This is a genomic window from Streptomyces gilvus (assembly GCF_022513565.1).
In the GTDB taxonomy this organism is placed as follows: domain Bacteria; phylum Actinomycetota; class Actinomycetes; order Streptomycetales; family Streptomycetaceae; genus Streptomyces; species Streptomyces gilvus.
Genome location: NZ_JAKWBE010000012.1, coordinates 170,041 through 252,519, shown reverse-complemented (window position 1 = coordinate 252,519; position 82,479 = coordinate 170,041). Strand labels below are relative to the sequence as shown.

Sequence of the window (82,479 nt, the reverse complement as noted above, 5' to 3'; positions counted from 1 at the left end):
ACCGGAGGCGTCCTTCCAGTTGAGGAGCTGGTTGGCCATCATCATGATCCGCGTGTTGAGGATGCCCGACCAGGAGTCGCGGTTCTTGCGGTCGATGTCAATTCCGTCACCTGCCACGATCATCAGCAGCTTCTCAGTGACGGCGTGAATGTCGGTGGACTTCGAGTTGCGAGCGTCACCGACGACGGCGAGCGGCTTCCCGATGAGCGGCGCCAAGCCGAACTGTGTGGTGAACGAGTTGAGCGTCGGGCCGGCCACGTTCTGACGGCCCAGCAGGCTGGACAGGACCGTCGCGATGGTGCCCTTGCCACTGCGGCGAGGGCCGATGATGAACATCATCTTCTCGTGCCGGCCGTCGCCGTTGAGCACGCAGCCGAACCACTCCTGGAGCAGGTCCTTCGAACCCTGGTCGCCCGGCCAGAGGGACTCCAGGAACGAGTCCCAGCGCGGGCAAGTGGCGGTCGGGTCGTACTCGAACGGCAGTGAGTAGGTCACGAGGTAACGCGAGTCGTGCTCGTGCCGCTGACCGCTGGCCAGGTTGAGCATGGTGTTGCGGAGGGACGTCAACTTCTCCTGAACGGGCGCCTCCGGGTCGGCGTAGGCGGGCAGCCAGGACTGCGCGGGAAACACCAGCCGTGACCCGGGATCCACCGACTCATCCACGGCGCTGATCGACTCCAGGGCTCGCACGACGTCCTGCACCCTGGTGCGCGTGGGGTTCCACGGCTTGGCGACCTGCTCCTCGTCCTCCACCTGGTTGCCCTGGGCGTCTCGACGACGGCGGGTGACGGTAGCCATGTACTGGGCGTCACCCAGCACTCGCCAGAGGGAGTCCTCCACGCTCTTCCGGCTGACGGCCTGGTAATGAGTACCGACGTGGTCCCACCACTCGCCTCGCCAGAAGATGGAATGAGACACGCTCTGACTACCGTGGTAGTGAACCAGGTCCCAGCGAAGCTTCAGTTCCCTGGCCACCTGCATCGGCAGCGTCGGGGCCGAGAAGAACCCGACCGCGTTCCGGGCCATCGCCTCATGAGCGGCAACCGGCAGCTGCTCCATGAGGATCCGAGCGGCCTCACTGACCTCCTCGCTGATGAGCGGGTCATCGGTCTCAGCCGCTTCATCCAGCAGCTCCGCGGCGATCGCTGTCTGCGCCTCCGTGGAGAGCTCCGCCTGTACCGAGTTGCCTCGGTCGTCGAACGGAAGCTCTGCGGGCTCAGGCTGACGCTGAATGACGGTCCAACTCATCGCGATGCGCGTCATCTCGGCACGCTCCTGGTCGGTCAGCTCCAAGTCGTCGTGCACCGCGTGGAAGTCCTCCGGCTCCCCGCCGGTGGCATCCATCGCCTCAACGGAAATCGTCATCGGGTCACCTCTCGGGTCTCAGTTCCCGAGGAGATGCGATACGTGTTAGAATGACTACTGAGAGTCACGGTAGGTTCCTTTCGACTGAGTTCCGGTTTCCGCTCGCTGGGTGTGGTGATCGGCTACATGAGCGCCTCCCTTCGGGGGGTCGGTCGTCCTCTCGCTGCGAGCGATGACGGCTGTGAGCGCGACTGCCATACGGGTTGGTGAGGCCCGAGGCGGCGGTGAATGCGTGGAGATGAGAGCCGGGCGGAGTGATGACCGCCCAAAAAGAACGAGCCAGGAGCAGCCGGTTGGTAGCCGGTCGCATTCCTGGCTCGCGTCGTTCCTGGGGTACTACTGTCGCGCCGTGGTGAGGGGCGCGGGGTCTGCGGATGGATCAGGCGGCGGTCGCGGTCGTCAACTGCTTGACCGCGTCCTCGATCACCTGGCGCATGAAGGCAGCGCGGGTGAGGCGCCGTTCGGCGGCGAGACGACGAATCGTCAGGTCCATGTTGGGGGTCATCGGCACGCCCGCGATGACGGTCTTTCGATCTTCTGCAGCGATAGTGGGCATTTCCTACCTCCTGAGATCATTTTACTAACTTGTCATGACCTCGTACACTTCAAGTGGTGATCACTGCTTATCAACGTCGGTACGGGTTCACGCGGATCATCACCGCCCGTGGTGCCACGCGGTGGTACTCCAGTTCCGCCACGAGAGCCGTGCTTGGCCGGCCATCCCAGGACAGGTCGGCGTCCATCTCGATCAGCACCCGCTGCTTGCACGACCCCTCGCAGGCCAGGCAGTCACCACGACGCAGCTTTTTCGTCGTCGGCGAGAACTTGGGAGGCCGCCGCACCTCCGCGAGCCGCTTGAGGGCCGCCTTCTCGTCCCGCGTCAGGCCGAAGACGACCGCGACGCGGTTCGTGCGGCACCACCAGGTCCCGTTCAGCGCCTTGTAGCCCGCGAGGGAACGGCCATTGACCATGACGCGCCCCTTCGCCTTGAACTCGGTCGAGAGCCAGTCCCGACAGCTTGAGAGGGACCCGAGGCCAGCCTTTGAGCAGTACCGGGCGACGGCGTCCAGGCTGACGTGCGCTCCGGGGGTCACTGGCCGGCCTCCACGAGCCCGAGAACCTCGCCCAACTGATCCAGCAGCGCTCGGAGGGCACCGACGGACAGCTCGGCGTCATCAAGGTCGCGCAACGCGGTCACCTCGTCGTCAAAATGGGTAAAATCAGACATGATTGACGTCATCTCCCTGTCGATCAGCTGAGGACGGTGATTGCAGCACCGTCCGAAACGGCGGAAGCCGCCCCGTTGGGGGCGGCTTCCGTTGTCTCTTCCTGAACCTCGTGGGGCGCGATGGGCGATGGCGGCGGCCCGCCGTGGAGCATCGCTCGCTCTCTCAGCCACGCGACCGGCACCCGGAGCTGCTGGCCGACGCGCACGGCGGGGATCTCGCCCAGGTCGATCGCGCGATAGACCGTTCGCCGGTCGACGTGGAGGATCTCGGCGGCCTCGGTGACCGTGGCGAACCAGCGGCCGTGAAGGCGCTCGGCGGCGTTCACTCGTCGGCTTCCTTCTCAGCACCCTCATTGTCGAGGGGGACGATCTCCACCGCGCCGTGGTCAATCGTGAAGCCGTCACCGCAGGGGCACGGCACGAAGGTCACACGGACCTCTCGCACCTTGTGTCGGTTGACGTGAGCCCGTCCGTCACGGTGCGACGACTCCTTGACCAGGGATGCATGGAGCTGCGCCAGGTTTCCACTGACGTTCAGCGCAAAGTGAGGCCGGGGCCGATCACGTCCGCCCGCGGAGTACTCGACGATCGAGACCTTGCCTGTCTCGCTGTCCCCACTGGGAATCTCAGTCATGTCCGCTCCCTCTCGATCACGCGGAGGGAAGCCACTGGAACCACGGAAGCCACCACGGCATGGAGCGGTCCAGAAGCTTCCTGTTCCGCTCCTCGGCCGGGTGGCCTCGGTTCGTCCGTGACTGTAGTGACGAAAAGGCCGTCGGCGCAAATCAGTTGATACGGTCATATCGCCGACCCTCGCCCGGCGCCCTCCTGCTCGTCTCGGAGCTGCGCCAACGCCTCGTAGTACCTGACCGCCGCGTCACGGTCGCGAGGCAGGTGACGCTCCTTCTCGCATCGATAGAGCGTCACCCGCGAGATGCCGCCGACTCGCTCAGCGAGCTTTGCCGGACTGAGGCCGGCCTTCTCGCGGATCTCCCTCGCGGTGCCGTTTTCCAACCACGTCAGCAGTCGCCCGCGCCGCGTGTTCGTTGTCGTGTCCATGATCCTATTGTAACTATGAGTGAGCAACTCGTCCAGCCTCTGACCAGGGAATTGTGACTCTCCGTGTTCACTTACTGCGCATGTTGAGGTAAAATTAGGGCCAGGGCGCTACGCAGCGTAGCTGGCCCTAGTTGGGAAGACCCGGGAAACGAGAGTTCCCGTAAACAACGGAACGGAGAGTGTCATGAGCACACCAAGGAAGCCGCGCCGCAGCCCAGGAGAGGGCGGCGTGTACGAGTACCGCCTCCGCAACGGTGAGAAGCGGTACTACTGGAAGGCGACGATCCAGGTCGGGAACGAGCGCAAGCCCGTCGTCCGGCGGGGCTTCAAGACCCGTACCGAGGCCGCGAAGGACATGCGCGAGGCCCTCAAGAAGAGCGACGACGGCATGTACGCCGACCCCGGCAGGGTCACCGTCGGCGAGTGGCTGGACACGTGGCTGGCCGGCCTCCGCACCTCCCCCGGCACGCGTCAGTCGTACGGCCAGATGATCCGCGTCACGCTCAAGCCGCGAATCGGTGACGTGAAGCTGGCCAAGCTCTCGTCCACGCGCATCAACGCCCTCTACCGCGAACTGGAGGAGAGCGGGAGCACCCGAGGGACCCCGCTCGCGCCGCGCTCGGTGCGCCTGGCCGCCGCGGTGCTGAGCATGTCGCTCAGGGCCGCCGTGGAGGCCGAGCCGCCGCTTCTCAGCAAGAACCCCGCCGCCAGGGCCACGCCGCCGCGCCTCGACGACCAGGAGGCCTCCACACCCCAGGCGTGGTCATCGCAGCAGCTCGACGCCTTCCTTACCTGGGCGGCGGAGCACGACCCGGAGCACGTGGCCTTCTGGTACGTCGCCGCCACGACCGGCATGCGGCGTGGGGAGCTCCTCGCGCTCGACTGGCGGGACGTCAAGGGGGACGTGATCAGCGTCTACCGCAACGCTCGCCCGGGTCCAGGGGGCAAGCCGGTGCTCGGGCCGACGAAGACCCGCAAGTCCCGCACCGTCGACCTGGACGACGAGACCGTGGCCGTTCTCAAGGCGTGGCGGGCCAGGCGCGGCGGGCTGCACCTCAGGCTCGCCCAGGACGGCTCGCCCGTCTTCGGGAACGAGAACGGGCACCGGCTCACCCCCAAGACCGTCAGCGCCGCGTTCGACCGCGCCGTGGCCCGGTGCCGCAAGGCCCTCGGGGAGGACGCGCTCCCGCGCCTCACGCTTCACGGTCTCCGGCACACGATGGTCACCATCTGGCTGACGGCGGGCGTGCCGGTCAAGGTCGTCGCGGAGCGCGCGGGCCGCACCGTGGCGATGATGCTCACCACGTACGCGCACGTCATCCCGGGCTCCCAGGCAGCCGCCGCGAAGCAGGTTGCGGCCCTTCGCCGGCCGGCCGCACCGACGGGCGACGATGCCGCTGCCGACAGGCCCAATCTCAGGGTCCTCAAGGGTAAAAACCCTGGTCAGAGTGCATGATCAGTATCACTGAGGTATCACGGGCCTGGAAAACGCCAGGTCGCAGCCCTAGGACCAGGGTCGACGGCATAAGACCAGCTTATGCCCTGATGGCGTGGTGGGCCGCGCTGGTCGTGTACGACTGGCTCGCGCTCGGGTCGTACGCCGGGCTCGTGGTCGCCTGGGCGACGGCCGCCGTGCCCACCGCGCGCGGTCTGGTCAGCGGCGGGCTGCTCGCAGCGCCTCGCCCAGCGCCTGCGGGGCCTCGGCCAACGACGGCCCGTACCACGTCAGATGCCGTCCGCTGACCAGGGCGCAGGGCACCCCGGGGAAGGCCTCGGGCCCGTCGTCGGCGGTGAAGCGGTAGGGCTCGTCGGGGAGGACGACGAGGTCGGGGGCGGCGGCCCGCAGCTCGTCGAGCGGGACGCGCGGGTAGCGGTCCGGGTGGTCCGTGTAGAGATGGTCGACGCCGAGGCGGGCGAGGACGTCACCGGCGAAGGTGTCCCGGCCCAGCACCATCCAGGGACGGCGCCAGATCGGTACGACGGCCGTCGTACGGGCGTCCGGGACCGGCAGGGAGGACCACGCCTCCTCCGCCTCCTCCAGCCATCGCGGCCGGGATCCGGCGCCGCACGCCTCGAGCACCCTCGCCAGTTCCCGGAAGGCCTGCGGTACGTCCCGCACCTCGGTGACCAGGACCTCGACGCCCGCCTCGCGCAGGGCGGTCAGGTCGGGCCCGCGGTTCTCCTCCTCGTTGGCGATCACCAGGTCGGGCGCGAGCGCGAGGACGGTGTCCAGCTTGGGGTTCTTGGTGCCGCCGATACGGGGGACGTCGAGGTGCGCGGGGTGGCTGCACCAGTCCGTGACGCCGACCAGGGCGCCGGGGACGGACACCGCCACCGCCTCGGTCAGCGAGGGCACGAGCGAGACGACACGGGGTGTCACCGGCGCGACCGGTCCCGGACCGCCTCGATGTGCTCGGCCACCGCGACGACGATCACGCGCGTGTCCGACACGGTCGCCCGCCAGCGGTGCCGCACACCGCCCGTCAGGTACAGGGTGTCGCCGCGGCCGAGCCGGTAGGCCCGGCCCTCCGCCTCGATCTCCACGGCGCCGTCGGCGACATACATCAACTGGTCGTTGCGGTACTGGAATTCACGGCCGGCGTCGTGGTCGCCGACGAACTCCGAGGCGTGCATCTGATGGTGACCGCGCACCAGCGAGCGCACCGCGGGTTCGAGCAGCGGCTCGACGGCCTCTGCACGGACGACGTCGACGCTGCACGCCGGGTCGGCCGCGGCGAGGAGCTCCACGGCCGTCGTGCGCAGGGCGTCGGCGACCTTCTCCAGGGACGCCCGGCTGGGCCGCGCCCTGTCGTTCTCCACCTGGCTCAGGAAGGGCACGGACAGGCCGCTGCGCTCGGCCACGACGGCGAGGGTGAGCTCGAGCGTGCGACGGCGGCGCCGCACGGCCGCGCCCACGCGCAGGGGCTGCTCTTTGTGGTCGCCCATCGCTCCGGCTCCCTCCTTCGCTCGTCGCCCGGTGTGCCGTACTCCTGATGAGTTCTCTGCACCTTACGCAGGTTCGGCAAACCGTTTCATGCGCCCGTCACACACTGGTAAACAACGCATGCGGTCAATCCGCCAACTCTCGCCAGTAGACCAGTTCCCCGCCTTCACCGGGCGGGGATTCCTTCTTCGGGACGAAGACGCTGGCCGGCGGGGGCGCAGGCCGTCCGGGCCGGGCGCCGGAGCGAGACGGGCTCCGGCAGCTCGCGGGGAGCGCGCGCCGCGCACGGCGGGCGCTCCCGGCGGCGAGGGCGCGGGCGCATGACCGCCGCCACCGGCCCTCGCCCGGCACGGAAGTCGCTTCTCTCCTTCCAATGCGCGGTGAGCCCCGGGTGTTCCCGTTCGCGGCCTGGTTTTCACACCGCGATCAGGGCTGTGATCAGGCCTTGCGGGTGGTGGCCCGAAGTCCCTTGACAGCACGCGGAGTTGGCGGTTCAGCAGGCCATAGGGTCGTTGTGACAGCGCCGTCGCGCGCCGTGACGAGGTCAGCGGGGTACGGCGGCGGGGCCGGGGACGCCGGCGTTTCCGGCCGACGCGGCGTCCGGGCTTGGGCGAGGGCGTAGCGCTATGTGGTTGGCCGGATCCTTTCCGTACCCGGAGGCGAACCGGTTCGCGGGCGATGCGTAGGATCACCGCCGCGTACTTCACACGGATCACGGGGGACCTGTGGAACGACCGGACGACACCATCCCGTCAGCGCTGCGCTTCGCGGCCGAGCTGGTGGCCTGGGTGGCGACGCCCTGGGCGCTGTGGCCGTACTCCTGGGCGCTGTCGGTGCTCTCGCTGGTGGTGCTGATCGGTCTGCCGGCCGTCTTCTCCACCCCGGGTGACAAGCAGAAGGTGATCGTCGCGGTGCCGGGGTGGGTCACGATCCTGTTCGTGCTGCTGGAGCTGGGTGCCGCGGTGGCGTCGGCGTGGTGGGTCTGGCCGGTGTGGGCGGCCGTCCCCGTGACACTCCTCGCCACGGTCGCACTCGTCACCGAGCGGCCCCGCTGGCGATGGCTGCTCGTCGGCGGGTGACTGTCGGTCCCGTGCGGCATGATGCGAGCGTGACCGGACGACTGATGCTTCTCGACACCGCCTCGCTCTACTTCCGCGCCTACTTCGGCGTCCCGGAGTCCGTGAAGGCTCCGGACGGCACGCCGGTGAACGCCGTGCGCGGCCTGCTGGAGTTCATCGACCGCCTGGTCAAGGACCACCGTCCCGACCATCTGGTGGCCTGCATGGACGCCGACTGGCGCCCGCAGTGGCGGGTCGACCTGATCCCCTCCTACAAGGCGCACCGCGTGGCCGAGGAGCACGAGGCGGGCCCGGACGAGGAGGAGGTACCGGACACGCTGTCGCCGCAGGTGCCGGTCATCGAGGCGGTCCTGGACGCGCTCGGCATCGCGCGCGTGGGAGTGGAGCCGTACGAGGCGGACGACGTGATCGGCACGTTCACGGCGCGGGCGAAGGGCCCGGTCGACATCGTCACCGGCGACCGCGACCTGTACCAGCTCGTGTCCGACGCGCGCGGAGTGCGGGTGCTGTACCCGCTCAAGGGCGTGGGCACGCTGCAGCTGACGGACGAGGCGTGGCTGCGCGAGAAGTACGGGGTGGACGGGCCGGGGTACGCGGATCTGGCGCTGCTGCGCGGCGACCCGAGCGACGGCCTGCCGGGCGTGCCCGGGATCGGTGAGAAGACGGCCGCGAAGCTGCTCGCCGAGTTCGGGGACCTGGCCGGGATCATGGCCGCGGTCGACGATCCGAGGGCGAAGCTCACGCCGTCGCAGCGCAAGCGGCTCGACGAGGCACGGCCCTACGTCGCCGTCGCGCCGAAGGTGGTCAAGGTCGCCGACGACGTTCCGCTGCCGGACGTCGACACGGCCCTGCCGCACGCTCCGCGCGACGCGGCGGCTCTGCGGGAGCTGGCGGCCCGCTGGGGGCTGGGCGGCTCGTTGCAGCGGCTGCTGACGACCCTGGGCTCGTGAGCGACCTTCTGGTTTTGGTAATGCTCGCCCACTTCGCGGTGTTGCCCAGGGGAGAGGTGCTAACTTAGGTAAGCCTAAGCAGGAAGCATGGGAGGCCGTCATGGCAGAACGTCCGGCCCGCAGGCCGCGCAAGCCGCACTCCGCGCAGGTCGTCCGTACTGAACGGCTGACCCCGCACATGCAGCGCGTGGTCCTCGGCGGCGAGTCTCTCGCCGGTTTCGCGGCGGACACCTGCACCGACCACTATGTGAAGCTGCTGTTCCCGCCGGCCGAGGGCATCACTTATCCCGAGCCCTTCGACATGGAGCGCATCCGCGAGGAACTGCCGCGCGAGCAGTGGCCGGTGACCCGGACGTACACCGTGCGCGCCTTCGACCCCGAGTCCCTCGAGCTGACCCTGGACTTCGTCATCCACGGCGACGAGGGCCTGGCCGGCCCCTGGGCGATGCGGGTCCAGCCGGGTGAGACCGTGCGCTTCATGGGTCCGGGGGGCGCCTACGCTCCCGATGTGAACGCCGACTGGCATCTGCTGGTGGGGGACGAGAGCGCCCTGCCGGCGATCGCCCGCGCCCTGGAGTCGCTGCCGGGCGGTGTCACCGCCCACGCCTTCGTCGAGGTCTCCGGTCCCGAGGAGGAGCAGAAAATCGACTCCGACGTGGACGTCGTCTGGCTGCACCGCGGTGACCGGCCGGTCGGCGGGCTGCTGTGCGAGACCGTACGGGGGCTGGAGTTCCCCGAGGGCCGGCCGCACGCGTTCGTGCACGGCGAGGCGCACTTCGTGAAGGAGTTGCGCCAACTGCTGCGCGTCGAGCTGCAGATCCCGCGCGAGGACCTGTCGATCTCCGGTTACTGGCGCCTCGGCCACAACGAGGACGGCTGGCAGGCATCCAAGCGGGAGTGGAACGCGCGCATCGAGGCGGAGCAGGAGGGCGCGGAGCCGGCGGCGTGAGACGTCCGAAGGGGGCGGCGCCCGTGCCGGGTGCCGCCCCCTTCGTCGTGCTCACACCTTGGCCGTGCTCACACCTTGGCCCTGCTAACACTTTCGCCGTGCTCACACCGATCGCTGGTAGGACCGGAACGTCCGGATCGACAGCCACACGGTCACCACGGCGAGCGCCAGCAGTCCCCCGCCGCGACTGAGCACGTCACCCCGGTCGGGGTGCTCCGACAGGGCGGAACGGCCCGCGACCATGGCGCAGTTGAGCGGGTTGAAGTCGGCGATGTGCCGCATCCAGGCGGGCATCTGCGAGGGCGCCATGAAGGCGCTCGACAGGAACGTCAGCGGCAGCAGCAGGAAGGTGTTGATGCCGATGATCGACTCCCGCTCCCGCACCAGCATGCCGAGCGCGTTGGACAGCGCCCCGAAGATCGTGCCGAGCAGCACGGAGGCGAGGACCAGGACCGCCACACCGCCCACGCCGCCGGGGTAGTCGGCCCCGCCGGCCAGGGCGAGCAGCACGATGACGACCGACTGGAACGCGGTGACCAGGCCGTTGTTGACGACGACGACCTTCTTGAAGAGGCTGCCGAACAGGAACAGCCAGATCACCGGCTGGATCAGCGTGATGATCGCGTGGGCGGGCTGCCAGCTGAGCACCATGAGCTGCCCGAACACATCGCGACCGTCGACGGCCGTCAATACACACGATGTATCGCGTTCGGTAGTGCATAGCAAGAGCGTGAGGAGTTGGGCCCGGCCCGGACACGGCGGCGTGACGCGGGCGAAACAGGCCGTCCCTAATTTCTGTCGCCTGACAGGAATCAGCTCGCAGGAACCGCGCCGAAGGCAGGTGCCGCCGTGCCGTCAACCGACCATTCCCTCGCCGAGTTCGGCTATCGCCAGGAACTGCACCGCAGCCTGGGCCGGTACGCCTCCTTCGCGGCCGGGTTCTCCTTCATCTCCGTCCTGACGACGGTCTTCCAGTTCTTCGCCTTCGGGTACGCCTTCGGCGGCCCGGTCTTCTTCTGGGCCTGGCCGGCGGTACTGGTCGGCCAGCTCCTGGTGGCCGCGTGCTTCGCCGAACTCGCGGCCCGCTACCCCATCTCGGGCGCTGTCTACCAGTGGTCCTCGCGCCTGTCGAACGTCACCTTCGGCTGGTTCGCCGGCTGGATCATGGTGATCGGGCAGATCGTGGTGGTCGCGGCGGCGGCCCTGGCCCTGCAGATGGTGCTCCCGGCGATCTGGTCCGGCTTCCAACTCGTCGGCAGCGACCCGGCGGTGACCTCGACGGACGGCGCGGCGAACGCGGCGGTGCTGGGCGTGCTCCTGCTCGCGCTGACCACGGTGGTGAACATCGTGGACAACCGCGTGATGTCCATGATCAACCGCGTCGGCGTGACCGCCGAGATCATCGGCGCGGTCCTGATCGTCGTCCTGCTGCTCACCCACTCCAAGCGCTCCCCCGGCATCACCTTCCACACCGAGGGCGCGGCGAGCTCCGGACTGCTGGGCGCGCTGCTGGTCGGCTCGTTCACGGCGGCGTACGTGATGATCGGCTTCGACAGCGCGGGCGAGATGAGCGAGGAGACGCACAACCCCCGCCGTACCGCTCCCCGTACGATCCTCACCGCGCTCGGCGCCGCCGGCCTGCTGGGCGGTCTGGTCATCCTCGGCGGACTGCTCGCCGCGCCCAGCCTGACCGACGGGCACCTGGGCGTCGACGGACTCAGCTACGTCCTGACCAGCCGCCTCGGCGACGGTGTCGGCAAGGTGCTGCTCGCCGACGTGGTCGTGGCCATCGCGGTGGCGACCCTGGCGATCCAGACGGCGGCCTGCCGCATGCTCTTCTCCATGGCCCGCGACGGACAGCTCCCCTTCTCCCGCCGCCTGGCGCACGTCAACCCGCGCACCGGGATGCCCAGCGCCCCCGCGGTGGTCGTCGGCGTCCTCGCGGCGGCCCTGCTGCTGCTCAACTTCGCCTCCCCGGACGCCTTCCTGGCCATCGGCACGACCTGCATCGTGATGCTGTACCTGGCGTACGCGATGGTCACCGGCCCGCTCCTGGTCCGCCGTCTGCGCGGCGAGTTCAGCTCGCGCGGCACCGACGAGACGGGCGGAAGGCTCTTCTCACTCGGCCGCTGGGGCATCCCGGTCAACGCCCTCGCCCTGCTCTACGGCCTCGCCATGACCGTCAACCTGGCCTGGCCCCGGGCGGCGGTGTACGACCCGGCGGGCGGCCACTGGTACTTCCAGTGGTTCACGGTCCTGTTCCTCGCCGCCACGCTGCTGGCGGGCGCCGGGTACCGGGCGTACCGCAGGACGTCGGAGGCGGGAAGTCCCGTACCGGAGCCGGCGGTTCAGGAAGCGGCGGTCTAACGGGCCACCCAGGCCTATCGGACCACCGAGGCGGTGCCACCCACCGGGATCCGCCGGTCGATCAGTCGCTGTTCTCGCGCAGGCGGGCGTGCAGGTGCATGTCGTGCCAGCCGTCCTGGTGGTAGGCGGCACGGCGCCTGGTGCCCTCCAGGGTGAAGCCGGTCTTGGCGGCGACGCGGCAGGAGGCCCGGTTGGCGGTGGCGTGCAGGAGTTCGAGGCGGTGGAAGCCGATCTCGTCGAAGGCCCAGCGGGTCAGGGTGTTGGTCGCGCGGCCGGCGACGCCCTGACCGCGGGCCGCCGCGGTGGTCCAATACGCGACCTTGGCCAGTGCCTCGACCAGCCGGATCTCCCGCAGCGCGACCCGCCCCCTCAGCCGGTCGGTCTCCGCGTCGACCACGGCCCACTGGGCGTTGCGCTCACCCTCCCATTCCTTCTGCCACTCCCGGATCCACCCGGCGGCCTCCTCCTCGGAGTCACTGCGCCGGATGTGCCACTGATGCATGAGCGGATCCTGGAACGCCTCGTGCACGGCCCCCGCGTCCTCCCCCCGCCAGGGCCGCAGCACCAGCCCGTAACCGGTGGACAGCACAGGCTGCGGCCCCCGAGCGAGGGCCCCCTCGGGCAACACGACATCGGCGGTGAACGGCATGTACGGCATCCTGCCAAGCGGGGGGTGCGGGGGCCCAGCGGTTTTTCTACGGAGACACCGGTGTGAGGTTCGCGGGATGGAGCTGGCCGGTCACACCCGAGCCCAGGGCGCTGGCCGTGTACGCGGTATAGCGGCCGTTTATTCGGCTCCAGTCATAACTGCCGCGTATCCATGTGATCATGGCGTTCGTATAGCGCCGGACATTGTCGGTCTCATCGCTCGTGAGCCCGAGACGGGAGCAGAACAGGGGAATCCGTTTCGCTTGCGCGAAAAGTCTGGCGACCGCCGACTGGACGAGGGCGACGGCCAATTCGATGGCTTCCGGCCGGGAGCAGTCGCGTTCCCGTACAAGGCAGTGCACCAGATTCGGATCGCCCCGCGCGTCGTCGTTCTCCAGGGACATCACTTCGTTGATGAGTTTGACCGCGTCGACGGCCGCTTGTCGCATGGATTCCAGATGGCTGCCGTGCCAGACGAGCAGTGGGATCTCGAAGTGCCCCACCCTCTCGGCCAGATCCAGCGACGGCACCAGGCCGAGCGTGCGGTGGCCGATCCTCATCCGGGTGGCGTAGTCCTGCGGGACCCAGGTACGTCGGTCGATCTCCTCGGTGAGGTTTCCCGTGAGGTAGTCCACCCAGTTGTGAGCGGCCCGCTGCCGCCATTCCTCGGACATGCCGATCCCGGCCCGGGACCAGATGTCCGCGAAAGCCCTCACGAGGGGTGCGTCGTGCCTGCCCGCCTGCGGCACGGGGTCGCGGAGGAGGGCGATGAGCCGGCGGCACACGTCGACGGCTTCCTCGGCCCTGTGCCCCGCGGGGACGTCGAAGAGGTCGTCGAACAGGAAGAACCAGCCCATGGTGTCGAAGGCCAGATCGAGGTCGTCACCCTCGACGTCCGGATAGCTGTAGGCGGCCAGGTCCGCCACCGCGGAGAACACATAGCGCTGGGCGGCCTTTTCTCCCAGCACCAGTTCCTGGCGGCGCATCCAGTGCAGATTACGTTCCCTTGCGGCCGTCAGACCGGAGTTCAACCGAAAAGATATGGGCAACTCGATGGTGACGTTCTGGGGCATGAATCTCTCCCAGTTCTGCTCAAGGTGCTTTTCTCCGTGGCCAGATCACAACGCTGAATACGCGGCCGACGGGGCGCCTCGCCGTCGGGTGCGGGGACGTCGGACGTCACGTCGACGACCTCGCCAAGTGCTTGGATGGAGCAGTCTCAGCCTGCAGGCGATTTCGCGGCAGACTAACAGATGTATCTACCAAGCGGCGAGGGCGAGTTGGTCACCGTGGAGTACGGGCGCCGGTGCGCGCCCCTGCGGTCGGGCGTCGGATCAGTGGACGCGTCGGCACCAAGCCCCTCCCCCGGGCCGCCCTCGTACGCCGCTGGACCACACCGTGCCGACAGCGCCCGTCCCACAGTCCGTCTCTGGTCCACGTACATCACCCCACGCGCCCGGTCCACACAAGGAGCGGGCCGCTGCAAGTCCGCTTGCACGACGTGGACGAGCCATACAACTGTGCCAGCCCCGTGCCGACGCGGGAAGGCGCACGCGTCTACGTGCCGATGCGTACCCGACCTACGATGTGCGCCCCCGAACAACACCCCACTCACTACGTGCCATCGAGGGAAGCGCACGTCACACACCTCGCACCCCCGGTGCGCCCCACCGGCCGTACGGCGCCACCTCGTACGCTTGATCATGATGAGACGCCGTACCCCGCCCCCGCCCTCTCCCCTGCCGCAGCGCGACGGGGTGGATCCTGTGCGGGTGCGGTTGCCGGCCGAGGGCGCCTGGGCGACCGTACGGGATCATCTCGTGGCGCGACTGGCGGCCGGCGCCGGTGTGATCGACGAGATGCTGGAGGCGGGACGCATCGTCGATGCCGACGGTCGCCCGGTGTCGCGTGAGACGGCGTACCTGCCAGGCATGTACGTGTGGTTCCACCGCGAGCTGCCCGACGAGGAGCGGGTGCCGTTCGCGATCGATGTCCTCTACCGGGACGAGCATGTGGTGGTGGCCGACAAGCCGCACTTCCTGGCCACCACGCCCCGCGGCAGCCATGTCGCCGAGACGGCCCTCGCGCGGCTGCGGCGGGAGCTCGGTGTGCCGACGCTGGGCGCCGCCCACCGCCTGGACCGGCTGACGGCAGGCTTGGTGCTGTTCACCGTACGGCCCGAGGAGCGCGGCGCGTACCAGTCGCTGTTCCGCGACCGGCGGGTGGGCAAGGAGTACGAGGCGGTGGCGGCGTACGACCCCGGGCTGGACCTGCCGCGCACCGTGCGCAGCAGGATCGTCAAGGAGCGCGGGGTGCTGGCCGCTCGTGAGGTCGAGGGGGAGCCCAACGCCGTCAGCCGGATCGAGTTGCTGGAGCACCGCCGCGGACTGGCCCGGTACCGGCTGCTGCCGAGTACCGGCCAGACGCACCAACTGAGGGTCCACATGAGCGCCCTGGGGGTGCCGATCCTCGGCGATCCCCTCTATCCGGTGGTGACCGGCCCCGTGCCGGCCGGTGACTTCCGGCGCCCGCTCCAACTGCTGGCACGGGTACTGGAGTTCACCGATCCGATCACGGGCCGCGAGCACCGGTTCGTCAGCCCGCGGGTGCTGCGGGCCTGGTCGTCGTACGACGAGTGGGCGAAGTGACCTCCGCGGTCCGGTCGGTCACTCGCCGCGCCACCAGCGCAGGAAACGCTGGAACATGCCCGGCCGACGGGCCGGTTCGGGCGTGGGGACCGGCGTGGATGTGGGCGGCACGGCCGGGACGGGAGGCTCCGGGACGGTCGCCCGGGGCAGCGATGTGCCCACCTGCCAGTCGCCGGGGCGCTGTTGCGACGCCAGCGGATGTGCGGGTCGCGCCATGACGTCCTGCTGGGGCTTGGGCGCGAACTTCACCGGGAGTTCCACCAGATGCCGGTTGGAGATGGTCTCCCGCCATCGCAACTCGTCTTCCTCGCAGGCGAGTTGGACATCGGGCAGACGCGTCAGCAGCGCGTCGACGCCGACGTCGGCGATGGCGCGGCCGATGTCCTGACCCGGGCACTCGTGGGATCCGCCGCCGAAGGCGAGGTGGGAGCGGTTGCCCTGCATGTTCGCCGTGAGGTCGGGCCGGACCCGCGGGTCGACGTTGCCCGGCGCGATGCCGAGGATGAGCGCGTCACCCTTGCGGATGCGCTGCCCACCCAACTCGGTGTCCTGTTTGGCGACGTAGGGCATGACGGTGCTGAACGGCGGCTCGTCCCACAGGGACTGCTCGACCGCCTGCGGCACCGTCATCTGGCCGCCGCTGAGCCGGGCGCGGAATCCGGGGTCGGTGAGCACCACGCGCAGTACGTTGGCGAGCAGGTTGGCGGTGGCCTCGTACGACGCGACCAGGATGATGCGCAGGTGCTGGCCGACCTCGTCGTCGGTGAGTCCCGCCGGGTGGTTGATCAGATGGCTGGTGAAGTCGTCCTGGGGATCGGCCCGGCGGCGGGCGGTGAGCCGCATCAGGACGTCCATGAGGTACGCGTTGCTGGCGATCGCGGTCTCGGTGCCCTTGGGCATGTCACGCGCCGCCTGCACGATGCGGTCGTTGTACTCCTCGGGCATGCCGAGGATCTCGCACATCACCATCATCGGCAGATGCTCGGCGAACTGGCTGACCAGGTCGGCCCTGCCCGTCTCGCAGAACTCGTTGACGAGGTGCTGGGTCGCGCGGTTGATGTGGCGGCGGATACCGCGGTGGTCGATCGTCGACATGGCGCCCGTCACGGCACCCCGCAGCCGCTGGTGCTCCTCGCCCTCGGCGTGGACGCAGATGGGCTGCCAGGCGAAGTGCGGCATGAGCGGATGGTCGGGCTTGACCGTGCCGTCCTGCAGGGCGGTCCACAGCCGGGTGTCACGACAGAACTGCGACGGCGAGCGCACCATGTGCATGTTCTCGCTGTGGCCCAGGACGACCCAGATCGGAACGTCCTCGTGCAGCAGCGTGGGAGCCACCGGCCCGTGTTCGCTGCGCAGCTTCTCGTACAGGGCCCCCAGGTCCTCCGCCTCAGGCCCGTAGAGCCGCCGCAACCCACCCGGCCCGATGCCATGCGCCGGGCAGCCCGGGGGTGGGGCGGTGGTGGGGGTGTCCGTGGTGGGGGGGAAGAGGGGGTCTGGGGTCACGATGCTCGCTCCGAGAGGGAAGTGATCCGGGTACGTCCGAAGGTGAGGTGATCCGGGGTACAAGAGGGTGACGGCTCACGCCGGGGCCTTGGTCATCGCCAGGGCGTGCAGGAAGCGCAGCAGGGTCATCAGGACGTCCCGGCTGGAGGCCCGGCGGCGGGCGTCGCACTCGACGATGGGGATCTCGTCCGGCAGGTCGAGTGCCGTACGGAGTTCGTCGATGGGGTAACGGGGCGCGTCGGGGAAGGTGTTGACGGCGACCACGAAGGGCACCCCGCGTTCCTCCAGCCGCCCTATGACGTCGAAACTGACCTCCAGTCGGCGGGTGTCGACCAGCACCACCGCGCCCAGCGCGCCGTCGAACAGGCCGTTCCACAGGAACCAGAAGCGTTCCTGGCCGGGAGTGCCGAAGAGGTACAGCACCAGTTCTTCGGTGATGCTGATGCGGCCGAAGTCCATGGCGACGGTGGTGGCCGTCTTGGTCTCCGAGCCGAAGTTGTCGTCGACGCCGATGCCGGCCTGTGTCATGGTCTCTTCGGTGGTCAGCGGCCTGATCTCGCTGACGGAGCCGACCATGGTCGTCTTGCCGACGCCGAATCCGCCCACGATCACGATCTTGACCGCTGCCGCGGCCGTGTGCGGCAGCTGGTCCTCGGTGCGTGGGCCGGGGATGGTGTCAGAGCCTTTGAAGTCCATGCATCACCGCTTCGAGGAGGGAACGGTCGGCGACGGACTGGCGCACGATCGGTGCGCGCGCCGTCACCAGGCCGGCCGCCAGCATGTCGGTGAGCAGGACCGTCATCACGCTGAACGGCAGGTTGAGATACGCCGAGAGCTCGGCCACGGACAGGGGGGTGGTGCAGAGCCGGAGCAGCGCCGACTGCTCGGGCGTGGCGGACGGCGGGGGGTCGGCGCGCGCCACGATCAACGTGACGAGGTCGAGGTCCTGGTCGCGTTCGCCGTCGCCGTCCGGCCCGGCCACCACGAAGAGCCGCTCCGGTTGTCTCGGGGTGCCGGGTGGGGCCGGCGGTGGCGACGGTTGTTCCTTGAAGCGGCGCCGCCGGCGTTGCGGAGGAGTCATACGGTCTGCCCGTTGCGCCGGGGCGGACTGGTCAGATGGGCGCCGATGCGGGCGACGAGGTCGGACATCCGGTTGCTCATCAGGCCGGGTTCGGCGAACGTGTCGGAGAGCACGGCGAGGTAGGCGTTGGCGCCCGCGGCCATCAGGTAGAAGTAGCCGCCGTTGATCTCGATGAGGACCATCTTCATCTTGCCGTCGCTGTTGGGGATCTCCTGGGCGACGGCGCTCGCCAGACTCTGCAGGCCCGCGCAGGCCGCGGCGACGCGGTCGGCGGTGTCCGGGTCGCCGCCGTAGCGGGCGATGCGCAGTCCGTCGGCGGAGAGCACCACGATCATCTCGATGCCCGGTACGCCGTCGTGCAGGTCCTTGAGCAGCCAGTCGAAGTTGGCGCGCTGCTGGATCACGTGAGGTCTCCCTCGTCATCGGCCTCGGCGCGGGCCTCGGCGCGGGCCGGTCGGGTTCGCGGTTGGAGTGTGAGCGGGTCGGGCTTGTCCTTGAGGCCGTTCCAGAACGCCTCGACCCAGGCACCGGGTGCGGGCTCGTCCTCGGCCGGTTCGGGCTCGGGCTCGGGCTTCCGCGTCGACCAGACGGTCGGCCGGCCCTCCCGTTCGGCCCGTTCGATGGCCTCCTGCTCGGCGATCCGCTGGCTGAGCGGGGTCTTGACGCGGCTGCGGCGCTGCGGCAGCCCGCCCGCGGTCCACTCGGTGACCACGGGGACGTCGTCCTCCATGGAGACGCCGACCGGGTACTTGGGGTTGGTGGGGCGCCGCTTCTTGGGCGGGCGCTGGGGGCCTTCGAGCGCGTCGTCGGGCTTGGGCGCGGAGGCGGCGCCGATGCCGTGGGCGAGTCCGGGCGCGGGGTCCTCGGTCATCATGTCGCGCGGCACGATGAGGACGGCGCGGACGCCTCCGTACGCGGAGGAGCGCAGCGAGACCTGCATGTCGTACGCCGTGCACAGCCGGCCGACGACGGCGAGGCCGAGGCGCGGGGACTCGCCGAGGTCCTGCAGGTCGGTACCCTGCTTGGCGCGTTCGAGCATGCCCTCGGCCCGGGCGCGGGCCTCCTCGCTGAGGCTGACGCCGGCGTCCTCGATCTCGATCGCGACCCCGGTCTGCACCTCGCTGGCGGTGACGTGCACCTTGGTCTGCGGCGGCGAGTAGCGGGTGGCGTTGTCGAGGAGTTCGGCGGCCGCGTGGATGACGGGTTCGACGGAGACGCCGTTGATGTTGACCTTGGCGATGGAGTCCAGGCTGATCCGGCGGTACTCCAGGATGCGGGACATGGCGCCGCGCAGCACGCTGTACAGCGGGACGGGTTCGGGCCACTGGCGGCCGGGACGGCCGCCGCCGAGCACGGAGATGGAGTCGGCGAGACGGCCGATCAGCATGGTGCCGTGGTCGATGCGCAGCAGGTCGTCGAAGACCTCGGGGTTGCGGCCGTGGTCCTCCTCCATCTCGCGGAGTTCGCTGGCCTGCTGGTGCACGATGGCCTGGACGCGCCGGGCGACGCTGACGAAGGAGCGGGCCGACGAGTCGCGCAGGGCTTCCTCGTGGTCGACGATGTCGACCATCCGCTGGACCAGGGCCGCCTGCGCCGGGGTGAGGTCGCGGTACGAGGGGTCGACGTCGCCCAGGCTGCGAATCACCTCTCTGGGTGAAACGCCGATGCGCAGCTGGTGGATGGCGGCGGGAGTGATCTCCCGGCCGAGGCGCACGATCTCGTGGTCGTGTGCGGCCACGCGCTGTTCCAGGTACGCGATGTGACGGCTGCTCTCCTCGCGCAGGGCCCGCAGACGGCGGCCGCGTCGTACCGCCTCGGCCGCCGTCGCGATCACCAGGAGGGTGGCGACGGCGCCGCACCAGCCGACGGCGGCCCTGGCGGGCTCGGTCACCGCGGCGACGGCGGCGCCGGTCGCCGCGGCCATCGCTATCGCGGGGAGCAACAACACGCGCGCGTAGGGAAGTTCACGGCGCCCGGGCGGGGACTGAACACTCACCATGTAGGCCCTCTGAAACGAATCGACGGGGAGTCGCACATATGGGGAACAAGCGCACGAATACGGTTCAACTCGGTGCGCCGCGGGCGAGCTTAGTCCGACCAGATCATCGCCGTGTCATATTCAGCAAGCACCTGAAACCGGGCACGGGACCGGAGTACTCTCGGCCCATTTACACGCTGAGCCCCCGATCGCACACGGTGCGTGACGGCGTACGGGCGTACGAAGTTGACTCACCGTGACGGGTGAAGATCCCCTTCCGGGGCGGCCGTTCAGACCCCGGCGATACGCAACGCCGCGTCCGCCGTGGCCTCCGCGAACACCGACACCGGCCGCTCGGGGTCGGAGCGGTGGACCAGGATCACGCCCTCGATCAACCCGAACAACAGGTCCGTACGGAGGTCGAGCTCGCTCTTGGCGAGCATGCCGCCGGCCGGGGTGGCGGCGAGCAACTGCCGGTAGGCGTCCTTGAGTTCGGCGCGCACGGCATGGAAGCCGGCGAACCGCTCGGCCCGCACCTCGGGCAGCAGATAGAGGCCCCCGAGGTTGTGCGGGCCGCCGCACAGCAGCTCGACGTCGGTGCGGCACAGGTCCCACAGCCGCTCCTCGGCGGGCCTCGCGTCATCGGCGAGCAGCCGGCGGGCGTACGTCAGCGAGGGCGTGACCGTGGACTCCAGCAGGTCGGCGAGGAGTTCCTCCTTGCCCGAGACGTAGTGGTACATCGAGGCCTGCCGCATGCCCGCACGCTCGGCCACCGCACGGGTGGTGGTGGCCGCGTAGCCCCGGGTGGTGAACAACTCGGCGGCGGCCGCGAGCAGTTCGTCGCGCGGCGAGAGCCCACTGTCCGGCCGCTGCGCGGCCCGGGGCCTGCCGACCCGGCGCCCACCCGTCGTTCCCATGTGTTCGATCCTCGCACACCACCTGGTACGACGACCCCCGGGGCGATCTTGGTGAGGGCTCGGTAACCGACCGGCAACGCGCGGGCAATCCCGGCGACCCGGCCGCCTCCTAATTTCTGTCGAGCGACAGAAATGACCGGAACAGCACGACCCGCAAGAGACGATCCCGGAGCCGGAGGTCCCGCGATGGCGACAGCGACCACATACGGAGCCCGCGACCACGCGCGCGCCCAGGAGGGCGCCCGTGCCGAGACCATGCCCGTCGTCCCGGCCGCCGACTGGCCGAGCCCGCCCTGCGAGGCCGGCCATCTGGTGTGGGCCGAGACGGTGGCGGGCGGCAACTACACGCACCTTGTGCTGGCCCGGGGCACCGAGCTGCGCCTGACCGACCTGCGCGGCGACGCCTGCGCCCATCTGCTGCTGTACGTCGCCGACCGCCCCTGGGAGCGGCTGAACGTGGCCGACACGGTGAAGGTGCAGTGGAACGCCTACCTCGGCGAGGGCCGGCTGCTGCTGTCCGACCAGGGCCGGGTGCTCGCGTCGGTGATCGCCGACACCTCCCACCGCCACGACGCCCTGTGCGGAACCTCCACCCTCGCCCGCAACACCGGCCGCTACGGCGACGGCACCCCGCAGTCCGACTCCCCCGCCGGCCGCGAGCTGTTCAAGCTGGCGGCCGCGAAGAACGGCCTGGAACCCCGCGATCTCCCCCCGTCCCTCTCCTTCTTCCAGGGCGTCGAGATCCGCGACGACGGCGCCCTCGACTTCACCGGCTCGACCGGTCCCGGCGGAAGCGTCACCCTGCGCGCCGAGCAGGACCTCACCGTGCTGATCGCCAACGTGCCGCACCCCGCCGACCCCCGGGAGGAGTACGTCAGCACCCCGCTGGAGGTCCTGGCCTGGCGCGCGGCACCGACCGCGCCGGGCGCCCCCCTGTGGGAGGCCACTCCCGAGGGCCGTCGCGCCTTCCTGAACACCGCCGAATTCCTCGCCGCGAGGGGGCTCGCATGACCACGAGCACGCCGACACCCGTCCACACGACCGTCGTCGCGGCCCGGGCGGCCTGGTCGTCCGTGATCCGCACCGGCCAGACGCTGACCATCACCGACCTGCACGGCAACCAGGCCGTCGACTTCCTGGCGTACGACGCCCACGACACCTCGGTCCGCTACAGCGCCCCCGACACCGTCCAGTCGCAGGGCGGCATCTTCCTGACCACGGGCAGCGTGCTCATGAGCAACGAGTACACACCGCTGATGACGGTGGTCGAGGACGAGGTGGGCCGGCACGACACGGTCGGCGGCGCCTGCTCCAAGGAGTCGAACACCCTCCGCTACGGCCACCACACCTGGTCGCAGCACGCGTGCGTGGACAACTTCCTCGCCGAGGGGGCCAAGCACGGCCTCGGCAAGCGGGACCTGGTCTCCAACATCAACTGGTACATGAACGTGCCGGTCGAGAAGGACGGCACCCTCGGCATCGTCGACGGCATCTCGGCCCCGGGCCTGAAGCTGACCCTGCGCGCCGAGCGGGACGTCCTGGTCCTCGTCTCCAACTGCCCCCAGATCAACAACCCCTGCAACGGCTTCGAGCCGACGGCGGTGGAGATGACGATCGCCGGAGCCGTCCGATGACCTTCGACACGCTGCTGGTCGCCAACCGCGGCGAGATCGCGGTCCGGATCATCCGCACCGCCCGCGAACTCGGTCTGCGCACCGTCGCCGTGTACTCCGACCCGGACCGCTCGGCACCCCACGTCCGGCTCGCCGACGAGGCGGTGCGGCTCGGCCCGGCGCCCGCGAAGGAGTCCTACCTCGACGCCGACCTGGTGCTCAGGGCGGCCAAGGACACCGGCGCGGGCGCCATCCACCCCGGCTACGGCTTCCTCTCCGAGGACGCCCTGTTCGCCCGGCGGTGCGAGGAGGCCGGGATCGTCTTCGTCGGCCCGACGCCGGAGCAGCTGGAGCTGTTCGGCGCCAAGCACACCGCCCGGGCGGCCGCCGAGGCGGCGGGCGTGCCGCTGGCACCGGGGACGGGGCTGCTGGGATCGCTGGAGGAGGCGCTGAGCGAGGCGGCCGCCATCGGCTACCCGGTCATGCTCAAGGCGACCGGCGGCGGTGGCGGAATCGGTATGTCGGCATGTCGATCGGCGGGGGAACTGACCGACGCCTGGGACCGGGTGCAGCGCGTGGCCGCCGCCTCCTTCTCCTCGGCCGGCGTATTCCTGGAGCGCCTGGTGGAGCACGCCCGCCATGTCGAGGTGCAGGTCTTCGGCGACGGCGAGGGCCGGGTGGTCACCTTCGGCGACCGCGACTGCTCCCTCCAGCGCCGCAACCAGAAGGTCCTGGAGGAGGCCCCGGCCCCCGGCCTGCCCCCACACGTCCGCGCGCACCTCACCTCCTCCGCACGCGATCTGTGCGCCTCCGTCGGCTACCGCTCCGCCGGAACCGTCGAGTTCGTGTACGACGCCGCGCGCGAGGAGGCCTCCTTCCTGGAGGTCAACACCCGCCTCCAGGTGGAACATCCGGTCACCGAGGAGATCTACGGCGTCGACCTGGTCGCCTGGATGCTGCGCCTGGCCCGCGGCGAACGCGACGTCGTGCGCGAACCCGGCCCGCCGCGCGGCCACGCCGTCGAGGCCCGCCTCTACGCCGAGGACCCCTCGCGCGAACACCGGCCCAGCGCGGGCCTGCTGACCAGGGTCGAGTTCCCTTCGGGGGTTCGCGTCGACGGCTGGGTGGAGACGGGTACCGAGGTGACGACGTCGTACGACCCGATGCTCGCCAAGGTGATCGCGTACGGCCCCGATCGCGCCCACGCGCTGCGCCGGCTGCACGAGGCGCTGGCCCGCACCCGCGTCGACGGCATCGAGACCAACCTGGGACTGGTCCGCGCGGCCCTGAAGGACGAGGGGTTCAGGGCGGCCCGGCACTCCACGGCCACGCTCGCCTCGGTGAGCGACCCGACCCCGCGCATCGAGGTCGTCGCCGCCGGCACCCTCACCACCGTCCAGGACTGGCCGGGCCGCACCGGCTACTGGCAGGTCGGCGTGCCGCCGAGCGGCCCCATGGACGACCGGTCCTTCCGGCTCGGCAACCGGGCGCTGGGCAACGAGGAGGGCGCCCCCGGCCTCGAATGCACCTTGCGGGGACCGTCGTTGCGGTTCACGCACCCGACGACCGTCTGCGTGACCGGCGCCCCGGCCCCCGTCACGGTCGACGGCGCCCCGGTCGGGCAGTGGGAGCCGGTGACCGTGCCGGCGGGCGCCGTACTGGAGGTCGCCGCACCCGAACGACACGGCCTGCGGACCTACGTCCTGTTCGCCGGCGGCCTCGACGTCCCGGCCTTCCTGGGCAGCGCGAGCACCTTCACCCTCGGCCGCTTCGGCGGCCACGGCGGCAGGGCGCTCAGGACGGGCGACGTCCTGCACGGAGGGACGGTCACCGAGGCAGCCCCGGTCACCGACCGCCCGGACTTCACGGCCGACTGGCGCATCGGCGCCGTCGAAGGCCCGCACGCGGCACCGGAGTTCTTCACCGAGGATGACATCCGCGACTTCTACGCCGCCGACTGGAAGGTCCACTTCAACTCCGCCCGCACCGGCGTCCGTCTGGTCGGCCCCAAGCCCCGCTGGGCCCGAACCGACGGCGGCGAGGCGGGCCTGCACCCGTCCAACATCCACGACACCCCGTACTCGGTCGGCGCCGTCGACTACACCGGCGACATGCCGGTGCTGCTCGGCCCGGACGGCCCGTCCCTCGGCGGGTTCGTGTGCCCGGCGACGGTGCTGAGCGGCGAGCGCTGGAAGCTCGGCCAGCTGCGGCCGGGCGACACGGTGCGCTTCGCGCCGGTGACCGTGGACGGCTCGGCCCGCCCGGAGATCGTGGACGGCGGCATCCTCGCCCGCGACGGCGACGTGACGTACCGCCGCAGCGGCGACGACAACCTGCTCGTCGAGTTCGGCCCCATGCAGCTGGACCTGGCGCTGCGCATGCGGGTGCACGCCCTGATGGAGGCGGTGGCCGCCGACGGCCCCGAGGGCATCACGGACCTCACCCCCGGCATCCGCTCCCTCCAGATCCAGACCGACCCCACGCGCCTGCCCCAGCACGAACTCCTCGCCGCCGTACGGGAGATCACGGCCACCCTCCCGCCCACCGACGAACTCGTCGTCCCCTCCCGCACCGTCCACCTCCCCCTCTCCTGGGACGACCCGGCGACCCGCGAGGCGATCGCCCGTTACATGGCGGGCGTCCGCGACGACGCCCCCTGGTGCCCCTGGAACATCGAGTTCATCCGCCGCGTCAACGGCCTGGACTCGGTGCACGACGTCCACGACACGGTCTTCGCCGCCGAATACCTCGTACTCGGCCTGGGAGACGTCTACCTGGGCGCCCCCGTGGCCACCCCGCTGGACCCCCGGCACCGCCTGGTGACCACGAAGTACAACCCGGCCCGGACCTGGACCGCCGAGAACTCCGTCGGCATCGGCGGCGCCTACCTGTGCGTCTACGGCATGGAGGGGCCCGGCGGCTACCAGTTCGTGGGCCGTACGACCCAGGTGTGGTCGGGATGGCAGCAGCGCGGCGCGTTCGAGCCCGGGTCGCCCTGGCTGCTGCGCTTCTTCGACCGGATCAAGTGGTATCCGGTGGACGCGGACGAACTCCTCGACCTGCGTGCCGACATCACGTCCGGCCGTTTCGTGCCGCGCATCGAGGAGGGCACCTTCTCGCTCGCCGAGTACCAGGCCTTCCTCGCCGACAACGCCGAATCCATACGGGAGTTCAGGGACCGGCAGCAGACGGCCTTCGCGGCGGAGCGGGACGCGTGGGAGGCGGCGGGCGAGTTCGCGCGCGCCGAAGCGGCCTCCGCACCCGCGGCCGCCCCGGCCGAGGTGACGGTCCCGGCCGGAGGCCGTCTCGTGGAGGCCGAATTCGCCGCCTCCGTCTGGCAGTTGAACGTGCGGCCCGGAGACGAGGTGACGGCCGGGCAGCCGCTGCTCGCCCTGGAGGCGATGAAGATGGAGTCCAGGGTGCACGCGCCGATGGCCGGTGTGGTGGCCGAGATCCTGGCCAGGCCCGGCGACCAGGTGGAGGCGGGGACGGCACTGCTGGTCCTGGCCCCGGCGACGAACTGAACGCTCCGGCCGACGAACCGAAGGAGGCACCGACCATGTCCGCTCTCACCCGAGTCCGCGCCGCCTACGCCCGCATCGAGGCCGTGGACCGCCCCGAGATCTGGATCGACCTGCGCCCCCGGGAGGAGGTCGAGGCGGAAGCGCGGACCATCGACGCCCGCACCGCCTCCGGCGCCCGACTCCCGCTCGCCGGACGCCTGTTCGCCGTCAAGGGCAACATCGACGTGGCCGGCCTGCCCACCACCGCGGGCTGCCCGGCGTACGCGTACCACCCGGAGACCGACGCCCCGGTCGTCGCCCGGCTCCGCGCGGCCGGCGCGATCGTGCTGGGCACGACGAACCTGGACCAGTTCGCGACCGGCCTGGTCGGCACCCGCTCCCCCTACGGCGCGGTACGCAACGCCCACGACCCGTCCCGCATCAGCGGCGGCTCCAGCTCCGGCTCGGCGGTCGCGGTGGCCCTCGGCATCGTGGATCTCGCCCTCGGCACCGACACGGCGGGCTCGGGCCGGGTCCCGGCCGCCTTCAACGGCATCGTCGGCCTCAAACCGACCCGCGGCCTGGTCCCCACGGAGGGCGTGGTCCCCGCCTGCGCCTCCCTCGACTGCGTGACGGTCTTCGCCCGCACCCTCCCGGAGGCCGAACAGGCCCTGGCATTCATGACCTCCCCACCGGCCCGCGAACTCCCCGCCCTCCCCCAGCGCACCCCGGGCCCCTGGCGCATCGCGGTCCCGGCACCCGACCGACTCGGCGAACTGGACGAGGGCTGGGCGCAGGCGTACGAGGCGGTTGTGGACCGACTGTGCTCCACGGGCGCCGACGTACGCACCCTGGACCTGACGCCCTTCACCGAGGCCGCCGCGATGCTGTACGAGGGCGCCTTCGTCGCCGAGCGCTACACAGCGGTGGGGAGATTTGTCGACAAGGCGTCAGCCGACGGCATCGAGGGCCTGGACCCCACGGTCGCCGGCATCATCACCCGCGCCCGGGACATCCCCGCCCACCAGCTCTACGCCGACCTCGACCGCCTGGCCGCCCTCCGCTCCCGCGCCCTCGCCGAACTCTCCGACGCGGACGCCCTCCTCCTTCCCACGACCCCGGGCCACCCGACCCTCACCGAAGTCGCCGCCGCCCCCCTCGCCTCCAACGCCCGCCTGGGCCGCTTCACCAACTCCACGAACCTCTTCGACCTGGCCGCGGTCGCCGTCCCGGCAGGCTCGGTGAACGGCCTCCCCTTCGGCGTGATGCTGATCGGCCCGGCCTTCACGGACGAACGCCTGGCGAGGGTCGCCGCCTCACTCCAGCCGGAAACCCGGGTGGCGGTAGTCGGCGCCCACCTGACGGGCCAGCCCCTCAACCCCCAACTCCTGTCCCTGGGCGCCCGCTTGGACCGCACCACCACGACGGCCCCGGTCTACCGCCTGCACGCCCTGCCGACGGACCCACCGAAGCCGGGTCTTGTGCATGCGGGCGAGGGCGGCGCCGAGATCGAAACGGAGGTGTGGCGCCTACCGGCAGAAGGGCTGGGCCAACTGCTGACGACACTCCCCCGCCCCATGGCGCTGGGGAGCATAGAACTCTCGGACGGAACCCGGGTTCCCGGCTTCCTCTGCGAACCAGGCGCATTGGCCGACGCCGAGGACATCACGTCCTACGGAAGCTGGCGCTCCTATCTGAACAGACGGTGACGGCAACGCCCTTGGGGGCGCGGGGCTGTGTTGAATCTGCGGCCGCCGCGTGGGCGCGACCAGCCACAATGAACCCCGCACCCGCCAACGAACCGTCACCCCACCGACGAGTAGGCCACAACCCCCCGCAGCAACAGATCAACAGCCTTACGCGCATTCTTCGCGACCGTGGCCCCCTCGCCACCGGAGACAGGGGCCGCGGCCGAGATCTGCCCCAGCACGTCGATCACCTGCTTGCACCACCGCACGAAGTCGCCCGCCGGCATCTCCGCCTCCCGCAGCACCTCGTCCAGCCCCTTCCCGGAGGCCCACATGTACGCGGCCCAGGCGAAGCCGAGGTCCGGCTCGCGCTGCCCGACCCCCTCGGTCTGCGTGATCCGGAAGTCCTCCTCGAGCGCGTCCAGCCGCCCCCAGATCCGCACCATCTCGCCGAGCGCGGCCTTGGCCTTGCCCGACGGCAGCTTCGGCGCCATCGCGTCGTCCCCGACCCGCGCCTCGTACACCAGCGCCGAGACACAGGCCGCGAGCTCCTCGGGACCGAGTCCTTCCCAGACGCCCTCCCGCAGGCACTCACTGGCCAGCAGATCGAGCTCGCCGTACAGCCGTGCCAGCCGCTTGCCGTGCTCGGTGACCTCGTCGCCGCGCAGGTAGTCCAGCTCGGTCAGCAGCGCCACGATGCGGTCGAAGGTCCGCGCGATCGTGTTCGTGCGGCCTTCGATGCGCCGCTCCAGCTGCGAGGTGTCCCGCAGCAGCCGGTGGTACCGCTCGGCCCATCGCGCGTGGTCCTCGCGCTCGCTGCACCCATGGCAGGAATGCGCCCTGATGGCGGTGCGCAGGCGCGCGATCTCCCGGTCGTCGGCGGCCTGCGAGCGCTTCTTGCGCGCGCGCTCCGGCGGGATGTGCCCGGCCTTGGTGCGCAGCGCGGAGGCGAGGTCCCGACGTGACTGGGGCGAGCGCGGGTTGAAGGACTTGGGGATCCGCATCCGCTCCAGCGCCTCGACGGGCACCGGGAAGTCCATCGACGCCAGTCGCTTGACCTGCCGCTCGGCGGTCAGCACCAGCGGTCGCGGCCCGTCGTGGTGTTCGAAGCCGCGGTGCCCGTTGGACCGTCCGGCCGGCAGTCCGGGGTCCAGTACCAGGGCCAGACCGGCGTACTTGCCGGTCGGCACGTGGATGACGTCGCCCGGCTTGAGCTTCTCCAGCGCCACCGCGGCCTCCGCGCGCCGATCCGCCGCTCCCTGCCGGGCCAACTCGGTCTCGCGGTCCTTCAGTTCGCGCCGCAGGCGGGCGTACTCCTCGAAGTCGCCGAGGTGGCAGGTCATGGAGGCCTTGTAGCCATCCAGGCCCTCCTCGTTGCGCTGCACCTGACGGGAGATCCCGACGACCGACTTGTCGGCCTGGAACTGCGCGAACGACGTCTCCAGCAGCTCGCGGGAGCGGTGCCGCCCGAACTGCTCCACCAGGTTGACGGCCATGTTGTACGACGGCTTGAAGCTGGAGCGCAGCGGATAGGTGCGCGTGCCCGCGAGGCCCGCCAGGTGCTCGGGGCTCATCCCGCGCTGCCACAGCACGACGGCGTGGCCCTCGACGTCGATGCCCCGCCGGCCGGCCCGGCCCGTCAACTGGGTGTACTCGCCGGGCGTGATGTCGGCGTGCTGCTCGCCGTTCCACTTGACGAGCTTCTCCAGCACCACCGAGCGCGCGGGCATGTTGATGCCGAGCGCGAGCGTCTCCGTGGCGAACACGGCCTTCACCAGGCCGCGGACGAACAGTTCCTCGACGACCTCCTTGAACGTCGGCAGCATGCCCGCGTGATGGGCCGCTATGCCCCGCTCCAGGCCCTCCAGCCACTCGTAGTACCCGAGGACGTGCAGATCCTCGGTCGGGATGGACGCGGTGCGCTCCTCGACGAGCGCACGCACCTTCTCCCGCGCCTCGTCGTCGTTGAGCCGGAGGCCGGCGTACAGGCACTGCTGTACGGCCGCCTCGCAGGCCGCGCGGCTGAAGATGAAGGTGATGGCAGGCAGCAGGCCCTCGGCGTCGAGCCGCTCGATGACCTCGGGACGCCCCGGCGTCCACACCCGCGAGCGCTGGCGGCGCTCCCGCTCCCGGTCCGCCTCGCGCATGGCGCGGCCACGCCTGCGGTCCTGGTACGACGGCCGGCTCGCCTCCATGCGGGCCAGACGCGTGAGGTCGGGGTTGACGGCCTTCTTGCTGCCCTCGCCCTCCTCGAAGAGGTCGTACATCCGGCGGCCGGCCAGCACGTGCTGGAACAGCGGCACGGGCCGGTGCTCGGAGACGATCACCTCGGTGTCGCCGCGGACGGTGTCCAGCCAGTCGCCGAACTCCTCGGCGTTGGAGACGGTCGCGGAGAGCGAGACCAGGGTCACCGACTCGGGGAGGTGGATGATCACCTCTTCCCACACCGCTCCGCGGAAGCGGTCGGAGAGGTAGTGCACCTCGTCCATGACCACGTGGCCGAGGCCGAGGAGGGTCTGGGAGCCGGCGTACAGCATGTTCCTGAGGACCTCGGTGGTCATCACGACCACCGGCGCCTCGGAGTTGACGCTGTTGTCGCCGGTGAGCAGGCCGACCTTGTCCGCTCCGTAGCGGCGGCACAGGTCGGCGTACTTCTGGTTCGACAGCGCCTTGATGGGTGTCGTGTAGAAGCACTTCTTGCCCTGCTGGAGGGCGAGGTGGACGGCGAACTCGCCCACGATCGTCTTGCCGGAGCCGGTGGGCGCGGCGACCAGCACGCCCTTGCCCGCTTCGAGTGCCTGGCAGGCCTCGATCTGGAAGGGGTCCAGGCCGAAGTCGTACATCTCGCGGAAGGAGGCGAGCGCGGTGGCCTGCTCGGCAGCGCGCCTACGGGCAGCCGCGTACCGCTCGGCCGGTGAGAGGTCCTCTGTCATCGTGCTTTCGAGCGTACCGGGCCCCACTGACAACAGGACGATCATTATCCGGAACCTTGGCCGTCAAACACCGAGAGGTGCCCTCGTCCCGGTGGACGGTGGGCACCTCTCGGACCGCGCTCGACGAGCGGGCGCTCAGGTCACGTCGTCGTAGCCATTGACCCGGTCCGTGGTGGCCTGCTCGGGCAGTGCCCGGCTGGCCGAGACGGTCTCGACCTCGCCGATGTCCTCGGGGGTGAGGTCCAGGTCGGAGGCCTCGTCGTCGGCGGGGCCCATCTCCTCACGACGGCGCTTGCGCTTGTCGTTGAAGATCGAGAACACGACCGCGCCGAAGTACAGCACCCAGATCGGTCCGGCCAGGGCCAGCATCGACAGTGGGTCCGTGCTGGGCGTCGCGACCGCCGCGAAGACCGTGATGCCCAGGATCATCGCCCGCCACCAGCCGAGCATCCGCTGGCCGCTGAGCACCCCGGTGAGGTTGAGCATGATCAGCAGCAGGGGAAGCTCGAAGGAGAGCCCGAAGACGATCACCATGCGGGTGACGAGCTGGAGCAGGTCGTCGAGCGGGAGCAGGTTGCTCACGCCGTGCGGGGTGAAGTCGATGAGCACCTTCGCCGTGGTCGGCAGGACCTTGTACGCGAAGAAGGCGCCGCCGAAGAACAGCGGGACGCCGGTGCCGACGAACGCGTAGGCGTACTTCTTCTCGTGCCGGTGCAGTCCGGGCGCGACGAAGGCCCACAGCTGGTACAGCCAGATCGGCGAGGCGAACACCACGCCGGCCATGAGGGACACCTGCAGGGCCAGCGTGAAGGGCGCCAGCAGACCGTTGATCGTGATCTGGGCGCACGGGTGAGAGCTGGACTTGGACTTGGCCAGCTGCTCGAAGGTCTCCCCGCACCCGACCGAGTCGAGGACCGGCTTGGTGAGGAAGTTGATGATGTCGTTGTAGAAGAAGGCGGCGACGATCGTGATCACGACGATGGCCAGCATCGCCTTCGCGAGCCGGTTGCGCAGCTCACGAAGGTGGTCCGCAAGGGGCATCCGCCCCTCGGGATCCTTCTCCTGTTTGCGGGCAGACTTGGGCAACCCACGTCCTCATCTCGTGCGGCAGGCCGGAGGTGTCCGGCCCTGCATCAGGCCTTGGTGGAGTCCGTCGGCTCGGTGACCGGGCGCGAGCTGGTCACGTCGCCAGGGGCGGCCTGGATGGTGCGCTGAGCGGGGGGCTGCTCGCCGGTGTTCGGCGGGCCGGCCGGGGTGGCCGGGGTGTTGCCCTCCTCCTTCATCGCCTTCGCCTCGCTCTTGAGGATGCGGGCGGACTTGCCGAGCGAGCGCGCCATGTCGGGAAGCTTCTTCGCGCCGAACAGCAGGACGATGACGACGAGGATGAGAATGATCTCGGGGGCGCCGAGCCTTCCGAACATAAGTCTTTACCTTCTCACCGAGGCGGCTGGGGTGGGGTGCTGTCCGACCGGTCGGACACATGTCCGATCGATCGTGTTGACAGCGATCGTAACGCTCAGGGGTAAACGTGAGGCAATCCCCGTGCGTACTCCCGGTCCGCGGTCCGGGCCTCGTTCTCCGGGCCGCGACCAGCAGCGTACCCGTCACTGTGGCTCCGGTGACAGGTCGAAGTGACCCAAACCGCCTGCGGCGCAGGACTCACATGGCTCGCGCAGCGGGACTCACAGGGAGTCCACGGCCCGCGCGGTGCTCACCGCGGCCCGCTCCAGGTCCTCGGCGGCCCGGTTGATCCGCCGCGCCGAGTCGCTGACCTGCCTGCCCAGACGCTGTGCCTCCACGAAGACCCGGACGGCGAACACCCCCAGGACGGCGAGACCCAGAAAACCCATGGCTACCGCGAACATCGGCCAGAACATGACGCCGAGACTAGACCTCTCTACGGCGTGTGCAGCCGCAGGGTCCTGACCCCGCCGCCGGTGAGCAGTTCCACGATCCGCTCCCCGGCCGGCTTGCGGACCGCGGCTCCGCAGTCCGGGCAGGTGAAGGAGTAGAACGTGGAGCGGCTGCTGGCGCCGATGGCCAGTCTGAGGGCGTTGGCGGTGAGCTCGAAGCTGCCCCGGCAGTCCGGGCAGCCCGCCTTGAACACCACCGGGGCCACACTTCTCATCCCGGCGAAGGCGGCCGCCACCGACATGCCCCGCACATCCGACACCGACGACTCGCTCACAGCCCTTGCTCCCTCTTCCCTGGTCGTTCGCGTCCGGAGCGCCTCGGCCGGAGCCGAGGGGCGACCGTGCCCAGCCCCGCGGGCGCTCGCCCCCGGGCACCGGCGTCCTCCGGCTCACTCCCGACGGTCGTGAACCGAGTGCTCCTGATCCGTGCCCCGCGCCTCGACCCCGTCGTACGCCGCGAGCGCCTCACGGGCCGCCCGGCGGGCGCTGGCGGCGAGGTCGGGCGGGGAGACGATCCGGCCGTCACGGCCCAGCCGCAGCGCCAGCCGCCGCAGCGACGCGGGGTCGGGGGTGCGCAGGGTAATACGCAGCCCGCCGTCGGCAAGCTCATCGGCGCTGTCGTGCGGGTAGTACTCGGCGACCCAGCGGCCGCCCGGGCCGACCTCGACGACGACCTCCGGGTCCTCGGCGGCCGGCTGGACCAGCCCCTCGGACAGGTCCCTGAGCTCTATCTCGGGCGGCGCGGACGGCTCGTCCAGGATCTTGATCTCGGCGACCCGGTCGAGCCGGAAGGTGCGGCGCGCCTCGGAGCGCCGGCACCAGGCCTCCACATAGGTGTGCCCGACGCTGACCAGGCGGATGGGGTCGATCTCCCGCTCGGTGACCTCGTCACGGGCCGGCGAGTAGTAACGGATCCACAGCCGCCGCCGCTCGGCAATCGCCCGGTCGACGTCCGCGAAGACCCCGCCCTCCGCCTCGAAGGTCACCGAGAGGCGGGCGCTGGCGCCGGCCGCCTCACCCGCCGCGGCCTCCACCTTGGCGGTGGCCCGCAGCAGCGCCTGCCGGTCCCCCTCACGCAGACCCGGCAGCGTGGACACCGCGCGGGCGGCCACGAGCAGCGCGGTCGCCTCGTCGGCGGCCAGACGCAGCGGCTCCGCGGTCTCCTCCCCGAGGGCGGCCGGGTTGTGCCACCAGATGCGCTCGCCGTCGGTGTCGATGTCGAGGAGATCGCCGCCGCGGAAGCTGGTGCCGCACATGGGCAGCACGTCGAGGTCGGAGACCAGCTCGTCCTCGGTGATGCCGAAGGCGCGCGCCACGTCCTCGACCCTGGCCCCGGGGCGCTCCTTCAGATACGTCACCAGGGAGAGCATCCGCCGGGTCTGGTCGATGGCGTTGACGGGCCTGACCGGTTTGCCTGCCACTGTCCTGCTCCGCTCCCCCTCAGCCCTTGGCCACGGCCCGCAGCCGGTCCACGACGTCCGCCCGCAACTCGGCCGGCTCCAGGACCACCACGTCCGGACCGAACTCCACCAGCCAGGCGTCCAGCCCGTGCCCGTACGGAATCTCCAACTCGTCCCACCCGTCGCCGAGTTCCCGCACCGAGGTGGCCTTCGCCCGAAGGGGGTACCCGGCGTCCGCGCGCAGCCGGATCAGCGCGGAGCGGTCGGCGGTCTCCCCCGCCCAGCTCGCGACCGTCTCGCGGACGGTGACGACATCGGGGATCTCGGCGGTGAACCGCCCGCTGCGGCTGCGGACCTTGCCGGTGATCCGCGACAGGCGGAAGACCCGCTCGGCACCCCGGTCGCGGTCGAAACCGGCCAGATACCAGTGGCCGCGCCAGCACTCCAGCGCCCAGGGCTCCACGTGCCGGGGCTCGGGGTGGGCGGCGTTCGCCTTGCGGTAGTCGAAGACGACCGGCCGGCGGTCGCGGCAGGCCAGCATCAACGGCTCGAACGCGGCCTCGTGGACAGGGATGCGCGGCTCCAGGGCGCCGTGGGCCTCGTACGGGTCGACGTCCTCGGGCAGTCCCGCCGCGCGCAGCTTCTGCAGGGCTCCGCTGGCCGCGCCGGCGAGCCGCGCCTGCTGCCACACCTTGGCGGCGAGACCGAGGGCAGCCGCCTCCTCGGCGTCCAGCGTGATGGGCGGCAGACGGTTGCTGTCGCGGCGGGCGAGGTAGCCGGTCTCGCCGTCGAGGTTCTCCACCGTCTCGATGACCAGGCCGAGTTCACGCAGGTCGTCCTTGTCCCGCTCGAACATGCGGCTGAAGGCGTCCTCCGAATTGGCCTCCAGATAGGCCTCGATGGACTCGCGCAGCTCACGCTTGCTCAGCGGCCGCCGCGTCCCGAGCAGGCACAGCGCCAGGTTCATCAGCCGCTCGGCCTTGGCAATGGCCATCGACGCCCTTCGCCTCCCTATGGTCCTTTACGACGATGACCGTACCGCCCCGAAGTGGCGTGGCAAAAGCCGAGGGCCCATGCCCGAGCAGGCATGGGCCCCAGGTGATCGGGTCCGGTCGGATCCGACGGTCAGACGGCGACCAGGTCCACCACGAAGATCAGGGTCTCGCCCGGCTTGATCGCCGGGGTCGGGCTCTGGTTGCCGTAGGCGAGGTGCGCCGGGATGGTCAGCTGACGGCGGCCGCCGACCTTCATGCCCTGCACGCCCAGGTCCCAGCCCTTGATGACCCGGCCGCCGCCCAGCGGGAAGCGGAAGGGGGTGCCGCGGTTCCAGCTCGCGTCGAACTCCTCGCCGGTGCTGAAGGCGACGCCCACGTAGTGGACGGTGACGGTCTGGCCCGCCTGCGCCACCGCGCCGTCGCCCTCCCAGATGTCCTTGATCTCGAGGTCCGCCGGGGGCTCGCCGCCCGGGAAGTCGATCTCGGGCTTCTCGATGCTCACGTCTCTAGCTCCTGCTTGTCTGCGGAAAGGCAACACGCACAGTCTTACATCACCGGCGCATCACATCTTGGCCAGGACGTCCACCGAGAACACCAGCACCGAGTCCTTCTTCAGCCCACTGCCCGCCGGCGGGTTGTCACCGTAGCCCAGCTTCGGCGGGATGACGATCAGGACGCGGCTGCCGACCTTCTTGCCGGTCAGACCCTGCGCCCAGCCCTTGACGACCTGCTGCAGCGAGAACGACGTCAGCGCCTTGCGGCTGTACGTCGAGTCGAACTCCTTGCCGCTGTCCCACACCACGCCCTTGTACTGCACGAGCACGGTGTCCTTCGCGCCGACCACGTCTCCGTCGCCCTCGATGACGTACTTCGCCACCAGCCCCGTCGGCGCGGTCGCCTTGGGAATGTCGATCGAGGGGGCCTTGCCGTCGGTGTTGGTGCCGACCTTCGGCAGCTTGGGATCGCTCTGCGGGACGTCGGCGCCCTTGGCGGAGCTGGTCGCGTTGAACGCTCCCTGGATGTCGGCGACGAAGACCAGCGTGTCCGTCCCCTTGATGCCGGCCTGCGCGTTCCCCGTCGTGCCGTACCCCCAGGTGGGGGGCACCGAGAACAGGACGCGGCTGCCGACCTTCTTGCCGGCCAGGGCGTAGCGCCAGCCGTCGATGATGCTGCCCTGGGCGAGCTGGATCAGCAGCGGGGTCTTACGGTCGTAGGAGTTGTCGAAGACCTTCGCGGTGTCCCAGATCTGGCCGAGGTAGTGGGCCTGGATGTAGTCGTTCTCCGCGACGGTCTTGCCGCTGCCCGCGATCACCGTCTTCACGGCCAGCTGCTTCGAGGGCTCGCCGCTGCCCTTGGCGACCGTCGGCTTCGTGCCGAACGCCGTGCCCGCCGTGATGGCCGGCAGCGGCCCGTCGACGATCTTCGGCGGCGGCGCGGCGGACGTGGCCTGCGCGGAGGGCGACGCGCTGTCGCTCGCCTTGCTCGAGTCGGACTTGTTGTCGTCGCCGCATCCGGCGAGCGTGACCAGTCCTGCGGGTACGGCGATGAGTAGGGAGCGTCGGCGCACGGTGGGGGCCTCGTATCGATCGATCTTGGTTGATTGGCGTGCGCGCAACTCTACGGCGTGAGAAGGGCGCCGCACGGAAAACGTGCGGCGCCCGTGTTGCGTTCCGGTGTTCACCGGAACGGGTTGCTCACATTCCGGCGATGAGCTTCTCCACCCGGTCGTCCACCGACCGGAACGGGTCCTTGCACAACACCGTGCGGTGGGCCTGGTCGTTGAGCTTGAGATGGACCCAGTCGACGGTGAAGTCCCGGCGCTGTTCCTGAGCCCGGCGGATGAAGTCGCCGCGCAGCCGGGCCCGAGTGGTCTGCGGCGGAACGGACTTGCCCTCGAAGATCTTCAAGTCGTTGCAGATACGGGCCGCCTGGCCCTTCTTCTCGAGCAGGTAGTACAGGCCACGACGACGGTGGATGTCGTGGTAGGCGAGGTCTATCTGCGCGACCCGCGGATGGGACATGGTCATGTTGTGCTTGGCCCGGTACCGCTCGATGAGCTTGTACTTCATCACCCAGTCGATCTCGGTGCCGATCCGGTCGAGGTCCTCCGCCTCGATCGCGTCCAGCGTGCGGCCCCACAGCTCCAGGACCTGCTCGACGGTGCCGGTGCGGATGCCGCGGCGCTCGCAGAAGTCCACGGCCTTCTCGTAGTACTCCCGCTGCACCTCCAGGGCGGAGGCCTCGCGGCCGCTGGCCAGGCGCACCTTGCGCCGGCCGGTGATGTCGTGGCTGACCTCACGGATCGCCCGGATCGGGTTCTCCAGGGTCAGGTCGCGCATCACGGTGCCCGCCTCGATCATGCGCAGCACCAGGTCGGTGGCGCCGACCTTGAGCAGCATGGTCGTCTCGGACATGTTCGAGTCGCCCACGATGACGTGCAGCCGGCGGTAACGCTCGGCGTCCGCGTGCGGTTCGTCGCGGGTGTTGATGATCGGCCTCGAACGGGTCGTCGCCGAGGACACGCCCTCCCAGATGTGCTCCGCGCGCTGGCTGACGCAATAGACGGCCCCGCGCGGGGTCTGCAGCACCTTGCCCGCCCCGCACAGCAGCTGCCGCGTGACCAGGAACGGGATGAGGATGTCCGCCAGCCGGGAGAACTCCCCGTGCCGGGCGACGAGATAGTTCTCGTGGCAGCCGTAGGAGTTGCCGGCCGAGTCGGTGTTGTTCTTGAAGAGGTAGACGTCGCCCGCGATTCCTTCCTCGTGCAGGCGTCGTTCGGCGTCTACCAGGAGTCCTTCCAGAATGCGTTCGCCGGCCTTGTCGTGGGTGACCAGTTCGGTCACGTTGTCACATTCGGGTGTCGCGTATTCCGGATGTGAGCCCACGTCGAGATAGAGGCGGGCGCCGTTTCGCAGAAAGACATTGCTGCTGCGGCCCCATGACACGACACGGCGGAAGAGGTACCGCGCCACCTCGTCGGGAGACAGGCGGCGCTGTCCCCTGAACGTACATGTGACGCCGTACTCGTTCTCCAGCCCGAAAATGCGGCGGTCCATGAGTGAACATTACGCCCGATCCCCTGAACTGAAACGGGGTTCGGCCGCACGGTTTGGATCATTTTCCGATGAAGCCGCAACGACCGCCCGCCCGGCGGGAGCTGCGAGGACCCTCCCGGTGGCCAGCAGAACCAGCAACGACACACCCCCCGCGACACCGGGCACGACGAACCCCCACAGGGCCCCACCCGCCTCGACGACCGGGCCCGCGAGGCCCGTTCCGACCGAGGCGCCGACAGTGAACGTCGTCACCAGCCAGGAGAACGCCTCCGTGACCGTCCCGCTCGGCGCGTGCCGGTCGACCAGGACGAACGCGCAGGCAACGCAGGGCGCCAGGAACACCCCCGCCAGCACGGTGAGCAGCACCATGGCGACCGCACCCGGCATGAACGTCAGCGGCAGATAACACACCGCCAGAAGCGCCACCAGCACCCGCAGTCGCCGGGCCGGCTCGCCCGTCCACCGCCGCGCCCCGTACACGGTGCCGCCGATCAGCGCACCCAGCCCGAGAGCGGCCATCAGCCAGCCGTACACCGCGTCACCGCCGTGGTCGTCCGCGTACGGCACCGAGGCCACCGTGATCGAGCCCAGCGCCATGCCCACGAACAGCAGCGCGCCCAGCAGGGCCAGCAGCCCCGGAGAGCGCAGGGCGCCCAGCCAGTGCGCCTCACGCGGCGCCGAGCGCCACGCACGTGAGGGCGGCGACACGACCACGGACAGGGCGCCGAGCACACCGACGGCGTTCACGATCAGCAGCGCCGCCTCGGCCGACCACAGGGAGACACAGAGCGTCACCAACAATGGGCCCACCGTGAACATCACTTCCTGCGCCACCGCGTCCATCGCGTACGCCGTGTGCACCTGCTCCTCCCGGCCCAGCACCGAGGGCCACAGAGCCCGCAGACCGCCCTCCAGGGGCGGCGTCAGCAGCCCGGCGGCCGCCACGCACGCGTAGGCGAGCGGAAGGGGATGGGTGCCCGTGACGGCGAACCCTGCCATGGCGAGGGCCGAGGCGAGCACGGCGGGCAGCTGGACGCGCGGCTGCCCGTGCAGGTCCACGAGCCGCCCCAACACCGGCTGCCCGACCGCGTTGGCGACGCCGTACACGGCCGCCAGCCCGCCCGCGAGGCCGTACGTGCCGCCCTCCGCGCGCACGAACAGCACGATCGCGATCGCGGCCGTGGCATTGGGCAGCCGGCCCACCAGCGTGCCCACGAGAAGGCGCGCCGCGTGCCTCGCCCTGAGGATCTCCAGGTATCCCTCGGCCATGCCCGCCTCCAAGTGTTACGTATAACCCCGTCGCTCATACGTACCATGAGCGCTGTTCACCCGTCCAGACAGAAGGAGCGACCCACGGTGGCACGCAACGGCACGCGCCCCACCAGCCGTGACGTCGCACAAGCGGCCGGAGTCTCCCAGGCAGCCGTCTCACTCGTCCTCGGCGACAAATGGCGCGGACGCGTGTCCGAAGCCACCGCGGAGCGAGTACGAGAGGCCGCCCGCGAACTCGGGTACCGGCCCAACCTCGCCGCCCGCAACCTGCGCCTCGGCCGCACCCGCACCGTCCTCCTCGTCGTCCCGGCCCTCACCAACGAGTTCTTCGCCGGCGTCTACACCGGCGCCGCACGCGTAGCAGCCGACCACGGCTTCGGCGTCGTCCTCTACCCCTCCCCCCAAGGCATCGGCCCGGCCAAAGACCCCTTCGCCTCCGCCCAGGCAGCCCTCGACGGCGTCATCGCCTCCTCCATGGCCGCCGACGCCCTCAGCGCCATCCGCGGCGACCAACTCCCCCTGGTGATGCTCGACAGCGACCCCGAGGGCAGCCTGGGCGCCGCCACCGTCAACCTCGACATCACCGACGGCGTACGCCAGATCGCCGACCACCTCCTGAACCTCGGCCACCGGCACTTCCTCCACCTGGCCGCCGACGTGCCCTCCTGGACCTTCGACGTACGCGCACGTGAACTCGCCACCCGCCTCGCCGCCCTGCCCGGCACCACCCTGCGCACGGCCCGCGCACCCATCACCATCGACGACGCCCGCACCGCCGCCGAAGCAGCCCTCTCCGCCCCCGGACCCCGGCCCACCGCCCTCGTCTGCGACGACGACAAACTCGCCGCCGGCGCCTACAAAGCCGCCCGACGCCTCGGCCTGCGCGTCCCCGACGACCTCTCGGTCACCGGCCTCGACGACCTCGCCCTCGCCACCGCCCTCGACCCCGAACTCACCACCGTCCACCTGGACGCCGAACTGTTCGGCGAGCACGGCATGCGCGCCCTCCTGGCCGTCCTGGACGGCCACGAACCCGACGCGGGCGACATCCCCGTCCATCTCGTCGTACGAGGCTCCACAGCGCCCCCCAGCGGCCCCTGAACGCCCTGTGCCCCGGCCGCGTCGACGGCCGGGGCACACAAGGGGTGAGAAACGGAGCGGAACGGACTACTCCTCGTCGGAGCCCTCCGTGCTGCTCTCCGCCTCGGTGGACGCCCCGTCCACCTCCAGCAGCCGGGACAACTGACGGCCGACGATACGCTTGAACTTACGGGCCTGCGGACGCGTACGGTCCAGCACCGCCACCTCGAGACGCTCCGCCGGGATCTCCCGCTGCGTCCCGTTCGACTCACGCGACAGGGCCTTCACCGCCAGCTTCAGCCCCTCCGCGAGGGACATGCCCTCCCGATGCTCCTGGTCCAGGTAGTTGCTGATCAACTCCGCGTTGCCACCGACCGCGACCGAACCGTGCTCGTCCACGATCGAACCGTCGTGCGGCAGACGATAGATCTGATCCCCGTCCGGAGTCTCACCGACCTCCGCCACCACCAGCTCCACCTCGTACGGCTTCTCACCCGCCGAGGAGAAGATCGTGCCCAGCGTCTGGGCATAGACGTTGGCCAGACCACGAGCGGTCACATCGTCACGGTCATAGGTGTAACCACGAAGATCGGCATACCGCACACCACCGATCCGCAGATTCTCGTACTCGTTGTACTTACCGGCGGCCGCGAAACCGATCCGGTCGTAGATCTCGCTGAACTTGTGCAGCGCACGGGACGGGTTCTCGCCGACGAAGACGATGCCGTCGGCGTACTGCAGCACGACCAGGCTGCGACCACGGGCGATGCCCTTGCGGGCGTACTCCGCCCGGTCGGCCATGGCCTGCTGAGGTGAGACATAGAACGGCGTCGACACCGGTTATCCGTCCCTTTCTGTCGAAGTCAACTGGATCACCTTCACAAGAAACCGGCCGCCGCTACAGCAGCGCGGCCCGCGGGCCGTCGGGCTGCTCGAGGCGCCGCTCCAGGATCGAGCGGGCGATCTCGGACGACTCGTCCTCGGTGAGCCGACGGAAACCGTCCTCGGTGATCACGGTGACGATCGGGTAGATCCGGCGGGCGACATCGGGACCACCGGTCGCCGAGTCGTCGTCTGCCGCGTCGTACAGAGCCTGCACCACCAGGGTGGTGGCCTGCTCCTCGGTCAGGTCGTCACGGAAGAGCTTCTTCATGGCACCGCGCGCGAAGATCGAACCGGAGCCCGTCGCCGCGTAGCCGTGCTCCTCACTGCGGCCGCCCGTCACGTCGTAGGAGAAGATACGGCCCTTCTCACGGTCCACGTCGTAACCGGCGAAGAGCGGGACCACGGCCAGGCCCTGCATGGCCATGCCGAGGTTGGAACGGATCATGGTCGACAGTCGGTTCGCCTTGCCCTCCAGGGACAGCTGCGCGCCCTCGACCTTCTCGAAGTGCTCCAGCTCCAGCTGGAACAGCTTGACCATCTCGACGGCGAGACCGGCGGTGCCGGCGATGCCGACCGCCGAGTACTCGTCGGCGGGGAAAACCTTCTCGATGTCGCGCTGGGCGATCACATTGCCCATGGTGGCCCGGCGGTCACCGGCGAGCACGACCCCGCCCGGGAACGTGACGGCGACGATCGTCGTCCCGTGCGGCGCCTCGATCACACCCTGCGTCGGGGGCAGTCGCCGGTTGCCCGGCAGCATCTCCGGCTGGTGCTCGGACAGGAAGTCCATGAACGACGACGACCCAGGCGTCAGGAAGGCAGCTGGTAGACGCCCGGTGCTACGAGTGTTGGCTTCCACGCGATTCCTTCCACATAAGCAGCAGCCCGCCTTATGGCATCGGGCCGATCCTTGAACTGCCCCAGTGCGGCATTGCAGCTGAAGCACAGTACGCCTCGGACCCTACCCGTCTTGTGGCAGTGATCCACATGCTCCGGCACAGCTGCCAAACATATGCAGCAGACGCCCCCTTGAGAGGCAACCAACGCGTCACGCTCGGCTTCGGTGATGCCGTACTGCCGCTTCAGATGTCCAGCGCGAGCCTTGTTTGCCCTGCACGCCTTACAACTCGTCGAGAGACCGTCGGATGCAGTCGCATTGCGATGCCACTCGCTGTGCGGCTTGATCTCGCCACAACTGCGGCAGAACTTGTGGCCCTCGGGGGTCTCCACCCGAGGGCGGATCTTCTTCCCCTTGGCTAGCTGCCGCTCCTGGTGATACTCCGCCCAGCATTTTCGGCAGTACGCCTGCAGCCCGTCGCGAGCCGACTTGTTGCTTGCGAAGGCTGCTCGCGGCTTAGGTTCCTTGCACCGCGAGCAGCGCTTCGAGTCACCTTCGATCACCGATCCAATTCCCCCCGCAACCTTCGATTCGAAGGCTACTGGCCGCCCTTCTGAACGAAACTACGGACGAAATCCTCTGCATTCTCCTCGAGGACATCGTCGATCTCGTCCAGGACGGAGTCCACGTCGTCGCTCAGCTTCTCGTGGCGCTCCTTCAGGTCCTCGGAGCCCTGCGCCTCTGTCGCCTGCTCCTCGACCTCTTCCGTGGAGCGCGTCGCCTTCTGCTGGCCGCCGCCGGTGTCCTTGGTCGCCATAACCCTCACCCCGCTCGGTTCGACGTTCTTGATCAGACCCTACAAGCAGGGTCCGACATCGGCCCCGCATTCCCTCAACGTACGGGGACCACCTCGATGATTCCCTTGTGCCGACTTTTCCACCCTGCCGGGCGGAGACGGCCCGGGTACCCGCTCAGCCGCCCGACAGCACCCTGACCAGGTCTTCCGCCGTGCGGCAGCGGTCCAAGAGCTCCTTGACGTGATTTCGCGTTCCGCGAAGCGGTTCGAGGGTTGGGACGCGCTGGAGCGAGTCCCGCCCCGGGAGGTCGAAGATCACGGAGTCCCAGGAGGCGGCCGCGACGTCGTCCGCGTACTGCTCGAGGCAGCGTCCGCGGAAGTAGGCGCGGGTGTCCTCCGGCGGCTTCGTGCGGGCCTGCTCGACCTCGTCCTCGGTCAGCAGCCGCTTGATGCGTCCGCGGGCCGCCAGCCGGTTGTAGAGGCCCTTCTCGGCCCGTACGTCGGCGTACTGCAGGTCGAGGAGGTGGAGCTTGGCGGCGTCCCAGTCGAGGCTGTCACGGCGCCGGTAGCCCTCCATGAGTTCCCGTTTGGCGACCCAGTCCAGCTCGCCGGCCAGGCTCATCGGGTCGTTCTCCAGGCGGTTGAGGGTGTCCTCCCAGCGGGCCAGGACGTCCTTGGTCTGTTCGTCCGCGTCGGCTCCGAAGCGCTCCTCGACGTACTTGCGGGACAGCTCGTAGTACTCCATCTGGAGCTGGACCGCGGTCAGGGTGCGGCCGCTGCGGAGGGTGACCAGGCGCTGGAGCGTCGGGTCGTGGGAGACCTGGTGGAGGGTGCGGACGGGCTGGTCCACGGCCAGGTCGACGGCGATGAAGCCGTCCTCGATCATGGACAGGACGAGTGCGGTCGTGCCGAGTTTCAGGTAGGTGGAGATCTCGGAGAGGTTGGCGTCGCCGATGATCACGTGCAGGCGGCGGTACTTCTCGGCGTCGGCGTGCGGCTCGTCCCGGGTGTTGATGATGGGGCGTTTGAGAGTGGTCTCCAGGCCGACCTCGACCTCGAAGTAGTCGGCGCGCTGGCTGAGCTGGAAGCCGTGTTCGTGGCCGTCCTGGCCGATGCCGACGCGGCCGGCGCCGGTGACGACCTGGCGGGAGACGAAGAAGGGCGTGAGGTGGCGCACGATGTCCGAGAAGGGGGTCTCCCGTTTCATCAGGTAGTTCTCGTGCGTGCCGTAGGAGGCGCCCTTGTTGTCGGTGTTGTTCTTGTAGAGGTGGATCGGCTGGGCGCCGGGGAGCTGGGCCGCGCGTTCGGCGGCCTCGGCCATGATCCGTTCGCCGGCCTTGTCCCAGAGGACGGCGTCGCGGGGGTTGGTGACCTCGGGGGCGCTGTATTCGGGGTGTGCGTGGTCGACGTAGAGTCGTGCGCCGTTGGTGAGGATCACGTTGGCGAGGCCGATGTCCTCGTCGGTGAGCTGGCTGGCGTCGGCGGCTTCGCGTGCGAGGTCGAAGCCCCGTGCGTCGCGCAGCGGGTTCTCCTCCTCGAAGTCCCAGCGGGCCCGGCGGGCCCGGTGCATCGCCGCCGCGTAGGCGTTGACGATCTGGGACGAGGTGAGCATGGCATTGGCGTTGGGGTGGCCGGGGACGGAGATGCCGTACTCCGTCTCGATGCCCATTACTCGCCGTACGGTCATGCGGCCCTCCTTGCCCGGCGGCGCCCTCGGTCGGGGGCGCCGCTCAAGTACCGCTGGCGCTCCGGTGCGTGTGCGGTGCCCGTCCCCGCACTGCGCGACTCGGCGGTACCGAAGAGCCTAGAACGGCTTTGCGCTGGTGGGGAGATCATTTGCGTCATTGCCTTGCTCGCCTTTTACTCCGAGCGTTCGCCGGAAAAACAGTTGGCTGCGGGTACCCCGTTGAGGGCACCCGCAGCCGCCCTGTGTTTACAGGTACTGACCGGTGTTCGCCACCGTGTCGATGGAGCGTCCGGTGTCCGCGCCCTGCTTTCCGGTGATGAGGGTACGGATGTAGACGATCCGTTCGCCCTTCTTTCCGGAGATCCTGGCCCAGTCGTCCGGGTTGGTGGTGTTGGGCAGGTCCTCGTTCTCCTTGAACTCGTCCACGCATGCCTGGAGGAGGTGGGAGACGCGGAGGCCCTTCTGGTTGTGGTCGAGGAAGTCCTTGATCGCCATCTTTTTGGCGCGGCCGACGATGTTCTCGATCATGGCGCCGGAGTTGAAGTCCTTGAAGTAGAGGACTTCCTTGTCACCGTTGGCGTAGGTGACCTCCAGGAAGCGGTTTTCCTCGGATTCCGCGTACATGTGCTCGACGGCTGTCTGGATCATGCTTTCGACGGTGGTCGACTTGCTTCCGCCGTGTTCGCCGAGGTCGTCGGCGTGCAGGGGGAGGCGTTCGGTGAGGTACTTGCCGAAGATGTCCTTGGCGGCTTCGGCGTCCGGGCGTTCGATCTTGATCTTCACGTCGAGGCGGCCGGGGCGCAGGATGGCGGGGTCGATCATGTCCTCGCGGTTGGAGGCGCCGATGACGACCACGTTCTGCAGGCCTTCGACACCGTCGATCTCGGCGAGCAGCTGGGGGACGATGGTGTTCTCCACGTCCGAGCTGACGCCGGAGCCGCGGGTGCGGAAGAGGGATTCCATCTCGTCGAAGAAGACGATGACGGGGGTGCCCTCGCTGGCCTTTTCCCGGGCGCGCTGGAAGACGAGGCGGATCTGCCGCTCGGTCTCGCCGACGTACTTGTTCAGCAGCTCGGGGCCCTTGATGTTGAGGAAGAAGCTCTTGCCCTGGGCCTGGCCGGTGACCTCGGCGACCTTTTTGGCCAGCGAGTTGGCGACGGCCTTGGCGATGAGCGTCTTGCCGCATCCGGGCGGTCCGTACAGCAGGACGCCCTTGGGCGGCCGCAGTTCGTGCTCCTTGAACAGGTCGGGGTAGAGGTACGGCAGCTCGACCGCGTCGCGGATGGCTTCGATCTGGCCGCCGAGGCCGCCGATCTGCTCGTAGCCGATGTCGGGTACTTCTTCGAGGACGAGTTCCTCGACCTCGCTCTTCGGAACGATCTCGTAGACGTAGCCGGATCGGGGTTCGAGCAGCAGGGCGTCGCCGGGGCGGATGGTGACGTCCAGCAGCGGCTCGGCGAGCCGTACCACCCGTTCCTCGTCGGTGTGCCCGAGCACCAGGGCGCGCTCGCCGTCCTCGAGGATCTCCTTGAGGGTGACGATGTCCCCGACGCGCTCGAACTCCATGGCCTCGACCACGTTGAGCGCTTCGTTGAGCATCACTTCCTGGCCGCGCCGGAGCTCTTCGAGGTCGACGCTGGGGCTGACGTTCACCCGGAGCTTGCGGCCCCCGGTGAAGATGTCGGCCGTGCCGTCCTCGTTCGCTGCGAGGAAGACACCGAAGCCGGCCGGTGGCTGTGCGAGCCGGTCGACCTCCTCCTTGAGGGCCACGATCTGGTCGCGGGCCTCACGGAGCGTGTTGGCGAGTCGCTCGTTCTGGGCGGACACGCCGGCCAGGTTGGTCTGCAGCTCGACGATCCGCTCTTCGAGAATCCTCGTGTGTCGCGGAGAGTCGGCGAGCTTGCGTCGCAGGACGGCGATCTCCTGCTCAAGGTAGGCAATCTGCCCGGCCGGGTCGTCGGACCCGCGTCCCGGGCGGATGCCGCGGTTCATGTCGTCGTCGTGGGCTGCCACGGTCCTCACCTCCTCCAAGGGGAGCTGGACGCTTCCAGACCCTACCTGGGTGGGTGTCGATTGAAACCCCTAGATCACAAAGACGGTCGGGGTGTGTCCGATCTTCACCCTTGCGCTCTCCCTCACGCCAGGGGAATACCCACCGAACATGATTGGAAAGCTGCCGGAGGTAGGGTCACAGTGTTCAACACCCGTCAGAGCTGGCCGGATTCCCGCAGGCTCGACTTGTAAACGGCAGGAGAGATGAGCGTGCAGCAGGAGGCCGTGGCCGACGGCGAGGAACTGGAGGTCTGGATCGACCAGGACCTGTGTACGGGCGACGGCATCTGTGCGCAGTACGCGCCTGAGGTGTTCGAGCTGGACATCGATGGTCTGGCCTATGTGAAGGGCGCGGGGGACGAGTTGTTGCAGGTGCCGGGGGCCGCGACGCCGGTGCCGTTGCCGCTTCTCACGGATGTCGTGGATTCGGCGAAGGAATGTCCGGGTGAGTGCATTCATGTCCGCCGTGTTTCGGACAGGGTCGAGGTCTACGGTCCGGACGCTGAGTGATGTAACGGGTACGGGCCGTTACGACTGTCTGATTTCTCACACGTGCGCGTGGCGGCTCTCAGACGCTGTGGGTGCCGGCGGGTGTCGAGCGCACGAACGAGCCGTTCTTCCACTGCCACTTCACGTGGTCGGTGATGTCGGGGCAGCAGCGGGGCACGTCGTCGGACGAGTATCCGTAGACGGTGGCGGTGACGGCTCCGTCGCGTACGTCGAAGTCACTGACGGTGTCGCCGGTCTTGGGGGCGAGGAGGGTGGCGACGACGCGGGGCTTGCCGTCGGTCGCGCGCGTGATGACGTAGACGCCGTCGGGTGGGGTGCCCATGGGGGCGTCGCAGTGCACGACGGCGACGGTCTCGGGGTTGCCGTCGCCGTCGAGGTCTCCGCTGGCCTTCTTCCGTACGACCGCTTTGACCGGGCCGCAGGTGATCGGGAAGTCCAGTCCCGCCGTGCCGGGCGCGGTGGCCGGGTGCGCGGCCTTGGTGCGGGGGCCGGCGGGCTGGGCCGCGGTGGCCGGGTTGGGCTGCAGGAGCGAGGAGAGCGCCATCACTCCGGCGACGGCCGCGGCGGTGGCGACCCAGTGGATCGGGCGGGTCTGGGTGTGCGCGAGTTCCGGAACGGCGGATTGCTGCACTAGGAGCGTCTCCTGGGAGGGCTGTGCCGGTGGGAGTGGCCTGCATCGTGCCACACGTCACAGTGGGGTGGAACGCCGGGGTCCGGGGTGCCGAACAAGGGGCTGCCCGGATCGTACGGTTTGTGGCGGGGTGTCAAGCTAAAGGCGCTGCGGCGGAGTTCCGTACGGTTTTGGGGAACTCCGCCGCAGCGCCGGGGCGTTGACTGCGGTACGCGGTCGCGTCAGCGGCCGCCGCCTTCGGCGTTGGGTCCGGCGTAGTCCTCGCCGTAGGCGCCCTTGGCGGGGCGGCGGCGGCGCATGGGGGGCTCGACGCCGTCGGCGAGGCGGCGGGCGGTGAGCAGGAAGCCGGTGTGGCCGATCATCCGGTGGTCGGGGCGGACGGCCAGGCCCTCGATGTGCCAGTTGCGGATCATCGTCTCCCAGGCGGTCGGCTCGTTGAAGCAGCCGATCTCGCGGATGGACTCGACGGTCCGGGCGAGCTGGGTGGTGGTGGCGACGTAGCAGCACAGGATGCCGCCGGGGACCAGGGCCTTGGAGACGGCCTCCAGGCACTCCCAGGGGGCGAGCATGTCGAGGATGACGCGGTCGACGTCGGTGTCGGACAGGTTGTCCTGGAGGTCGCCGACGGTGAGCTGCCAGGCGGGGTGGGGGCCGCCGAAGTAGCGCTCGACGTTCTGCTGGGCGATCTCGGCGAAGTCCTCGCGGCGCTCGTAGCTGTGCAGCATGCCCTGGTCGCCGATGGCGCGCAGCAGGAAGCTGCTGAGCGAGCCGGAGCCGACGCCGGCCTCCACGACGCGGGCGCCGGGGAAGATGTCCGCGAAGGCGAGGATCTGCCCGGCGTCCTTGGGGTAGACGACGGCGGCCCCGCGGGGCATGGACAGGACGTAGTCGGGGAGCAGGGGGCGCAGCGCGAGGTAGGCGACGTTACCGGTGGTGCGGACAACGCTGCCCTCGGGAGCGCCGATCAGTTCGTCGTGCGGGAAGGAACCCTTGTGGGTGTGGAAGTTCTTCCCGTCCTCGAGCGTGAACGTGTAGTGGCGGCCCTTGGGGTCGGTCAGCTGTACCTGGTCCCCGACCTTGAAGGGCCCGCGCCTGCGGGCGGCACCGGTCGGTTCGGACATGTGAACAGCCTACCGGGGTTTGGGGTGGCCGCCGACCACTAGGACGGTCTGGCCATCGCCTTCACGAAGGCGCGTTCCACGTCCGCCGCGGACAGTACGCCGTAGATCTCGCCGGTCTCCTCCACGACCAGGTACTCGGTGGCGGGGGTCGCGCGCAGGGCGTCGAGCAGGTCCTCGCCGGCCAGTTCCGCCGAGACGCGCATGCCGTCGGTGAGTTCCTGGGCGAGGCCGCTGACCGCGACCCAGGGGCGGCGGTGTTCCGGTACGCCGACGATGGCGGCCTCGCGGACGAGGGAGAGGGGGGCTCCGTCGGAGTCGACGACGACCAGGGCGCGGGCGCCGGCGGCGTTGGCCCGGCGCAGGGCCTCGGAGAGGGGGGTGTCGGTCTCCACCGGGACGGCGCGCCGGGTGAGGTTGCGGGCGCGCAGCTCGGGGAGGTGTTCACGCAGGCGGGCCATGCGGAGGCTGTTGCCGGCGCCGGTCCAGATGATCGCGGCGAGGATCGCGGCGAGCAGGGCGTCGGTGACGGTGTCCATGCCGACGCTGTCCTCGGCGGTGGAGCCGAGCGCGCCGGACTGGGTGAGCAGCGGGAGGCCGATCAGTACGGAGACGGCGAGCGCGCGGCCGACCCAGGCGGCGGCGATGGTGCCGCTCATGGGCTTGCCGGTGATCTTCCACACGACCGCGCGGAGCATACGGCCGCCGTCCAGGGGGAGGCCGGGCAGGAGGTTGAAGACGGCCACGATGAGGTTGGAGATCATCAGGCCGGCCAGCAGGACGCCGGGGACGGTGCCGGGTTCCACGGGCTGCAGGGCGACGTAGAAGATCCCGGCGAGGACGAGGGAGAGCAGGGGGCCGACGAAGGCCAGTACGAACTCCCTGCCCGGGGTCTCCGCCTCCTTCTCGATCTCGGAGACTCCGCCGAAGAACTGGAGCTGGATGCGGCGGACGGGGAGCTTGAAGCGGAGCGCGGCGACCGTGTGGGCGAGCTCGTGGACGAGGACGGAGGCGTAGAAGGCGACGGCGAAGAAGAGGGAGACGAGGTAGCGGGCGGCGCCGAGTTCGGGCAGCACCCGGTCGAGCTGTCCGCCGAACACCCAGGTGATCAGCGCGGCCACGAGGAACCAGCTGGGGGCGACGTAGACGGGCACACCGAACGGACGGCCCATGAGGAGCCCGCCCCGGGGGGACTCGGGCCGCTGGGGCGGAGGGTTCTTGACACCGCCGTGGGCGACGGAGCGGTCCGGGTGGGTGTCGGGGCCGTGGTCGGGGCGCGGTCCGTGGCCGTGGCCTGTGTGGTCGGTCCGCGCGGCGGGGCGGTCCGGGTGCGCGTCGTGAGGGGTGTGGGAGGCGCGCTCGGGGCGGTCGGCGCCCTGACCGGGTGCGTGACCGTGGTCCTGGTCCTGGTCCGGGACGTTGGGCGCCTCGGGGTCGTGCTGGTCGCCGGTGCCGGGAGCTTCGGCGGCGGGCTTCTGCCCGTCAGGGGCGCTCGCGGGGTGCGGGGACGCGCCGGCGCCGTCCCCTGCCTGGGACTTCGGGCCGTCGCCGGCCTCGGGTTCGCGCTCGGAGGACTCGCTGCCCTCTCCGTCAGCAGCCGCGCGCGGGTCAACACCGCCCTCGGTGCTGTCGGCGGCCGGGCCCCCGGGGTGGGGCCCGTTCTGTTCCTCGGCCGGCGGTGTCTCCGTGCTGTTGCCCATCGGCGGGTCCCCCTCGGCCGGTTTCGTCGTCTTGGTGGACCGGGGAGGGTCCGTGGGGGGGCGGTCGGCCGGGGTGGCTGAGGGGGTGGCCGGGGCCGCAGGCCCTGCGTGGTGCTCGGCCGGCTCGTCGGTGCCGGGCCGCGGCTGCCCGCTCCCGCCGCTCTGGTCCACGATGTCCCCTCGTTAGAAGCGTCTTCCGCGCCTGCACGGCGGAAGGGTCTCGGGTCGATGGTATGCGGCCGTCGCGGCACGTTCCGCCCCGGCACCCCCGTGTTTCCCCGCCGGCCGCCGCCGTCCCGGTCGCGGCTGGGTGACTGTCAGTGGCGGGCCGTATGGTCTGGGGTCATGGAGACGAGTACGGAGGGCGCGGCGCAGGCCAGGGGCGAAGCCGCCGCACAACCGGATCCGCAGGTGGCGGCCGGGGGGACGGCATCCGCCGCGGTGCCGGAGGCCGAGGCGGAGGTGGAGACGCTGCTGGAGCCGACCGCGCCTTTGGGGGGCGACGCGGCAGCGGCAGCACCAAGCGAACCTGAAACGACGGAGATAGACGCGGACGAGGCAGCGGTGACCGGTGCCCTCTCGATCGCCGGCGCCCAGGACACAGGCGCTGACGAGGCGACCGCCACCCCACCCGTCGCCGTACCCCCCGCCGGTCTCTCCCCCTCCCGGGCCAGTGACTTCATGCAGTGTCCCCTGCTCTACCGGTTCCGGGTGATCGACCGGCTGCCCGAGAAGCCCAGTGAGGCGGCCACGCGCGGGACGCTCGTGCACGCGGTGCTGGAGCGGCTGTTCGACGCGCCCGCCGGGGAGCGGACCGCGCCGCGGGCCAGGGCGCTGATCCCCGGCCAGTGGGACCGGCTGAGGGAGAACCGGCCCGAGGTGGTGGAGCTGTTCGCGGACGATCCCGGTGGGGAGCGCCTCGCGCGCTGGCTGGGCGAGGCCGAGCAGTTGGTGGAGCGCTGGTTCACGCTGGAGGACCCGACCCGGCTGGAGCCCGCCGAGCGGGAGTTGTTCGTCGAGGCCGAGCTGGACTCGGGACTGAGGCTGCGCGGGATCATCGACCGCGTGGACGTGGCCCCCACCGGCGAGGTGCGGATCGTCGACTACAAGACGGGCAAGGCCCCCCGCCCCGAGTACGCGGAAGGCGCCCTGTTCCAGATGAAGTTCTACGCCCTGGTGGTGTGGCGCCTGAAGCGGGTGATCCCGCGTCGGCTGCAACTGGTGTATCTGGGCAGCGGCGACGTCCTGACGTACGACCCCGTCCTCGCCGACCTGGAGCGCGTCGAGCGCAAGCTGCTCGCGCTGTGGGAGGCGATCCGGCAGGCGACGGAGTCCGGTGACTGGCGGCCGCGTCCCACCAAGCTGTGCGGCTGGTGCGACCACCAGGCCCACTGCCCGGAGTTCGGCGGCACTCCCCCGCCGTATCCGCTGCCGGTGAGGGCGGTCGGGTCCGTGGACGTCGCACAGGGCAGAATGGGGCCGGACTAGCGAAGGAGAGTTACGTGGCCATCCGCGTCCTACTGGTCGACGACCAGCCGCTGCTGCGTACCGGCTTCCGGATGATCCTGGAGGCGGAGCAGGACCTCGCGGTCGTCGGCGAGGCCGGAGACGGCCTCCAGGCCCTCGACCAGGTGCGGGCACTGCAGCCCGACGTGGTCCTGATGGACATCCGGATGCCCCGGATGGACGGGGTGGAGGCGACCCGGCAGATCACCGGGCCCGGGCGGGACGGGCCGGCGAAGGTGCTGGTGCTGACCACCTTCGATCTCGACGAGTACGTGGTGGAGGCCCTGCGCGCGGGGGCCAGCGGCTTCCTGCTGAAGGACGCGCCGGCCAACGAGCTCGTCCAGGCGATCCGGGTGGTGGCCGCGGGCGAGGCCATGCTGGCGCCGAGCATCACCCGGCGGCTGCTCGACAAGTACGCGACCCACCTGCCGTCCGGTGACGAGCCCGTGCCGGACACGCTGGGCACGCTCACCGAGCGCGAGGTGGAGGTGCTGAAGCTGGTGGCGCGGGGGCTGTCGAACGCGGAGATCGCGGCGGACCTGTTCGTCAGTGAGACGACCGTGAAGACGCACGTGGGCCACGTCCTGACGAAGCTGGGGCTGCGCGACCGGGTTCAGGCCGCGGTGTACGCGTACGAGAGCGGGCTGGTGCGCCCCGGCGCGCAGTAGAGGGCGTACGCGGGTAGAAGGCGTAGGAAGAAGGTCGTACGACGAAGGGGGCCGCTCGCTGTCGCGAGGGGCCCCCTTCGTGTTGTGTCAAAAGGCCGGTGGCCGGCCCCGCCACTACGGGCAGGACCGGCCACTGGTCACGCATCCTCAGGGAGGTCAGTTGCTGGTGCCCCGGCCGAGCTCCCAGAGCTGAAGGGTGGACGAGGAGTTGAGCGCGTAGGCGGTTCCCGTCACGTCGTCGCGGGCGGCGACGTACTGCTTGCCCTGCCACAGCGGAAGGATCGGCACGTCGTCGGCGACGATGTCCTGGATCGTCGTGAGGTCACCGGAGGCGGCGATGCGGTCGGCCTCGCGGCGGGAGTCCGGGATCAGGGTGTTGATGATCCTGCTGTTCTTGTACGGCAGCTTCAGGAAGTTGTCCGTGTCGAGGAACGGCGCCAGGTAGTTGTCGGGGTCCGGGAAGTCCGGGAACCAGCCCATGCCCCAGACGTCGTACTGGCCCTTGCGCTCGGCCGGGACGAAGTCGTCCCACTTGGTGCCCTGGATGCTGACGTCGAACAGACCGCTGTCGTTGAGCTGCTTCTGCAGGATCTGGAATTCCTTGGCGGTGGCCGAGCCGTAGTGGTCGGTGGTGTAGTGCAGGGTCAGCTTGACCGGCGTGTTGATGCCGGCCTTGATCAGCAGCTGCTTCGCCTTGGGGACGCTCGGGTCGCCGTACTTGTTGAAGAACGAGTTGGAGTGACCGGTGACGCCCGCCGCGACCAGCGAGTACAGGGGGTCGGCCTGGGTGCCGTAGACCTTGGAGACGAGCTCGCCGCGGTTGATCAGCTGGGCCATCGCCTGGCGGACGGCCTTGTTCTTCACCGAGGGCGCGTCCGTGTTGAAGGCGAGGTAGCGGATCTCCAGGCCGGACATCTCGACCAGGTCCTCGCTGCTGTTGGTGCCGGACGACAGCTTCTGGATGAGGTCGGGGGACATCGTGCGGGTCATGACGTCGATGTCACCCTTGTCCAGGGCGGTGCCCATGGCCGAGGCGTCGTCGTAGGAGACCATGTCGACCTTGGAGTTGTTCACCTTGAGCGTCCCCTTGTAGTTGGGGTTCTTGGTGAACGTGGCCTTGACGATCGCGTTGTCCTTGACGTCGGCCGACAGGGTGTACGGGCCGGAGCCGTCGACGTCGAAGCCGTCGCGCAGCTTGTTCTTCTCGTAGTCGTCCGGGTTGACGATGCCGGCGACCGGCGTCGACAGCCTGTACGGGAAGGTGGCGTCGGCGGTCTTGAGGTGGAAGATGACCTCGTTGTCGCCCTGCGTCTCGACGGTTTGGATGGTGCTCAGCAGGGCGGAGACGCCGGAGTCGGCCTTGATGGCGCGGGCGCGGTCGATGGAGTACTTCACGTCGGCCGCGGTGATCTTGTCGCCGTTGGCGAACTTGAGGCCGTCGCGCAGGGTGCACGCGTAGCGCTCGTTGCCGCTGTCGGTGAAGCCGCACTTCTGGGCGGCCTCGGGCACCGGGTCACCCTCGCCCTTGGGCTGGATCATCAGGGTCTGCACGGTCTGGCGCAGGATGTTCCAGGTGCCGACGTCGTACGCGTACGCCGGATCCAGCGGCGCCGGGGCGGCCTTGGTCACGGTGAACCGGTCCGTGGTGCCGACGACGATGGCGTCACCGCCGCCACTGCCGCTGCCGGACCCTCCGCAGGCGGCGAGCACGGGCGCCAGCAGGCCGGCGACGGCAGGCAGCACCATGGTCTTGCGGTTCATGCTCGTGATTCTCCAGAGCTGTTCAGGTCCGTGTATCCGGCATGCAGGGGTGTCGCGGCGGAACACGGGGGTAGGGGCGGGGTTCTCGCGACGAGATTAGTCCGCACCTGCACGGGGACCCGCAGTCACCGGAGTTGAGGCGCCATCACGCAGTGAAACCGGGTGTGGACAGACCGAAAACCCTTCGGGGGAAGGATTAGTGCAGCCTTCCATCAATCAGGACACAAAGGCCTGCCTGATCATGGAAAACAGGGGCAACCTGCACAACCGACCGTGACTGTCGACCCCCGTGCAAGTGGGGAACCTCACATATCCAACGGGCGGTAACAGTACTGGAATTCGGTCATCCGTTGGAAAGCTAATTCCCTTTCCGTCATCAGTCGGTGATCAGACCCCGGAGAAATGCCAAGTCGACCTCTTCCAGGGAGCCCACGACGGTTCTGCGGACGGCGGGGGCGATCGGTGCCACGGAGGGCACCACCACGACATGGCAGCCCGCGGACTCGGCCGCGGCGACGCCGGTCGCGGTGTCCTCGACGACCGCGCATCTGGCCGGATCCACGCCGAGCCCGGCCGCGGCGGTCAGATACGGGTCGGGGTGCGGCTTGGTCCGGGGCACCTCGTCGCCGGCCACCGACAGCGCGAAGTGCTGCGGCCCGAGCGAGGTGAGCACCCGGTCGATGATGCGCCGGTGGGAGGCGGAGACCAGGGCGGTCGGGATCTCGTACTCGGAGAGTTCGGCGAGGAGTCTCGCGGCGCCCGGCATCAGCGGCAGGGCGCGGTCGATGCGGTCCTCGAAGCCCTGGTTGAGCAGGACCGTGAGCTCGGCGAGCTCGATGTCCGCACCGGTGGCCTCGATCAGGAACCCCGCGCTGCGGGTCATGGGACCGCCGACCACGACATGGCGCCAGGAGTCGTCGAGGGCGTGGCCGAGGCGCGCGAAGATCTCCACCTCCACGTCCCACCAGAAGCCCTCGGTGTCCACCAGGGTGCCGTCCATGTCGAGGAGCACGGCCTGCAGGGCTGAGCCTTCGGCCGTACGGGTTCCGAGCGCGGGGACCGTACTGGTCATCCGGGCGCACCTCCTTGAGGGACGATCAGGCCGGTTCCCGCGCGGGGAACCGGCCTGCAGTGGACCGACCAGTGTACGTCTCTCGCGGCGGAAGCGCCTCGTTTATCCGGCGCGCTCCGGGGCACACCGTCACTACCGCCGGGGGCCGCCTTGATGTGCGCCGATGCGCTCTCGGACGGCCCTTTTCGACGTGCCTCTCAGCGGGCGTTGAAGTACTTCGCCTCGGGGTGGTGGATCACGATGGCGTCCGTGGACTGCTCCGGGTGCAGCTGGAACTCCTCGGACAGGCGGACGCCGATGCGCTCCGGTTCGAGCAGGTCGGCGATCTTGGCGCGGTCCTCCAGGTTCGGGCACGCTCCGTAGCCGAGCGAGAACCGGGCGCCACGGTACTTCAGGGCGAACATGTCCTCGATGTCGCTCGGGTCCTCCCCGGAGAAGCCCAGCTCCGAGCGCACGCGCGCGTGCCAGTACTCGGCGAGCGCCTCGGCCAACTGCACGGACAGACCGTGCAGTTCGAGGTAGTCGCGGTAGGAGTTGGCCTCGAAGAGCTTCGCGGTCTCCTCGCCGATCCGGGAGCCGACGGTGACGACCTGCAGTCCGACGACGTCGGTCTCCCCCGCCTCCTGCGGACGGAAGAAGTCCGCGAGACAGAGGCGGCGGCCACGGCGCTGGCGCGGGAAGGTGAAGCGGGTGCGCTCGTTGCCGTGCTCGTCCAGGATGATCAGGTCGTCGTCCTTGGAGACGCAGGGGAAGTAGCCGTAGACCACGGCGGCTTCGAGGAGGTTCTCGGTCTGCAGCCGGTCCAGCAGCCCGCGCAGCCGCGGCCGGCCGTCGGTCTCGACGAGTTCCTCGTACGAGGGTCCCTCGCCGGTGCGGGCCTGCTTGAGGCCCCACTGGCCCTTGAACAGCGCGCCCTCGTCGAGCCAGCCGGCGTACTCCTTGAGCTGGATGCCCTTGACGACGCGGGTGCCGAAGAACGGCGGGGTGGGGATGGGGTTGTCGGTGGCCACGTCGGAGCGGACGTTGCCCTCCACCGGCTGCTCGTCCACCTCGGCGGACGCGGTGGCCCGCACCCGGCGCTGCTTCAGCTCGGGCAGTGCCGCGCCCGGTACGCCCCGCTTGACGCCGATCAGGGCGTCCATCAGCCGCAGCCCCTCGAAGGCGTCCCGGGCGTAACGCACCTCGCCCTGGTAGATCTCGTGCAGGTCCTGCTCGACGTAGGCGCGGGTCAGGGCGGCGCCGCCCAGGATGACGGGGTAGTCGGCGGCCAGACCGCGCTGGTTGAGCTCCTCCAGGTTCTCCTTCATGATCACCGTGGACTTCACCAGCAGCCCGGACATGCCGATCACATCCGCCTTGTGCTCCGCGGCCGCCTCCAGGATCGCCGCCACCGGCTGCTTGATGCCGAGGTTGACGACGTTGTAGCCGTTGTTGGACAGGATGATGTCGACCAGGTTCTTGCCGATGTCGTGCACGTCCCCGCGGACCGTGGCCAGCACGATCGTGCCCTTGCCGGCCTCCTCGCCCTCCACCTTCTCCATGTGGGGTTCGAGGTAGGCGACCGCGCTCTTCATCACCTCGGCCGACTGCAGCACGAACGGCAGCTGCATCTGCCCCGACCCGAACAGCTCGCCCACGACCTTCATGCCGTCCAGCAGGGTGTCGTTGACGATGTCGAGGGCCGGCCGCTCGACCAGGGCCGCATCCAGATCCTGCTCCAGGCCGTTGCGCTCGCCGTCGATGATGCGCCGCTTCAGGCGCTCCTCCAGCGGCAGCGCGGCCAGCTCCTCCGCCTTGCCCGCCTTCAGCGACTTCGCCGTGGCCCCCTCGAACAGGGCCATCAGCTTCTGCAGCGGGTCATAACCCTCCGCTCGCCGGTCGTAGATCAGATCCAGCGCCGTCTGCACTTCTTCCTCGCTGAAGCGGGCGATGGGCAGGATCTTCGAGGCGTGCACGATCGCCGAGTCCAGACCGGCCTTGACGCACTCGTCCAGGAACACGGAGTTCAGCAGGATGCGGGCGGCCGGGTTGAGGCCGAAGGAGATGTTCGACAAGCCCAGCGTGGTCTGCACCTCGGGGTGGCGGCGCTTGAGCTCACGGATCGCCTCGATCGTGGCCAGGCCGTCCTTGCGGGACTCCTCCTGCCCGGTGCAGATGGTGAAGGTCAGGGTGTCGATGAGGATGTCCGACTCCAGGATCCCCCAGTTGCCGGTCAGGTCGGCGATCAGCCGCTCGGCGATCTCGACCTTCTTCTCCGGCGTGCGGGCCTGGCCCTCCTCGTCGATGGTCAGCGCGATCAACGCCGCCCCGTGCTCCCGCGCCAGCCGGGTCACCTTCGCGAAACGCGAGTCGGGGCCGTCGCCGTCCTCGTAGTTGACCGAGTTGATCACAGCGCGGCCGCCCAGCCGCTCCAGACCCGCCTCGATGACGTCGACCTCGGTGGAGTCCAGCACGATCGGCAGGGTGGAGGCGGTCGCGAACCGGCCCGCCAGCTCCCGCATGTCCGCCACACCGTCCCGGCCGACATAGTCCACGCACAGATCCAGCAGGTGCGCGCCCTCCCGGATCTGCTCGCGGGCCATCTCCACACAGTCGTCCCAGCGGGCCGCCAGCATGGCCTCGCGGAACTTCTTCGACCCGTTGGCGTTGGTCCGCTCACCGATCGCCAGATAGGAGATGTCCTGCCGGAAGGGCACCGACTGGTACAACGACGCCGCACCCGGCTCCGGACGCGGATCACGCTCGGTGGGGGCGAGTTCGCGGACCCGTTCGACGACCTGGCGCAGGTGCTCGGGGGTGGTGCCGCAGCAGCCGCCGACCAGTGAGAGGCCGTACTCGCGGACGAAGGTCTCCTGCGCGTCGGCGAGCTCCGGCGCGGTCAGCGGGTAGTGGGCGCCGTCCTTGCCCAGGACCGGCAGACCGGCGTTGGGCATGCAGGACAGCTGGACGCGGGCGTGGCGGGCCAGATGGCGCAGGTGCTCGCTCATCTCCGCCGGACCGGTCGCGCAGTTCAGGCCGATCATGTCGATGCCCAGCGGCTCCAGCGCGGTCAGCGCGGCACCGATCTCCGAGCCCAGCAGCATCGTGCCGGTCGTCTCGACGGTCACGGAGACGATCAGCGGGACGTCGTAGCCCGCGGTCTCCATCGCCCGGCGGGCGGCGATCACCGATGCCTTGGTCTGCAGCAGGTCCTGGGTCGTCTCGACGAGCAGGGCGTCGGCCCCGCCGGCGAGGAGGCCCTCGGCGTTGTGCTGGTAGGCGTCGCGGATGGCGCCGAAGGTCGTGTGGCCGAGGGTGGGCAGCTTGGTGCCCGGGCCCATGGAGCCCAGCACCCAGCGCTGCCGGCCGTCCCGGGCGGCGAACTCGTCCGCCGTCTCGCGGGCGATCCGGGCGCCGGCCTCGGACAGCTCGGCGACGCGTTCGGCGATGTCGTACTCGCCCAGGGCGGTGAGATTGGCGCCGAAGGTGTTGGTCTCGACGCAGTCGACGCCCGCGTCGAAGTAGGCCGAATGGACCGAACGGACGATGTCGGGGCGGGTGACGTTCAGGACCTCGTTGCAGCCTTCGAGGTTCTGGAAGTCCTCGAGGGTGGGGTCCTGGGCCTGGAGCATGGTGCCCATCGCTCCGTCGGCGACCACCACACGGGTGGCGAGGGCCTCACGGAGCGCGGACGCACGGGTCCGGCTGTCGGCGGAAGGGGTCAGTGGCGACGAGGCCATGAAAGGGGCTCCCTTGAGTGCGACGGCTGTCGGCTTTGCGTGGTCCCCGGGTCTTCCCAGGGAGGGCGCACGCCGCCAGGGTAGCCGGGTCCCGTCCGGGATGGTGGGGCAGTCCACGGGACGGACCAGGATGGCGGCAGGTCACCGACGGGACACCGGTGACGCAACAGATGTCCACCGACCATTAGCGGTGGGTCGGCATCGACCGGTAGTGTTCGACATTGCCGAACAGCGGCAGCGGCGCCGTAACTCGGCTGTCGAAGGGGACGGAGGCAGGACGGCGATGGCACGGAACATCCAGTCGCTCGAACGGGCGGCCGCGATGCTGCGGCTGCTCGCGGGCGGCGAGCGACGGCTCGGCCTCTCGGACATCGCCTCGTCGCTGGGCCTCGCCAAAGGCACCGCCCACGGCATTCTGCGCACGTTGCAGGCCGAGGGTTTCGTCGAGCAGGACGACGCCTCCGGGCGCTATCAGCTGGGCGCCGAGCTGCTGCGCCTGGGCACCACCTATCTCGACGTGCACGAGCTGCGGGCGCGCGCCCTGGTGTGGACGGACGACCTGGCGCGGTCGAGCGGCGAGAGCGTCTATCTCGGCGTGCTGCACCAGCAGGGCGTGCTGATCGTGCACCACGTCTTCCGGCCCGACGACAGCCGGCAGGTGCTGGAGATCGGGGCGATGCAGCCGCTGCACTCCACGGCTCTGGGCAAGGTGCTGTCGGCGTACGACCCGGTGGCGCACAGCGAGGCCGTCGAGGCCGACCGCAAGCCGTTCACCGAGCGCACCACGTGCGACCTGGAGGACTTCGAGCACATCCTCGACATCACGCGCGCGCGTGGCTACGCGTCCGACGTCGAGGAGACCTGGGAGGGCGTGGCGTCGGTCGCGGCGCCCATCCACGACCGGCGGCGGATGCCGGTGGGCGCGGTCGGCATCACCGGGGCGGTGGAGCGGCTGCGCCGGGACGGGGAGCTGCGTCCGGAGCTGATCGCGGCGGTGCGGGACTGCGCACGCGCGGTCTCGCGGGATTTGGGCGCGGGGCGCTTCTGAGGGGTCGTACACCTGTACGAGCAGGGGTGGGTGAGGGCCGGGGCGCGGTGGTGTGCCCCGGCCCTTGTTGTTACTCGCCAGTACCCGTCTGACCTGCAAGATCGACTGCTCACAGCAATCAGTAACGATCGCGTTTTCGGCCGTTCTTTCGACAACCGAACTCTTGACGAGCGCGTAACGCCCCGGCAAGACTCCCGTCCATCGGTCGGCATTGTCGAACACCTACCGGCAATACGCGTTAGAGTGTGACAACGCCAAGGGCCGACACCGCTCTCACCCCGAGGGCAGCTCGAACCTCCGGAGGGACCCGGGGTTCGGTCCCCTGGACGAAGGACTAAGGAGTCGCGGGTGTCCAGCTCCGACATCTTCATCGGCGAGACCATCGGTACCGCCATACTCATCCTGCTCGGCGGAGGCGTCTGCGCCGCCGTGACGCTGAAGGCCTCCAAGGCCCGTAACGCCGGCTGGCTCGCCATCACCTTCGGGTGGGGTTTCGCCGTTCTGACGGCCGTCTACACCTCGGCACCGCTCTCCGGCGCGCACCTCAACCCGGCCGTGACGCTCGCCCTCGCGCTCAAGAAGAACGGCATCGAGTGGAGCCAGGTCCCGGTCTACTGGGGCGGGCAGCTGCTCGGCGCCATGATCGGTGCGGCTCTGGTCTGGATCGCCTACTACGGCCAGTTCCACGCGCACCTCACCGACCGGGAGATCGTCGGCGGTCCGGGTGCGCAGGCCACCGCCGCGAAGGCCGTCGAGGCGCAGGAGAAGGGCGCCGGCCCGGTCCTGGGCATCTTCTCCACCGGCCCCGAGGTCCGCGTAGCCTGGCAGAACGTCGCCACCGAGGTGATCGGCACCATCGTGCTCGTCCTCGCGGTGCTCACCCAGGGTCTCAACGACAGCGGCAAGGGCCTGGGCGTCCTCGGCGCCCTGATCACCTCGCTGGTCGTCGTCTCCATCGGTCTGTCCCTCGGCGGTCCGACGGGCTACGCGATCAACCCGGCCCGTGACCTGGGCCCGCGCATCGTGCACGCCCTTCTGCCCCTGCCCAACAAGGGCGGCTCCGACTGGGGCTACGCCTGGATCCCGGTGGTCGGTCCGCTCATCGGCGGCGCGATCGCCGCGGGCCTCTACAACGTCGCTTTTGCCTGAAGCAACTCGGTAGACCTTCCCCCTAACTCACGGAACCCCAGGAGCACACAGTGACCGACGCGCACACCGCCGGCCCCTTCATCGCCGCCATCGACCAGGGCACCACCTCCAGCCGCTGCATCGTCTTCGACCGGGACGGCCGTATCGTCTCCGTCGACCAGAAGGAGCACGAGCAGATCTTCCCCAAGCCGGGCTGGGTCGAGCACAACGCCAACGAGATCTGGACCAACGTCCAGGAGGTCGTCGCCGGAGCCATCCAGAAGGCCGGCATCACCCGGGACGACATCAAGGCCATCGGCATCACCAACCAGCGCGAGACCACGCTGCTGTGGGACAAGAACACCGGTGAGCCCGTCCACAACGCCATCGTCTGGCAGGACACCCGCACCGACGCCCTGTGCAAGGAGCTCGGCCGCAACGTCGGCCAGGACCGCTTCCGCCGCGAGACGGGTCTCCCCCTCGCCTCCTACTTCGCCGGCCCCAAGGCCCGCTGGCTGCTCGACAACGTCGAGGGCCTGCGCGAGCGCGCCGAGCGCGGCGACATCCTCTTCGGCACCATGGATACCTGGGTCATCTGGAACCTCACCGGTGGTGTCAACGGCGGCAAGCTCTACACCGACGTCACCAACGCCTCCCGCACCCTGCTGATGAACCTCCACACCCTGGAGTGGGACGAGAAGATCGCCGAGTCGATCGGTGTGCCGCCTGCGATGCTGCCCGAGATCCGCTCCTCCTCCGAGATCTACGGCGAGGTCACCGGCGGCAAGCTGGGCGAGCTGCTCGGCGGCATCCCGGTCGCCTCCGCGCTCGGCGACCAGCAGGCGGCCCTGTTCGGCCAGACCTGCTTCTCCGAGGGCGAGGCCAAGTCCACGTACGGCACCGGCACCTTCATGCTGATGAACACCGGTGAGAAGATCATCAACTCCTACTCGGGCCTGCTGACCACGGTCGGCTACCGCATCGGCGACGACAAGCCGGTCTACGCCCTGGAGGGCTCGATCGCCGTCACCGGTTCGCTGGTGCAGTGGATGCGCGACCAGATGGGCCTGATCTCCACCGCCGCCGAGATCGAGACGCTCGCCCTGTCCGTCGAGGACAACGGCGGCGCCTACTTCGTGCCGGCCTTCTCCGGTCTGTTCGCCCCGTACTGGCGCTCCGACGCCCGCGGTGTGATCGCCGGTCTGACCCGGTACGTCACCAAGGCGCACCTGGCCCGCGCGGTCCTGGAGGCCACCGCCTGGCAGACCCGTGAGATCACGGACGCCATGACCAAGGACTCGGGCGTGGAGCTCGCGGCCCTCAAGGTCGACGGCGGCATGACCTCCAACAACCTGCTGATGCAGACCCTCTCGGACTTCCTGGACGCGCCCGTGGTGCGCCCGATGGTCGCCGAGACCACCTGCCTCGGCGCCGCCTACGCCGCCGGTCTCGCCGTCGGCTTCTGGACCAGCACGGACGACCTCCGCGCCAACTGGCGCCGGGCCGCCGAGTGGACCCCCCGCATGGACGCGGACGCCCGCGACCGTGAGTACAAGAGCTGGCTCAAGGCCGTCGAGCGGACCATGGGCTGGCTCGAGGACGACGAGAGCTGACGAGAGTTCCTGACGGCTCTCGCACGCTCTGATGAGGAGTAAGAACCCGAAATGACCAGTCAGTCCACCCTCCAGTCCGTGCCTGCCCTGGGGACGCACCCGGCCTCCGGCTCGAACCCGAGCCGCGCCGAGACCCGGGAGCAGCTCGCCAGGGCGTCGTACGACCTTCTCGTCATCGGCGGCGGCATCCTGGGCATCTCCACCGCCTGGCACGCCGCGCAGTCCGGCCTGAGGGTGGCTCTGGTCGACGCCGGCGACTTCGCCGGCGCCACCTCCTCCGCCTCCTCCAAGCTGCTCCACGGCGGTCTGCGCTATCTGCAGACCGGCGCGGTGAAGCTGGTGGCGGAGAACCACTTCGAGCGCCGTGCGGTCTCCCGCCAGGTGGCCCCCCACCTGGCGAACCCGCTCACGTTCTACCTCCCCGTGTACAAGGGCGGGCCGCACGGCGCCGTGAAGCTCGGGGCGGGCGTCTTCGCCTACTCCGCGCTCTCCGCGTTCGGTGACGGCGTGGGCCACCTGCTCTCCCCCGCGAAGGCGGCGCAGGACGTGCCGGAGCTGCGCACCGACAACCTCAAGGCCGTCGCGGTGTACGGCGACGACCAGATGAACGACGCGCGCATGGCGCTGATGACGGTCCGCGCGGCCGTCGAGGCGGGCGCCGTCGTGCTGAACCACGCCGAGGTGACCGGCCTGAGGTTCACGGGGGGCCGGGTGACCGGCGCGGACCTCAAGGACCGCACGACCGGCGACGAGTTCGGCGTGAACGCCCGGCTGGTGCTCAACGCGACCGGGCCGTGGGTGGACCACCTGCGCCGGATGGAGGACCCGAACGCGGCCCCGTCCATCCGCCTCTCCAAGGGCGCGCACCTGGTCCTCAAGCGCACCTCGCCCTGGAAGGCGGCGCTGGCCACGCCCATCGACAAGTACCGCATCACCTTCGCCCTCCCCTGGGAGGACATGCTGCTGCTCGGCACGACCGACGAGGAGTTCGAGGGCGACCCGGCGGACGTCACGGTCACCGAGAAGGACACGGCCCAGATCCTGGACGAGGCCGCGTTCTCGGTCCGGGACCAGCAGCTGAGCCGTGACCTGATCACCTACTCCTTCGCGGGTCTGCGGGTGCTGCCGGGCGGTCCCGGCGACACGGCGAAGGCCAAGCGGGAGACGGTCGTCACCGAGGGCCGGGGCGGCATGCTGTCCGTCGCGGGCGGCAAGTGGACGACCTTCCGGCACATCGGCCGCACGGTCATGAAGAAGCTGGAGGCGCTGCCGGGCGCCCCGCTCGGTGACGACTTCGAGCCGATCGCCTCCCTGCCGAAGAAGCTGCCGCTGCCCGGTGTCGCCAACCCGCGCGCGGTCGCCCACCGTCTGCTGGTCGACAACCCGGCGCCGGGCCCGCGGATGGCCGCCGACACGGCGAAGCACCTCGCGACGCACTACGGCTCCCTGGCCTTCGACATCGCCCGCCTGGCGAACGACAACCCGGAACTGGGCGAGCGGGTCCACCCGGACGCGCCGGAGATCTGGGCGCAGGTCGTCTACGCCCGCGACCACGAGTGGGCCCAGACCCCGGACGACGTGCTGCGCCGCCGCACGACGCTGACGATCCGCGGCCTGGCCACGGACGAGGTGCGGGCCAAGGTGCAGGACCTGCTCGACAAGGAGTAGCCGGCCCGCCGGGCAGGGGGCGGCTCCCCGCCGACGGAGCCGCCCCCTGCGCATGACCAGGTTTGCCCTGGCCTGAGACTTCACCGTCCCGTTCAGTCCGGTGAACCCCCATAATGTCGTCGTAAGACATCGGATGTCTTTACGGCGCACGGGAACGACAGGGAGGCCGGACATGGCAGTCACCGACGAGGCGATCGAGAAGATCAAGGGAATGATCGTCTCCGGCGCGCTGCGCCCCGGCGACCGGCTGCCGAAAGAGAGCGAACTCGCCTCCGAGCTGGGCCTTTCCCGCAACTCCCTGCGCGAGGCGGTACGCGCCCTGTCGCTCATCCGGATCCTGGACGTGCGGCAGGGCGACGGCACGTACGTGACCAGTCTGGACCCGCAACTCCTGCTGGAGGCGCTGAGTTTCGTCGTCGACTTCCACCGGGACGACACGGTCCTGGAGTTCCTCGCGGTGCGCCGCATCCTGGAGCCGGCCGCGACCGCGATGGCGGCCTCCCGGATCAGCGAGCAGCAACTGGACGCGCTGTCGGCCCAGTTGGACAAGCTGGGCGAGGCGCCGTCGGTGGAGGAGCTGGTCGCCTGCGACCTGGACTTCCACCGGGGCATCGTGCAGAGCTCGGGAAACTCCGTGCTCTGCTCGCTGCTTGACGGTCTGTCGGGGCCCACCACCCGGGCCCGGATCTGGCGCGGCCTGACCCAGGAGGACGCCGTCAGCCGCACTCTGCACGAGCACCGCGCGATCCTCGCCGCCCTGCACGACCGGGACGCGGAGGCGGCCCGCTCCTGGGCGACGGTGCACATCGCGAGCGTGGAGCAGTGGCTGCGGTCGACGCTCTGAACGGCTCCCCGCGCCGGGGTGGCCCGGGGTGGCGATCTTGGGTGTTCGAGGGGCTCGGACGGGGCAGTGATCCGTTCACTCCCCCGTGCAAGGGGGCTGCGGGCGCCCCCGCCGGACGCCGTAAGGTTGGTGGGTCAAGCGAGGGCACGTCGGAAGGAGGCCTGGGTGATCGAGCTCGAGGGGGTTCCCGAGCTGATCGACCCGGTCATGGTGGCCGCGTTCGAGGGCTGGAACGATGCCGGCGACGCCGCCTCCACCGCGGTCGCGCATCTGGACAGGGAGTGGAAGGGCGAGGTCTTCGCGGCGCTGGACGCCGAGGACTACTACGACTTCCAGGTGAACCGCCCCACGGTGTGGATGGACGCGGGGGTGCGCAAGATCACCTGGCCGACGACGAGGCTGTCCGTCGTCCGCGTCGGCGGCGAGAAGCCGCGAGATCTCGTGCTCGTCCGCGGTATCGAACCGTCCATGCGGTGGCGCTCGTTCTGCAACGAGCTGCTCGGCTTCGCGCACGAGCTGGGCGTGGAACTGGTGGTCGTCCTGGGCGCCCTGCTCGGCGACACCCCGCACACGCGTCCGGTCCCGATCAGCGGGACCACGTCCGACCCGGACCTGGCCCAGCGGATGGACCTGGAGGAGACCAAGTACGAGGGCCCCACGGGCATCGTCGGCGTCCTCCAGGAGGCCTGCACGCACGCCGGCGTACCGGCGGTGTCGCTGTGGGCGGCCGTACCGCACTACGTGTCGCAGCCGCCGAACCCGAAGGCGACCCTGGCCCTGCTCAACCGGCTGGAGGACCTGATCGACGTGCGCATCCCGCTGGGCGAGCTGCCCGAGGACGCGCGTGCCTGGCAGGTCGGCGTGGACCAGCTGGCGGCCGAGGACAGCGAGGTCGCCGAGTACGTCCAGACGCTGGAGGAGGCCCGGGACACGGCGGAGCTGCCGGAGGCGTCGGGCGAGGCGATCGCCCGCGAGTTCGAGCGGTATCTGCGGCGCCGGGACGGCCATACCAAACCCCCGACGACACCGCCGAAACCGGGCGGCGAGGACGACGAGTCCTCCGAGGAGTGAGAAGAGGGTCACCAGGTGACCCGCCCCTCTTCCGTGCCAGGCCCGGCTACAGAGCCACGCCCAGCAGGGCGTCCACGGCGCGCGAGACGACACCGGGGGCGCCGGTGTCCGTGCCGCCCTCGGCGTCCTGGCGGGCGGCCCAGCGGTCGACCGCGGCGAGCGCGGCGGGGGCGTCCAGGTCGTTGGCAAGAGCCTCGCGGATCTCCTCGACGAGGGCCTCGGCGGGCGGGCCGTCGGGGCGGGAGACGGCGGCGCGCCACCGGCCGAGCCGGCGCACGGCGTCCTCGAGGACCAGGTCGGTCCACTCCCAGTCGGCCCGGTAGTGGTGGGCGAGCAGCGCGAGCCGTATGGCGGCCGGATCGACGCCGTCCCGGCGCAGCTGGGAAACAAAGACCAGGTTGCCCTTGGACTTGGACATCTTCTCGCCGTCCAGGGCGACCATGCCGGCGTGGACGTACGCCTTGGCCATGGGGAACTCGCCGGTGAGCACCTGGGCGTGGGACGCGCCCATCTCGTGGTGCGGGAAGGCGAGGTCGGAGCCGCCGCCCTGGACGTCGAAGCCCATGCCGAGGTGGTCGAGGGCGATGGCGACGCACTCGATGTGCCAGCCGGGGCGGCCGGGGCCGAGGGAGGCGCCGTCCCAGCTGGGCTCGCCCTCGCGGGCGGCCAGCCACAGCATCGGGTCCAGCGGGTTCTTCTTGCCCGGGCGGTCCGGGTCGCCGCCGCGCTCGGCGGACAGCAGCCGCATGGCGGCCGCGTCGAGGTTCGAGACCTTCCCGAAGTTGGGGTCGGCCCCGACGGAGAAGTAGATGTCGCCCTCGAGTTCGTAGGCGGCGCCGGCGTCACGCAGCCGCTCCACCAGCGGGACGATGCCGGGTATGGCCTCGACGGCGCCTATGTAGTGCCGCGGCGGCAGCATCCGCAGGGCGGTCATGTCCTCGCGGAAGAGCGTCGTCTCCTTCTCGGCGAGGGCGACCCAGTCGACGCTGTCCCGCTGCGCGCGCTCCAGCAGCGGGTCGTCGATGTCGGTGACGTTCTGGACGTAGTGCACCTGCCGCTTGGTGTCGAGCCACACGCGCTGCACGAGGTCGAACGCGTTGTAGGTCGCCGCGTGCCCCATGTGGGTCGCGTCGTACGGGGTGATGCCGCAGACGTAGATGCGGGCGACGGGACCGGGCTGGAGGGTGACCAGACCGCCGGTCGCGGTGTCGTGGATCCTCAGGTCGCGGCCCTGACCAGGCAGGGCGGGGACCTCGGAAGCGGGCCAGGCATGCATGTCATGAGCCTAACCGGACGGATGTTCCGCATACGAACCGGACCGGGCCGGATGGCCGGTAAGGCGCTCTTGCGTGTTACCGGACAGTCTGCTCCTAGACCGGAGGCCAGGGAATGGCCGGCCACTCGCCGGAGGGCTCCGGGTGCGTGCCGGTCTCGAGGAGTACGGCGACACGCGCGCGCGTGGCGTCGAGTTCCGCCGCGGTGATCAGGGCGGACAGCCGCCCGGCCAGCGCTCCTTCGGCGGTCAGGGCCTCCTGGAGAGCCTTGAGGGCGTCGACCGCCTCCGGGGTCAGGGGCTCGCCCGCCCAGCCCCACAGCAGCGTCCTGAGTTTGTTCTCGGTGTTGAAAGTCACTCCGTGGTCGATGCCGTAGAGACGACCGTCCTCGGTGGGCAGCAGATGACCGCCCTTGCGGTCGGCGTTGTTGATCACCGCGTCCAGCACCGCGAGCCGGCGCAGCCGCTCGTCGTCGGCGTGCACCAGAAGGGCGGTCTTGCCGTCACCGACCTCGGCGAAGCCGATGGCCTTCCAGCCCGGTTCGGGCTCCTCGGCGTCCACCAGGGCCAGCAGGTCGGCCTCGCCGGTCGCCTCGATCCACAGCTGGACCATCCCCTCGCCGTAGGGTCCCTCGCGCAGCACGGTGGGCGGGATCAGGCCCCAACCGGTCGCCTCGGAGACCTCGTAGGCGGCCACCTCGCGCTGGGCGAGGGTGCCGTCGGGGAAGTCCCACAGGGGCCGCTCGCCGGCCACCGGCTTGTAGACGCAGGTGGCCTCCCGGCCCTCCTGGGCGACGGTGCAGTACAGGGCCGCGTTGGACGCGTCGCGGATCCGGCCGCGCACCGTGAGCTCGCCGTGGGTGAGCAGGTCGGCGAGCGGTTCGTCGGTCGTCACGCTCCGCGGCGGTATCCGTTCTGGCGCGGACATACGTGTCCTTCCGGGTCCAGCGGGAGGCTGCACAGCGGGCACGGCGGCCGCCCGGCGTTGACGACGTCCAGGGCGCGCTTGGCGAAGGCTCTGGCCTGCGCGCCGGTCAGCCGGACCCGCAGCATCGGGGGCCCGTTCTCCTCGTCCTGCAGCAGGCGCTCCTCGGCCTCGGCGAGGTCCTCCTCGGAGTCCGCGTCGAGTTCGACGAGGGCCTGCGCCTCGACGATCATGCGCTGTTCCTCGCCGTCCCAGGCGAGGGCCATGGTGCCGACCCGGAACTCCTCCTCGACGGGGGTGTCCAGCGGTTCGGTGTCGGAGATCTCGGTGGGTGCGACGGCCGGGACGGCCGCGTTGCCGCCACTGCGCCGTACGACCTCGTCGAGCAGTTCGTCCATGCGCTCGGCGAGGGCGGCGACCTGGGTCTTCTCCAGGGCCACGCTGGTCACCCGGGAGCCTGCGGTGGCCTGGAGGAAGAACGTACGGCGTCCGGGCAGCCCGACCGTGCCCGCCACGAAGCGGTCCGGCGGGTCGTAGAGGAACACCTGACGGGACACGTCCTGTCTCCATGGGATCGGTGTGTACGGGGACGTCTGTGTGAGCGCGTTTGCGTGAACCGCTTCACCCTACTGCGCCCGACGATCACGGTGCGCCCGCACCGCCCCCCACCGGGGCGTCGTCGGCCGGGGGTTCCTCGGGCGGCGCCAGCGACGCGAGGTCTCCGGTGTCACCGAGCCGCACGAGGAAGGGCCTGAGGCGGGTGTAACGGATCGCTGTGATGGAACACGGTTCTACGGAAATCCTCTGGAAGAGGTCGAGATGAAGTCCGAGTGCGTCCGCCACGAGCGACTTGATGATGTCGCCGTGCGAGCACATCACATAGACGGCGCCGGCGCCGTGGTCGCGCTCCACGCGCGCGTTCCACTCGCGTACGGCCTCGGCGGCGCGGGTCTGCATCGCGCGCATCGACTCGCCGCCGGGGAACGCGGCGGCGCTGGGGTGCGCCTGCACCACCTCCATCAGCGGCTCGTCCTTGAGTTCGGCGAGCTTGCGGCCGGACCAGTCGCCGTAGTGGCACTCGCCGATGCGCTCGTCGGTGTGGACGGTGAGTTCCGGCCGGGCGTCGAGCAGCGGCCGGATCGTCTCCTGGCAGCGCTGCAGCGGGCTGGTGACGACCTCGGAGAGCGGCAGGGCGGCGAGCCGGCCGGGCAGTGCGGCGGCCTGCGCGGCGCCGCGCTCGTCGAGGGCGACGCCGGGCGTCCAGCCGGCGAGCACCCCCTCGGTGTTGGCGGTGGATCGTCCGTGCCGGATCAGGAGAAGCGTGGGCATGCGGCCCAGGGTAGGCATACGCCCGCACGTGGCGGGCGTGCGAGGAGGGGAGAAGACGCTCTGTGATCGTCGACTGCGCCATCTACACCCACGGACAGCGGACGGAGGGCCCGGAGGACCTCTCCGACGCGCTGGCGGACGCACGGGCGGCGGGCGGGTTCGTCTGGATCGGGCTGCACGAGCCGTCGGAGGACGAGTTCGACCTGGTCACCCAGGAGTTCGGGCTGCATCCGCTGGCCGTGGAGGACGCCCTGAACGCCCATCAGCGGCCCAAGCTGGAGGTGTACGACGACTCGCTCTTCCTCGTCCTCAAGCCGGTCGTGTACGAGCCGGACAGTGACCGGGTCTCCACCGGCGAGGTCATGATCTTCCTCGGTGACTCCTTCGTGGTCACCGTCCGCCACGGCGAGGGTGCCCCGCTGAAGGCGGTGCGCAAGCGGCTGGAGAACGAGCCCGGACTGCTCGGGAAGGGACCGACCGCGGTGCTGTACGCGGTCTCGGACGCCGTGGTCGACCACTACCTGGAGGTGGGGACCGAGCTGCAGAACGACCTGGAGGAGCTGGAGGCGGAGGTCTTCACCCCGGACGTCGGCGGCTCGCGCAACACCGCGTCGCGGATCTACACCTTCAAGCGGCAGGTGATGGAGTTCCGCCGGGCGACGGGCCCGCTGGCACTGCCGGTCAACCGGCTGGCGGGGACGGGGCAGTACGGCGCCACGGTGCCGTTCGTCAACGAGAAGGCGCGGCCGTTCTTCCGTGACGTCGGTGACCATCTCGCGCGCGTGAACGAGACGGTGGAGGGCCTGGACCGGCTGGTCTCGGACGTGCTGTCGGCTCATCTGGCCCAGATCAGCGTCCGGCAGAACGACGACATGCGGAAGATCTCCGCGTGGGCGGCCATGGCCGCGGTCCCCACGATGATCGCGGGCGTCTACGGCATGAACTTCGACCACATGCCCGAGCTGCACTGGGTGTGGTCCTACCCGGCGGTGATCGTGATCATGGCCGTCCTGGAGGTGCTGCTGTACCAGACGTTCAAGAAGCGGGGCTGGCTGTAGGGCCCTTCTGATGGATCCTGGCTCAGGCGAACTCGGCGGCGGTGCCGGCCGGTCCGCCGAGGGCGTCGCGGCGCTCGGGCATCCGCAGGCTCACCATGCGCCGCCAGCCCGCGATCCGCTCGTAGGCGTAGACGGCGTGGATGCCGGCCGCGAGCAGCGCCGACTTGGCCCGCGGCCAGCCGAGCAGGCGTCCCATGTGGTCCATGACCGCGAGGCTGACGTCCCGGTAGACGCGGATCTCGGCGAGGGCGCACTCCCGCAGGGTGCGCTGGATGGCCCGGCCGTGACCGGCGCGCGCGAGCCGCAGCAACTCCTCGTGGCAGTAGGCGAGATGGTTGTCCTCGTCGTGGGAGATCATCCTGACCGCGCGGCCGATGTCGGGGTGGTCGGCGAAGTACCGGCGCAGCAGCTCCATCTGCTCGGAGGCGCGCTGTTCGGTGACCCGGCTGTGGGCGAGGTAGGTGACGAGGTCGTGCACGGTGAGCGTCTCGTCGACCCTGAGCTTCTCGTGGGCGAGACCGATGCCGTGCCGCTCCAGGAGCATCGTGTAGTCGGTCTCGGGCGGCACCGGGACCGCTTCGAGCCCTCGTTTCCTCATCAGGGCGTTGAAGATGCGCCCGTGCTTGTCCTCGTCGGCGCCGTGCCGGGCGATCTTCGGGGCGAGGTCGCGTTCACCCTCGGGTACGAGGGCCGCGATCCGGCCGTTCTCCCAGCCGCCCTGGGACTCCCCGCTGGCCGCGATGGAGCAGAACAGCGCGAAGGACGCGTCGTCGTCGAGGATCTCCTGGAACAGACTCTTGGCCGAAAGCATAGAAAGAGTCAAATGGCCCAACTGGGGCATCGCAACAGCTATGGGGGACAACTCCGCCAAAAGAAGGAGCGACAGGGTCACGCCGGGGGCGTAACCGCGTGGGCGACGGCGCGTTGTTCCCCGTGACGGCCGTGGCGGGGAAGACCCCCGAGCCCCCACCACGGCCGTAGAGACGTCATGCGAGCCCGGCGCGCTCCAGGGCCTCCGTGCCGGCGCGCAGCGAGGCGATCCGCTCCTCGAGGGTGAAGCCGGCGGGGTTGAGGGAGAGGGTGGTGACTCCGGCGGCCGCGTACTCCTTCATGCGGTCGGCGATGCGGTCCACGGAGCCCAGCAGCGTCGTTCTGTCGATCAGCTCGTGCGGGATGGCGGCCGCGGCGCCCTGCTTGTCGCCGGCCAGGTACTTCTCCTGGACCTCGGCGGCGGCCGCCTCGAAGCCCATGCGCTGGGCGAGCTGGTTGTAGAAGTTCTGCTTGGCGCTGCCCATGCCGCCGACGTAGAGCGCGGTGTAGGGGCGGAAGGCGTCGGCGAGCGTGGCCACGTCCTTGTCCTCGCCGAGGGCGAGCGGCAGGGTCGGGTGGACGTCGAACCCGTCCATGGTCTTGCCGGCCTTCTCGCGCCCGGCGCGCAGGTACTTGATGGTCGTCTCCTCCAGGTGCTGGGCGGAGGGGAAGATCAGCAGGGCGCCGTCGGCGATCTCGCCGGTCTGCTCGAGGTTCTTGGGGCCGATCGCGGCGATGTACAGCGGGATGTACTCACGCTCGGGGTGCACGGTCAGCTTGATCGGCTTGCCCGGGCCGCCGGGCAGCGGCAGGGTCCAGTGCTCGCCCTCGTACGTCAGCCGCTCACGGCTCATGGCCTTGCGCACGATCTCGACGTACTCGCGCGTGCGGGCCAGCGGCTTGTCGAACTTGACGCCGTACCAGCCCTCGGAGACCTGGGGGCCGGAGACGCCGAGACCGAGGCGGAAGCGGCCGCCGGAGAGGGAGTCCAGGGTGGCCGCGGTCATCGCGGTCATCGCGGGCTGCCGGGCCGGGATCTGGAAGATGGCCGAGCCGACGTCGATGCGCTCGGTCTGGGCGGCGACCCAGGTGAGCACCGTGGCCGCGTCGGAGCCATAGGCCTCGGCGGCCCAGCACACGGCGTACCCGAGGCGGTCGGCCTCCTGGGCCACCGCGAGGTTGTCCGCGTCCATTCCGGCACCCCAGTAGCCGAGGTTGAGCCCGAGCTGCATGCCGATTCCCCTTACCGATCAGTAACGTCCCTGTGGAGCTGACAGTAGCGCGGCTTGCGCGGGCATGGGGTGTCACGTCCCGCACAGTGGCGGCGACGCGGGGTGCCGGGCCGGGAAACTGGTCGTCCACAGGCCCCCACACGGCCAGTTCAGGCCAGTAATGTCGGCGTTCATGGAGCAGAGGCATCTCGGCCGTACCGGCCTTCGCGTGTCCCGCATCGGACTCGGCACGCTCACGTGGGGCAGGGACACCGACGAGCACGACGCCGCGGACCTCTTGAAGACCTTCTGGGAGGCGGGCGGCAGTCTCGTCGACACGGCGGACGTGTACGGCGACGGGGAGGCCGAGTATCTGCTCGGACGCCTGATAGAAGGGCTGGTTCCGCGCCGGGACCTGGTGATCTCGACCAAGGCGGGCAGCGTGCCGGACCCGGACCGCCGTGTCGACGGCTCCCGCGGCCATCTGCTCTCGGCCCTCGACGCCTCGCTGGCCCGCCTCGGCACGGACTACGTCGACGTGTGGCACATCCACGCCTTCGACCCGTACACCCCGCTCGACGAGACCCTGCAGGCCCTCGACCTGGCGGTGAGCAGCGGGCGCGCCCGCTATGCCGGGGTGTCCAACTTCTGCGGCTGGCAGCTGGCCAAGGCGGCGACGTGGCAGCTGGCGGTGCCGGGGGCGCGCACACGGCTGGCGAGCACGCAGATGGAGTACTCGCTGCTGCAGCGGGGCGTGGAGCGCGAGGTCCTGCCGGCCGCGCTGGACCTGGGCATCGGGCTGCTCCCGTCCTCGCCGCTGGGCCGGGGAGTGCTGACCGGCAAGTACCGGGGCGACACCACCCCCGCCGACTCCCGCGGCGCCTCCGAGCACCTGGCGCCCTTCGTCGCGCCGTACCTCGACGACACGGCGAGCCGGATCGTCGACGCCGTCCGGACCGCGGCCGACGGGCTCGCCGTGACGCCCCTCCAGGTCGCCCTCGCCTGGATCCGCGACCGGCCGGGAGTGACCGCGCCCGTCATCGGTCCGCGCAACGCGCAGCAGCTCACGGCGGCATTGTCAGTGGAGGCCCTTAGTCTTCCTGACGAGATCTGCCGGGCTCTCGACGATGTGTCGGCGCCCGTGCACCGCTATCCCGATCACGACTGGAGCACGCTGTGAGCACGGAGCCCGAGACCACGGAGGAGAACGAGCCGGGGACACCGGGCGGCACACGCAAGCCCGACACACCCAAGCCCCCTACGGCGCCGGGCGCCACCGGGTCGAAATCCGCCGGGACGGCTGAGGCGGCGGGTGAGGAACCCGGAGCCCGGCCGACTGCACCCGGCAACATCGGGCCGGAATCCGACCAGGCGGCTGAGACGGCGGGTGAAAAGACCGCGGCTCGACCGACGGACGCGGGCGACACCGGGGCTGCATCCGACGGGACGGCCGAGACAGCGGGTGAGGAACCCGGAGCCCGGCCGACTGCACCCGGCGACACCGGGCCGGAATCCGACCAGGCGGCTGAGACGGCAGGTGAGAAGGGCGTGGGTCGACCGGCGGAAGCGGGCGATGCCGGGCAGCTGTCCGCCGGGACGGCTGAGGCGGGGCCTGGCAGCGCCGGGCCGGCGTCCGACGAGGCGGGCGGTGGGGAGAGCGGTGCGCAATTGTCCGAGGCTCAGGCCGAGTTGGTGGCTCAGGAGATCGAGCGGGAGCGGATCGAGCGGCGGAAGGCGGAGAAGAAGGGGCCCATCGAGAGCGGGGGCAAGCTGAGCGGTAAGGCCGCCGATCTGCTGGCCGCCGTGCGGGCCGTGGAGAGCGGCGCCAAGCCCATGGCCACCGCCTTCACCGAGCCCGCCCCCGCCCCGCGCAGGCCCGCGCCGGAACCGGTAAGGCGCCCGCAGCCGACGCCGGAGGCCGCCGCGCCCTCGGCACCCCCGGCGGAGAACGTCGAGGCGGTACGGGGCGTGCTGACCGCCGGCGGCGCACCCGAGGCGCTCGCGGCACAGGTCGCCGCCGCCCTGGGCGAGGGAGCGGACGAGCGGCTGCGGGCGGACCCCTGGCTGCTCCTGCGGGTCGCCGGTGTGCGGCCCGAGCAGGCCGACGGTTTCGCGCGGGCGCTGCTGGGCGCGGACGCCGGGCCGGACGACGAGCGACGGGGCCGGGCGCTGACGGGGTGGCTGCTGGAGCAGGCGGCCGTCGCCGGGCACACGGCGCTGGAGATGCCCGCGCTCACCGCCGCGCTGGCCCAGCGGGGCGTGCCGGACGCCGACGCCGCGGTGCAGAGCGCCGTCGCGGAGGGCGAGGCGCTGGTCTTCCAGGACGCCCTGGACCCGCGCGCGCCGGAGCCGGCGGACGACGAGGAGAGCGAGGAACGGCCGGTCCGTGTCCTTGTCGGCCTGGAGCGCCTGGCCCTCGCCGAGGAGAGCCTCGCGGACGGTCTGGCCCGGCTGGTCAACTCCGTGCCGAAGGAGGATGGTTCGGCCGAGGAGTGGGAGGGCGCGGCGGCAGCGGCGAAGGGTTCGACCGCCGAGCTGATCCGCTCGGTCGCCGCCCACGGCCTGGTCCTGCACACCGGCGGCGAGGCGTCCCTCGCCGAACCGGCGGCGCTGCTGCGCACGGCCGACGCGCTCGGTCTCCGCGCCTGGGCGGCGGCCCACACCCCGACCGGCCGCGACCGCTTCGTCCGGCTGTGCGGCGCGGCGGGCGGGCCCGCCACGGACAGTCCGGTTGCGGGCGGCGCCTCGGAAGGTGCCCGTGCGACGGCCCCCGGCGGCCCCTCCTCGACGGCCGGCTCCACGCAGGCCGCACCCCCGGTCGCCACCGTCGCCGGCCTCCTCTCCGGGGCCGAAGGGCCCGGCCGGGATGCCGACGGCGCGCTCGACCTGGACTTCCTCGTGGTGCTCGACGCACCTCAGCTGGACATCGAGAGCGCCGCCCTGCTCGTCGAGTCGCTGCCGGACGGTGCGCGGCTGGTGCTGTCCGGGGATCCGTCGGTGCTGTGGTCGGCCGGCCCCGGGAGGGTGTTCGCGGATCTGCTGGCCGCGCGGGTCTGCCCGCAGGTCGCCTCACGGACCCCGGACCCGGGCCCCCTCGGCGAGCTGGTCTCCGGCATCGGCGTCGGGGAGCTCAACCAGGTGGATGCGCCCGGCAAGGAGGTCGTGATCGTGCCGGTGCGGGACGCCGGCGAGGCCGTGCACCGCACCGTCCAGCTGGTCGCCGACTCGGTGCCGCGCGCGATCGGCGTCCCAGCCGAGCAGACCCAGGTGATCACTCCGGGCCACGGCGGAGCGGCCGGCACCCGCGCCCTCAACGCCGCGCTCAAGGAACGTCTCAACCCCGGCCCCGGCCGCTTCGGCGGCTTCGACCCCGGCGACCGCGTGGCCTACTCCCCCACCCCGGGCCGTACCCTGCCGGGCCGGGTCGTCAAGGCCGACGCGGACGGCCTGCACCTGTCCTGCGCGGGCGGCCCTGTCGTCGTACCGAAGGATCGGGTGGAGCAGTCCGTGCGCCATGGGTGGGCGCTGACCGCGCACCAGGCGGTGGGCATGCGCTGGCCGGCGGTGGTCGTGGTCCTCCCCGGGGACGCCGCCCAGGCCCTCAACCGACCGTGGGTCTACACGGCGTTCGGCCGGGCGGACCGCCACCTCTCCGTGGTCCACGGCGCGGAACAGGCACTGGCCAGAGCGGTGTCCGAGATCCCGCCCAAGCCGCGGACGACCCGCCTGCCCGTCCTCCTGGCGACCCAACTGCCGACGTCCGGCTGACCGGAGCCCCACTCGGGGACATACGACGGCGGCGGCCACGGAATCATCCGTGACCGCCGCCAGGCCCGCCTCGCGGTGAACGTCAGCGATCGATGTCCAGGGGCTCCAGATCCTCGTCCCCGTCGAGCTCCCCGTCGAGGTCGCCGTCCAGCTCGCCCTCCAGGTCCTCCTCGAGATCGTCGTCCAGCTCGTCGTCGAACACCGCGCTGACGTCGAACCGGCAGATCACGCTCTGCGGATCGGCCCCCTCGAACGGCGCCTCCAGCCACTCCCCCGCCTCGGCGGGATCCTCCGCGGCCGTCACCCACAGCGTGGAGTCGCCCTCCTCCAGCCCGAACTCCTTGTGCCGCGAGGCGATCTCGTCCGGCTCGAACTCGCCGAAGAGCACCCCCAGCGCCCCCGGCACCGTGCCGGAGACCTGCGTGCCGTCCTCGTCCGCCGCCTCCACCCGCTGCGCCTGGGCCAGCAGCCGCTGCGGCTCCACCACGGTGTAGTCGCGGCGGATCAGCACGCTGAGCGCGTTCGGCTCCTCCGGCCCCGTGTACGGCGGCAGGGAGTCGTCTGCGCCGGGGATCTCGAAGGGGGTCACCTCGTCGTAGCGGTCGTAGAGCAGCTCGTCGTACGCCTCGGCGGCCGCCGCCAGCTGGTTGAACGCCTCGTAGACGGCCGGGTCGTCCTCACCCGACCTGCGTTCGACCGCCGCCAGATGACGGTCGAGCGCGGTCTTGACCGCCTCGGCGGCGGCGCGTACCTCGGCAGCGGTGGGCTGCGCAGCATCAGACATAGTGCAGACGCTATCCGTACCTGGCCCCAGCCCGCACAATAGATGCGATGCCGGAATACGAATTTGTCGACGTGTACGTGCCTCGCGGGGTGTCCCGCAAGGAAGCCACACGCCTGCTGACGGACCATGCCGAGTACGGACACTGGGAGTTGGACCGCCTCAGCCTGATGCGCGACGGCAGCCGCAGGGTGCGGCTGCGCCGGCGGATCATCCGCCAGGTACGAGCCACGTGGTGAGCTGAGACGGCGACGGAGACCGCGCACACGGAGCGGGCCCCACCGAGGCGGGGCCCGCTCCGTGACGCGTTCACGCGGTGCTACGCCCTCGCGCGGGACCTGCGGTAGAGGACCGTGCCGCCGAGCAGCGCGCCCGCGCCCACCGGGAGCAGGACGCCCAGCGGCAGGTCGCTGCCGGTGTGGGCGAGCTGTGCGCCGCCCAGGGGGCTGCTGACCGTCTGGGTGCCCGGGTGGTTGACCTTCGAGGAGCCGCCGGGAGTCGTGCCGCCCGGCGCGGACGGCGTGGACGGCGTGCCCGGGGCGCCGGGGTTCCCGGGCTGCGTCGGACCGCCGGGCTGGCCCGGAGTGCCGGGACTGCCCGGCGTACCGGGCGGCGTCTGCTGACCGCCCCCGGGAGGCGTGTCCTGACCGCCGCCGGAGCCGCCGTTGGCGCAGTCGTCGCCCGTGGTGGCGTTGCCGACGCCGACGACGTCGACGGTGTTGCCGCACGCGTTCACCGGCACGTCGATCGGTACCTGGACGTGGTTGCCCGAACCGACGCCGGGCGAGCCGCTCGTGTGTCCGCCGGCCTGCGAGCCGCCGCCTCCGCCGTGGTTGGCACACGTGTTGCCCACCGCGGGGTTGAGCACCCCGACGACGTCGACCGTGTTGCCGCACGCGTTCACCGGCACGTCGATCGGCGCCTGGACGAGGTTGCCCGAACCGACGCCGGGCGAGCCGCTCGTGTGTCCGCCGGCCTGCGAGCCGCCGCCTCCGCCGTGGTTGGCACACGTGTTGCCCACCGCCGGGTTGAGCACCCCGACGACGTCGACCGTGTTGCCGCACGCGTTCACCGGCACGTGGACCGGAACTTGCACCGTGTTGCCCGACAGCACGCCGGGCGAGTCCGAAGCGGAGCCGGCCGCCCATGAGTCGGCATGGGCGTAACCGCCCGCGGCGGCGAGGACGCCGGTCGCGGCCGCCACGGTCATCAGGCCCTTGCGGGTGGCCTGTCGCATTGCTGAACTCCCTGCCTTCGATATCTGACCTGGGTTTCGCGGACCTGAATCACGCGCAAGGCCGGTCGCCCCCGGGGCACATGGTGTGTGCCCCGGAGCCGACGGGCGTGCACGGACGACCCTCAGTGGGCCGAGGTCACTGGTTGACGCAGGTGTTGCCGAAGGCGGGGTTCAGCAGTCCGATCACGGAGACCGTGTTGCCGCAGACGTTCACCGGGATGTGCACGGGAACCTGAACGACGTTGCCGGAAACGACACCCGGGGAGTGCACCGCGGCACCCTGAGCGCCGGAGTCGGCGACGGCCAGGCCCGCACCCGCGAGAACCAGACCACCGGTGGCAGCCGCAGCAGCGACGACCTTCTTGATCATTATTCCTCCTTGTTGGCAATGCGATCCCAAGTAGCGGATCGCATCACCTGTAACGAGGAGGGAGTAATGGAGCTACGAGCTTATGAGCGGATTCACTCTTCCCAGTCAGTTCCGTACAGGCTGGCGATTACCGGGGTCACGACGCGTCGATGAAACGGTCGAGAACGCGCACGCCGAACTTCAGGCCGTCCACCGGGACCCGCTCGTCGACGCCGTGGAACATGCCGGCGAAGTCCAGCTCCGGGGGCAGCCTGAGCGGCGCGAAGCCGAAGCCGCGGATGCCGAGGTCGTCGAAGGACTTGGCGTCCGTCCCGCCGGAGAGCATGTACGGGATCGCCTTGGCGGTGGGGTCCTCGGCCAGCAGCGAGGACTGCATGGCCTCCACCAGGGCGCCGTCGAAGGAGGTCTCCAGGGCCTTGTCGGAGTGCACGTCCTCGCGACGCACCTTCGGGCCGAGGATCCGGTCCAGGTCGGCGAGGAACTCCTCCTCGTGCCCCGGCAGGAAGCGTCCGTCGACGTGCGCGGTGGCCTCGCCCGGGATGACGTTGACCTTGTAACCGGCGCCCAGCTGGGTGGGGTTGGCGGTGTTGCTCAGCGTCGCCCCGATGAGCTTGGCGATGCCGCCGAGCCGGGCCAGCGTCGACTCCATGTCCTCGGGATCCAGCTCGGTGCCGAGCGCGTCGCCGAGTTCGTCGAGGAAGGCACGGGTGGTCTTGGTGACCCGGACCGGGAACCTGTGCCGACCGAGGCGCGCGACGGCCTCCGAGAGCTCGGTGATCGCGTTGTCGCGGTGGATCATCGAGCCGTGGCCCGCCGTCCCGGCGACGATCAGCTTCATCCAGTGCATGCCCTTCTCGGCCGTCTGGATCAGATAGAGCCGCCGCTGCTCGCTCACCGTGAACGAGAACCCGCCGACCTCGCTGATCGCCTCGGTCACGCCCTCGAAGAGGTCCCTGTGGTGGTCGACGAGGTGCCGGGCGCCGTACGTGCCGCCGGCCTCCTCGTCGGCGAGGAACGCGAGCACGATGTCCCGCGGGGGCCTGCGCCCGCTCCTGAGCCGGTCGCGCACGACGGCGAGGGTCATCGCGTCCATGTCCTTCATGTCGACGGCCCCGCGCCCCCACACGCACCCGTCGGTGACCTCGCCGGAGAAGGGGTGGTGGGTCCAGTCGTCGGCGTTGGCGGGTACGACGTCCAGGTGGCCGTGGATCAGCAGCGCGGGCCGGGACGGGTCCTCGCCCTCGATGCGGGCCACGGTCGAGGCGCGGCCCGGGTGCGATTCGAAGATCCGCGGTTCCAGTCCGACCTCGGCGAGCTTCTCGGCGGTCCACTCGGCGGCCTTGCGCTCGCCGGGCCCGGAGTGGTCGCCGTAGTTGCTGGTGTCGATCCGGATCAGTTCGCGGCAGAGGTCCACGACCTCGTCCTCGCCGGTGACGGTCCTGGTCGTGTCCGTGTCGCTCACGCTGCTTCCTCCCGCTGTCACTGCTGGTGGTTCCCCTCATCCTCCCTCCGACCCGGGCCGGGCCCCAAGGCCGGGCCCGGCCCGTCACACGCCGTTCACGCCGGGGCGGGGCCGCGACGGGGGGTGATCGGGCACCCCCGGGAGCCTGGTAATGTTTCCTTCGTCGCCGCGGGGGAAACTCCGCACGACAGACACCTTGTCCGGGTGGCGGAATGGCAGACGCGCTAGCTTGAGGTGCTAGTGCCCTTTATCGGGCGTGGGGGTTCAAGTCCCCCCTCGGACACCAGCCGAAGACCCCGGCCGCTCAGCGGCCGGGGTCTTCGTGCGTCCCCTCCCGCCTGTCCGCGAAGCATCCTCACCCTCGGTGTGGGGCATCTCTCCCCTGTGTGAAGATCACCAGGTCAGAGGGCGTTGACGGCGTTCCGAAGCCGCCGGACGGGTGCTCCCGGGTGGCCGATCAGGGGGCATGTACCTAGCGTCGTACTAAGATTTCCGGTTTGTTACGGAGCTGGAGGAGGACAACCCCAGGCAGACCTGCGGGCCCGCCAGCGCCCCGGAGGCTTCCGGGATCGAGACGCGAGGACCGATGGCAGCCATAGACGAGAGCAGTGCTCTCGGCCTGCTCGACGAAGAGCTCAGCGCTGAGATCCAGCAGCAGTTCGGTGACACCGCACGTTTTTCGGGAGGTCAGGCGGCCTCCCCCCGCACGCTTGTCGACATCTTCGACGCGTCCGTGCGCTCGTACCCGGACGAACTCGCCCTGGACGACGGCACGGTCCAGCTCACCTACCGGGAACTGGCCGGCGAGGTCGAGCGGCTGCGGCGCGAGCTAGCCGCGGTCGGCGTCGGACTCGGTGACCGCGTGGGCGTCCGCGTGCCGTCCGGCACCAACGACCTGTACGTGGCGATCCTCGCCGTGCTGGCCGCGGGAGCCGCCTACGTCCCGGTGGACGCCGAGGACCCCGACGAGCGGGCCGAGTTGGTGTTCGGGGAGGCCGGGGTGCGGGCCGTCGTCGGGGCCGCGCACGAGCTGACCGTCACCGGGCGGGGTGACGTGCCCGCCGCCCGCCCGGGTATCGAGCACGACGCGTGGATCATCTTCACCTCCGGCTCGACCGGCAAGCCCAAGGGCGTCGCCGTCAGTCACCGCAGCGCCGCCGCGTTCGTCGACGCCGAGGCCGCGCTGTTCCTCGCCGAGGACCCCATCGGTCCCGGCGACCGGGTGATGGCGGGCCTGTCGGTCGCCTTCGACGCGTCCTGCGAGGAGATGTGGCTGGCCTGGCGCTACGGCGCCTGTCTGGTGCCGGTCCCGCGCTCGCAGGTCCGCAGCGGCGCCGACCTGGGTCCGTGGCTGGTCGAGCAGGAGATCACCGTGGTCTCCACCGTCCCGACGCTCGCCGCGCTCTGGGAGCCGGAGACCCTCAACGACGTCCGTCTGCTGATCTTCGGCGGCGAGGCCTGCCCGCCGGAGCTGGTGCAGCGCCTGGTGACGGAGGGGCGCGAGGTCTGGAACACCTACGGGCCGACCGAGGCGACCGTCGTGGCCTGCGCCTCGCTGATGAGCGGCGAGGAGCCCATCCGCATCGGTCTGCCGCTGGACGGCTACGAGCTGGCCGTCGTCGACGAGGCCGGGGCGCCCGTGCCGATGGGTGAGAGCGGGCAGTTGGTGATCGGCGGGGTCGGTCTCGCCCGGTACCTGGACGCCGAGAAGGATGCGGAGAAGTACGCGCCCCTCGAATCGCTGGGCTGGGAGCGGGCGTACCGCAGCGGT

The 82,479-nt window shown here is 70.3% G+C and carries 76 protein-coding genes and 1 tRNA gene (1 of these 77 only partly in view); 26 read left to right on the top strand and 51 right to left on the bottom strand.

Going from position 1 to position 82,479, the window contains the following annotated elements; all coding sequences use genetic code 11:
• The 7 genes from MKW14_RS20720 to MKW14_RS20690 all read right to left on the bottom strand — a co-directional run.
• Positions 1 to 1,365 (bottom strand): DUF5906 domain-containing protein (locus MKW14_RS20720; protein WP_240864365.1); only part of this gene is annotated, 1,365 nt, incomplete at its 3' end.
• Positions 1,366 to 1,744: 379 nt separating this feature from the next.
• Complete coding sequence (locus MKW14_RS20715) at positions 1,745 to 1,921, bottom strand: hypothetical protein (RefSeq protein WP_240864363.1); 177 nt, start codon at positions 1,919 to 1,921, stop codon at positions 1,745 to 1,747.
• 70 nt (positions 1,922 to 1,991) lie between these two features.
• Positions 1,992 to 2,336, bottom strand: coding sequence for a hypothetical protein (locus tag MKW14_RS20710; protein ID WP_240864362.1), 345 nt, complete (start codon positions 2,334 to 2,336; stop codon positions 1,992 to 1,994).
• A gap of 119 nt (positions 2,337 to 2,455) precedes the next feature.
• A complete protein-coding gene (locus MKW14_RS20705) occupies positions 2,456 to 2,593 on the bottom strand; it encodes a hypothetical protein (protein WP_240864359.1) in 138 nt (45 codons plus the stop codon).
• Positions 2,594 to 2,616: 23 nt separating this feature from the next.
• Positions 2,617 to 2,919 (bottom strand): helix-turn-helix domain-containing protein, encoded by a 303-nt coding sequence (locus tag MKW14_RS20700; RefSeq protein ID WP_240864358.1) that lies wholly within the window; start codon positions 2,917 to 2,919, stop codon positions 2,617 to 2,619.
• Positions 2,916 to 3,227 (bottom strand): hypothetical protein, encoded by a 312-nt coding sequence (locus MKW14_RS20695; protein WP_240864356.1) that lies wholly within the window; start codon positions 3,225 to 3,227, stop codon positions 2,916 to 2,918. The genes MKW14_RS20700 and MKW14_RS20695 overlap by 4 nt, the downstream gene beginning before the upstream one ends.
• Before the next feature lie 164 nt (positions 3,228 to 3,391).
• Complete coding sequence (locus MKW14_RS20690) at positions 3,392 to 3,652, bottom strand: helix-turn-helix domain-containing protein (RefSeq protein WP_240864355.1); 261 nt, start codon at positions 3,650 to 3,652, stop codon at positions 3,392 to 3,394.
• A gap of 184 nt (positions 3,653 to 3,836) precedes the next feature.
• On the opposite strand from MKW14_RS20690, the gene MKW14_RS20685 reads away from it, so the two are divergent.
• Positions 3,837 to 5,108 (top strand): site-specific integrase, encoded by a 1,272-nt coding sequence (locus tag MKW14_RS20685; protein WP_240864354.1) that lies wholly within the window; start codon positions 3,837 to 3,839, stop codon positions 5,106 to 5,108.
• Between the two features lie 198 nt (positions 5,109 to 5,306).
• Here the strand turns inward: MKW14_RS20685 and MKW14_RS20680 are convergent, their stop codons facing one another.
• Together MKW14_RS20680 and MKW14_RS20675 are read right to left on the bottom strand one after the other, a co-directional pair.
• Complete coding sequence (locus MKW14_RS20680; protein ID WP_240864353.1) at positions 5,307 to 6,032, bottom strand: helical backbone metal receptor; 726 nt, start codon at positions 6,030 to 6,032, stop codon at positions 5,307 to 5,309.
• Complete coding sequence (locus MKW14_RS20675) at positions 6,029 to 6,598, bottom strand: helix-turn-helix domain-containing protein (protein ID WP_240864352.1); 570 nt, start codon at positions 6,596 to 6,598, stop codon at positions 6,029 to 6,031. Before MKW14_RS20675 ends, MKW14_RS20680 begins: the two co-directional genes overlap by 4 nt.
• 723 nt (positions 6,599 to 7,321) lie before the next feature.
• Between MKW14_RS20675 and MKW14_RS20670 the strand changes: the two genes are divergently transcribed.
• The 3 genes from MKW14_RS20670 to MKW14_RS20660 all read left to right on the top strand — a co-directional run bounded on the left by MKW14_RS20670 (position 7,322) and on the right by MKW14_RS20660 (position 9,574).
• Complete coding sequence (locus MKW14_RS20670) at positions 7,322 to 7,675, top strand: hypothetical protein (protein ID WP_240864351.1); 354 nt, start codon at positions 7,322 to 7,324, stop codon at positions 7,673 to 7,675.
• 44 nt (positions 7,676 to 7,719) lie between these two features.
• Entirely contained in the window at positions 7,720 to 8,625 is a 906-nt protein-coding gene (locus MKW14_RS20665; RefSeq protein ID WP_240864391.1) for a 5'-3' exonuclease, read from the top strand.
• A 100-nt stretch (positions 8,626 to 8,725) separates the two neighbouring features.
• On the top strand, positions 8,726 to 9,574 hold the full coding sequence (locus MKW14_RS20660; protein ID WP_240864349.1) for a siderophore-interacting protein: 849 nt from the start codon (positions 8,726 to 8,728) through the stop codon (positions 9,572 to 9,574).
• Positions 9,575 to 9,676: 102 nt separating this feature from the next.
• On the opposite strand, the gene MKW14_RS20655 is transcribed toward MKW14_RS20660, so the two are convergent.
• Positions 9,677 to 10,225: an ABC transporter permease gene (locus MKW14_RS20655; protein WP_240864389.1), complete on the bottom strand. Its 549-nt coding sequence runs from the start codon at positions 10,223 to 10,225 to the stop codon at positions 9,677 to 9,679.
• 198 nt (positions 10,226 to 10,423) lie between these two features.
• On the opposite strand from MKW14_RS20655, the gene MKW14_RS20650 reads away from it, so the two are divergent.
• Entirely contained in the window at positions 10,424 to 11,941 is a 1,518-nt protein-coding gene (locus MKW14_RS20650; RefSeq protein WP_240864347.1) for an amino acid permease, read from the top strand.
• 61 nt (positions 11,942 to 12,002) lie between these two features.
• Here MKW14_RS20650 and MKW14_RS20645 read toward each other — a convergent pair whose 3' ends face one another.
• A complete protein-coding gene (locus tag MKW14_RS20645) occupies positions 12,003 to 12,590 on the bottom strand; it encodes a GNAT family N-acetyltransferase (protein WP_240864345.1) in 588 nt (195 codons plus the stop codon).
• A gap of 46 nt (positions 12,591 to 12,636) precedes the next feature.
• The gene (locus MKW14_RS20640) at positions 12,637 to 13,662 is read right to left on the bottom strand and encodes a terpene synthase family protein (protein WP_240864343.1); all 1,026 of its coding nucleotides are present in this window, start codon (positions 13,660 to 13,662) and stop codon (positions 12,637 to 12,639) included.
• Between the two features lie 633 nt (positions 13,663 to 14,295).
• Between MKW14_RS20640 and MKW14_RS20635 the strand changes: the two genes are divergently transcribed.
• The gene (locus MKW14_RS20635) at positions 14,296 to 15,237 is read left to right on the top strand and encodes an RluA family pseudouridine synthase (RefSeq protein ID WP_240864341.1); all 942 of its coding nucleotides are present in this window, start codon (positions 14,296 to 14,298) and stop codon (positions 15,235 to 15,237) included.
• 18 nt (positions 15,238 to 15,255) lie between these two features.
• Here MKW14_RS20635 and MKW14_RS20630 read toward each other — a convergent pair whose 3' ends face one another.
• From MKW14_RS20630 to MKW14_RS20605, 6 genes are all read right to left on the bottom strand, one after another.
• On the bottom strand, positions 15,256 to 16,740 hold the full coding sequence (locus tag MKW14_RS20630; RefSeq protein WP_240864340.1) for a cytochrome P450: 1,485 nt from the start codon (positions 16,738 to 16,740) through the stop codon (positions 15,256 to 15,258).
• A gap of 75 nt (positions 16,741 to 16,815) precedes the next feature.
• Entirely contained in the window at positions 16,816 to 17,436 is a 621-nt protein-coding gene (locus MKW14_RS20625; RefSeq protein WP_240864338.1) for a GTP-binding protein, read from the bottom strand.
• Entirely contained in the window at positions 17,417 to 17,821 is a 405-nt protein-coding gene (locus MKW14_RS20620) for a DUF742 domain-containing protein (protein WP_240864335.1), read from the bottom strand. Before MKW14_RS20620 ends, MKW14_RS20625 begins: the two co-directional genes overlap by 20 nt.
• The gene (locus tag MKW14_RS20615; protein ID WP_133045006.1) at positions 17,818 to 18,225 is read right to left on the bottom strand and encodes a roadblock/LC7 domain-containing protein; all 408 of its coding nucleotides are present in this window, start codon (positions 18,223 to 18,225) and stop codon (positions 17,818 to 17,820) included. The genes MKW14_RS20620 and MKW14_RS20615 overlap by 4 nt, the downstream gene beginning before the upstream one ends.
• Complete coding sequence (locus MKW14_RS20610) at positions 18,222 to 19,820, bottom strand: sensor histidine kinase (RefSeq protein ID WP_240864333.1); 1,599 nt, start codon at positions 19,818 to 19,820, stop codon at positions 18,222 to 18,224. The genes MKW14_RS20615 and MKW14_RS20610 overlap by 4 nt, the downstream gene beginning before the upstream one ends.
• A 269-nt stretch (positions 19,821 to 20,089) precedes the next feature.
• Complete coding sequence (locus tag MKW14_RS20605; protein ID WP_240864331.1) at positions 20,090 to 20,716, bottom strand: TetR/AcrR family transcriptional regulator; 627 nt, start codon at positions 20,714 to 20,716, stop codon at positions 20,090 to 20,092.
• Positions 20,717 to 20,902: 186 nt separating this feature from the next.
• On the opposite strand from MKW14_RS20605, the gene MKW14_RS20600 reads away from it, so the two are divergent.
• Genes MKW14_RS20600 through atzF form a run of 4 tightly spaced genes read left to right on the top strand, consistent with a single transcriptional unit; the run spans position 20,903 to position 27,541 of the window.
• Positions 20,903 to 21,727 carry an urea amidolyase associated protein UAAP1 gene (locus MKW14_RS20600; RefSeq protein WP_240864329.1) on the top strand — a complete coding sequence of 275 codons (825 nt, stop codon included), beginning with the start codon at positions 20,903 to 20,905 and terminating at the stop codon, positions 21,725 to 21,727.
• Complete coding sequence (locus MKW14_RS20595) at positions 21,724 to 22,350, top strand: urea amidolyase associated protein UAAP2 (protein ID WP_240864327.1); 627 nt, start codon at positions 21,724 to 21,726, stop codon at positions 22,348 to 22,350. The genes MKW14_RS20600 and MKW14_RS20595 overlap by 4 nt, the downstream gene beginning before the upstream one ends.
• Positions 22,347 to 25,853 carry a 5-oxoprolinase/urea amidolyase family protein gene (locus tag MKW14_RS20590; protein ID WP_240864325.1) on the top strand — a complete coding sequence of 1,169 codons (3,507 nt, stop codon included), beginning with the start codon at positions 22,347 to 22,349 and terminating at the stop codon, positions 25,851 to 25,853. Before MKW14_RS20595 ends, MKW14_RS20590 begins: the two co-directional genes overlap by 4 nt.
• Before the next feature lie 35 nt (positions 25,854 to 25,888).
• Entirely contained in the window at positions 25,889 to 27,541 is a 1,653-nt protein-coding gene (gene atzF / locus MKW14_RS20585) for an allophanate hydrolase (protein ID WP_240864324.1), read from the top strand.
• A 95-nt stretch (positions 27,542 to 27,636) separates the two neighbouring features.
• Here atzF and MKW14_RS20580 read toward each other — a convergent pair whose 3' ends face one another.
• From MKW14_RS20580 to MKW14_RS20530, 11 genes are all read right to left on the bottom strand, one after another.
• Positions 27,637 to 30,498 (bottom strand): DEAD/DEAH box helicase, encoded by a 2,862-nt coding sequence (locus tag MKW14_RS20580; protein WP_240864323.1) that lies wholly within the window; start codon positions 30,496 to 30,498, stop codon positions 27,637 to 27,639.
• A gap of 90 nt (positions 30,499 to 30,588) precedes the next feature.
• The gene (tatC, locus tag MKW14_RS20575; RefSeq protein WP_240864321.1) at positions 30,589 to 31,539 is read right to left on the bottom strand and encodes a twin-arginine translocase subunit TatC; all 951 of its coding nucleotides are present in this window, start codon (positions 31,537 to 31,539) and stop codon (positions 30,589 to 30,591) included.
• A gap of 47 nt (positions 31,540 to 31,586) precedes the next feature.
• Positions 31,587 to 31,874, bottom strand: coding sequence for a Sec-independent protein translocase subunit TatA (gene tatA / locus MKW14_RS20570; RefSeq protein WP_240864319.1), 288 nt, complete (start codon positions 31,872 to 31,874; stop codon positions 31,587 to 31,589).
• Between the two features lie 261 nt (positions 31,875 to 32,135).
• Positions 32,136 to 32,330, bottom strand: a complete 195-nt coding sequence (locus tag MKW14_RS20565; RefSeq protein WP_208781302.1) for a hypothetical protein — start codon at positions 32,328 to 32,330, stop codon at positions 32,136 to 32,138.
• Between the two features lie 20 nt (positions 32,331 to 32,350).
• Positions 32,351 to 32,641 (bottom strand): CpXC domain-containing protein, encoded by a 291-nt coding sequence (locus MKW14_RS20560; RefSeq protein WP_240864318.1) that lies wholly within the window; start codon positions 32,639 to 32,641, stop codon positions 32,351 to 32,353.
• A 114-nt stretch (positions 32,642 to 32,755) separates the two neighbouring features.
• A complete protein-coding gene (locus MKW14_RS20555) occupies positions 32,756 to 33,787 on the bottom strand; it encodes a helix-turn-helix transcriptional regulator (RefSeq protein ID WP_240864316.1) in 1,032 nt (343 codons plus the stop codon).
• 19 nt (positions 33,788 to 33,806) lie between these two features.
• Entirely contained in the window at positions 33,807 to 34,760 is a 954-nt protein-coding gene (locus tag MKW14_RS20550; RefSeq protein ID WP_208781305.1) for a helix-turn-helix transcriptional regulator, read from the bottom strand.
• A gap of 131 nt (positions 34,761 to 34,891) precedes the next feature.
• Positions 34,892 to 35,263, bottom strand: coding sequence for an FKBP-type peptidyl-prolyl cis-trans isomerase (locus tag MKW14_RS20545; RefSeq protein WP_030945962.1), 372 nt, complete (start codon positions 35,261 to 35,263; stop codon positions 34,892 to 34,894).
• A gap of 60 nt (positions 35,264 to 35,323) precedes the next feature.
• Positions 35,324 to 36,328 (bottom strand): FKBP-type peptidyl-prolyl cis-trans isomerase, encoded by a 1,005-nt coding sequence (locus MKW14_RS20540; protein ID WP_240864314.1) that lies wholly within the window; start codon positions 36,326 to 36,328, stop codon positions 35,324 to 35,326.
• Between the two features lie 127 nt (positions 36,329 to 36,455).
• Positions 36,456 to 37,817, bottom strand: a complete 1,362-nt coding sequence (gene pafA, locus MKW14_RS20535) for a Pup--protein ligase (protein ID WP_240864312.1) — start codon at positions 37,815 to 37,817, stop codon at positions 36,456 to 36,458.
• A 9-nt stretch (positions 37,818 to 37,826) separates the two neighbouring features.
• On the bottom strand, positions 37,827 to 39,086 hold the full coding sequence (locus tag MKW14_RS20530; RefSeq protein WP_240864310.1) for an MFS transporter: 1,260 nt from the start codon (positions 39,084 to 39,086) through the stop codon (positions 37,827 to 37,829).
• 87 nt (positions 39,087 to 39,173) lie between these two features.
• Here MKW14_RS20530 and MKW14_RS20525 point away from each other — a divergent pair, with 87 nt between their 5' ends.
• Positions 39,174 to 40,190, top strand: a complete 1,017-nt coding sequence (locus MKW14_RS20525) for a LacI family DNA-binding transcriptional regulator (RefSeq protein WP_240864307.1) — start codon at positions 39,174 to 39,176, stop codon at positions 40,188 to 40,190.
• Positions 40,191 to 40,256: 66 nt separating this feature from the next.
• On the opposite strand, the gene prcA is transcribed toward MKW14_RS20525, so the two are convergent.
• The 6 genes from prcA to arc form a co-directional block, all read right to left on the bottom strand.
• Positions 40,257 to 41,006, bottom strand: a complete 750-nt coding sequence (gene prcA / locus MKW14_RS20520; protein ID WP_240864305.1) for a proteasome subunit alpha — start codon at positions 41,004 to 41,006, stop codon at positions 40,257 to 40,259.
• Positions 41,007 to 41,067: 61 nt separating this feature from the next.
• Positions 41,068 to 41,913, bottom strand: a complete 846-nt coding sequence (gene prcB, locus MKW14_RS20515) for a proteasome subunit beta (protein ID WP_240864303.1) — start codon at positions 41,911 to 41,913, stop codon at positions 41,068 to 41,070.
• Positions 41,865 to 42,455 (bottom strand): endonuclease VII domain-containing protein, encoded by a 591-nt coding sequence (locus MKW14_RS20510; RefSeq protein WP_240864301.1) that lies wholly within the window; start codon positions 42,453 to 42,455, stop codon positions 41,865 to 41,867. Before MKW14_RS20510 ends, prcB begins: the two co-directional genes overlap by 49 nt.
• A 35-nt stretch (positions 42,456 to 42,490) precedes the next feature.
• A complete protein-coding gene (locus MKW14_RS20505; RefSeq protein WP_133045026.1) occupies positions 42,491 to 42,709 on the bottom strand; it encodes a ubiquitin-like protein Pup in 219 nt (72 codons plus the stop codon).
• A 154-nt stretch (positions 42,710 to 42,863) separates the two neighbouring features.
• Complete coding sequence (dop, locus tag MKW14_RS20500) at positions 42,864 to 44,375, bottom strand: depupylase/deamidase Dop (protein WP_240864299.1); 1,512 nt, start codon at positions 44,373 to 44,375, stop codon at positions 42,864 to 42,866.
• Between the two features lie 246 nt (positions 44,376 to 44,621).
• Positions 44,622 to 46,388 (bottom strand): proteasome ATPase, encoded by a 1,767-nt coding sequence (arc, locus tag MKW14_RS20495; protein ID WP_240864297.1) that lies wholly within the window; start codon positions 46,386 to 46,388, stop codon positions 44,622 to 44,624.
• 243 nt (positions 46,389 to 46,631) lie between these two features.
• Here arc and MKW14_RS20490 point away from each other — a divergent pair, with 243 nt between their 5' ends.
• Positions 46,632 to 46,937 (top strand): ferredoxin, encoded by a 306-nt coding sequence (locus tag MKW14_RS20490; protein WP_240864294.1) that lies wholly within the window; start codon positions 46,632 to 46,634, stop codon positions 46,935 to 46,937.
• 58 nt (positions 46,938 to 46,995) lie between these two features.
• Here MKW14_RS20490 and MKW14_RS20485 read toward each other — a convergent pair whose 3' ends face one another.
• From MKW14_RS20485 to MKW14_RS20475, 3 genes are all read right to left on the bottom strand, one after another.
• On the bottom strand, positions 46,996 to 47,568 hold the full coding sequence (locus MKW14_RS20485; RefSeq protein ID WP_240864292.1) for a hypothetical protein: 573 nt from the start codon (positions 47,566 to 47,568) through the stop codon (positions 46,996 to 46,998).
• 221 nt (positions 47,569 to 47,789) lie between these two features.
• Complete coding sequence (locus MKW14_RS20480; RefSeq protein WP_208781314.1) at positions 47,790 to 48,689, bottom strand: tRNA (adenine-N1)-methyltransferase; 900 nt, start codon at positions 48,687 to 48,689, stop codon at positions 47,790 to 47,792.
• Positions 48,690 to 48,727: 38 nt separating this feature from the next.
• Positions 48,728 to 50,386: a site-2 protease family protein gene (locus MKW14_RS20475; RefSeq protein WP_276621294.1), complete on the bottom strand. Its 1,659-nt coding sequence runs from the start codon at positions 50,384 to 50,386 to the stop codon at positions 48,728 to 48,730.
• 462 nt (positions 50,387 to 50,848) lie between these two features.
• Here MKW14_RS20475 and MKW14_RS20470 point away from each other — a divergent pair, with 462 nt between their 5' ends.
• Together MKW14_RS20470 and MKW14_RS20465 are read left to right on the top strand one after the other, a co-directional pair.
• Positions 50,849 to 51,874: a RecB family exonuclease gene (locus MKW14_RS20470; protein ID WP_374116581.1), complete on the top strand. Its 1,026-nt coding sequence runs from the start codon at positions 50,849 to 50,851 to the stop codon at positions 51,872 to 51,874.
• Positions 51,875 to 51,888: 14 nt separating this feature from the next.
• On the top strand, positions 51,889 to 52,560 hold the full coding sequence (locus MKW14_RS20465) for a response regulator (RefSeq protein WP_240864286.1): 672 nt from the start codon (positions 51,889 to 51,891) through the stop codon (positions 52,558 to 52,560).
• Between the two features lie 156 nt (positions 52,561 to 52,716).
• Here MKW14_RS20465 and MKW14_RS20460 read toward each other — a convergent pair whose 3' ends face one another.
• The 3 genes from MKW14_RS20460 to metH all read right to left on the bottom strand — a co-directional run bounded on the left by MKW14_RS20460 (position 52,717) and on the right by metH (position 59,112).
• Positions 52,717 to 54,321 carry an ABC transporter substrate-binding protein gene (locus MKW14_RS20460; protein ID WP_240864285.1) on the bottom strand — a complete coding sequence of 535 codons (1,605 nt, stop codon included), beginning with the start codon at positions 54,319 to 54,321 and terminating at the stop codon, positions 52,717 to 52,719.
• A gap of 376 nt (positions 54,322 to 54,697) precedes the next feature.
• Positions 54,698 to 55,393: an HAD family hydrolase gene (locus MKW14_RS20455; protein ID WP_240864282.1), complete on the bottom strand. Its 696-nt coding sequence runs from the start codon at positions 55,391 to 55,393 to the stop codon at positions 54,698 to 54,700.
• A 197-nt stretch (positions 55,394 to 55,590) separates the two neighbouring features.
• Complete coding sequence (gene metH, locus MKW14_RS20450; protein WP_240864281.1) at positions 55,591 to 59,112, bottom strand: methionine synthase; 3,522 nt, start codon at positions 59,110 to 59,112, stop codon at positions 55,591 to 55,593.
• A gap of 283 nt (positions 59,113 to 59,395) precedes the next feature.
• Between metH and MKW14_RS20445 the strand changes: the two genes are divergently transcribed.
• From MKW14_RS20445 to MKW14_RS20420, 6 genes are all read left to right on the top strand, one after another.
• Complete coding sequence (locus MKW14_RS20445) at positions 59,396 to 60,160, top strand: IclR family transcriptional regulator (RefSeq protein WP_133047149.1); 765 nt, start codon at positions 59,396 to 59,398, stop codon at positions 60,158 to 60,160.
• A 348-nt stretch (positions 60,161 to 60,508) separates the two neighbouring features.
• Complete coding sequence (locus MKW14_RS20440) at positions 60,509 to 61,309, top strand: MIP/aquaporin family protein (RefSeq protein WP_240864278.1); 801 nt, start codon at positions 60,509 to 60,511, stop codon at positions 61,307 to 61,309.
• A 50-nt stretch (positions 61,310 to 61,359) separates the two neighbouring features.
• Positions 61,360 to 62,901, top strand: coding sequence for a glycerol kinase GlpK (gene glpK / locus MKW14_RS20435; protein WP_240864277.1), 1,542 nt, complete (start codon positions 61,360 to 61,362; stop codon positions 62,899 to 62,901).
• Between the two features lie 51 nt (positions 62,902 to 62,952).
• Positions 62,953 to 64,569 carry a glycerol-3-phosphate dehydrogenase/oxidase gene (locus MKW14_RS20430; protein WP_240864274.1) on the top strand — a complete coding sequence of 539 codons (1,617 nt, stop codon included), beginning with the start codon at positions 62,953 to 62,955 and terminating at the stop codon, positions 64,567 to 64,569.
• 172 nt (positions 64,570 to 64,741) lie between these two features.
• On the top strand, positions 64,742 to 65,413 hold the full coding sequence (locus tag MKW14_RS20425; RefSeq protein WP_240864273.1) for a FadR/GntR family transcriptional regulator: 672 nt from the start codon (positions 64,742 to 64,744) through the stop codon (positions 65,411 to 65,413).
• Positions 65,414 to 65,578: 165 nt separating this feature from the next.
• The gene (locus tag MKW14_RS20420) at positions 65,579 to 66,484 is read left to right on the top strand and encodes a PAC2 family protein (protein WP_133047154.1); all 906 of its coding nucleotides are present in this window, start codon (positions 65,579 to 65,581) and stop codon (positions 66,482 to 66,484) included.
• A 46-nt stretch (positions 66,485 to 66,530) separates the two neighbouring features.
• Here MKW14_RS20420 and mshC read toward each other — a convergent pair whose 3' ends face one another.
• From mshC to MKW14_RS20400, 4 genes are all read right to left on the bottom strand, one after another.
• Complete coding sequence (mshC, locus tag MKW14_RS20415; RefSeq protein ID WP_240864271.1) at positions 66,531 to 67,760, bottom strand: cysteine--1-D-myo-inosityl 2-amino-2-deoxy-alpha-D-glucopyranoside ligase; 1,230 nt, start codon at positions 67,758 to 67,760, stop codon at positions 66,531 to 66,533.
• Positions 67,761 to 67,854: 94 nt separating this feature from the next.
• Entirely contained in the window at positions 67,855 to 68,685 is an 831-nt protein-coding gene (locus MKW14_RS20410; RefSeq protein WP_240864269.1) for an SCO1664 family protein, read from the bottom strand.
• Positions 68,649 to 69,239 (bottom strand): DUF3090 domain-containing protein, encoded by a 591-nt coding sequence (locus tag MKW14_RS20405; RefSeq protein WP_133047159.1) that lies wholly within the window; start codon positions 69,237 to 69,239, stop codon positions 68,649 to 68,651. Before MKW14_RS20405 ends, MKW14_RS20410 begins: the two co-directional genes overlap by 37 nt.
• A gap of 85 nt (positions 69,240 to 69,324) precedes the next feature.
• Positions 69,325 to 70,011, bottom strand: coding sequence for a histidine phosphatase family protein (locus MKW14_RS20400; protein ID WP_240864266.1), 687 nt, complete (start codon positions 70,009 to 70,011; stop codon positions 69,325 to 69,327).
• 62 nt (positions 70,012 to 70,073) lie between these two features.
• Between MKW14_RS20400 and corA the strand changes: the two genes are divergently transcribed.
• A complete protein-coding gene (gene corA, locus MKW14_RS20395; RefSeq protein WP_240864264.1) occupies positions 70,074 to 71,069 on the top strand; it encodes a magnesium/cobalt transporter CorA in 996 nt (331 codons plus the stop codon).
• Positions 71,070 to 71,091: 22 nt separating this feature from the next.
• On the opposite strand, the gene MKW14_RS20390 is transcribed toward corA, so the two are convergent.
• Both MKW14_RS20390 and MKW14_RS20385 read right to left on the bottom strand, forming a co-directional pair.
• On the bottom strand, positions 71,092 to 71,880 hold the full coding sequence (locus MKW14_RS20390; RefSeq protein WP_240864262.1) for a ferritin-like domain-containing protein: 789 nt from the start codon (positions 71,878 to 71,880) through the stop codon (positions 71,092 to 71,094).
• A 175-nt stretch (positions 71,881 to 72,055) separates the two neighbouring features.
• Entirely contained in the window at positions 72,056 to 73,111 is a 1,056-nt protein-coding gene (locus MKW14_RS20385; RefSeq protein WP_240864260.1) for an LLM class F420-dependent oxidoreductase, read from the bottom strand.
• A gap of 172 nt (positions 73,112 to 73,283) precedes the next feature.
• Here MKW14_RS20385 and MKW14_RS20380 point away from each other — a divergent pair, with 172 nt between their 5' ends.
• Positions 73,284 to 74,270: an aldo/keto reductase gene (locus MKW14_RS20380; protein WP_240864258.1), complete on the top strand. Its 987-nt coding sequence runs from the start codon at positions 73,284 to 73,286 to the stop codon at positions 74,268 to 74,270.
• Positions 74,267 to 76,858, top strand: a complete 2,592-nt coding sequence (locus MKW14_RS20375; protein WP_374116579.1) for a helix-hairpin-helix domain-containing protein — start codon at positions 74,267 to 74,269, stop codon at positions 76,856 to 76,858. The genes MKW14_RS20380 and MKW14_RS20375 overlap by 4 nt, the downstream gene beginning before the upstream one ends.
• A gap of 82 nt (positions 76,859 to 76,940) precedes the next feature.
• Here the strand turns inward: MKW14_RS20375 and MKW14_RS20370 are convergent, their stop codons facing one another.
• On the bottom strand, positions 76,941 to 77,642 hold the full coding sequence (locus MKW14_RS20370) for a hypothetical protein (protein ID WP_240864254.1): 702 nt from the start codon (positions 77,640 to 77,642) through the stop codon (positions 76,941 to 76,943).
• A gap of 47 nt (positions 77,643 to 77,689) precedes the next feature.
• Between MKW14_RS20370 and MKW14_RS20365 the strand changes: the two genes are divergently transcribed.
• Positions 77,690 to 77,878, top strand: coding sequence for a DUF5703 family protein (locus MKW14_RS20365; protein WP_046732800.1), 189 nt, complete (start codon positions 77,690 to 77,692; stop codon positions 77,876 to 77,878).
• An 80-nt stretch (positions 77,879 to 77,958) separates the two neighbouring features.
• Here MKW14_RS20365 and MKW14_RS20360 read toward each other — a convergent pair whose 3' ends face one another.
• From MKW14_RS20360 to MKW14_RS20350, 3 genes are all read right to left on the bottom strand, one after another.
• Positions 77,959 to 78,876: a chaplin gene (locus MKW14_RS20360; protein WP_240864253.1), complete on the bottom strand. Its 918-nt coding sequence runs from the start codon at positions 78,874 to 78,876 to the stop codon at positions 77,959 to 77,961.
• A gap of 136 nt (positions 78,877 to 79,012) precedes the next feature.
• Positions 79,013 to 79,246: a chaplin ChpH gene (chpH, locus tag MKW14_RS20355; protein ID WP_240864251.1), complete on the bottom strand. Its 234-nt coding sequence runs from the start codon at positions 79,244 to 79,246 to the stop codon at positions 79,013 to 79,015.
• A gap of 136 nt (positions 79,247 to 79,382) precedes the next feature.
• Entirely contained in the window at positions 79,383 to 80,708 is a 1,326-nt protein-coding gene (locus MKW14_RS20350; RefSeq protein ID WP_240864249.1) for a M20/M25/M40 family metallo-hydrolase, read from the bottom strand.
• A 198-nt stretch (positions 80,709 to 80,906) separates the two neighbouring features.
• On the opposite strand from MKW14_RS20350, the gene MKW14_RS20345 reads away from it, so the two are divergent.
• Together MKW14_RS20345 and MKW14_RS20340 are read left to right on the top strand one after the other, a co-directional pair.
• Positions 80,907 to 80,994: transfer RNA gene (locus tag MKW14_RS20345), tRNA-Leu, on the top strand.
• Positions 80,995 to 81,294: 300 nt separating this feature from the next.
• On the top strand, positions 81,295 to 82,479 hold the 5' portion of the coding sequence (locus MKW14_RS20340; protein WP_240864246.1) for a Pls/PosA family non-ribosomal peptide synthetase. Its footprint extends 2,682 nt past the window's final position; only the first 1,185 of its 3,867 coding nucleotides appear in the window; its start codon is at positions 81,295 to 81,297; its stop codon lies off the right edge, out of view.

Coding starts and splice junctions, on each gene's coding strand:
- MKW14_RS20715 (WP_240864363.1), bottom strand. CDS start 1,921: ATGCCCACTATCGCTGCAGAAGATCGAAAGACCGTCATCGCGGGCGTG.
- MKW14_RS20710 (WP_240864362.1), bottom strand. CDS start 2,336: ATGGTCAATGGCCGTTCCCTCGCGGGCTACAAGGCGCTGAACGGGACC.
- MKW14_RS20705 (WP_240864359.1), bottom strand. CDS start 2,593: ATGTCTGATTTTACCCATTTTGACGACGAGGTGACCGCGTTGCGCGAC.
- MKW14_RS20695 (WP_240864356.1), bottom strand. CDS start 3,227: ATGACTGAGATTCCCAGTGGGGACAGCGAGACAGGCAAGGTCTCGATC.
- MKW14_RS20690 (WP_240864355.1), bottom strand. CDS start 3,652: ATGGACACGACAACGAACACGCGGCGCGGGCGACTGCTGACGTGGTTG.
- MKW14_RS20685 (WP_240864354.1), top strand. CDS start 3,837: ATGAGCACACCAAGGAAGCCGCGCCGCAGCCCAGGAGAGGGCGGCGTG.
- MKW14_RS20675 (WP_240864352.1), bottom strand. CDS start 6,598: ATGGGCGACCACAAAGAGCAGCCCCTGCGCGTGGGCGCGGCCGTGCGG.
- MKW14_RS20665 (WP_240864391.1), top strand. CDS start 7,720: ATGCTTCTCGACACCGCCTCGCTCTACTTCCGCGCCTACTTCGGCGTC.
- MKW14_RS20660 (WP_240864349.1), top strand. CDS start 8,726: ATGGCAGAACGTCCGGCCCGCAGGCCGCGCAAGCCGCACTCCGCGCAG.
- MKW14_RS20655 (WP_240864389.1), bottom strand. CDS start 10,225: ATGGTGCTCAGCTGGCAGCCCGCCCACGCGATCATCACGCTGATCCAG.
- MKW14_RS20645 (WP_240864345.1), bottom strand. CDS start 12,590: ATGCCGTTCACCGCCGATGTCGTGTTGCCCGAGGGGGCCCTCGCTCGG.
- MKW14_RS20640 (WP_240864343.1), bottom strand. CDS start 13,662: ATGCCCCAGAACGTCACCATCGAGTTGCCCATATCTTTTCGGTTGAAC.
- MKW14_RS20635 (WP_240864341.1), top strand. CDS start 14,296: ATGAGACGCCGTACCCCGCCCCCGCCCTCTCCCCTGCCGCAGCGCGAC.
- MKW14_RS20625 (WP_240864338.1), bottom strand. CDS start 17,436: ATGGACTTCAAAGGCTCTGACACCATCCCCGGCCCACGCACCGAGGAC.
- MKW14_RS20620 (WP_240864335.1), bottom strand. CDS start 17,821: ATGACTCCTCCGCAACGCCGGCGGCGCCGCTTCAAGGAACAACCGTCG.
- MKW14_RS20610 (WP_240864333.1), bottom strand. CDS start 19,820: ATGGTGAGTGTTCAGTCCCCGCCCGGGCGCCGTGAACTTCCCTACGCG.
- MKW14_RS20605 (WP_240864331.1), bottom strand. CDS start 20,716: ATGGGAACGACGGGTGGGCGCCGGGTCGGCAGGCCCCGGGCCGCGCAG.
- MKW14_RS20600 (WP_240864329.1), top strand. CDS start 20,903: ATGGCGACAGCGACCACATACGGAGCCCGCGACCACGCGCGCGCCCAG.
- MKW14_RS20595 (WP_240864327.1), top strand. CDS start 21,724: ATGACCACGAGCACGCCGACACCCGTCCACACGACCGTCGTCGCGGCC.
- MKW14_RS20590 (WP_240864325.1), top strand. CDS start 22,347: ATGACCTTCGACACGCTGCTGGTCGCCAACCGCGGCGAGATCGCGGTC.
- atzF (WP_240864324.1), top strand. CDS start 25,889: ATGTCCGCTCTCACCCGAGTCCGCGCCGCCTACGCCCGCATCGAGGCC.
- MKW14_RS20580 (WP_240864323.1), bottom strand. CDS start 30,498: ATGATCGTCCTGTTGTCAGTGGGGCCCGGTACGCTCGAAAGCACGATG.
- tatA (WP_240864319.1), bottom strand. CDS start 31,874: ATGTTCGGAAGGCTCGGCGCCCCCGAGATCATTCTCATCCTCGTCGTC.
- MKW14_RS20565 (WP_208781302.1), bottom strand. CDS start 32,330: ATGTTCTGGCCGATGTTCGCGGTAGCCATGGGTTTTCTGGGTCTCGCC.
- MKW14_RS20550 (WP_208781305.1), bottom strand. CDS start 34,760: ATGGCCATTGCCAAGGCCGAGCGGCTGATGAACCTGGCGCTGTGCCTG.
- pafA (WP_240864312.1), bottom strand. CDS start 37,817: ATGGACCGCCGCATTTTCGGGCTGGAGAACGAGTACGGCGTCACATGT.
- MKW14_RS20530 (WP_240864310.1), bottom strand. CDS start 39,086: ATGGCCGAGGGATACCTGGAGATCCTCAGGGCGAGGCACGCGGCGCGC.
- MKW14_RS20505 (WP_133045026.1), bottom strand. CDS start 42,709: ATGGCGACCAAGGACACCGGCGGCGGCCAGCAGAAGGCGACGCGCTCC.
- dop (WP_240864299.1), bottom strand. CDS start 44,375: ATGACCGTACGGCGAGTAATGGGCATCGAGACGGAGTACGGCATCTCC.
- MKW14_RS20490 (WP_240864294.1), top strand. CDS start 46,632: ATGAGCGTGCAGCAGGAGGCCGTGGCCGACGGCGAGGAACTGGAGGTC.
- MKW14_RS20480 (WP_208781314.1), bottom strand. CDS start 48,689: ATGTCCGAACCGACCGGTGCCGCCCGCAGGCGCGGGCCCTTCAAGGTC.
- MKW14_RS20475 (WP_276621294.1), bottom strand. CDS start 50,386: ATGGGCAACAGCACGGAGACACCGCCGGCCGAGGAACAGAACGGGCCC.
- MKW14_RS20460 (WP_240864285.1), bottom strand. CDS start 54,321: ATGAACCGCAAGACCATGGTGCTGCCTGCCGTCGCCGGCCTGCTGGCG.
- MKW14_RS20455 (WP_240864282.1), bottom strand. CDS start 55,393: ATGACCAGTACGGTCCCCGCGCTCGGAACCCGTACGGCCGAAGGCTCA.
- metH (WP_240864281.1), bottom strand. CDS start 59,112: ATGGCCTCGTCGCCACTGACCCCTTCCGCCGACAGCCGGACCCGTGCG.
- MKW14_RS20445 (WP_133047149.1), top strand. CDS start 59,396: ATGGCACGGAACATCCAGTCGCTCGAACGGGCGGCCGCGATGCTGCGG.
- MKW14_RS20430 (WP_240864274.1), top strand. CDS start 62,953: ATGACCAGTCAGTCCACCCTCCAGTCCGTGCCTGCCCTGGGGACGCAC.
- MKW14_RS20425 (WP_240864273.1), top strand. CDS start 64,742: ATGGCAGTCACCGACGAGGCGATCGAGAAGATCAAGGGAATGATCGTC.
- mshC (WP_240864271.1), bottom strand. CDS start 67,760: ATGCATGCCTGGCCCGCTTCCGAGGTCCCCGCCCTGCCTGGTCAGGGC.
- MKW14_RS20410 (WP_240864269.1), bottom strand. CDS start 68,685: ATGTCCGCGCCAGAACGGATACCGCCGCGGAGCGTGACGACCGACGAA.
- MKW14_RS20400 (WP_240864266.1), bottom strand. CDS start 70,011: ATGCCCACGCTTCTCCTGATCCGGCACGGACGATCCACCGCCAACACC.
- MKW14_RS20390 (WP_240864262.1), bottom strand. CDS start 71,880: ATGCTTTCGGCCAAGAGTCTGTTCCAGGAGATCCTCGACGACGACGCG.
- MKW14_RS20385 (WP_240864260.1), bottom strand. CDS start 73,111: ATGCAGCTCGGGCTCAACCTCGGCTACTGGGGTGCCGGAATGGACGCG.
- MKW14_RS20380 (WP_240864258.1), top strand. CDS start 73,284: ATGGAGCAGAGGCATCTCGGCCGTACCGGCCTTCGCGTGTCCCGCATC.
- MKW14_RS20370 (WP_240864254.1), bottom strand. CDS start 77,642: ATGTCTGATGCTGCGCAGCCCACCGCTGCCGAGGTACGCGCCGCCGCC.
- MKW14_RS20365 (WP_046732800.1), top strand. CDS start 77,690: ATGCCGGAATACGAATTTGTCGACGTGTACGTGCCTCGCGGGGTGTCC.
- MKW14_RS20360 (WP_240864253.1), bottom strand. CDS start 78,876: ATGCGACAGGCCACCCGCAAGGGCCTGATGACCGTGGCGGCCGCGACC.
- chpH (WP_240864251.1), bottom strand. CDS start 79,246: ATGATCAAGAAGGTCGTCGCTGCTGCGGCTGCCACCGGTGGTCTGGTT.